Here is a 115,343-nt window from a genome sequence, read left to right on the forward strand (position 1 = left end):
GAGACGAACAGATGGTTATTTATGATTTTTTTGTTACTAGTAGCGGCCTTAGTAGGCTGTTCTTCAAGTGAAAAATCAGCCAAAGAAACAGTGCCTGTTACAAATACGGATGACGATACAGTCGAAGAGGTTTCGTTAACAATTGGTAGTTGGCGGACAGAGGATGTTGCCAAATACGAAAAAGTTATTGCCCTGTTCAATGAAAAACATCCTGAAATTAAAGTTTCTTTTAACCCAACAAAAAATACCGAATACAATACAGTGCTTAATACAGCATTACAGGCAGGGGAAGGGCCAGATATTTTCCACTTACGTCCATACGCAGCGGGTTTAAAGCTAGCTGAGGCGGGCTTCGTTGAAAAAATTAACGATTTGCAGGGTTTAAGCACTTATCCAGAAGAGGCATTAATTGCTTCAAAAGATGCGGATGGCAATCAATATGGCGTCCCGATTAATTTGAGTTCTACACAGTTCTTCTACAACAAAAAGATTTTTGCAGATAATGGGCTTGAAGTACCAAAAACTTGGGATGAATTTATTGAATTGAATGATACATTACTAGAAAAGGGCATTACACCGATTGCAATGGGAACGAAGGAAAGTTGGTTATTATCTCTTCTACACGGTATTGTAGGGCCTGCTATCTATGAAGGGAATGATTTTTACAAGGCGGTGCTTGCAGGTGAAAAGGATTTTACTGATCCAGCCTTTATAGAATCCATTCAAGTAATGAATGATTTGAAAAAATATTTTCCTGCAAATTCAGAGGGGTTAGGTATGGATGATATTCGCACCCTCTTTGCGCTGGAAGAAGCAGCAATGTTTCCTTTAGGTAGCTGGGAGATTCCTGTCGTGTTAGAAATGAATCCAGATTTAGATTTCGGTTACTTCCCGATGCCATCAAAAGCGGGTAACAAAACTGTGACTACATGGGTGGATGGTTCATTTGCAATTAATGCAAAATCTAAAAATAAAGAGGCTGCTAAAGTATTTTTAGCATTTTTAACAACAAAAGAATTTGGTGAGCTATTCGTAAAAGAATTCTCAATGATTAGTGCAATCCCTGGTATTTCATCTGACAACGCATTGTTAAATGATTTAAGTAAATCAACGGAGAGCGAAGCAACGCCATACATGTGGGTAACCAACTTCACTGGTGGAGACCCAACAACAAAGACCGTGCTTGAAACTGAATTACAAGGTATGTATTTAGGTCAAGTGAAGCAAGAAGAGGTTGCGAAAAAAGTGCAGGACAATGCAAAAACTTGGTTCACACCATTCCAAAAATAGAAAAGACTTCAACAACAACTCACCCTTTAACTGGTACTGATAAAACGACTGCCTAATGGGGGGACTCGTCATTAGTATGTCCTGAACGTAAGAGAGTACCAAGTGAAAATGACTTTCTACTAAATAACCTTGATGGCATTATGCCTAAATAAAGTAAGAAATGTATTATAATTTTTTATTTTTAAATTTGGCCCCACTAGTACTTCAGGAGAAGTTGGTGGGGTTTTACCTTCTAGGACTTGAGAGGGGGGTGTTAGATATTGAAAACAGTGACAGTTACGCCTTCAAAAAAGAAGAAAACTTGGGCAAGGTGGACGATACATTTGTTTCCGATACCAGCATTAGTGATATACGGTATGTTTGTGTTATATCCGATTTTAGCGGCTCTTTCCTATAGTTTTTTCGAGTGGAAAGGCATGTCCAGAGGGAATTTTATAGGCTTTCAAAATTTCGTGACATTATTTACGATAGAGCCTTATGGATCTATGTTTTGGAACGCTTTTAAACATAATGTGATGTATTTTGTAATACAAATGGTCGTCATGAATGGTCTCGCTCTTTTTCTTGCTTTTATTATTTATCAAAAAATAAAAGGCGCAGCGTTTTTTAAAGCAGCATTTTTTTTACCACGCTTATTATCGGTCATTGTTGTAGGATTTTTATGGAAGTTAATTTTAAATCCCAATTTTGGTACATTGAATTTTATTTTTGAGAAAATCGGTTTGGAGAGCTTACAACGAGCGTGGCTGGGAGATCCCGATACAGCCTTAATCGCCATTATTTTAGTGAACTGTTGGTTTGGTTTGGGCTTTGGGGTTCTCATTTTCTTAGCTGGGTTCCAGAGCATTCCGGGGGAGTTAATAGAGGCGGCAAGGTTAGATGGAGCAAAGGGCTTTACACTATTACGTAAGATCTATCTGCCGTTAATGGTACCTTCAATTACGATTATGGGCGTGTTAACCTTTATTCAATCATTCGAAGCTTTTGAGCTTGTCTATGCTATGCAGGGGTCAATGGGTGAACCCTATTATTCAACGGATACACTGGCTGTATTCTTTTACCGTTTAGCATTTGGCAGCTCAACGGCATCCGGTACAACAGCGATTGGTTTAGGTTCAGCACTAGCTACAGTTTTATTTTTATTCATTTTAATTTGTACTACGGTATTTTTACGTTTTGCCAATAAAAAAGACGTACAGATGTAGGGGGGAGTAGATGAAGCAGGGCACAATCTGGACGCGTCCGTTTTATTATATTGTGGTATTTGCCGTGGCGACTATTAGTTTGTATCCGATTGTATTAATGTTGTTATCATCTTTTAAGACAAGTGTTGAAATATACAAAAATCCTTTAGGGTTACCGACCAGTTTTAGCTTAGATACTTACCGTACGTTATTGTCAAAAATTCCATTTACAACGTATTTTATGAATAGCGTCTTTGTTAGCATCGTATCAGTTGTATTGATTGTCGTAATCTGTTCATTGGCATCCTTCTATATTGCACGCTTTAAATTTTCATGGAATAATGCATTATTTTTCATCTTTTTGTTAGGAATGATGATTCCCATTAAGCTTGGTATTGTTCCTTTATTTATATTAATGCGTGACTTAGGGCTTATTAATTCATTATGGTCACTTGTCTTCATGAATATCGCTACTGGCATCCCCTTAACAATGCTAATTTTAACGGGATTTTTCAGGACAATGCCGTATGAGTTAGAAGAGGCGGCGCGTATTGATGGGGCTGGTAATTTACGCATACTTTGGCATGTAGTGCTACCTTTAATGAGGCCTGCACTTGGTACAGTAGTGATTATTAATTTTATCGCTGCTTGGAATGATTTTTTCTTCCCGCTTATTTTCATTACCGATAAATCAAAACGTACGATTCCGGTTGGGATGATGTCGTTATTTGGAGAACATTCTGCGGATTGGGGTTCGCTATTTGCAGGATTAACACTTGCGTCGTTGCCTATGATACTGTTGTTTTTCATAGCATCCAAACAGTTTATGGAAGGATTGACTGCCGGAGCAGTTAAGTGAAGCACCTCCATCGTTACGTGAACTTAGAGAAAGGAACAAGGGTATGCTCAAATATGAAATCGACATCCCTTCAAAGAAATGTAGTGTAATTCAGATAATGAGAATAAGGCAGGAGGGACCTGACTTCGATGGATCGATTGACAAAGTTGACAACAGAAGGCTGTCATCCAAAAACGACAAACTTAGATTTAATGTCTATCACTGAAATCGTACAGCTTATGAACGAAGAAGATTTGAAGATTCCGCAAGCAATTGCCAAAGTGTTACCTGAAGTTGAGCGGACGATTGAAGCAGTCATCAAAGCGATAAAAAATGGGGGGCGATTATTTTACGTAGGTGCAGGGACGAGTGGTCGTATAGGTTTATTAGACGCAGTCGAGTGTCCGCCGACGTTCAGTACATCATCGGAGCTCGTACAGGCGGTGTTAGCAGGTGGCTTAGACGCAGTCGTAGTCGCTGTCGAAGGTGCAGAGGATAATGAAGCTTTAGGGCAAGAAGCTTTACAAAATCGATTCTTACAAGCGCGGGATATTGTTATTGGTATTGCCGCAAGTGGAAGAACCCCATTTGTAAAGGGTGCGCTCGTTTATGCACAACAAATGGGTGCAACAACGGTAAGCCTCACGAGTAATCCACAATCAATAATTAGTGACTATGCACATATAGCGATAGAGGTAATGACGGGACCAGAAATTTTAACGGGATCAACAAGACTGAAGGCAGCAACTGCCCATAAGCAAATTCTTAATATGATTACGACAACAACAATGATTAAACTGGGGAAAGTGTATAAGAATTTAATGGTGGATGTTCATGCAAGTAATTTTAAATTACGTGAACGGGCTAAAAAGATTGTTAGTGATGCAACGAGTGTAACCTATAAAGAGGCTGAATGCGTATTAATGCAAACTGATTATAAAGTGAAACCCGCCATTATTATGCTTTTAATGGAGACAACGTATGAACAAGCCGAGCAATTATTGGCACAATCAGAGGGACATGTACGTGCAGCAATGGGGTTAAAGAAAAAACTGTAATTATAGTAGATGGAGCTAATTCAAATTGTTTTTGAAACAGCTCCATTCCCCTTAATAGTTTAAAGTAATACCCACAAATAGAAACTGGAAACCCGCGAATAGAGAAGATAGTTAATTAGAAGTACATATTGAAAAACGGAGTTGATTGTAAATGGAGAAAATCAATGCAGGGTTAATTATGCTTGCGGAAATGGAGGAAAGGCTTCCTCCTTCAGAACGCAAGGTGGCTACCTATATTTTAGAAAATCCCACGAAGGCCATTAAAATGACTGCTGTTGAGTTAGGGGAAGCAAGTAAAACAAGCGGAGCAGCCGTGATTCGTCTCTGTAAATCGTTAAATGTTAGCGGTATACAAGAGCTGAAGTTGCGAATTGCAGGGGATTTACAGCGTGAAAAGGTAGATGATCGTGATATCGAGCCGAATGAACCCTTACAATCTATTGTAGAGAAGGTGACGACTCAAAGCAGTCAAATTTTACGGGAAACTGCAGACCTAATTGATGAGAAAGAGCTATTAAGAGCGGTAACCGCACTATCACAGGCAAAACGGATTTTCTTTTTTGGTGTTGGTGCATCAGGTATTGCGGCAATGGATGCGGGCCAGAAATTTTTGCGTATTAATAAAAATAGTATGGCGCTGATGGACCTACATTTAGGCGCTACAGCAGTTGTCAATGCTGAGGCAGGGGATGTGGTCGTGGGGATATCATTTTCAGGTGAAACGCATGAAGTGGCAAAAATTTTAGAGGTAGCAAATGAAACACCAGCGACAACCATTAGTTTGACGCGCTATGGTAACTCGCTAGTGTCTAGCCTGGCAGGTATTTGTTTATATACATCGCCAAATGTAGAAGCAACATTTAGAAGCGGTGCTACATCATCACGACTTGCACAACTACATGTTATTGATATTTTATTTATGTGCGTGGCTACTAGCTCATATGAACAAACAATCAATTATCTAGACACGACACGCTCTGTAATCGAGGATTTACATAAGAAGGTAGCAAAACGTAAAAAATGAGGCTGTCCCAAAAGTAAAAACAATATGCTTAGTGGTATCCTATTATGCTATCTTTTGATACAAATGTAAAAATCCGCGTAGACTCCTGTGGCTCAGGTCTCGCCCACGGAAAACGAAGCCGATTTTTACCATATAAGAAGATGGGCATTATTGTTTGAAGGGTTTTTAGACAGCCCCAGATGATTAATAAATTCGTTCTTCTGTTTCAGGGTCAAAGAAATGAATTTTGTTGTCTTTTATCAGCATGGTTACCCTGTCATTTGGATGACATGCTGTATCGGAATTTACACGGGCAATGACAGATTGACCTGCTAATGAAGCGTAGATGAATACCTCTGCACCTAGCAATTCTGCTACATCCACCGTTGTGTCAAAAGTATAAGAAGCTGTTGTAGATGTAAGTTGTAAATCCTCAGGACGAATACCGAGAACAATATCTTTTCCTAAATAGCCTTTTTCTTGTAAAGTTCGTAAATAACTTTCAGGAATAGGGAAGTTGAAAGCGCCTATTTTTACCTCATTATCAGTGAGCTGTCCATGAAATAGATTCATGGAGGGTGAGCCAATAAAGCCTGCTACAAACATATTATTCGGATGGTCATATACTTCTTTTGGTGCACCAATTTGCTGAATGAGCCCGTCTTTCATCACAACGAGACGTGTGGCCATCGTCATCGCTTCGGTTTGGTCATGTGTGACATAAATTGTTGTTGTTTGAATACGTTGGTGTAGTTTTTGGATTTCGGCACGCATTTGTACACGTAATTTCGCGTCTAAGTTGGAAAGAGGTTCATCCATTAAAAAGACTTTAGCATCACGGACAATGGCGCGCCCTAATGCAACACGCTGTCTTTGTCCGCCTGATAACGCCTTCGGTTTGCGTTTTAAGTAATCTTCTAAGCCTAAAATTTTCGCGGCTTCTATCACACGTCGGTCGATTTCCTTTTTTTCAACTTTTCTAAGCTTTAAGCTAAACGCCATATTATCGTAAACCGACATATGGGGATAGAGTGCGTAGCTTTGAAACACCATGGCAATACCGCGATCCTTTGACTCCACATCGTTCATGAGGACATCATCAATATACAATTCACCCTTTGAAATATCTTCTAAGCCTGCAATCATACGAAGTGTAGTCGTTTTCCCACACCCTGAGGGACCGACAAAAACAATAAATTCTTTATCGTGAATATGCAAATTGAAATCTGTTACAGCTTGCACATTTTTATCGTAAATCTTATAGATATGCTCCAAGCGTAATTCCGTCATGTGCCACATCCTTCCTTATAGTCGTGATACGTATAGTGTAAAAAAAGAATACGTAGCAGGATAGAGCAATCATGCACAGTTTTTTAACGTGAAACTGTGCAACGTGACTTACAAGGAATCATAAAGGGAAATAGCAAGAAACACCTCAAGCCTATGTTCAAATAGTCGAATATCTTTGTGCGTAAGGTGCTGAAACTTATCCATTCGGTTTTGTAAGGTATTGCGATGCATAAATAATTTTTTAGCTGCAAGGGAAATATTCCCTTCGCATGTAATGACTTGCTTGACAGTTTGTAATAATTCCTGGTGTTCAGCAGCGTCTTTTAAAATTGAAGTAATGAACATAGCTTTTTCCTGTGAGTCTAGCAAAAGTGTTAAATAAGGAATAAGTAATTCTTGTTGTGTAAGTACATGCTTTGGAGTATGATCCCAGATTGATGATTGTAATGATGAAAACCAGCTAAATCGTGTTTTGGTTATCTTAATATCCGGTAGTATATCTGATACGAAAATTTTTAAATTCGCTTCTAAATCTTCGCTTAAGAGATCAATATAGTAGGTGAAGTTTAGCAGCTCGTTATCTGTAATTTGTTCGATAACTACAAATAGATGCTCATTTAAAGACATTAGTAATATTTTTTTACCAAGCAACGCCTCAAACGTTGTACGTAGGAGATTAGCGTCAGTAAAAACCTTTTCAAAGTGTAAAAACAGTAGGCGATGGTTCTGAATAGGAGCGGGTATAGTATCAGTTTGATTGGTTAAATACTTATGCCAAGCTGTATCTTGCAAGGTAGAAATAATAAGTGGACCTGAGAAAATTCGTAAAAGCTCAAGTTCATCTTTTGTAATGGCGTGCTTTGGTATTTCAAAAAGTTGGTCATCAAAGTTAAATAAGTAACCCTCGGTATGTATACCTTTAAAAGGCTTTAATAAGGGGAATCGTTGTTGAAGCTTCGAAGGGTCCATGTAAACACATCCTTTCAATATCGATACGTTATAAGGAATCGATGAATCGCCGAAAACTATAAAATATGAAAAATAACGAGGAGTGAAATTTCACTTCTCCTTTTTTATGTAAAACATTGAATTTGTATCTAAAGAACCGTTTTCAAAATATTTTATTAGTAAATTAGATTGATTTATTCAATTAAATTAATTTGTCGATATTCAGTTAAGAAATATCGAAAGATGTCGAAATATACATGAATTCAAAAAGGAGAGTATAAACCATGCTACGCAACTTATCCATATTTAAAAAGTTAGTCCTATTAATGTGTATTTCCATTCTAACAGTTGGTATTATCCAAGTGAATGGATATATCACAATGAAATCTCTGGAGAAAAATACAGAGAATATGTATATAAACCGTCTAGAACCAAGTATTGTTTTATCTGAATATCGACTTAAAAACCGGATTATTGTTTCAGATATGTATCGTTCTTTTGTGTTTATAGATGAAGCAACCACTAAACAAATTAATGATGAAGTGATGAATGCTTTTAAAGATAATGAAAACAATCTTCAAATACTAAAGGCAGCCAATTTGAAAGCGGAAGAGGATGCATTAATAAGTGATCTGATTCAGCTATATCCCAGTTTTAAAACAAACATGGAGCAAGTTTTTCAACTAAGTCTTGTCAATAAGAATGACGAGGCAATAAACCTCTTTAATTCAAAGGCCAAGCCTGTTTTAGATCAAATTATTTCAAAAGGTAACGCGTTGACAGATTTAAATCAAGAACATGCAAGTACTTTGAATATGGAAAGTAAAGCCCGAGCAAGCAAAGGAATCACAACCTCTTTAATCATTTCAATTGTATTAGGAATTCTGTTTGTTGCCGTCGGATTTATGGGTGTACGAAAATATCTAATTTCTCCAATTGAAAAATTAAAATTTGCTGTTCAACGAGCAGAAGCTGGGGAATTGAATTTTAATGTAGACTATGATTCTAAGGATGAACTAGGAGTCTTAACGTCTTCATTTAGCCATATGATTGCTCAATTACGGGATTTAATTGGTCAGGTGAAAGAATCTTCCGATCAGATGGCGGCATTTTCGGCTGAACTTTCGGCAAGTGCAGAACAAACAAGTGAGGCAAGTGAACATATTGCATCTGTTACGTTAGAGGTGGCTAGCGGTTCGGACGATCAAATGAGAACAATTATAGAAACATCAGATGTTGTGAATCAAATGGTACAAGGTGTCCAAACAATAGCTGGAAATTCTACAATCGTTTCTGAGGCTGCTACACAAGCAGAACAACTTTCAGTGGATGGAAATGATATTATTAAAACCGCAGTTCAACAGATGAACTCTATTCAAATATCTATTGGTAGTTTAGATGATGTAATTAGTGGTTTAGGTGAGCGCTCGGCAGAGATTGGACAAATTGTTGAAGTCATTACAGGTATTGCAGCACAAACCAACCTATTGGCGTTAAATGCAGCAATTGAAGCAGCAAGAGCAGGCGAACATGGAAAAGGATTTGCGGTCGTTTCAGAAGAAGTGCGAAAATTAGCCGAAGAATCGTCTGCGTCGGCACAAAGAATCTCTGAACTAATCACAAGAATTCAAGCAGAAACGAATAAAGCGGTAGATTCCATGCAGTTCACAACGAATGAAGTGAAAACAGGTATTAACAATGTGAACGTTGCAGGTGAATCCTTTGAAAAAATTCAATATGCCATTAACGAGGTATCTGTTCAAATTCGAGAAGTGTCTACTTCCGTTCAACAGATGGTTGCAGGAGCCGATCAAATGTCCAAATCCATGGCACAAATTAATGGAATTGCCCAAAGCTCCACAGAAGGGACGCAAAATATTTCAGCGGCTACAGAAGAACAGTTAGCCTCTATGCAGGAGATTACTGCATCTACTTCGGCACTTTCTAAAATGGCTGAAGTTCTACAAGAAAAAACAAATACATTCAAAGTGTAAAAATTAAAAGATAGAATTAACAGAAACACATGTTCAGGGCTTCGAATTAGTCAATGACGTGTATTTTTGTTTGTAATTTAAAATAGCATTCTTAGATGAGTGTGTCGTCATAAATCATAAGTCTTTCAAAAAAAGATAGAAATTAGAAGATATAATAAAAGCTTCACGCTTAAAAAGGGTGTCTAATCGAAAGCTGATATGTTGATGCCCCTGTTAAAGCACAACCAATCTATACATTACGAGGATAATTTTTAAAAAAGGAGACATGATGAAGTTTCATCGTGTCTCCTTCGCATGTTAAATAATTTTCACATAAAAATCCTTGCCGTTCATAATTTCAGTAATTTCAAGGTCGTATGTTGTTTTATAGTAATCATAAATATTGCGTGCCAGACCGGAGTGTCCATTTAAATATGTCCCTTGCTTAATCTCTTTTCGAGGATTATGGAAGTCAAAATACAAGCGTGAATCGTGGCACATTGTAGCTAAAATGGCTTTGAATTCTTGCTCTTCAATATGAATCCCTCGCGTATATTGGCACTCTCGACGGTACGTATCATGTGAGACATTCACAGGTGAGATCTCAGAAATCATTTCGACTTTTCTATTCAAATGTCAACAGCTCCTTTCAAGATTCATGCCATCATACTCTATTTAGTTTAGTATATAATTGTCAGAAAATTATATCAATATTTATTTACCAATCCTGTTGTTGAATTTCTTCTGCAATTACTTGTAAGTCATACGCAGTAATCATTAAAAGGGTGTAGCCGTTCGTTTCCATATATTTTTCAGCTAGCCTCTTCATATATTTTGGCGAGCCTTCGTTTTCTTCGTCATAGACAAGTAGCAGTCCGTCTGTGTTTTGAATGATAAATTTGTCCTTTTCAATAAACTGCCATGGAGCCTCGTATGGTTTTTTAGTGACACTCGTTACAAAGTCTGCTTGACTTACTATGGACAGATATTTTTCTTTTTTTATATCCTGCCAATTTTTCTCCTGCTCTAAAAATGGTGTAATCACAGCAAGTTTTAATTCGGGAAATTCTTTCTTTAACATAAGGGCAACCTCTGCGCTCCAAGTTTCTACGCCCTGCTGGCCACTAATAATAACCCATTCTAACCCCTCATCAATTAGTAGACGAAGGCGATTTTCCAATGCTTTTTTAATGATAGGAATCCCAGGATGTTTGTCATTGAAAATACCGAGCTCGTGCGGTTTGTAGCCTGTTATTATAATTCTTTGTAGCAATGAAAAGCCCCCTAAGCTGTATATTATGTACAAATAGTATACAGTAGGGGGATGTATGAAAACGACTATGATGTATTTTAGATATTTCATTACATTTAGTAGATTTTGAGTAGGCGTGGTAGAATCTACTTATCGTCGTTTGGTAAGCAGTATTGTTGGTAGATTTATCCATTTATTTGCTGGGATTATGGAACTGAATGCTAATTTGTAGTGTTACGTATTTCCAAGAAGTTTTCTGATAGGGTAAGTTTTTAAAATGCACAAATAGTAAAAACGACGCCAACAGCTGCGCAAATTCCTAAAAACCACCATGTATCTGTGAAATCCTCTTTCGTTTCACGATTCATTTAAAGTACATCCTTTCTGTTTCGTTTGCCCACTCCATGACCAATTCGTCCATATCCTCAGTACGGTTTCGAACGGACCGCGTTTAAATTTCTTTAAATAAGTAATACTAAAAATGCATTGTAAGCTATAGAGTACAACCCCAAATACGATGCCGCCAAATACGCCTAATTTGCTATATAAACCGAGGCCATATCCGTAAAATATTGTCGTACAAATGATTGTTTGCATTAAATAATTGGTCATCGATAACTTGCCAACACTTTCAAAAGCAGGTGAAAGAAGCTGTATAGGTCGAGTATTAAAGAGTAATGCTACTAAGCATACATAGCCTACTGCTAATAGCTGTGAACCACCCATTTGTAACATGCCGGAAAAATTATTTTCTATAAAGCTAAATGCTTTACAAGCGAGTCCTAATGGAACTAAAATTGCTCCTGAAATGTACCATTTCTGTTCTTTTTGCATATTTTCAAACGCATGTATTTTAGCGAGCCCCATACCAAATAAAAACAATGGTGCATAAAATAACGGTGCAAAAATAAAGATGATGATTATAAAAAAAGGATCGTCTAATCCAGGAGGCATAACATTTGCACGGAAATCATATATGTCTAGGTAGCTCCCGTTTGCATAAGTTGCATCTGCCTTTTCAATATAGGTAGTAAGTTCGTTCTGTTCTTTTTTTGCTATCTCCGTAGGACCGAACGTTAAAGCTGTAGTAAGTAAAAATAATACACCGCACCATATAAATAATGTTTTTGGTTTACGATTAATGAACGGAATTAAAAATAATGTCATACAGCCATAAGATAATAAAATATCGCCTTCCCATAAAAACGATGAGTGGAGCCAACCGATGACAATTAGCCCAATTGAGCGACGCAGAATGGACCATCGACTTTTATTTTTCTTTTTTCGGACTGATTCAATAAATTTAATAAGAGAAAATCCAAACAAAATGGTGAAAATCGGCATAAATGAGCCCTCAATGAAGACTTTTACAAAATATAATGCACCGTTATCTAATGTTGATAAATTTTCTAACTCATCTTTGCCATACATTCCAAATTGGAAAATAAGCAGATTAGCCATCAAAATCCCAAACAAACTCAATCCACGCATACTATCAATGAAGGTAACACGATTTGTTGTCATTTGCGTTTTATCTCCTTAATTGGTTAACTTATACATAGAGTAATAGTAAAATCTTATAGGGATATAATGACTACCTTAAAGTAATCTTAAAAGTTGGTGATAATATGAAAAATGCGAAAATTTTAGTGTTAGAAGATGAACGAGCTATAGCGGAAATGATAGACATCATTTTGCGCAAAGAAGGAATCGACAACATTACACTTTGTGGCACTGTTCAAGATACTATGAGGGAAATAGCAAGCGGGAAATTTGATTTTTATCTGTTAGATATCATGTTGCCGGATGGCAGTGGCTTAGAAATGGCAAAGCATATACGCGAAAAAACGGATGCACCAATATTCTTTTTAACTGCAAAGAGTAGTGATGCTGATAAACTGCGAGGCTTTATGAATGGTGCAGATGACTATATTACGAAACCATTTAATCCGCTAGAGCTTGTGGCGAGGGTAAAAGTACATCTTACACGTTATATGAAGAAAAGTGAGGATGTGCAGGAGGGACATATATATACTTGTAATCGTTTTGTGTTTAATATGGATGCAGCGGAGCTCGCAGTTGATGGTAAAAAGGATATTATTAGTGGTAGGTTATTTCATTTGCTGAAATATCTATGTGAAAATACAGGGCAAGTATTATCAAAGGAACAAATTTATGAACGTGTGTGGGGAGATTATATATTCGATGATAATACGGTGATGGTTCATATTCGTAAACTACGTGAAAAGATAGAAGTAGATCCAGGTAAGCCAAGTTGTATTGTCACAGTTAGAGGAATTGGCTATAAGCTCAATGGAGATGTGCAGTGATGAAACCATCAAGGAGATTAACACTGCGCTTTGTATCGTATTTCACAGTATTTTATTTATTAATTATTTTGGGTTTTATTGTAAGTCTGTTATTTTTCGCATTTTTTATCAATAAACGCGTCGGTGATAATATTCATACCATGACTTCCTATGAAATTGTAGATGACGCAGTAATAAAGGATGGGAAATCAGTGCGAATTGCGGACTATTTAGTAGAACGTGCTGAGGAGAATCTAGGGCAGTTATATTTAATCAATCAATCAATGGACATAGTGGATTATACAGGCGATACATGCGAACTTTGCGGAATTGCTGATAGTGAAATTATGTCTCTTGAACGATCAGGTATGCATACATGGGAACTATCTAAATATTACTTATTATTTTTACCTACTTCACTTGTGCAGCCTCTTTTTGACGAGACATATAGTGTTTGGCAAAAAAATGAGGACATGCCTGCAGACTTGCTCCAGCGTTTAAATGATAATAAGGCTTCTATAGAGCTTTATAATGATCGATGGAAGCGCGTAAAAGTTATTGGCGAAAGCTATAAAAAACTGAATAAACCTGAATTATTAGAAGAAAATTATGACATTTTCGAACAGCAAGAACTTATTCAAAGTGCAACACTAGCGGATGGAACAACACTTGTTGTGCGCATGCCGAATCCAGCCTATAAACCTTTTGAAGAACCTTTTAATAAAGCGATGCTTCTTTTTGTAGCGATTTTTTTCGGAGGACATATTATCTTGTTAATTGGCGTCATTTTCTTATCCATAGGGATTTCACGCCAATTTGTTCGACCGCTTGTATACGTTATTTCACGGATTGAACAACTCGCGCAATTTGATTACCGGAAATTGAGTGATAAGAAAGTTCATCACCAGAAGACAGGGAAATTGAAGCGTAAATTTAAATTATTCCAACCTGTCGATGAATCGCTCAATCATTTATCGGACCGACTTGCCTCTAATGAAAGACAAATTAAGCAATCTGAACAATTACGTGAAGAATGGATTACGGGACTATCACATGATTTAAAGACACCTCTAAGCTCTATTTACGGTTATTCAACAATGTTGGCTTCAGGTGATTATGAGTGGACGAATGATGAAATGCGTACGTTTGCGCAAACCATGCAGGAAAAAGCTACATATATGGATGCACTCATTCAAGATTTAACCTATACGTATCAATTGAAAAATAAAGCGATAAAGCTTGATAAGGTATCGCTACCACTAAATACGTGGTTACTACAGTTTGCAGACAAACAGGTGTGTGTGCATGTTCATGGGGATGTCATACTGGATGCAGATGAACTTCTTTTAAAGCGTATTTTAGATAATTTAATTACAAACGCCAAGAAGTATACGCCGAATGGCACGAAGGTAAGTGTTGAGGCGCAAAATACGCAAGAAGGCGTCATGTTGACAATTGCTGACCAAGGTCCAGGAATTCCACAAACGGAACTAGATAACTTGTTTGAGCGCTACTATCGAGGAACAAATACAACGGATGATACAACGGGTACTGGTCTAGGATTAGCGATTACAAAACAATTAATTGATTTGCATAATGGGACAATTCGCGTGAATTCAGATGCAACAGGTACTATTTTTGTTGTGAAATTTTCGTGTGGACTATAACACATAAATGTTTGAAAAGAAAACATGGGGCTGTTCGAAAAGTTCTTTAAACAATAACGATTATCTTGCTTTATGGCTGAAGTTTCACTTACGCTTTCGCCACAAATACGATTCGCAGAAATCTTCGCATGTTTTTTGTATTGGAAAAAATAGTATGCCGAAGGTACTCCTAGGCATACTATTATTTTGGGACAGCCCTGACTTTTTTCTCACTAGCCGTTCAAAGCACTAGCGGTTTGTTATTTTTTGCTACAGCGCTCAGAAGGGTGTTCAATTTTTACGTAACGCCATAAATTATTGGCGATATCACGCGCCTCTGCAACGTGTTCGGTTCCAACGAATGCTTTTCTGAAAGGTGTAAGTAATGATTCAATAATAAAGAGCTTAGGCTTCTTTTGCTGTAATTCTTCCATTAAAAAAGTAGCAAACTCTAAACCTTCAATCGTTTCATCCTTCGATAATCCCTTCGTAAAACCTTGTAGTTGTTCGAGTACCATTTCTTTACTGACTGAACGATAATTCACGACATTTTGTATAGCATTAATCATCTCAACACTTATAATGATATCTTTTGACTCCAACATTGCGGGTATAATTACACTAATATTGCGTAATGCAACACGTACAATTGCTTCTCGATTAATATATTTGTAGTCAGAAATTAAAACTGCACGTAAGGAGAGGTTAATCATACCAAGTGTTTGTACCGCACACTCATAGCTCATCGGACTAATTTCTTCGCCAAAAACTTGTACAAGTCTATTAGCAAGCCACTCTAGCTCCTGTAAGTGATAGTTTATAATGATTTTCTTTAGTTCATTATCCCGCGAATGAAAAATGGATTCGAAAATTTGAATAAGATTGTGCTCGCGATTGACATACATGAGCACGGCAACTTGCTGTGTTAATACTTCCAAATCGGTCGGATCTTTGCCGTAAAGAAGCTCATGGCGACGATTGCTTGCTTCCTCACGCCCCTCATCTAGAATGGCAATTAAGCATTCGTTTTTTGAAGCGAAATGATTATAAAATGTGCCCTTAGATATTTTAGCTGCACTAATAATATCGTTAATGGAGGTATCCACGAATCCTTTTTCTATAAAAAGTTCACGAGCGGAAGTAAGTATTTGTCTTTTTCTTTTGTTCATAACCTCACCTTTTTTAATTTATTATACTATCATTCTATAATGAAAACGCTTATATATCAATGTTTTTAAATTTCTTAATCTAAATTGTTGAAAAAAGTAGACTACGAGTATAAAATAAGTTTTATCTTAAACAACAAGAAAGAATTGAGGGATATAAATGAATAATGACTTAACAATGAAAAAGCCCCCTTATGGCATGATTGCTATTTTATTTGTGGGTGCTTTTGTTGCTTTTCTTAACAACACATTGTTAAATGTTGCGTTGCCAACCATAATGAATGATTTTGGTATCACGTACGCAAAAGTACAATGGCTTGCAACAGGTTACATGCTTGTAAGTGGTATCCTAGTACCAGCTTCAGCATTTTTCGTAACACGCTTTAAAAATAGACATCTATTTATAACAGCGATGACAATATTTACAATTGGTACAATCATGGCTGGCTTTGCGCCGAACTTTGGCGTGCTATTAGCCGGTCGTATGGTGCAAGCAGCAGGGGCTTCAAGTATGTCACCCCTTTTAATGAATGTAATGCTGACGAGCTTCCCAAAAGAAAAACGTGGAGCAGCAATGGGGATTTTTGGTTTAGTTATGATTGCAGCACCTGCCATTGGCCCAACATTGTCAGGTTGGATTGTGGAACATCATGATTGGCGCATGCTATTCCAAATGATTATTCCATTTGCAATTATTAGTTTACTATTCGGTGTGTGGAAATTAGAAAACGTGATGGAGACACGTGAAGTTCATTTAGATTTCCCTTCCGTAATATTATCGACAGTTGCATTTGGTGGTATTCTTTATGGTTTTAGTACAGCAGGGGATAAAGGATGGTCTAGTCCTTGGGTGTACGGTACAATTTCGATTGGTTTTATTTCTTTAATTATTTTCATTTTTAAACAATTACGTATGGAAGAGCCTTTACTTGAATTACGTATTTACAAATATCCGATGTTTGCACTTAGCTCGGCTATTTCTGTGATTGTTTCGATGGCGATGTTCTCTGGGATGATTTTAACACCGGCTTATGTACAATCAATTCGTGGAATTGAACCATTTGAAGCGGGCTTAATGATGCTTCCGGGGGCACTTGTGATGGGTATTATGTCGCCAATTACAGGTAAGCTTTTTGATAAATTCGGACCGCGCGTTTTAGCGATCATTGGTTTAACAATTACAACTCTTGCAACATTCGGTTTAACTAAATTGACAATGGATTCTAGCTATACATTTATCGTATCGATGTACTCAATACGTATGTTAGGTATGTCAATGGTAATGATGCCAATTATGACAAATGGGTTAAATCAATTACCGCAAATCATGAATCCACATGGTACGGCTATCAATAATACCTTACAACAAGTAGCAGGAGCGATTGGTAGTGCAGTGTTGGTTACATTTATGAACAACCGTACGAAAGCAACGGCGGCAGACTTAATCGCAGAAGCACAAGCGAAAGCTGCTCAATCTGGTGTTGTACCATCAGCTGAGCAAATGCAACAAATGCAAGATCAGATTATGCAAACAGCCTTATTAGATGGTATTACACATTCATTCTTAATCGCGGCTGTAGTAACAGTATTAGCACTTGTGCTAGCGTTCTTCTTAAAACGCGTAAATGTTGAAAGTGCGGCAGCTACAATGGATTTGAAAAAACCAACAAATTAATAATTTTATTTAACTTTAAATCTATAATCAAAAATAACACGTTCTTAGGACGGGGTCAGACAGTAAACAAACTCAAAAAATGGAGTTTGTTTACTGTCTTTTTTCTTTTCAAATAGAAGTTTATATGAACCCGTTGATTTGCGCTACGGCGGACGCTTTTCGCGGGCAGGGCTTCAGGCTCCTCGTCGCCACGCTCTGTCTTGTTTTTAGCTAGTGATGAAGCAAGTTTTGTTAATGGGACAACCCTTCTTGTTGATGGGGGATATACAGCGCATTAATTTTAATGGGTAAATGAGTGAATTTGGGGGATAAATCGTTCATAGTTATCGATAACTTGAAGAAGTTGGTCGATAAATTGATAAATGTAGGTGAAAAAACGTTTTTTTTAAAATATAACCCGTTTTCTGTGTGCTAAAGAGCGTCACAAAAAACGGGTTACAATTATTAGTGAAACGACGTCCTTTGAAGTGAAGACTTAGGCATCCTTTTTAAATAACGGTCCTGGCCAAAATGCATATTTTCCAAGAACAGTTGTAATGGCTGGAACAAGCAGTGGACGTACAATAAATGTATCCAGTAGAACACCAATAGCAGTTACAACGCCAAATTGAACAAGTACCTGAATCGGTAGTGTTGCGAGTACAGCGAATGTACCTGCTAGAATAAGACCAGCGGATGTAATAACACTACCTGTATGAACTACGCCTTCTTCTACCGCCGTTAAATGATCTGCATTTTTGCGTTTTTTCCAAATCTCTGAAATCATGAAAATATTATAATCTTCACCGAGTGCCACTAAGAATACAAAGGCATACAGTGGCATAGCTCCTGAAATCGCTTCTGCTCCCATGACGTGGTGCAAAATAAGCCATCCTGCACCGAGTGCACCGAAATAAGAAATGATGACTGTAGCCAGTAAATACACTGTTGCTGTGACAGAACGTAAGTAGATAAATAATAAAAGGGCTATTAATGCAATCATTGTAGGCATTATGACTGATTCATCACGTTTAGTAATTTGCTGTGTATCATATTGACTTGCTGTTTCTCCGCCAATCCATACTTGCTTATCCGCATTTTTGATACCTTCGTTTTCAAGTATAGTTATAACTTCAGCTTTAAGCTCTGGAATATGTGCCAATGATTCTTTTGCATAAGGATTTGCATTAAATGAAAGTTCGTATAATTGAATGGAATCGTTTTTCTCTCCAATTTGGACATCTCCAACAGTATCGATATAAGGTAGCGAAGTGAGAGACTGTTGGATATTAATAGCTGTTCCTTTCGTATCAATTACAAGTTGAACTGGAGCAAGTTCACCCGGTGAAAAATTTTCTTCTATTAAAGTAAAACCTTCACGTGAGGGCATATCTTCTGGGAAAGAAGATAGTAAATCAAATGTATATTGAATACGTGGTACAAATGCTGCTAAACCGCCTAGTAAAAGAACAGTCACCGCAATAACGACCCAAGGTTTATGCGTGACGAAATGGCCGATTTTGCGGCTTACTTTATGAGATGGCTTATGCTGTTTTTTGCCCTTATTACGTGCCAACTCCTCTGTACGTGGTGTGAATGGGAAGAAGGCAACACGTCCAATAATAACAAGGATAGCAGGAAGTACAACTAGTGCAGCTATCCCCATTATTAAAACGCCAAAACTAAACGGCACAGCAAAGCGTTGGAATGCACCATAGTGGGCAAAACTAAGAGTGGCTAATCCGATGACCACTGTTAAAGCACTCATCATAATGGCACCGCCAGATTCTTTTACAGCAATCTTCATTGCAGTTGCCTTATCCTCAAAGTCAAACAGTATTTCACGGTATTTCGAAATTAAAAATAAACAATAGTCTGTTCCGGCACCAAATAGCAATACAGTCATAATGGACACAGCCTGTGAATCCTTCTCAATCCAGCCTTGCTCGGCAAAGAAACCAAGTGTCGGACTAATGACACCATAGGCAAGACCTACAACGATTAGTGGAATAATGGCAAGCAGTGGAGAACGATAAATTAAAATTAATAGCACTAGTACAAGCATGACAGTTGCGATTAGTAGCTTCACATCAGCCTGCGAGAATAAGCTAACAGCATCTGTTGCAATGCCGACAGGGCCAGAATAACGTACATGGAGCGAATCACTTGTTAGCTCTTCATCTAATTGAGCGTTATACTTCTCCATTGTTTTTGTTAAATTAGTTAGGCTTTCTTGTAATAAATCAGTAGCAACGTCTTTTTCAAAGAAAATAGGTGTAACAATTGTTGAACCATTTTCAGATGTAGATGCCAAAAAAGCCTGAGGTGGCATTTCATCATAAGGTGGAACAAGAGATTGGTACGCTAAAGGATTCGTTTTTAGATCTTTGTATACATTTTGAATGGCTGAGTAATCATCAGTAGTTAGACCATTTTCACGATGCCAGACAAGTAACAGGGGTGTACCGGCATCATTTGGAAATTCTTCGGCAATGATAGATGCCGCTCGCTCAGACATTTCTGATTCTGGCAGATTTTTACCTGATTCACTTTCGATACTATTTATTTGTGGCCAAGCAAAAGATAGGACAACAACAAGTAATACCCACAGGGTGATTGCTAACAATCGACCTTTTTTGCTTGCGACCATTGCGCCCCATTGCTCGAGGGGGTGTTTTTGCATGACATGAACCTCCATTCCTTGTATGTGGTATTAATTATATATACCAGAAGGTTAATTAATCAACTGATAATTATTGATATGTTATACTATGTCTAAAAATAATACGTTATAAGGGGGCGAACTTGTTGAAACAATCACCGCGTGTTCTAGGAAGGCCTCGCCATGATGACAATGCTAAACCAACTAAAGATCTTGTACTCGAGACTGCAACAAGACTTTTTATAAAAGATGGCTATAAGAATGTTTCAATGGACGATGTAGCGAAAGCATGTAATATTACTAAAGCAACTATTTATTACTATTACCCGACTAAAGGGGAGTTATATACCTCGGCATTAATCGAAATGATGAAAAGAATACGGCTACATATTATACAGATATTAGAGCAGCCTACATCATTTAAAGAGCGATTAGAGCAACTAGTCGAGATACATTTATCTGCAACATTGGATATTGATATGAAAAACTTTATGCGGGAAGCCACAATTAATTTAACAGAAATACAATTAAAAAAAGTTCATGCCTCGGAAAATGAAATGTATAAAACTATTGAGTACGCGATGCAAAGCGAAATGGACAAGGGGACAATTCGCAAAGGAGATGCTCAATTTTTTGCACATACCTTTATGGCGATCATATCAGTTGGCTATTTTAAAGATGGAGAAGGTAAGCGACTATTTCAAACAGAAACCGAAGCTGCAAAAGAGATTGTTGATTTTTTCTGGCTGTCTGTTCAAAAGTTGTCATAAGTTTTGCTAGTTGAATGTTTTTTTGGAAAAAGTAAAATATATTACTATTGCATGTAAAATATTTATTACCGCATCGGCTAAAAAAAGAGAATTATGGATTTGTATTTTTTAACAAAATGGACAAAAAGATATCTTTATCAACAACAAATAGTTGACAAAATCAATGAATCTCGAAAATATTGTCGAAATTGTGATTTAGCTGATTGAAATAATGTACAAACAGCTTTATAATGAAGATTATAATGTCACCAAGACAAGATAAGGATGGAATTGTGATGTGCTTTTTGCAAAATGAAGTTAACATTGTAATAACTAATGATAGTAACTGCTATCCAGCCCTTGTGACTGGTGAATGTGTAAGATATCCGCTGTAACGACTGTTAAGAGATCGCTTAATGGTCTTTTTTACATGGAAGTAATATAAAAATAGTAATAGTGATGGCAAAGGAGAGTTCAAAATGTCAGAAACGAATAACCAAGCACAATCTGAACAATTAACTGTGAGTCAAGAACAACTAGATGTACTAGACCAACTATTAAAGCCTGAGGTACAAGAATCTCTAACAACTTTAGTTGAGCAACTACCAAAGTTAACTGAAATGATGACGTTACTAACAAAATCATATGAGTTTGCACAAGCAGTTGCAACAGATGAAGTTCTAAAAAATGATACTGTTGGTGCTGTTACAGAAATGGCTGGTCCAGTTGTCGATACAGCTAAAAATCTTGCAGCTACTGCAATTGAAGCGAAAGACCGTGCTGCTGAAAGCCAAGAAGTTATCGGTTTATTTGGTCTTGTAAAAATGCTAAAAGACCCTCAAGTTCAAGGTGTTTTCCGTTTTGTAAATGCTTTTTTACAAGTAAACGCTGAACGTCAATCTAAATAAGACTAGAGATACACTTAATTCGTAAGGACGGAGGATTAATTAATAATGTCAAAAGAAATCGTCATCTTAGGTGCTGGTTACGCTGGTGTTTTAACTGCATTAACTGCACGTAAGTATTTATCAGCTGATGAAGCTAAAATTACAGTAGTTAACCAATTTCCAACACATCAAATCATCACAGAGCTTCACCGTTTAGCTGGGGGAACTATTGCAGAGGGTGCTGTAGCATTACCACTTAAAAAAATCTTCAAAGGTTTAGATATTAATCTAGAGATTGCAAAAGTAACAAAATTCAACGTAGACACTAAAAAAGTAGACTTAGACACTGGTTACACATTACCTTATGATACTTTAGTAGTATCACTAGGTAGTCAAACAGGTTTCTTCGGTATTCCAGGATTAGAAGAAAACTCGATGGTTCTTAAATCAGTAAACGATGCAAACAAAATTAACAAACATATCGAAGACCGCATTAAAGCATACGCACAGTCTAAAGATGAAGCGGATGCAACAATCGTTATCGGTGGTGGCGGTTTAACAGGTGTCGAGCTTGTTGGCGAAATCGTGGACAACTTCCCTAAAATTGCAGCAAAACACGGCGTTAACTTTGCTGACCTTAAAATCAAACTTGTTGAGGCTGGTCCGAAAATCTTACCAGTACTTCCAGATGTGCTTATTGAGCGCGCTACTGAAAGCTTAACAAAACGTGGTGTTGAATTCATTACAGGTACACCAGTTACTGGCGTTGACGGTAATGTAATCTCACTTAAAGATCGCGAGCCACTCGTTGCAAACACACTTGTATGGACTGGAGGAGTAGCTCCACTTCCACTAGTAGGTGAATCAGGTCTTGCTGCTGACCGCGGTAAAGCAACTATTAACGATTTCTTACAATCTACATCACATGCTGATGTATTCGTAATCGGTGACGCATCTGTTGCATTGCCAGCTGACGGTGGACGTCCACTTTACGCGCCAACTGCACAAGTTGCATGGCAAATGGGTGAATGCGCTGGTTACAACTTATTCGCACAATACAAAAACCAAGAGTTGAAGCCATTCTCAGCAGTTAACTCTGGTACACTTGCAAGCTTAGGTCGCAAAGATGCTGTAGCAACAGTGGGTGCTAACAATACGCAACTTAAAGGACTTCCTGCTACACTAATGAAAGAAGCGTCTAACATTCGCTATCTTACACATATCAAAGCTTTATTTGGCTTAGCATACTAAGATTGAGTCTTAAAAAACGCTCTCACCAATATGGGGGGAGCGTTTCAGACTTTAGACAAACTCAATTTTTTGAGTTTGTCTAAAGTCTTTTTTTTTTATGAACCCGTTGATTTCCGCTACGGTGGACGCTTTTCGCGGGCAAGGCGTGAGCCACATCAGGGCAACAGGTGTTTTATGTGCGAAGCGACAGCAACAGGTGTTGGTCTCGAAGGCGTTGCCACAGGACGTGACGACTTTAGTCTTCATGCCACTTAAAGAGCGAAGTTGTAGCGGAGCGTTACGGCAGTTGACCCATAAAAAAGAATCTGCCGGATTTCCGCGATAAGTAAGCAAGGCAAGAATCCTTATAGACGCTGAACGTCGAGGAGACTTGCTGCTTACGCGCAGAACACGAGCAGATTCTTATTATATTTTCACATTGTAGAAGGACTTATTAAACGGCCCCTTTATTTGTCACCTATTTCGAAGGTTCTACAATTATGCCGTCGAAAGCAGCTTTGTAAATCGTATAAATATCCTCTTTTAATAAAGGCATTGGACTTCGTGCTAAAATACGACGTTGTTCAATTCCATCATTTGTTAGACTTTGTAAAGCATCTTCTGGGATGTTAAAGCCTTTTAAGGAAGAAGGGATACCCACATCTTCAACTAAACGTTTTAATTCTGCTACACATTTATAGGATGCTTCTTCCTGAGAAATATTTACTGAACTAAAGCCCATTGCATCATAAATGTCTTTCATTCGTTTTTCACAACTTTGGCGAATATAACCCATTACATAAGGAAGTAATACTGCATTGGAATCACCGTGTGCTATGTGAAATTGACCACCAAGAGGGTAAGCAAGTGCATGGACCCCAGCTACACCGGCGTTAAAGAAGGCAATCCCTGCAAGATAACTACCGTAGCTCATATCAGTTCGTGCTTGTTTATCTTGGCCATTCGCAACAGCTGTTCGAATCGAATTACTAATTAGGCGAATAGCTTGTAATGCCAAAGCATCTGAAACAGGGCTAGCATTTTTAGAAATATAAGATTCTACTGCATGTGTTAAAGCATCAACGCCAGTTGCGGCAGTTACTTTCGGTGGTAGAGAAATAGTCAGGGCAGGATCGACAATGGCAACATCAGCTAATAAGTTGTCATGCGTCACCACATCCTTTGTTGTTTCAAGAGAAAGCACAGAGATATTCGTAATTTCTGAGCCTGTTCCTGAAGTTGTGGGAATTAATATCGTAGGAATTCCTTTTTCCGTGATTTGTTTTGTACCTGTTAAATTTAAATAATCCGCGACATCGCCTTCATGTGATGCAAGTACACCAGCTAATTTTGCTAAATCCAGTGCACTACCACCGCCCACTCCAATGACTAAATCAAAAGCATTGTCACGTGTATGAGCAACTAATTTTTCCCCAATTGCTAATGGTGGTTCAGGAACAACTTCTGTATAAATTTCGATGGGGTAACCTTCAGCCTCTAACGGCTCTGTCACCTGATTTGTCAGACCTATATCCTTAAGAAAAGGATCGGTTACTACTAATATTTTACTTGCTTTAAAACGTTTTACTTCATCTAATAGATGAGATAATGAACCCCAGCCTGTATAGCTAATAGGGGCAAATGTAATTTTTTCAGACATAATAGCCACTCCTTATTGCTGATTCCAAACGACCAATTTTGTTTCTGTCATTTCATGAATTGCGTATTTTAAACCTTCCTTACCTGTACCACTTTCCTTAACACCGCCATATGGCATTTGATCGACACGGTATGTGGGAATGTCATTAATGATAACACCGCCCACTTCAAGCTGCTTGGAAGCAGTAAAGGCTGTTTGAATATCCTTTGTGAAAATGCCCGCCTGTAAGCCATAGCTCGAATCATTAATAGCTGATATAGCCTCTTCAATAGAAGAAACACGATTGATGATGATGATAGGTGCGAAAACCTCTTGGCATGAAACTTTTAATGTAGAGGCTACATTCGTTAAAATGGTTGGTAAAAATACACCATTTTCAACAGTGCCACCAGTTAGAAGTTCTGCTCCAGCTTGGGTTGCCTCTTGCACCCAGTTCATAGCACGATCTTGCTCATCAGGATGAATCATTGCAGAAATATCTGTTGAGTCTTCAAGAGGATTACCAATCTTTAATTGTTTTGTTGCAGCTGTGAATTTTTCAGTAAACGCCTCGAATAATTCGTCTAATACATATACGCGCTGCAATGAAATACATACTTGACCTTGATTTGAAAAAGCCCCCATAACGCACTTAGGCACGATTTCATCTAAGTCTACATTGCGATCTATAATAAGACCTGCATTGGAGCCTAATTCTAGGGCAACCTTCTTTAGGCCTGCTTTTTCACGAATGCCAATACCAACTGCAGGACTACCTGTGAATGTAATCATTTTAACTTTGTCACTATCTACAAGTGCGTCTCCGACAGTTTTACCACTACCTGTTAAGACATTGAAAGCCCCTTTCGGTAGGGCAGTTTGATCAATTAGCTCTGCCAAAAATAGCGCAGAAAGTGGCGTTTGAGAAGCGGGCTTTAAGACAATCGTGTTACCCGCTGCAATAGCAGGGCCTACTTTATGTGCCACTAAATTTTGCGGGAAATTAAATGGCGTGATAGCACCAATAACACCTAAAGGCTGTTCAATCGTATAGGCAAATCGCCCAGCACCACCTTTTGCTGCATCCATTGGAATCATTTCACCAGTAAGACGTTTCGCTTCTTCAGCTGCAAATTTATAGGTTTCAATTGTGCGATCGATTTCGCCTAATGCATATTGCAAAGGCTTCGCTGCTTCAAGGGCGATTATTTCAGCAGCCTTCACACGATGTTCAATAAAGAGCTGTGTGATATGTTCAAGTATAGCTGCGCGCTCGTAAGCTGTTAATGCAGCCATTGCCGAATTTGCATGATAGGCACACTGAATTGCATCTTCAACATCTTCACGTGTAGCTTGAGAGATTTCGGCAATAACCTCTTTAGAGTAAGGGGAGTGCAGCTCTGCAAAATGATTTGCAGTTTTCCATTCACCATTCACATAATATTGCTTTTTCATCTAATCATCCTTCCATCATTAAGCTTCGTCTTGAGTCAACTGGTCTTTCGTAAATGTCTTGTCGACTTCACCTTTAAAGAAGTCTTTGCCATAAATCAATAAACATAAAATAATACCAACTGCGAATGCCCATGCTGCGCCTTTAATACAAAGTACAGCTGCAATAATACCCGCAATCCCTAAATCTGTTTGGCTTCTTGCCTCTAAAATTCCAACTTTTACACTGACATAACCTTGAATTAAGAGTGTTAGTGCTAGTGCGACACCTAAAATTGGTTCAACCAGACTGACAATCGGTAATAGTAGTAAACCTGTATTTGTCCCCCATCGGAAGGAGCCGATTCCACCGAAGAAAGAGTCCATTGCCTTACGCCCCTTTTTGTAGCGCTCAATCATAACAACTTGCATAGCTGACCAAGTAGGTCCACACATTGTTACGTCAGGACCTAAAACACTCATAAATGAATTACGTATACCAAAGATTAAATGTGCTCGACTTGGGCTATACTCAAGCTTTTCATCTGGTCGAACTGCTGACCCATCTTCTACCAATACCTTATTTTGTAAGACATCACCAAATAGTACGATATATGTTGCTAATACAGTAGGTAGGCCTGTAATAAACATCATGAATGGTGGTAAGCCTAAACCAAATACGGTGTAGTCATTCCAAAGCGTTATAAAATCTGGCGCTGAAAACCCGAATTGAATAGACGGCCAAGGTGCCTCTCTGAACAGGGGGGCAATGATAACGGCAATAAGAATAACTGGGAAAATTCCTAGCTTGGCAATAGTTGCCCATAATGCGTTTCGTTTATGGAAAATGGAGAAATGTTTTGAGAATAATAAGTAAAATCCAATGCCGATTGCAATAGAGATTGTCCATGGGAATGTCTCAAATCGTCCACCAACTTGGAAGACCGAAATAACAGCTGCAAGTCCAGCACCAAGAATAATGCCGGATTTCATTGCTGGTGGGATTAGGCGTACGACGCGTTGGGCTAAGCCAGTAGCACCTAGGAAAATGGATAACAAACCGAGTGTCATCTGAAAGGCTATGAGCGCATGAACACGTTCAGGACCTTCAGGGAATTGCTGACAATACAATGTAATAAGCGGAATTGCCGGTGTAATCCAGCCTGGTACTGCTGGATCCCCTAATAAGTGATGCGTTAAGTAAAACAAACCATTTAATACAATAATCGCTAAAGCTACTTCGAATGGCATGCCGAGTAAAGTCGTTAATAATGGAATTGCAGACAAATCAACAGCACACATTAACAACCCTTGTACATAATCTGGCCATTCAAAACGATAGTGAATAAAAGGCAAGCGGATTTTAAAAGGACCCGCTGGAATATAAGGCGATTCTTCGCCGTACTTACGATTTTTCCATTTCATAAACATTTCTCCTCCTCAATGTGAAAAATAACCCCTTTATTATAAGAAAACTATAAAACGAAACATGCCCCTTTACAATTACAATGAATACGTAACCATTTTTGAATAAAAAAAGGATGACCTACCAATTAATGTATAAATATATGTATGCGTAACCATTTAACGTAATAAAAAAATGATATGGTTACGTATTCATTTGGTAATAAAATATAAAACAAACTTTATTGAAAGTTTGTTTTATATTTTCCGAGTAGTGCTTCTATCAAACACTTTAACAGATTCCGTAATTTTTACGCAACTATTTTTTTTATTTTCAATCATTTCAATTAATTTTTCTATTGCCATAAAACCTAGATTTTGCTCTGAAATACTACCAACTGTCGTTAGTTGAATAGCTCCGTGTTGGCTTAAGTCCACGTTATCTATTCCAATAATACTCAGGTCTTTAGGAACTACAAAATTGTTCTGCATAGCATCGTCTAATAAATTTAGTGCGAGCGAATCAGCACCAGTACATATGGCAGTAGGGGGATGTTGATGCGCCATTAAAGTTTGAAAAGCACGAGAAATATCCAATTTTGAGGTGTCTGTATTAAAGATATAGGCCTCTGCAATGTCTATAGAAGCATCTCGCATTGCTTGCAAGAAGCCAAGATAACGATTATTAAAAGTACTAACCGTTAATGGTCCACCTACCCAGGCAATCCGTTTATGACCTAGATTAATGACATGTTGCGCTGCTAAATAGCCTGCTTCAAAATTGTCAATTTCAACAAAATGTTCATTGTTTTTATGCTTGCGATTATAGGTGATAAATGGAATATTCATTCGTTTCAATTGCTCAAAAAAGGGATCTTCAATTAAAATACAGGACAAAATTATACCGTCTACTTTATGTTCAATTGCTGTAGCATAAGCTTCAGAAAGTTTTTTATCGTTAACAAACTGTACATTAACACGGTAGCCCATTTCATTCGCATAATTTACGATTGCAGTAGTTGTATCGACGAAAAAAGGATTGTGCAACGGACCAGAAAGAAGGACAATGGTACCTGTTTTATTTTGAACAAGTGAACGCGCATGTGCATTTGGAATGTAATTCAATTCTTGTATGGCGTTCATTACTTTATCGAGCGTTGGTTTTTTCACCAACTCAGGGGTGTTCAACACACGCGAAACGGTTGTTTGTGACACACCTGCATATTTTGCAACATCCTTCGATGATACCAAAAAAATACCTCCTTCGTACAATGACTATGTATACATCTAATATACAGCTAATCTTGTAAGGTGACTACTTGATAGATGCATTAGTAACTAAGAAATAAACAAATCTGTGGGGAATAGCTAGTGAAATATCTTGATTAAATCACTTGATTAGATAGATGTTGATAAAGTAAAGTTCTTTAAGTAAAAATTTTCAACAGATAAGTGAGCGGCACAGATCTTTACTTTCGTACATTACTGTTGCTGAGCTGTATCATTTTTGCATAAATATTTGTAATTCTTTTAACAGCGTCTGACAAAGCGTCATGGATGTTAGTGTATTGTTTACTAATTCTAGAGAATGGTTGGCGTTTTCTACAATTGCAAGATGGTGGGAGTTGAGCTGGTCCAATTTTTCTTTTGAGAAATGTGGATCTGCTGTACCAATTGCCAAAAAGGCATGTTTATCTTGCAAATTTTGTACGATATGGTTGAGTGCAAGAAGTGGTGTAAATAGTACATATCGAGAAGACCATGATGTATCCTGTTGCATATAAAAATCTACGATTGGTAAAGTCCCGAGTGATTTCCCTATGTACACTGCTTCTTGATAAGGTTTGTTGTTTAAAACGAAAGTCACAATAGGATTTGTTGCACTATACACCATCTCTGAAATGGCTTTTGGCTCTTGTTCCAATTGTTGCTGTCCAAAAGAATAACAGATTTGCACGACATCATAGCCAAGCTCAAGCATTAATGCTGTGGAATAGTATAGAAGAGGTTTTTCATATGTGTAACCAGTGCCAGAAAACATGAAGCAGATTTTATCATTATTTAATTCAAAAAAGTTGTAAGTTAGGCCATTATATTTTTCTTTTCTAGGCTTTCTATTCATTCGAACTTCCCCCATATATTAAAATGTAAATGTATCCCTTTTTATTTTATAATTTAACTATAACAGGGAGGAGTGGGATTATGAAGGCTATGACTATTAATGAATTTGGGCCAACGTCTGTTTTAAGTATGTTGAATGTCCAAAACCTACTATTTCGGCAGGGGAAGTGTTAATTCGTACAACGTATACGAGTGTTAATTTTGCGGATATTAAAAATCGCACAGGGAATAAAGCCAAGGCAAATTTCCCAATGATTCTTGATTTAGATGTTGCTGGTGAGATAGAGTAAGTTTTTGATAATAGTAGTTTATTTAAAAATGGAGAGTGTGTGATTGCCTTTCCGAAAAACGGCGCATATGCAGAATATGTGGTAGCAAATGAGCAGGTAGTCTTTAAAATCCCACAGGATGTATGATAATTTTAGTGCCTGAGTCAATGATTATACAGAGGGTCATGGAATTAACAAAAACCTTAGCAATAGGTACTGGGAAATTTTCATCTTTTAATAATGAGAAAATATGCTGTGCAACGTGTTGTATGCAAAAAATAGTCCGTTTAATAAAAGAATGTTAATTAATCTTTAAGAGGGGATAAGATGACCACGGTTAGTGCCGGAGTCATCCTATCTGTCTGTATTACATTACTTCCCATCAGTTACTGTTGGGATACCTCGTTGTAGCATACCGGCAAATCCAGCCATAGCTCTATGTGCTGCAGCCTCTCCTACGCGAGAATAGGCAATAATGACTGATGAGCCATCAGTCGCTTCAGTTTCTAAAAACACCGTTTCCCCAGCAGTTCGAACAGCCTTGTCCAGTGCTACTAAAAAAGCGGAGTCACCGTTCCAAGAAAGTGTATAAAGATAGCCCGTCGAACTATCAATATGACCAGCAAGTAACTGATCTATCTCAGTTCTAGTATAACCTAGTTCAACAACTGCAAGAATCGTATCTTCAGTTAATTTTCCACCAGTAAAATCTGCTGGTTCACTGATTTCATAAGCTTTCATGTTAGCTTGAGAATGAAAAACATTTCTATAAAAATTGTTTATTTTTTTTGAATCACACAGTAAGCGAGAATCAGGAATAGTACCAAGGTTGCCTGTATATGCAACACCATGGGCAAGCCAAGCTAACCCCATTCCTACATACGCATTATATCCTGATGAAGGGAAGAACTTGCGACCAGAATTTATTGAAAGTAAACCACCAATAGCAAGTGAAGCTTGCGTTCCAGAAGAGTCTAAAGTTGCCCATTTATCCATGACGTAAGCGCCGTAATTATAAAGTGTTTGATATTTTGGGAATGAAGAAGCTGAACTATAATTCGCTAAAAGATCTAAGTATAAGCCTAGACCCCCTACGTGAAGAATAGGGCCATTCACAGCAAAGTTAGCAAATCTTTGATTTCTCCAACAACTAACCGTATCCTCTAAAGCGTTGTAGCTTGGGTTTGAAGAACTATCCATCCAAGAGGTAATTTGATTTGCTAAAGAATCTGTGGCTAAGGCTATTCGATTTCTATTTGCTGTATCTAAATCATGATAAACACCTGTACGAGTTATGACTAAACCTGCTAAGACAATGCCACCAGAGGGAGAACCGCCTAAGTTAGCATTGCTAAGAAGGAGTGATTGACCAGCACTGTTCTTTAAATCCTCCATCGCAGTTAATGTAGCAAGAATTGCCGTTTTAACACTTTCTTTAAGGGAGGACGAAGCTGTTAATTTATCATATAAACTTGCTAAGAACTGTAGCTGGTTACCCAATCTTTGAAAGCGTAAATTTGCATCTTGACCATTGGAACCAGAACGTATTGCAGAAACTTGAGAGTATCTTGAATTATAAGAACTGCCTTCGGGAAATTGTTCATTAAAAAATCGGGTAGCTTCAGATAAGGTAGACATTGTTGCCATAATATCACTCCTCGATAGTATTTTAATAATTGATAGATCACGCTATTACACTTATTTCTGGTTCAGCTAACTACTATTCATGTTCAGTTAACGATGCAAATTGTTCAAATTGTTTTAAAGATTTTCAAGTTCAGTTAATTTTTCACAGATTCGTCTTTTTCGATAGAGCATAGTACCTGCTTCAGCAACATCTTGAATCATTCCTTTATTAGCATATGCACCAAAGATGATGCCAGCAATTGGAATCATTTGAAATAGCTTTTTCCAACCCATTTGGTCACGATAGGTAAAAAATACTTCCTGCCAACCTTGCAGCTGCGAAATCATATTTTCAGATGCATTACTATCTTTATGCATAGAAGAAAGTTCTTCTAATATAGCTTCCTTTCCAACAATATCGGCAGAAGAAAATTGTAAACACTTTACAATGAAAATACGCTCCATTTTTTCATTCGGATCATAGCCATGAATAAGTGCGATCTCTTGCAGTGTTTTTAGTGACATGCCTAAGATCATAGGAATATCAATAGCCATCGTAAAGATGCCACCAATGCCAGTAGAGGCACCTTGTACTGTTGCAAGCTTGACCCGGTCATTTTGAAGCTTGTCACTCAGGGTAATCATGTCTTCTAAAGGCATTTTACCAACATCCGAAATGGTAAAAATATCTTTATAGGAAGAGGCATTGCGTATTTTTTGAAGCATTGAGTGCTCGTTAATTAAATACTTTCCACCAGATTGAATATAGTTTCCTAATTCATCGACCAATACAGCTATTTTATTTTGAATGAAAGCCGGTGTCATTTTATCTAATATTTTAAACGGTATACGCCCTAGTTTCTCCCAAAACCATAACCCCTTTTGATCTTTCTCCCATGCTTGAATGGTTTGTAACTGAATTTCTAATTCTTCTTTCTTCTCCAATTCGCCGATTCCCCTTATCTGTGCATTTATCCTACATTTCCCATTGTTTAAAGCTCACTTTAAATAGAATACGATAAATAATATAAAAGGTTTCGTTTTCTAGCATTTATGGCAATTTTAAAAGTCCGTGGAGTTTTTACTCGCAACAAATGCGTGTGAATTATTGCCATGCTTTAGCGAGCAAAGCAATCCCTTCTTCAATTTGCTGTATGCTTAAACCACCATAGCCAATAATAATCATGGCATTTTCAGAAGAGTGCTGAAAGGAAGTAGAACAAGGATATACGTTAATTCCAGCTGACTGAGCACGTTGAAGCCCTTCATATTCAGAGAGCCTCTTTGGTAATTCTATAATAATATGTAAACCAGATTTTTCCCCGATTACTTTAAACTCTTTGGAGAAATAGGTGCTAATGGCAGTTAATAATGCCTGTTGTTTTTTGCGATAAATGGTGCGCATTTTAGCAAGGTGCTTTTCGAATAATCCTTGTTCAATGAAATCAGCGAGTATGAGCTGATCTATTTTAGAGACAGTAGACCTTTGTTCTTGGTTGAAAATAGTGAATGCCTCGGCAAGTGACTTCGGTAAAATCATATAACTAATGCGCAGGGATGGAATGAGAATTCTTGAAAATGTGCCAAAATATATGACTCGCTGTAGTTGATCCAGTTTCGCAAGAGAGGGAATAGGAAGCCCCTTGTAGCGATATTCCGAATCATAATCATCTTCAATGATAAATGCCTCATTTGATGTCGCCCACTGTAAGAGGTCTGTCCGCCTTTCAATCGACATCACCATACCAAGTGGAAACTGGTGAGCCGGCGTTGTGTATAACATGTGGACTACTTCTTTCGGTACCGTGATACCTGAGTTATCAACAGGAATAGCATGAATCGGTAAACCACATTGATGCAAAGTGGCACGTACTCTTTTAAAACCAGGCTCCTCTAAGCCAACATGCGATTGTTGACCAAAAAAATGACAAAGGGCCTGTAGCTGTGTTTGTGTACCACTATACACAAACACTTGCGATGCTTCACAAATAACGCCCCTTGAACGTCCAACATACTGGGCAATTTTCTCTCGTAATATATCTTCGCCTTGCCAAGGACTGATTGATAAATTATTTGCATGGAAGTGTTTTTTCATTAATTTATGCCATGTCGAAAATGGAAAAGCCTGTTTGTCTACATGTCCATTGTGAAAATCAAATTTAATAGTATTTATAGTTGTTTTTAGGGGAGCGGGCTTTTCTTTTTTCGGTAGTTGTAGCCACTCAAACTCGAAGGAAGCAATAAAGTAACCTGAGCGCTCTTTACTATAAATATACCCTTCTGCAAGCAACTGCTCATATGCTTCTTTAATGGTATGGATACTGACATTGAGTGTATTGGCTAGCATACGTTTTGAAGGTAATTGTTCGTGTGGAGATAGCTTTTTCATGAGAATTGCTTGTTTAATTTGCTCATATATTTGTACATATTTTGGGGAATTTCCAAAGAATGATATAGAAAGTTCCATGCTATTAAACCTCCTGGTATGGTGTTGTTTTGTTAAATTGGTTATATTCATCATATCAAAATTGAAGTTAAATAATTGAAAAAGGAGTGAAAGAGATGCAATTTACAGCATTGGAAAATGCCATTGTATTATTAAAACCCATAACAAAAGAAGATGTTTCAGGGGTATTAGCTGCTGGGAGTTTTCCAGAGATTTGGTCGTATTTGTCCACAACGATTGAACAGGAGAGTGATGTGCATAACTTTGTGGACAAAGCTTTAACGGAGAAGATGAAGAAAAAAGAATTTCCATTTGCTATTGTGGAAAAACGCTCGGGAAAAATTGTAGGCTCAACGCGCTTTATGGATATTGACGACAAGCACAAACGTCTCGAAATAGGGAATACATGGATTACACCTACTTTTTGGCGCACAGCTGTCAATACAAACTGCAAGTACTTATTATTACAATATTGCTTCGAAGTGCTCGATTTACAACGTGTACAAATAAAGACAGACCTAGAAAATTTACGTTCTCAACGGGCGATTGAACGTATTGGAGCGACAAAAGAAGGTGTTCTGCGCAACCATATGATTCGCAAGGATGGTACAGCTCGTCATACAGTGATGTATAGCATCACTTTAGAAGAATGGCCCGAAGTGAAAAGACATTTGGGAGAATTAATTAAGTAAATACTAGTTTAAACAACTAAATATATGGATTAAAATGGATAATTTCTAATCGATTAAGCTAGGTTTCTCCCATTAAAGTGTGAGTACTGTGGTTTAGGGGTAGATTACTTGAAAACTATTTATGACTTGAAAGGGAGTAATCTATATGGAACCTAAATTAACATTACGACAAATTTATGGTGAGAACGCTGTTTATACGCCACGTACACCGTATAGTGATAATCCATGGATGATGGATGATGCACATAAACTAGATGCATTGACTTCAAGGGAAGTGGCCATTGCGGATATACCAGTGTTAGTCCATCGAGCAACACAGAGTGATAAAGCACAGAAGCTTCATGATTTGGCAGGTTTACCTTGGGTGGAGCAACCATATACTTATGAAACACAAGAAGAATACTTAGCCCATATCCAAACTTGGTGTGATGAAGGGAAGACGATTGTCTGTCAATATTTACATGAGATAGAGCACATGACTCGCGATTGTTATTGGATGGACGCTGAAAAATTTAATAAGTTAAATACAAAGGCCTACATTGATCATTTAATTGATAGTAAATTTGTGCCAAGTCGTTTAAATGTAGAACTTTACAAACTTTCAGATGCGATCAAAAATTGGCAGCCTCCTGTTGTGTTGAAGCCTGGAGATGATTCTCCAACCTCTGGTGGGTATGGGGTCATCATTTGCCAAAATAAAGATGAGCTAACAGAGGGTTTACGGCAATTTCGTATGACAGGTACTGACAGTATTATTATTGAAGAGCTATTGCAGGCAAAGGACAATTTTAGCTGTCAGTTTGCTTATTCAGGGGAGTTAGGTATTCAATATTTAGGGGCTTCTCAACAAATGACAGATGACAATGGTATTTATGAAGGAAATGTCATTGTGGATGAAGTACCAGAAAAAGTAATTGAAGTAGGCCGACATATTATGGAACAAGGTGTTGCAGAGGGCTTTGTGGGCGTAGCGGGCTTTGATTTGATAGTAACAGAGGCTGGGGATGTGCAGGCGATTGATTTGAATTTCCGCCAAAATGGCTCTACTTCCATGCTGATGTTCCATGAGGCACTTGGGAAGCCAATCAATAAATTCACCTCTTATGCAGCAAAAGACATTAAAGAAAATGGAGCATTCTTTCAAAAAATAGAGAACTTCGTAAATCAGGGCGTTCTATTTCCGTTATCCTTTTATGATGGAGATTATTTTGCCGAGCCAGTACAATCAAGATTTGTTGGTGTTTGGTACGCCGATACACTAGAAGAAATTGAGAAACTTGAACAACAGTTACTATATTAATAGAAAAAGAAGTATCTATATAAACCCGTTGATTTGCGCTACGGCGGACGCTTTTCGCTCATGCTATTCCCGCAGAAGTCGCCGCCTGCACTCCAATCAACTAGTGTACGTCTATCGGTAAATAGAATGTCGTTTTCAAGACTCAGTTATATTTGAACAGATTTTCTATCGCATTTTAAAGAAATTGCGGATCAAGGATTATGGAGCGCTGACCATGTCTTTATTGATTCGATACATGTGAAAGCGCGTGCGAAACGGCATAAATTTAAAAGAAAATCGTGTGCAAGGAAACGCGTGTATATGAGGCAAAACGTCAAGAAGAGCTGAATCAAGACCGGGTGGACTCATGGAAAATTGAACTTGTATTTGCTGCCTTGAATTTGAAGAAGCTAGCTAATTGGACATGGCAAAGTTCAAAAATGGCAGGAAATAGTTGCTCGTAGCGTACTACTGTCGTTAATAGGGGCTATTTGTAACTCCTATTTCTGTTAAAATGACAAAAGGTATTCGGCATGTATTTATTCCGAATACCTTTTGTCAATCTGAATGGTCATTAATCGACCATTCTTTTTTTATAGATAAATCCTGTGACAACCCAAGTTAATAGTGACCATATGACGATTGTAGCCAATGGAATTAGCACACCCATTGTTGTGTAGTTACTTTCCAAAGCTTCTCCTAGAATGACCAGTTGAGAACTTGGTAGCCACTCGGCAACTTTTAAGATTGGATAAGTAGTGGAAAACGCTAAAGCAATCGGTCCGAATGAGAAAATAAACATGACAGGTAGCACGATAATGGATGCTTCCATAATTGTTTTTGCAAATAATCCACATAGTGTTCCTAAAGCAATATAAAAAATTGTAGAAAGCACTAGTGCAATGGCTAAAATGACAACGCTAGCAGGATTATAGCCGATAAGAAAAATAGTCATGGTTACAACAATAAGAGAAACAATAAAGACAAATAAGCTTTTTCCTATTAAAATATCTGCAAGCGAGGCAGGAGATAGCATCAAACTTCTGAGCGTATTCTTCTCCTTTTCTTCAGCGATTAAGCAACATTGTACATAAGCCGTTACAACAGCAAATGTCAAATTTATTGGTAAAAAGTAGGAACTTATATCGTTTACTCCTATTTTCTTGTAAAGAAAGGCTAAAATAAGTGGTAGTAATACCATCGTCGATACTGCATAATTACGTGAAAACTCCTTGTAATCCTTCATAAAAATGGCTTGAATACGTGTCATTGAAATGTTCATACTAAATCACTCCCTGTTATTTGCATAAAAATATCACCTAATGTTGGCTCGTTTGTAAAAATGCGCACAACTTCTTCTGATTTCATCCAAGAATACAGTTTCTGTGCATCTTGTGCTCCTTTTTGAATCGTTGTACTCTCTCCATTTTGCAATTCTACTGTAATGGAATCATCCCCGAATTCTTTTTTTAATTGCTTTGGAGAACCGATAGCACGAATTTTTCCTTGATGTAAAAAGGCTACACGATCACAAAGTATCTCGGCTTCACTCATATCATGTGTTGTTAAAAAGATTGTAGTGCCCATTTCATTTAACTTGCGTAACCCATTATAAATATGTTGTGTATTTACAGGATCTAGTGCAGAAGTTGGTTCATCTAAAAATAATAATTCTGGTTTATGCATAATCGCACGGGCAAGTGTAACACGCTGAATCATCCCCTTAGATAGCTGACTGATTTTCTTTTTTCGCTCAGGATACAAATTGACAAAATCTAATGCTTCTTTTACGGCCGAACTAGAAAGTTGATATAAATTACTATAGAGTAATAAATTTTCTTCAATTGAAAGTCTCGTATAAAGTCCACTGTTATCTGTTAAAATACCAAACCGTTTTCTGTTATGACTTTGTTTCATTGCATTAGCAGGGCGACCAAATAAAGAAACATTTCCTGCGCTACTTTCAGTTTGTGCTGTCAAAATTTTAATGGTTGTCGTTTTACCGGAGCCGCTTGGTCCAAGGAATCCAAAAATTTCTCCTTTTTGAATAGAGAATGAAACATCCTGTAATGCTACTTCCTTATTAAATGATTTTTTCAAATGCTGAACATCAATCACTGTCTCCATGTTCAAACCTCCTGTGTGTTGTTGATGTCTTCACTTTAATGGATAATGCTGAACAAGACATTAAATCACAGGTGAAAGGCAGAAAAATGCCCATCAGTGGAGAAATAGCTATGTGACAGGAGTCGTTTATTTCCTGGGAAATCTACTATATTCCGAGGATATCCTTTAAATCTGCTAGCTTATTTTTCGACAAAGGTACAATCGTTTTTTCGTTACTGTTTAAAGCTAGGCTGTAGCTATTGCGAGTCCAAGTAATGATTTCACGTACTTTTTGTAAATTAACGATATAAGATCGATGGCTTCTAAAAAAGCCGAATGGTGTCAATTTCTGTTCTAAATCATTGAGCGATAATGTGCAAGGATAGGCTTCGCCCGCAACATAAACGTAAACAATACCTTCCACACTTTCAATGTAATCAATTTCAGGGGGATTAAACAAAATGATTTTGTCATTTTTCTTTGTTGGGATTTTATCAAGCCTTATGGGTGCATTTTCAATAGGGGTGGAAATTATTTCAATTTCATCCTCTTTCACATCAAGTGCATGTAAACCTAACGCATCCAATCTATATATTTCGTTACACGAAATAATTAAATCCTCCAAGTTGTTTGACAGTAAAACAATTGTCTTGTCTTGTTTTTGAAGGGCCATCAAAAGCTGAAGTACATTTTGCTTTGAAAATTCATCTAAGTTTTGAAAGGGCTCCTCGATAATTTGAATGGGTGCTGCACTGAGATATGTATGTAACAATTTCAAACGTTGTTTTTCCCCATTTTGAAGCTTATGAACCTTATTGTTTTTTTGGTCAGATAAAGAAAACAGCTTTAATGCCTCCTCTTTATTGTGCAGAGGCGCTGTAAAAAGCTTCATAGAAAAAAGTATATATTCGCTTACAGTAAGTCGTTCATATAATGCACTCTCACGTACATGTGTATATGTATCTCCTTGTTTTGTAAACCAGTGCATCAAAGTATTAATTTTCGTTACATCCGTATAAATACCGATAATCGCTCCTGTATGTAAAGGAAGTTGAAAGCTTGGATAGATGACATTTCCTGATTCAGTGTAAGGATCGATTTCTAAAAGTTGCTGTTGATTCAAAGTGATAGCCTCCACCAGATAATAGATTTATAAAAAATTTTTTATAGACATGTGTGCCTGAATAGCACTCTCGCGATGAAATGTTACGTTATGACAATACATAAATCCATGCTCACCAGCGAATTGAATAGTTTGTACAAAATGTATGTGGTTTAGTGCGTTTTTCATGTCTTGAACATTGAAACTTTTTTCAAGACTTGGTAAAACAATGAGTGTAGGGCAGCTTGGCTGTAGGTCAAGATATTGACGAATTCGCGAGCCATAGACACAAACAACGCGATGCAGCGGCAGTGTAGAAAGTTGCCAAGCAATAGTTGCGCCTACACTAAAGCCAATTACAATTACTTTGTCATATTGTTGGATGGCGACTCTTAGTTGTTTAACCAGCTTCTCTACTGGAGTGTCGAAGCCAATTTCATTTGTGAAATACAGGTAAGCTTCTTTTTCCTGCGCATAGGAGAAACATTTTTCATCTGAGTAAAGATGGACACATTCTACTTCAGTATGCTCATCGATAAATGCAACAGCCTGTTCTTGGATAAAGTCATTCACGCCATAAATTTCGTGTAAAATAAATATTTTTCTATTTTTTCTATTCATGGAGACTCCTTTTTTGCTTTTTCAAATAGTGTAACAAAAAGTAATAGCATCGTATATTTCATCCATTAAAAGTAAATTTATGGATTTGAATGTGTTGGTTGTTTTATATGTGGATAAATAGCTTTTAATAAAATAGAATTGGGGAAATTTAATTTATGTAATCGTTGAAGTAATACATGTGGCAATTATTTTCCGTGGATTAGTAAGATAGTTAATTGGAAACTAGTTGTAATTTTAGTTATATCGAAATAATATAATTGTGTAGGGAAATATAATAATATTTATCTGGATTTATTTAAAATAAATTACTTCGGGGAAAAATTTTTTGACTTTTTTGAAATAACAATGTAAAAATAGCTTTATATTTTACGAGGAGGATGATGGAAATGAAATACCAATCGATTAATGTGAATGGTGGCGCACTACATTTTGCAGATTATCCAGGTGAGAAAGGTACAATTATTGCTGTACATGGTTTAACTGGCAATCATATGCAAATGCATTATTATGCTGAACTGTTAAAAGGCGACTATCGTTTTATTTCGGTTGACTTAAAAGGGCGTGGTAATAGTGCACCGGCACCTGCGGATACAAGTATTGAGTTACATACACAAGATATATTAGCTTTGCTTGATGCGTTAGACATTGATAGACCGATATTAATGGGTTACTCAATGGGGGCATTTATCATGGCGAATGTTGCTAGTAAACGAAAAAATGTAAAAGGGGTCATTTTACTTGATGGAGCAGCAACTTGCACAGATCATCAACGCCAAATTGTTGAGCCCTCACTAGGTCGAATTAGCAAGCCGTATGACTCAGCAGACGCATATGTCGAGGAAATAAAAGCAATTTATGGTCGTCTAGGCGTTGAATGGACAGATCATTTAGCAAGTGTTGGGCGTTATGAGATTGCAGTACAAGATGGACATTGGGAAAATAAGTCTGATGAAGAATTAATTCGTTTAGATTTCCAAAGTTTTTATGACTACAAGCCTGTAGCAGTTTTTGAAAATGTGGAATGTCCAATACTTTTAATTCATTCGACTGGTGGTATTGGAGCAATGCCCGCATTATTTTTAGCTGAATCTTATATAGAAACGCTCAAATATGCAAAAAATATTTGGAAATTCACATCAAATAGCAATCATTACACTTTGGTTTTTGAAGAAAGAAAAGATGTTAACCCAGTAATATTGCGCTTTTTAGAGAGTATCTAAAAAAAGAGTTGCAGTTTTTTAAATTTTATGCGAATAATTAAATAACAAAACTTAAATGCCTATCGAGCAGCTTTAGAAAAAAGACCTTTTTCTACTTTCCCTGCTTGACTGTTGGCTACACTTTTCTGAACATACGGTAAATGCCGTCTTTTGGGGAAGTGTGGCCTTTTTTTATTCAAATTTTCCAAAAAGGGGAGTTATTAGATGGCAACAGGACTAGCGTATTTCAAAAAAGTTTATGATGTTGTACCTGGATGGGTGCAAAAAATGCACGACTATAATCCAGCAATGTTAGACCACTATACAGCACTGCGTGGAGCAGCGATGGCACCAGGTGTTCTATCTGTGAAGGAAAAGGACATTTTGTTAGTCGGGATGAATGCTGCAAGACATTATGCACGTAGCATGGTGTACCACACGAAAGGCGCTATTGATGGTGGTGCCACACTCGAAGAATTAATCGAGTACTTACTTGTAGCATTTAATTATGGTGGGGAAAAAGCATTACAAATCGGCTTGCAGTCATTTGACTATGCTTTAGAGCTAACGAATACGAGTGCTGACAAAATTTCACATGAAGCCTCAGCAATTGATATTGTGCGCTACTACAGTACGTTTGCTTCGAAAGATAACAGTAAGACATATTTTGAGAAATTAATGAGTTTCTTTATTGCAAAAGATGAAAACGCTTTAAAACATGTATTACTTGATAGCAATGTTGTATCAACACAAATGAAATATATTTTAATGACAGGAATTTACACAACCGTATTGAAAAATGCGGAAACAGATTATTGGGCGAAACAATCACGTGAAATAGGTGTAGAAGAAGCAGAATTGGCAGAGCTAGGCTATATTTGCCTATTAACAGCTGGCATTCCTTCTTGGTTTGAAATTAGTGATGCGCTTATCCGAAAGTAATGGAGTGAATACAATGAAAATTTATGAATCCGTAGAACAGGCTTTATCTTGTGTAGAAAGTGGCCAAACGATAATGGTTGGTGGATTTGGTTTAGTAGGTGGTCCGCTCACTTTAATCGATGCACTAGTGGAATTAGATGTGAATAATTTAACAATTATTAGCAATAATTTAGGAGAAAAAGGAAAGGGCCTTGGTAAATTGCTAGAGCAAAAGAAAGTAAAAAAAGCAATTGGCTCTTACTTTACTGGGAATCGAGATGTTGGCGAGGCATTCCAACGTGGAGAACTAGAAATTGATTTATTACCCCAAGGTACATTAGCTGAATCGATTCGAGCTGGTGGTGCAGGAATTGGTGGTTATTATACGAAAACGTCAGTTGGAACAGATTTGGCGATAGGCAAAGAAACAAAAGTAATCAATGGTGAAGAATATGTATTTGAGGAAGCGTTAAAGGCGGATGTTGCAATTATTCGTGCACATAAGGCAGACAGGCTTGGGAATTTAGTGTATTACAAAACCGCTCGGAATTTTAATCCGATTATGGCAACTGCGGCAAAGACAGTCGTTGTTGAGGTAGATGAAATTGTAGAAGCGGGCGAACTAAGCAGTGATGAAATCATTACCCCGCATTTATTCATTGATCGAATGGTTGTAGCGCAAAAGATTTTAACGAAGGAAGGTGTCGTGGAACATGGCTAATCCTATTCAGGAGCTAATAGCAAAAAGAGCTGCTAAGGAAGTTGCAGATGGACAAATTATTAATTTAGGGATTGGTATTCCTACACTTGTTGCAAAGTATGTAGAAAATGACAATGTTCACTTTCATACAGAGAATGGCATGCTCGGTGTAGTAGGTGTGGATGAGGAGGATATTGATCCGAATGTAGTGAATGCCGGAAAAATGCCAGTTGGAGAAGCGATTGGATCATCCTTTTTTAATAGTGCAGAGTCATTTGGCATGATTCGAGGGGGGCATGTGGATGTAGCCATTTTAGGCGTACTACAGGTAGATGAGCAAGCACGCATCGCCAACTGGGCAGTACCAGGGAAAAATATTATTGGTGTTGGTGGTGCGATGGATTTACTAATCGGAGCACAAAAGGTGATTGTCACGATGACACATATATCAAAAGATGGGAAAAGTAAGATTTTAAAGAATTGCACTTATCCAATTACGTCAACACGTAGCGTTAATACGATTATTACTGAAATGGCGGTTTTTAACTATGTAGATGGACAGTTACATTTGGTTGAATTAATGCCTGAAGTTACATTACAACAAGTAGAGGCAAGCACCGAAGCAAGTTTTGTCAATGCACTGAAATAGGAGGGAAGTAGCATGAAAGAAGTAGTTATTGTAGAAGGCATTCGGACAGCTATAGGTAAGTTAGGTGGTTCATTAATCAATGAGACAGCAGATATTCTAGGTTCAATAGTTATTCGTGAACTCTTAAATCGGACACAGCTAGACCCCTCTCTAATTGAGGAAGTGATTTTGGGACAAGCAAAACAAAGTGCCGATCAATCCAATGTTGCGCGGCTTGCCTCTTTACGTGCTGAATTACCAATTACCGTTCCAGGTTATACTGTACATCGCCAATGTGGTTCTGGCCTACAATCCATTAATAATGCGGCACAGCAAATTGCTCTTGGCTACAGCGATATTATTATTGCAGGGGGAACAGAATCTATGAGTACAGCACCGTATTACTTAAGAAATGCTCGTTATGGTTATGGTGTTGGTAATGCTGCTATCTTAGATCCGAATACAGAAAGTCAACCAGGCTCCCAACCGTTTGAAGTTTATGGTATTTCAACGATGGGTGAAACAGCAGAAAATTTAGCAGAAAAATATTCGATTTCTCGTGAAGAACAAGATGCATTCGCACATCGTAGTCAAGAACGTACAGCACAGGCAATACAAGAAGGCTATTTTGACAAACAAATTGTACCTTACGAAGTGAAAAAACGAAAATCAGTAGAAATTTTTGAAAAAGATGAGCACCCATTTTTAACGAGTCAAGAGAAGTTGAGTACGTTAAAGCCTGTATTTCGTAAAGGTGGATCAGTAACAGCAGGCAATAGTAGTGGGCGTAATGACGGTGCAGCTGCATTATTAATAATGTCGAAAGAAAAAGCTCTAGAACTAGGTTATAAGCCCAAGGTAAAAATACTTGCTCAAGCAGCGGCAGGTGTAGATCCATCTATTATGGGAATTGGCCCAGTTCCAGCTACATTAAAAGCATTAAAGCAGGCAAATTTATCGATTCAAGACATCGATATCATTGAGCTAAATGAAGCTTTTGCTGCACAATCAATCGCAGTAATCAATGAACTTGATTTAGATATAAATCGTGTGAATCCAAATGGTGGCGCAATTGCTATGGGGCATCCCATTGGGGCAACAGGTGCTATTTTAATGACGAAGCTTATTTACGAGCTTGAACGCACAGGTAAACGTTACGGTTTAGTTACATTATGCATTGCAGGGGGACTTGGTGTGACAACGATCGTTGAAAACTGCCAAGTATAAAATAACACCGAGTACATTTGACTCGGTGAAGAATTTAATTATCTTTTTGGATTTTTTCTAGGTATCTTTTTTGAGCAGATTTTAGAGCAACCACGACTGAACCACTTGATGGGGCATAATAGTGCTCATCTACACGAGCAATTAATTCATCAATATTGGCTGTAATATCAAAGCCAATCAACATACGTTTAAAGAAGTCTTGTGCAAGATTAGTAATGAAAGTAAATTCTGCATCAATAATTTTATGGGTTTCTTTATCAATTTCTAACACAATACCGGCATGCTTGTACATCTCGTACATGGACGTGCCCTGGGGTGCTTTTGCATAAGCGGTCACTAAAATACTAGTTAATTTTTGCAAGGAAATGACCTCCAACATGTATAGATTGTAAGTTAATTCTATCATGTTTTACGCAATAAAGAGGTACTTCCAAAAATTAATTAGTTCAACACATCAAGGGGGAATTAGTATGGAAAAGTTGACAAATTTTTTCACAGATATAATGAAGAAGTATTTACCAGATCCATTTGTATTTGCAATTGGACTTACATTACTAACGTTTGTTTTGGCATTAGTAATTGAAGATATTGGCTTTTTGGATTTAACAACTGCTTGGGGTGGGGGATTTTGGGATTTATTAGCATTTACTACGCAAATGGCTGTTATTCTTGCAATGGGATATGTACTAGCTACAGCACCCATAACAGATAAATTGCTAAACAAAATTGCAAGTATGGTGCATACACCCAAAATGGCAATTATCGTTGCAACGCTTGTTGGGGGTATTGGTAGTTACTTAAACTGGGGATTTGGTTTAGTTATTGGTGGGATTATTGCAAAAAAATTAGCTTTAAAAGTTAAAGGGGTCCATTACCCGTTGATTATTGCAGCAGCTTATTCTGGATTTACCTTCTATGGACTAGGTTTATCGGCTTCTATCCCTATTTTAATTTCAACTCCAGGTCACTTCTTGGAAGATGCAATGGGCTTAGTTACATTATCAGAAACAATTTTTAGCTTACCTATGATTATTACAACGGTCGTGCTGTTAATTACATTGCCTTTATTTAATGCGATGTTGCATCCAAAAGATCCGAAAAACGTGGTGGAGATTGATCCAGCATTGTATGCAGATCAACCAAAAGTAAAATTAAATCTATTAGTCGATAATACGATAGCAAATAAATTGAATAATAGTCGCATTTTAGCGTACACAATTGGTGCACTAGGGCTGATTTATATTGTTATATATTTCACAAACGGTAATTCATTAAACTTAAATATTTTAAACTTTATCATTTTATTCTTAGGAATTATTTTACTAGGGACGCCTGCACGTTATGCTGAGCATTTAGCAGATGGGATTAAAACAATTTCAGGGATTGTGCTGCAATTTCCATTCTACGCGGGTATTATGGCAATCATGGCTGCTTCGGGTTTAGTGGACACCATTGCGAAAGTATTCGTTGACTTATCCAACGAGCATACTTTGCCGTTTTGGGGATTAATTAGTTCATTCTTTATTAATTTCTTTGCACCTTCAGCTGGAGGACACTGGGCAGTACAAGGGCCATTCATGATTGATGCAGCAAAAGAGTTAGGCGCATCTTTATCGGAAACATCAATGTCCGTTATGTTAGGAAATGCCTGGAACGATTTAGTACAACCATTCTGGATTCTACCAGCGCTAGCACTTTCTCGCTTGAAGTTAAAAGATATCATGGGGTTCCTGGTTATGATTATGTTCTTTGTAGGTATTATTTACATTGTGGCAATGTTAGCTTGGTCATATTTACTGTAGCCGAGAGGACTGTATTAAAACGGTAGATGCTCCAAATTAAAGAGTAATAGTATTATAGGAATTCAGCAAAAAATTCGCTAAACTTTTGTGGAAAAGCGAGCCTCCGCAGATGCTAGCACCTGTAAGGCTTGCGGTTCGTCCGCAGAAAGAGAGCGGATTTTTTACATCAAAAATTTAAATGATATGCTCAGTCAGTCTTTTTTATAAAGGGGGGAATATGAATGTCAACGATGTATCAAGCACTCCTAACGGAAGGTACATTAACAAAAAGGGACAAAACACTGATACTTGTAGGTTTATTTGCAGCACGCCGTGAGGAAAGACAAATGCTGTATTTCGTAGAGCGGGCAGTTGAAACAGGTAATGGCGTCCTTGAAATTGCTGAACTGATTGCATCAGCTATTATCTCTAGAGGTATTCCCACTTGGTTATCGGGGATAGAAGCAATTACCTATGCAATCCAGCTTCAAGGAAACGTTGTGGTTGTTGAAGAGAGGAAAGAGATAGCTACATTTTCCTCACAGCAGGAATGTATTGATTACTATCAAGAAGAATTTGATGTCCTACCAAAATGGATTCAATATTTAGTAGATTACGCACCAGATACTTTATTAAAATATAGCAATCTCCGTACGACTTCTTTACGAAATGGCGCAGTGTCTAGGTTATTGAAGGAATTATTATTGTACGCCATTAATGTTTGTGAAGCCTATGAAAAAGGCATTCTGATTCATAAAGCAAATGCCGTTTCACTTGGTGCGAATGCCGCTGTTTTAGATGAAGTTAAAGCGCTATGTATTTATGCGGTAGGCATACAAGCAATTTGGAATGATGAGCAAGGTAAAACTTAAAGAAGGAGACGTAACAATGCAAAAAGTTCTAATAATAGGCGGGGGCTTTATGGGCTCGGCTATAGCAAAATATTTTATCCAATATAACGTGAATGTCTATTTATATGAGCCTAATATAGAAAGATTACAGCAATTGAAGCAGCAATCGGATTTACAACAAATCACTTTTTTACAGCAACTGGAACAAATTGACGGTTTAACATTTGTTTTTGAAGCTATTGTTGAAAATTTACAAGTAAAACAAGCTTTATTTGAACAACTGGATTCATTTTTTGGAAAAGAAGTTACGTTTTGTACCAATACTTCGAGTTATCTAATTAGCGATATTGCAGTAAAAATGATGCATAAAGAACGCTTAATCGGAACGCATTTCTTTTCGCCCGCACATATTACCCCTTTAATAGAAGTGGTTCCTAGCACTTATACATCACAGGAACGGGCAAATGCTACCATGCAATTTCTACAGAGTATTTGTAAAAAGCCTATCTTGTTGAAAAGGGAGATTGAGGGCTTTGTAGCAAACAGATTACAAAGTGCACTTGCTAGAGAAGCGATGTCTTTGGTTGAAAAAGGAATTGTAACGGCTGAAGAGTTAGACTTTATTGCTAAAATGAGCCTAGGCGTACGGTTAGCCAATACAGGACCACTTGAGCAACGGGATATAAATGGTTTAGATACGCATTATGCCATTGTCGATTATGTATACCCAACTTTAGAAAATGGCACGAAGCCACTTGCAATACATCATGCAAAAATAGATGCAAAACAATATGGGATGAAATCCGATCAAGGCTTTTACGATTGGTCATCCATCGATAAGAAACAATATTTAGCACAAAAAGAAAAGACACTAATAGATATTATTAAATTGGTTCAGTAGAGGTGATTTTTATATGATGGCGGCAATTATGAAATCAGAATAGGAGTAGATATGGTGATGGAATATCAAGCATTAGTAAAGTGTTCAACAAAGAAAAAGGATGTTCAGTTTAAAACCTATACTGTCCCGGAGTTAGATCGTAATGAATGTTTACTAAAGGTAAGTGCTGTTGGTATTTGTGGGAGCGATTTGCATATGTATGACGGGCATGGTGGCTATGACTGGGTCACTTACCCACTTGTGCTCGGCCACGAAGTAACGGGAACTGTAATAGCTATGGGAGCGGCTGACAATAAAGCACTTTTAAATAAGAGAGTGGTCATTAACCCGTATAAAAGCTGTGGTGTATGTGATTATTGTCAACGTGGCGATACGAATTGCTGTGATTTCAATGACTATAAATTGATAAAAACACCAACTGAAGCTCTTCGATATGGATTTCGTGAGGCTGGCGGAATGGCACAGTATATGGTAGCAGATGTTAATAATATTATTGTAATTGACGACGCTGTGTGTGATGAAGTGGCAGCTATTTCAGAAGCCTTAGCAGTTAGTTATACCGCAGTTTTAAAAGTAGCTGATTACAAGAAAAAGTCCATTTTAGTAATTGGACCTGGACCAATAGGGTTAGGGGTAGCAGCTATATTAGTGGGAGCGGGTAATGAACAAACACATATGCTAGGAGTGCCACAAGATCAAAGTCGTTTGCAGTTAGCAAAAGAGGTCGGTGTACAAGCAACGTTTGTTACTACGGAGGAACTAATTCACGATAAGTTTTCAGGCTATGATGCAATTATTGACTGCTCGGGTCATCCAGCTATTCCGAAAGAAGCCATTCGTTTACTTAAACGTGGTGGTCAGCTTGTATTAGTCGGCATCAATTCTGCTGAGTTTTCTGTGCCAATGGATCAAATTGTACGTGGTGAAATAATGATTAAAGGCAGTTATGGCATTACACAAGCAAATTATGAAGCGGTTTTACAAATGGCAGCGGATTCAAAATATCCATTTCATAAGTTAGTCGCCCATACGGTTCCATTTAAAGATAGTCTTCATGGTTTTGAAAGTGCGCTAAACAAATTAAATGGAAAAGTTGTGATTCATTTTAAGGAGGAAGTATAAATGAAAATTATTGATTTAACACTAGAAATTTATGATGGCTTAGTTTCCTATACATCACATCCACCGATCGCTATACAAGAAGAATCTACTTTTGACAATTCCGGTCTTCGATACGTAGCGCCATGTGAAGGATTTGAATCTCGTTTTTTACGTATGTCTGATCATAGTGGGACACATATTGATGCACCTCTTCACTTTATCAGAGGTGGGGAATCTACGGCTGAAATGGATTTAACAAAAACTTATGGGGATGCTGTCTTACTGGATGTATCCTCTTTCAAAGATCCGTTTGAACCTGTTACAGCAGAGATGCTTTCACAGGCTGAGCAAAGACAAGGGATTACTGTACAGCAAGATGATATTGTGTTAGTAAGAACACGCACTGCACAGTGGGGACAAGGGGACTTTTTTGCAGAGCATGCTTTTGCTATGTGTGCAGGTGATTGGTTATGTGAGAAGCAAGTAAAATGTATTGGTCTTGATTTAGCGAATATAGATGTTCATGACAATATGAAACGTGAAGTGCATTTAAAGCTGCTGAGTGTTCCTATCTATATAGTAGAAAACCTAGTCAATCTTGAACAGTTGCCTTTAAATGACCGTTTTACTTTTATGGCACTGCCGCTTAAATTGAAAAATTCAACGGCGTCTCCAGTAAGAGCGGTAGCCTATGTGAAATAACCTGTAAATTCAATGTGAAATATACTCTTATTCAATTCTAGATTTATAAGTTCTTTCAGTAACATTGGACAATCCTCTTTGATTCCCTATAGCGAGTGACTTTTCCGGAACCGATTATTATTACTGCTTATTGATTCAATTTTGCTAGTTTATCTACAGTCTGAAAGGGACTTTTAAAAGTCCCTTTTTAAATGATTATTATGAAGAGAAGGTCACAAAAGTTTTTATCTCAACATTTAGTGTGTTTAATTCTTTAATAACGTCGCTAAAATTTTGAACAAGTGAGCTTGTTCACGAATGCGATAAATTCGGAGCGACTTTGCATGCTCAAGGAAAAGTATATAACCTAGAGCTGTGGAGAGCTTCTAAACCATATTATGCCTCGTTATTACAACAAATCCTCATCATTTTTGAAACTAAAATTCCTCCAGATTCATTCGAAAAAACCATGGCATTAATAAAGCTCATAGAAAATATTAATCGAATAGAATAAAGAACAATACCTCAAAATTACTTCAAAAATTGAATTATTTGAACGGCAAGAAATCATCTAAATGTCACTTAAAATATGTATATTTTTACAAGAGCAAAATCGAACATAGCTTTTACTTTTTTGGACAACCTAACTTAGAAATAAATGCATGAGGTGATGATCATGATAATAGAAAGGTCGTCCGAATGGGAAGAAGGCTTTATAAATAGATTAGATAATCTTGAAAAATGGGATAGTTGGACATTGTACAAGATGAGCTATGATATTGTAAAAATGAATTTAATTCCCGAATTCACAGGTTTACAAGCGACGAAACATTTACCCAATTTAACGCCGCTCACCCATCAGCTAGAAGCGGCCGAAACTGTTATTGAACGCATGAATGGGAAAGCGATACTTGCTGATGAAGTGGGGCTTGGTAAAACAATTGAAGCGGGTTTAATCTTAAAGGAATACCTTATTCGTAGGCTTGTAAAAAGAGCGTTGATTTTAGCACCAGCTTCTCTTATTAATCAATGGATAGAAGAATTGAATCAAAAATTTCATATTCCAGCAATAGCTTATAAAAAAAATTGCCCAATTGATCGTTATGATATTGTGATAATGAGCATGGATACAGCAAAAAAAAGCCCACATAAAGAGCTAATTTATGCACAGGATTATGACATGATTATTATTGATGAGGCCCATAAACTGAAAAACCATAAAACGCTAATTTACGAATTTGTACAAGGCTTAAAGAAAAAATTTTGTTTATTATTAACCGCCACACCCATTCAAAACGATGTATTTGAATTATATTATTTAATCTCTTTACTCAAACCAGGTCATCTCGGAAATTATGAAACATTCCAATCGGCATTTTCAGCTAGCAAGCATGATTTAGAGCATGACGATTATTTGAAAGAATTAGTTAATCAGGTGATGGTTAGAAATAGAAGAGAAGACACGGGCATCGAGTGGACAAAACGTCGCGTTCAAATTATCCCCATCCAATTTACTACTGAGGAAAAGGAAATTTATGATTTACTTGGAACGCTTTCTACAGGCTCATTCTCATTAATTACCTTGCAAAAGGAAATGTGCAGTAGCAAAGAAGCAACGGCTTTAACTTTATCAAAAATGCTCGAAGATAGTAAGGAAACCAAAGAGATTGAAGGGATGCTTGCCAAATTAATGGCTTTAGAAGTGAATTCCAAAGCTGAAAAAACACTAGAAATTATTGAGCAGGCAGATGATAAAGTCATTATTTTTACGGAGTATCGAGCAACCCAAATCTACTTGCAGTGGTACTTACATTCAAAAGGCATTACGAGCGTTCTTTTTAATGGCAAGTTCAATAAAAATAAGCGAGATTATATGAAGCATCTTTTTAAGGAAAAAGCGCAGGTGCTTATTGCGACTGAAGCAGGCGGGGAGGGTATTAACCTGCAATTCTGCCACCATGTCATTAACTACGATTTGCCTTGGAATCCCATGAAGCTTGAGCAACGTATTGGGCGTGTACACCGATTAGGTCAAGAACACGATGTGCATATTTATAATTTGGCAATAGAAGACACAATTGAAAAAGATATTTTGGCATTGCTCCATACGAAAATCGATGTATTTGAGAAGGTAGTCGGAGACTTAGATGCTATCTTAACAAATTTCAAAAAATCCGTTTGACATGTGAGGGGGGAGTGCCATGTTTCCACAGCAAGTTCACAGTTATTTAAGACAATTTTTCATGGAAAATGATTGCAATATTTTAGGGGGAGACGACGATTATCTCACAGTACAATTAACCATTGATATGGATAAAAGAATTATGAATCGCCCCTTCTATTGGCAATACTTAGAAGCTACGAATGGTGAACCAAATCCTGCACAAGTAACATTTATTACAGATCATACGGCGCTAACCGGTAACGTTCGCGGAGAAATAGTGAATTTTGGTTCACCAAGACTTAATCAATTGTTTCAAGCAACGAGAGAGCTTGGCAATTTTGTTCAAATGTTTGAAAAAGTTGACGCAGCGAGTGAACAGATTATGCTTACCCCTTGGCTTGGTGTGAATTATAAAGTCTCCTATTGCTGCGATCGAACAAAAGAAATGTTATATTCATTTGGCATGAACTTAATGACAGGCATGATTTTAGAGGACTTTCATGAGGCATTGAGTAAAATGGAATTGGATGCTATTCAGTCAGAGAATGTTTTTCATGTGCAATATATTATTAAGCCCATCCGTGCGCTTCAAAGATTAGACGCGGCAATCGAAGCGATAATCCAACAAGATAACCATGATTGGGCAGTGCAAGCGAAAAAAAGGTGGCAACGTGATCAGCGCGTTTTAGATTATTTTTATGAAGATGTAGAGCAAAAGCCAGAATGCTATGAGATCGAAAAGAAGGCCTTGGAAGAACAATACGATGCAAAAATTAAAGTCGAAATTATTAATGGTGGATTATTTTATATGAGATAAATGAAGAGCTGTCCGAAAGCGCGGACAGCTCTTTTATTATCTTGTATCTCTATTCTATCTTTATTTACTCTTTTTCGATAAAGTGTTGTAACTGAGCCAGTTTATTATCCCAGAACAAATCAAAATACTGTAACCAGTCTTCAATCTCTTTTAAGCGCTCTACATGTAATGAATAAATCTTTTCTCTACCCTTCTTTTGGGCAGATACTAGTTCAGCCTGCTCTAATATTTTTAAATGCTTGACGACAGCAGTACGGCTAATGGCAAAATGCTCAGAAATGAGAGTGATTGGCTTGTCACTTGCTGCAAGAAGCTGTAGAACATGACGTCTCGTTGGATCAGCAATTGCTTGGAAAACATCATACTTTTCAGCAAGTTGTGTCATTTTGTTTCAACAACCTCTTTTAATCTTTGACCGATAATCATTGTCCAGCCACCGACCATTTTCTCTCGAACAGCTTCTGCTGACATTTGGGCTTTCGGAATAGTATGAGATGCCTCTTTCCAACCACCATGTGTTAAGGTAAATGTTGTTTGTTCTCCAATTTGTTCAAGTTCAAATGTTACAAACCATCCATCCGTATCCCAAGCGAAACGCACAAAATGTGGTGCATCCACTTGTTCAACCTTACATGGAGAAGGTCCAAAAGGGGATTGTAACGTAAATTCATGTCCTACAATAGCTTGAAAATTATTTGGCATAAACCAAGTACCAAGTTTTTCGGCAGTAGTAACCGATTCCCACACCTTATCAATAGGTGCGTTGAGTGTAATTGTTTTGACGATATTTTGTAATTGATTAGTCATGCTGAAGTCTCCTCTTCTGAAATATAACCATAAGGTGTTATGAATATATAACACCTTATGGTTATATGTCAATAATAATGAGTCGTGAGAAGTTTCTTGGAAATTGTTGCTTTCTGCATTGCTGTTCATATGGTAAAATATTTTTAAAATTTTCAGAAATTAAGGGAGGGCTAAAATGGTAAACGTTTCAGTTTTTTTATTGATGTGTGTTTTGCTGGTAATTTTACCAGGTCCAGATACAGCTATTGCGACAAAAAATACGCTTACTGTGAGTAGAAAGGGAGGTATACAAACGATACTCGGCTCATGCTGTGGCCTACTGATTCATACGTGTGCTGCGGTTATAGGCCTTTCTGCAATTATTGTAAAGTCAGCATATGTATTTGCAGTTTTAAAATACGTAGGTGCGGTATATTTATGTTATTTGGGTGTGAAAACATTATGGACATTGAAAACAATACGCTCGCAGCCTCCTGTGTTACATGATGAGAAGCAAATCGATCATAAATACGCACATCAATCTTGTTTCAAACAAGGATTTTTGACGAATATAACGAATCCTAAAGTTGCAGTATTTTTCTTAACGTTTTTACCACAATTCGTAGATGCCACAAGCGCCACGTTTCTGCCATTTCTAATCATGGGACTCATTTATACTGCTATAACAGTCCTTTGGTTTGTGTTTTATGTATACTTGTTGGATAAAATCAGTGCATTTATGAAAAAGCCGACAACGAAGACTGTTATTGAGGGACTGACAGGTACAATTTTAATTGGATTTGGCATTAAGCTTGCATTAGAAAAAGCCCATTAATCATGGGCTTTCAGACTGACGACAAATTCAAAAAAATGGAGTTTATTTACAGTGTTTGCTCTTTTAAAAATAGAAGACTCTATATGGACCCGTTGATTTCCGCTACGGCGGACGCTTTCCGCGGGAGTCGCCGCATACGCTCCAATCAACTCGTGGTCGTCTATCGATGATTGAGATGATGGGTAAGATGACGAAAAATAGAATAATGAACTTATTGTTTACAGTATTTTTTCTTTTAAAAATAGAAGCCTCTATATGAAACCGTTGATTTCCGCTATGGCGGACGCTTTTTGTGGGCATGGCTTCAGTCTCCTCGTCGCTTCTCTCCTGTAAGGCCTTCAGCTCATGCTTTTCCCGCAGAAGCCGCCACCTGCGCTCCAATCAACTAGTGAACGTCTATAAATGATTGAGGTGATGGATAGGTGACGAAAAATAGTAATAATGAATTACATCGATTAGAAATGCTGACAGTTGATCAAATGATGCCTGAAGAACATTTAGTACGCAAATTGGAAGCTGCGCTTGATTTTATTGTTATCTATCCATTATGTGAAGAAGACATTCACCCTTTAGAGTACTACTCTCGTCAATAGAGGCCATTTGTAATTAATATTTCTGAAAAATTTCAAAAGGGATTCGGAATGATTACATTCCGAATCCCTTTTATCGTCATATAGTACTTTAGAAGAAAAGGAAACCGATGCTAATGATAACGCCGGTATAGATAAGGATGAATAGACAGAATCCCATGATATCCTTTGCTTTTAAACCTGCAATGGCAAGTGCTGGCAAAGCCCAAAATGGTTGAATCATATTTGTCCAAGCATCGCCCCAAGCAATTGCCATTGCAGTTTTAGCATAATCGGCACCTAATTTAGTTGCAGCATCTAACATAATCGGAGCTTGAACAGCCCACTGACCGCCGCCCGATGGCACAAAGAAATTGACAAGTCCTGCAGAGAAAAATGTGAATAAATAGAAAGTATGCTCGTTTGAAATGTTCACAAACCATCCGGAGAATACAGCTGCTAAACCAGAAGCAGTCATCATCCCCATGATACCTGCATAAAACGGGAATTGGAAAACGATTCCGGTCGTCGTTTTGATGGCATCTTGTGCAGCGGCAAGAAAACGTTGTGGCGTACCATGAAAAATAATACCTAGCACAATGAAAATAGTATTAACGACATTTAAATCTAAGACAAAACCCTTTGTTAAAAAATGATGTGTTAAATAAATAAGACCAATAGCGCCAATTAAAATAGTTAAAATGTAACTGCGCTCAGAACGACTTGCAAAATTCTTTTCAGCTGGAGGAAGTTCAACTTTCTCTACCGTTAATAAAGAAGGGTCGACTTCTACAACATCTTCTTCCTTTGGCATCATCCAACGATTAAAGAATGGTAAAGTTAAAATAATGATAATGACAATAAATAAGTTATATGATGAAAACAATGTAACTTTTGTTGGTACAACGCCCATAATATCCGCAAAAGTGTGCCCATCTGTTGCAATGGAAAGAGGCACTGAGCCTGCTAAACCGCCATGCCATATAACAAATCCTGAATAGGCACTAGCAATGAGTAAACGGTAATCTACTTTTTTTACATGACGTGCTATTTCTTTTGCGAAGAGTGCACCGATAACTAGACCGAATCCCCAGTTAATCCAGCAAGCGATTAGAGAGACAAATGTAACAATAATAATAGCCATACTTGGCGTTTTTATTTTACTAGCAATCGATGATAAGCCTTTTTTAAATACGGGGCTATTAGCTAAAATATGTCCCGCAGCAAGTACAATCACCATTTGCATTGTAAAGGCCAACAGTCCCCAAAAACCATCTCCCCAGTATGTGACCATATCAAGTGGGGAAGAGTCTGTTAATGTAACGCCTAATAATAAAACTAGCACCGTGAGTATAGTGACAAATATGTATGGATCAGGCAAATACTTTTCCATAATAGTATTCGAAAATTTAGTTAACGTTTTCACTTAAAAAATCCCCTTTCTTTTTCTACCATCCCATATTCATAATATTACATAGGGAATTGTGTAAATAAAGAGAAAATTGGCGCAAATAACGATAAATAAAGCTTTAAATAGAATTATTATTGTGAATTGTGTTTACAGAAATACCATAGTTAAATATTGTTTTAGATATTGAAAACCTTATCGCTATTGTATTTATCGTAGTTAACTATTAGAAGAAGGTTTAAAAAAATTTGCATCGAATTTATTACTAAATGAGACTTTTTAAGAATTTTTTATAACAAAATAGAATAAATGAGGGGCTTTTATATGGAGTTAAGAGATTTAAAAGCATTTATGGCTGTTGTTGAGCATGGAAGTTTTACCAAGGCGGCAAGTGAATCTTTCGTATCACAGCCATCTTTGAGCAAGAGTATTAAAAAATTAGAAGACACACTGCATGTGGAATTATTAAACCGATCAACTCGTAATGTGGATTTAACCGATGCAGGAAACATCGCTTATAAACAAGGGCAGAAAATTATGCGATCTGTTCATGATTTACATATACTACTGGATGATTTACTGAACATTAAAACAGGTTCTATTAAATTAGGAATTCCACCTTTAATTGGCACTTTATTTTTCCCTGAGATTGCCCGGAAATTTCATAAACGGTATCCAGAAGTTCACTTAGAGCTAGTGGAACGAGGGGCCAAAATGATTGGCACTTTAGTGGAGAACGGCGAGGTTGATATGGGGATTGTCGTTCTACCAACAGATGAAAGGAAATTCACGGTGCAATCATTTGTGGAGGATCAGTTTTTTGTTTTCATTAATGAGCAACATCCATTAGCAACACAAGATCATATTTTACTGCAAGACTTAAAGAATGAATCATTCATTACTTTAACAGAAGAATTTACCTTACATGATTATGTCATTAAATCATGTAAAAGTGCTGGTTTTAATCCATTAATTGGTTACAAGAGCTCTCAATGGGATTTAATTGTGGAACTTGTATCATCAAATTTAGGCGTAACACTTTTACCTTATTCGATTGCAGCTAAGCAAACGAATCGAAATGTGAAAATTATTCCATTGCTTAATTTTGATATGCCTTGGCGTTTAGGTGTCATTACGAAGAAAAATACATATCAATCCTATGCGCTAAAGCAATTGTTAAAGACCATTAGTTCGCAAGAAGAGTAAGAAAAATAGATTTATGCCCTTTTGGAATAAATAGTATTCAAATTAATTCCTTTACTTATAAAATGATAATGATGTAGAATTTTTCTTAATAAACGAGCAATTTTAGGGGGTTTCGATATGGGGATCGGGAAAGTGTGGAATTCGTTCGAGGAAGTCATTGCTGATATTAAAGATGGAGACACAGTAGTTGTAGGGGGATTTGGCTTATGTGGCATTCCTGAAAAGGCAATTTCGGCATTAGAGCATAAGGGCACAAAGGATTTAACTGTTGTTAGTAATAACTGTGGGATAGATGATTGGGGATTAGGGTTATTATTAGCCAATAAACAAATAAAAAAAATGATTGCATCCTATGTAGGAGAAAATAAAATCTTTGAGCAGCAATTTTTAAGTGGAGAGCTTGAAGTTGAATTAACGCCGCAAGGAACATTGGCAGAGCGTATACGTGCTGGAGGAGCAGGTATTCCTGGTTTTTACACGGCTACAGGGGTTGGAACGCCAATTGCTGAAGGCAAAGAAGTAAAAGTTTTTGATGGCAAGGATTATATATTAGAAAAGGGTATTGTCGGTGACTTTGCACTTGTGAAGGCATGGAAAGCAGACAAGCTAGGCAATCTCGTTTATCGTAAAACATCACGTAATTTTAATCCATTAGCGGCAATGGCAGGGAAAATTACTATTGCGGAAGTAGAAGAGATTGTTGAAGTTGGTGAACTGGATCCGGATCATATTCATACACCAGGCGTTTTTGTACAACGTGTGTTATTAGGTGAAAATTATGAAAAACGTATTGAGCGTCTAACGGTGAAAAAGGGGGAAGCATGATGGGCGATACAAGACAAAGAATTGTAGACAGAGCTGTACAAGAAATACAAAATGGCATGAATGTCAATCTAGGTATTGGTATCCCAACGCTTGTGGCAAATGCAATCCCGGCAGATTATGACGTACTTTTACAATCCGAAAATGGTCTATTAGGCATTGGTCCCTACCCGGAAGAGGGGGCGGTAGATGCTGATTTGATCAATGCAGGGAAGGAAACGGTTACAGTTGTGCCGGGTGCATCCTTTTTTGACAGCGCTGAATCTTTTGCCATGATTCGTGGTGGTCATATAGATCTTGCTATTTTAGGTGGCATGGAAGTATCTGAAACAGGTGATCTTGCCAACTGGATGATCCCTGGGAAAATGGTGAAGGGCATGGGTGGTGCCATGGATCTTGTCGTTGGAGCAAAAAGAGTAATTGTCGTTATGGAGCATGTCAATAAAAACGGCGAGTCGAAGATCAAAAAGGAATGTGAGCTACCTTTGACAGGAAAAGGTGTTGTTCATAGATTAATAACAGACTTAGCGGTTTTTGATTTTACAGCTGAAGGCATGGAACTTATTGAACTAACGGAAGGTGTAACTCTGGAGGAAGTGAAGGAGAAGACCTCGGCGTCATTTACAGTCGCACTGATAGAGTAATTTATTAAAGCCAGTTCACTATTCAAAGTGATCTGGTTTTTTATATGCAACAGCAAAACCATAACGAAAAGGTCAGGTCATCATTCATGTGCTATGAGAGCAAATTTCCATAGTTCCAAGTATTGACAAGAGATAATGTTATCATATATATTATTTAGAATTATATTGAAATTTGTTTCACAAAAAGTTTAATAATGTTACATATGCTATGAAGAGAAGAGTAAATAAAATTAATTCTTTACAGAGAACTCCGGTAGCTGAAAGGGAGTAAGACAAATTTTATTGAACCAAGCCTCTGAGCAGCACATTGGAACCCAAATAGGGGGATAGTGTGACAGGAGCTCCTGTTATAGAGCTAGGGTATAGTTTGTTGTACCTGATAAGGTTAATATGGTGACATATTAACAAACAGGGGTGGTACCGCGATTAAAAATCTCGTCCCCAAGACGTTAACGTCTTGGGGATGAGATTTTTTTTGTTTAAATGAAATATTATTTGATGAATAGCTAGGAGGAATGGAATTGAATATCAAATTATTATTAAAAACTTGGCGGTACCCAATTATTTTACTATTTAGTATTGGTGTGTCAAGTGTGGGAAGTTGGATCTATTTTATAGCCTTAAATCTCATTGTTTTGAACATCACGGAATCAGCTCTTGCTGTTTCTGGCTTATATATTATTAGGGCTTTATCGACAGTTTGTACGAATATTTGGTCAGGTAGTGTAATTGATCGTTTAAATAAGAAATATCTCATGATAGTACTGAATATGTTGCAGGCTTTATTCATTGCAGTATTGCCTTTTGCTTCTTCTTTAGTTTTTATATATGGTATGGTTTTTTTAATCACTATTTTCAGTTCTATCTATCATCCAACATCTATGACCTATATTACGAAGTTAATACCAATCGAACAAAGAAAACAATTTAACGCTTTGCGCAGTTTATTGGATTCAGGTGCGTTTGTGACAGGACCAGCAATAGCTGGCTTGATATTTACAATAGGTACACCTAATATGGCTATTTATATGAATGCCATCGCTTTATTTCTATCGGCTTTATTCACGCTCGCAATGCCGAATGTTGAAGCGTCTAAACAACTTGTTGAGAAAGCAGAAAATAAATTATCTATTAAATTATTAAAAGAAGATTGGAAACTTGTTCTAAGATTTAGTGGGAAATATTCGTATATCATGACTATTTACTTTTTATTTAGTGCCATGATTGTCATGATGACAGCTACGGATTCTTTAGAAGCGGCATTTGCCACTCAGGTGCTTTCTTTATCTGAAGGTCAATATGGAATTTTAGTGAGCATTGCTGGTGGAGGGGTATTAATTGGTTCATTAACAAATACGATTATTGTTGAAAAAATACCTACTTCTTGGCTTATTGGAATGGGTTCGTTAATAACTGCTTGTGGTTATATAATTTTCTCATTATCATATACATTTATACTAGCATCGATGGGGTGCTTTATTTTGTCATTTGCTACGGCCTTTGCAAATACAGGTTTTTATACTTTTTATCAAAATAATATCCCTGTGAATGTTATGGGCAGAATAGGGGGTATTTATGGTCTAGTGGAAGCTGTTCTAATCATTATTGTCACTGCTATTTTTGGTGTTGCGTCCGAAGTGTTGTCTATTCGAGCTGTTGTCGTTTCAGGCTCAATGATAATGTTACTAGTAGCAACTAAATTATTTATTTGTAATATTCAACGCTCTAAAAATAAATTTTATGCTAACACTTCTGAGGTTAATGATTCATTTCAATAGTTTCACGGGTATTACAGTGTAGAACAGCGAGGTCAAAACAATACTCTATTCAGACCATTGACTGTTCTCCATTCCTGTTTTTCAATTATATAATGTTCGAAAAGGAGATAAATATGAAACAACAATGGACAAAGGAACTACAGGTAGCGCAGGTGCGTGTTGCAAGACCCACTGATAAATTAAATGAAATTGAAAAATTCTATTGCGAAGGGCTAGGATTAGAAAAGGTAGGCTCTTTCACCGGACATCGAGGTTATAATGGTTTGATGATTGGCCTTCCAAACACCAGCTATCATTTGGAGTTTACGGAGCATATTGAAGGTAGCCCATGCCCAGCACCATCAAAAGACAACCTTCTGGTACTTTATATTCCAAAGCTTGAAATTATTCAGCGTATTGCCAAGCGCTTGGCGCACATGGGGTATCCTGAAGTTGAACCAGAAAATCCCTATTGGGCAGAAAAGGGCATGACAATTGAAGACCCAGATGGTTGGCGTCTTGTGTTGATGAATACAGCAGGGATATAAAAAATCTTTATAAGCATGGGGCTCTCTCAAAAATATTATTGAGAGGTCTCGTGCTTTTTTTTAATGTTCATCTCGAATACCCTGTATAGTATACAATGGAGGTTCACATTGTGCAGCGCATTAAAACAGGCGAAGAGTGGGGAAAAATAGTAAAGCAGTCGAAAGATCAGCCTATACTTTTACTAAAATTCAGCATGACTTGTATTAGTAGCATTTCAGCATTAAATGAATTCAAAGCACTAAACACAAATTTGCTAAAATACTTAGTTATTGTCCAGATGGAAAGAGACGTATCGAACAGCATTGAAAAAGAGCTTGGCGTAAAGCATGAATCACCGCAATTTTTAATCTTGCTGAATGGGAAAGGTATTTGGCAAGCAACCCATTATAAAATAAAGCGTACGCTATTAGCTGAAGCAATACATGCATATGTAAACTAATACGTTGTTTACTTAGGACCAAAGTAAAATACCCATCTTTGTAAATTATACTAAGATGGGTATTTTACAAAGAAGAACAATTACAAGATTAAACAACGGCAGAGTGTATGGAAAAATAAATACGTATAATTAATCTTCTAGGGCATCATGTTCTTTATACTGAGTAGCAATTGATTCTATATTCAGTTGGTTATAGTTAGCCCAATTAACTTCTTTAAAATCCTCTTCATTAAAATAAATACTTAAGACCTCGGTCATTTCTTCTTTTCCATTAGGCTCTGCTAATGGGGCAGACCAGACAATGGACGGCGTTTTTACACTTTTTAGTTTCGAAATTTCTGCGAATATTTTTGTGGAATCCTTCAACATCTGACTTTTTAAACCTTCACGTACATCTGTATCTTGTATCGAAATAGTTACGATACCTTTGTCTTCTTCTTTTACATTGTATTTATTTTTTACGATAGCGCCCACAATATCATTTACGGATGTGTCTTTATCGACCGCTACTTCTTTTGGTTGGGTATCTTTTCCACAAGCTGATAATAATAGTGTGAATAACATCACGATGTAAAATAGTTTTTTCATTTTAATTACCTCCCTTGTTACTCCATATATGTTCAAAATGCGTAGGAATTATACAAGGAGAGAGCTATAATTCCTTATTACAAAACATTACATAGTATGGAAAAAATATTTTCATGATAGTCCAACATAAAGGTAAGAATCGAAATATTGTTTACCTCGCTTAAGCAAAGAATAACAATAAAAGTTTTGTTAGTTTATCATTTGGTCATCTTTCAACTGATTCTTTTTCGTTTGATTTGCATCTTCTGGGCTGTTGATTTTACGTAATTTGGCCACGACAAGTAGTAACAGCGGTAATAAAATTGCGAATATTGATATATATAATGGCCAAGTTTCTTTATTGTACTTATCTGAATGCACTATATTCGGATGGACAATTTGAGAAAGTGCAACTGTAATAAAACCAAGTGGCAGGATTAACGGCCGATGATCTTTAATATTAAGTATTTGTCCTAAACCTTGTAATGATGCGTAAAAATACATAAATGCTCTTACAAATATTGTGACCATCCACATAAAAGCCATAATAATTTCAATGCGTTGCAGGAAATTACCAATTGAAATTCTTTGAGCTAGGGTGTAGCTAGGGAATATTCTTAGTGAAGTATTTGTTACGCCCAATACAAGGATAGATAATGCTATAAAGATAGTTAAAATGAATCCTCCTATTAACGTGCCAATATATAATCCTTTTTGACCGGATTTATGCACATTGATAGCAGATGGAAAAATCATTAATAGAACTACTAATGGAAAAGAAAAGAGACCCATAAAATGTAAAACGCTATAAATAAATGGTTGTGTTGAGACTTCTAGAACTGGTTGTATATGTCTAATGTCAATTTGCGGAGAGACAAATAGCACAAAGACAACAAATATAAACAAAAAAATAGGAAATAGTATTTCTAATGTACGCGCAAAAACTTCTAAACCTAAATAGGATGCAAAAAGGATAATAAAGTTAAACAATATTGCAAATACAACTGGAGGGGTCTCTGGCATTACTTCCGTCTGTAGAAAATTACCGATAAAGTATAGTAATTCTCCTGACGATAGCAATGTTAAGATGACAAATCCAATAGATACAAATTTACCTATAAAACTCCCTAATATTTTTTCAGTAGCCTCTACAAAAGACAAGGTAGACATTTTTTTCCCTAAAGTTATAAAAAACTTTATGATGATTAGGCTTAATATTGTACTTATTATGGCAACTATCCAAGCATCTTGTTTCACTTCTAGTGCTATGCTTGCGGGAATAATTAATATGCCTGTCCCTACAGTAAAGAGAATGACAATTATCGTGAATTGGCGTGCACTTATCAATTGTTTTTCCATAATATTATCCTCTTTTTAGATATTTTTATTTCAACAATGTTGTTTTTAAAAAATCACTAATTGGTTGAAAAATATAAATAATGACATCCAGGGGGCTGATAATTGTGGCATTTAAAATAATGGCGATATTTAGAGTTAGCCCCATAATTAGCAAAATTGAAAATGCCCAAATTGTTTTAGCACCACCTTTTTTCAAACTTGGTAGTTCAACATAGATAATAAACGCTGAAATGATTAATATTCCTATAATGATAAGCATTTCATATTACTCCTTTAATTTTGCATTTTGCATAGTTCCTAAACCTTGTGTATTGACATTGACCTTAACATCTACCTCTAAGTCGGGATATATTGTCTGCCAGTCGTTTTTTATGTTGTCCCATCTTTTTGCATCAGCACGATGTATAGCTTCACCAAAGTCAAGTACGTCTGCTTGGTATTTTTTTTGAAGAGTGTTAAGAACGTGATGGAGATCGTTTTCAATTGATTCTTCAGTTTTTTTATTAATAAAGTCAATGGTATCGATTTCGGTTAAATCAATATCACATTTAACTTCTGCAACATTTTGAACAACATCGATGTGAACCTTTATTTTAGGTTTACCATCTTCTATATGTCCTTTAACTGTTGTTTTCGATTGAGTTATTTCTGTTGTTAATTGTCCGTCTGATGGACAGGAGATAATCTCAATTGTAGATTTGATCTTATCATTTAAATAATTAAAGCTTTTACTTTCATATTCAGTTAAGTAGCCTAATAGTTTGTCCTGTTTGAATATGGCAAGCCCTGTAAACTTTAATTTTACTGGTGTTTCAATTCTTTCTACATTAGTCTGGTCAATCCCTAATTTTGGATCTCCTTGAACTTCAATTGCTGATAAAACAGTATACTGGTCCTTGCCACTAAACTTTGTAAGCAAAGCCTCAATGTCAACAGCTAATGTAGATCCCCATGCATCTTGAGAAATTCGAAGGGAATTTAACATTCTACTTGCAGGAATTTTTTCGATAGGTGTTAATACATTTAACACATCTTTAGCTGTTGCTTCTTGCGTTACGATAAAAGTAAAATCATTTCTAATCTCTTGGTCTCTCGCTAGAAAATCGATGATATCACTTATGCCACTCTGTGCTAACTCTTCTCCAATGACGACCATTTGAAGGTGGGCAAAATATAACTTCCTCGGAGATAATGTTAAAATTTTTCTGATTGCTTCAAATACCGTTTTTCCTGTAGCGTGGTAGGTGACGACTGGTGCACGACCACTGGAGGGTTGTTTTGAAGAAATTTCACTAGGGTCTACTACTTGAACAGATATGGCATATTCGTCATCTATTAGATCTATACCAAGTGCAACAACAAGAGCAAGTTCGTTTAATTCACGTTTACTCCAGCAACCACTTAAAATTTGCATCAAAAAGATGAGTAAAATAATGGTTATTGCTTTTTTCATTCGGATCCCTCTTTTTAACAGTTAATGGGCATGTCTTTTTTTGTTTTTTAAATGCTTATGTCCTCTTACATTATTTATTTGACTGATTAATCGTGGACGAGTTAATAAAGATCCACGCGGAAATAAAAGGAGCGCATCTTTTTGATCCTCTGGAATTAACGGCGCGAAAGGACTCATATAAGGGACGCCAAAGGAGCGTAAACTACATAAATGTAAGATAAGAAACATCATTCCTATAAATACACCAAATAACCCAAACATAGCGGCTAAAATCATTAGTGGAAATCGCAAAATACGTATTGAATTAGATAATCCATATGCCGGAAAAAGAAAACTACAAATGGCTGTTAAGGCTACAATGATGACCATTGCTGCTGAAACAATCCCTGCTTCGACGGCTGCTTGCCCAACTATTAAGGTACCTACAATTGAGATGGCGGGGCCAATCATTCTCGGCATTCGTAGTCCTGCTTCTCTCAACACTTCAAATGCAATTTCCATAATCAGTGCCTCCACAAACGCTGGGAAGGGTACACCTTCTCGCTGTGAATAAATATTGATGAGTAAAGGTGTTGGTATCATCTCTTGATGGAAAGTAGTGAGTGAAATATAGAGAGATGGTGCAACTAAAGCAAGACTTATCCCTAAAAACCTAATGATGCGAACAAATGAACTGACAATAGCATTTTGGTAGTAATCCTCTGCAGATTGCAAAAAAGAAGTAAATAATGCAGGTACAATTAAAACGAAAGGAGTGCCATCTACTAAAATGGCGATTTTACCCTCTAATAATTCTCCCGCAATGACATCAGGACGTTCTGAATTATAAACTGTAGGAAATAAAGAAAATCCAGTGTCTTGAATCATCTGCTCGATGTAGCCACTTTCTAAGATGCCATCAATATCAATCAAATTTAATCGATCAAATACTTCCTGAACCATTTTCTCGTTTGCTATACCATTGATATACATTACTGTTACATCTGTTTGTGACACTTCGCCAATGATTATGGACTTTACCCAAAGGTTTGGGCTTTTTATCTTACGTCGGATTAAAGCCGTATTGGTACGCAAAGTCTCTGTGAATGACTCTCTTGGTCCTCTAATAACCGATTCTGTTGCAGGTTCCGTTATTGCTCTATCTTTAGAACTTTTTGTGCTGGTGGCAATGCCTTTTGCTAATCCATTCAACAATAGGATGGTATCTCCATTTAAGACAGCGCTATACAATGAGGCAAAATCTACTATATCTTTAACATGACCCACCGTTAAACAGTAATCCTTTAAATATTGATTTAACTCAATAATTGTCGTTTCAGGAGTCTCCTTTAAGTCAGATAAAAGTGGCTCTACGATAAAGTCTGAAATGACCGTACTATTCGCTAAACCATCAGTGTGAATAATTGCAATGGACCGTTTCTTTAATTTACCAATTAAAGTCTCGCGAATAATAATGTCATCACTACTGCCAAAAGCTTCTTTTAACGTAGTTATATTTTTTGACAGTGATGTGTTTAGTGGTGTCTTTTGAGCATTCTGTTGGGAGGTGCTAGTATTCTCTAAAGCATTCACTTTCATGTCCTCCTCCATAAGTTTTTTAAACTATTAAGAGGATGTACAAATTTGTAAATAAATAAACTTAGTATTTGGTAGAAAGAGAAAATCTTTTTAAGAAGATTAGGAGAAGAACGCAAAGTAGGGAAGCAAAAAAGAGTGGGGAATTAATTGATGTCACGTTACAAGCATTTATAAATTATAAAGGGACTGTCTAAATACCATTCAAACATCTGTCTTATTGTGAATGTTACCACCAATTTTGACAATAAAAACTCACCCTCCAAAAAGAAGGATGAGTCGTTAAAAGCTTTGTGACTATAAAATTAAACTTAAAAGCCGCTATGCCGAGTTATTATTGAAATTTTTAAACCACCACTCCTCAATTTTAGAGTGGTGGTTTTTTTAAGGTCATAAGCTTATTTTAGTTGTCTTAAAAATGAAAGACATAATATATCAAAAATCTCACACAATAAAGGAACTGTAGTTTACCATGTCAAATTCGATTATAATGCAATATCTATTTTTGGGGGAATAAGTCTTGATGAGTATGAAGGAAAAATATTAAAAAAGACTTCCTATTGCAGATAAAGCAAAGAAACAGGGAATATCGAGAAGTGATTTAGTTGGCTATTTTTATGATATCCACTATAAAGAAATGAAAATGTGATACTAAAGGTCCTGTAATAGCACCTTGTTTTAGGTTAGTAAATGAATCGAGGAGTTTTTGACTGTAATCCCAATCGTTAATTCAATAAAAGAAATCATCAATTAGGATATATTTTTCCACAAAGTTGTTTAGATACTGTATTTGTCGTACTCGTATGCCTTGTGGCATATTTTTTTTCGATTACTATTGAATCGCTAGTAAAAAAACTGTTATAGTAAATTGATTGTCTGACGTCTGACTGATTATTATCTAGTTAAGATCTTTGGCTGTTCTTGAAGTTTCGATATAGGAACATAATGAGCGGAAGAATGGCTTTATAGTCTTGGGTTCGAACGTCCAAAAATTATTTATGGAGGAACTTATGAGATACTTAATATCCTTTTGTGGATTGCTACTTGTTTTTGGTTTAGCGCTGTTAATGAGTAAAAACAAAAAAGAAATAAAATATAAAAACATAATTATTATGTTAATCATCCAATTCCTATTTGCAGCATTACTGCTAAATACAAAGTTTGGTTATGTTCTAATCAAAGGATTTACAAAAGTATTTGATCATTTATTATCTTACGCAAGTACGGGCATATCCTTTGTTTTTGGTGGTTTAGCGAATGAAGGAGAGTATTCCTTCTTCCTAAATGTATTATTACCAATTGTTTTTATATCTGTATTGATAGGGATCTTGCAGCATTTTAAAATTCTTCCTTTCATCATGAAATGGATAGGTTTACTTTTAAGTAAAGTAAACGGTATGGGGAAATTGGAATCCTATAATGCTGTTGCTTCTGCAATGGTAGGTCAATCTGAAGTATTCATTACTGTAAAAAAACAATTAGATAAGATTAGTCCACAGCGAATGTATACATTATGCGCATCAGCAATGTCGACCGTTTCGATGTCAGTTGTTGGAGCATATATGACTATGATTGAACCAAAATATGTTGTAACAGCGATTGTGTTAAACTTGTTTGGCGGATTTATTATTGTTTCGATCATTAATCCTTATAAAGTAGAAGAAAGCGAAGATATTTTAAAGATTGAAGACGAGCATAAGCAATCTTTCTTTCAAATGCTTGGAGAATATATCATGGATGGATTTAAAGTAGCCATCATTGTTGGCGCTATGCTTATCGGTTTCGTAGCATTAATGGATTTAATCAATTCACTATTTGATATGATCTTCGGTATATCTTTCCAAGACATTTTAGGTTATATCTTTGCACCAATTGCTTTCTTGATGGGTGTACCCTGGGCAGATGCTATTACTGCTGGAGGAATTATGGCAACAAAATTAGTAACGAATGAATTTGTTGCAATGATAAGCCTTGGAGAAGCAGCTAAGTCTATGAGTGCACATACACTGGGTATTATTTCAGTCTTTCTTGTATCCTTTGCAAACTTTTCATCTATCGGTATTATTGCCGGAGCAGTAAAAGGTTTGAATGAAAAGCAAGGGAATGTAGTTGCTCGTTTCGGCTTAAAGTTGTTGTATGGAGCCACACTTGTTAGTATCTTAACAGCTACAATTGTTGGTATGGTTATTTAATTTAAAAAAGAAGCAGTTGTTGTTGCTATATCGTTTGAACTGCCCCCCTAATTGTTAGACACATTTATTGGGGGGCAGTTTTTTATGACTTAAATGCGTTATGCGCTTCATGGATGGTTAACGGTGCCGTTTAGTTGAAGAATAGAAAGGGCGTTTTTATGTGTGTTACATTGGTGAAGTTACCTACAAAGTTAATGGATAAATGTGTATCCTTCAAATACTTTTAGCCCTTCGACATTTAATACTTGTTCAACTAAGATCGGCTTATGTGACTTTTTCAAAATTGCAAAGAAAATTAACCCGATCGACTATTTAGGATGAAAAAAGCATCTTAACCAATTTGGCTAAGATGCTGATATAACATATTTAGAGTAAAAGCCGCGTATGCCGTAGTTATTATAGAAAGTTTTAAACCACCACTCCTCAAAGTGGGTGTTCGCAGAAGTTTTCCTGCTTATCCTCATTCACCGTGGTGTGAGGCCCGTCATTTCAACTTCAATAATAAAACTCCCTTTTACAGCTTAAAGGTTAAAACTTAATATTGTACGAACAATGCAGCCTTTAAGGATATAATACGGCATGATAAACGAACTTGCAAGTAAGATGGTTTTTGAAAAAAAGTCAATGGGCGAGCATTAGAAATCATGGAAATTTTTAATATATAATGTAGTGATTACTTGACTTGCTTCATATATTTTTCACAAATACGAACAGAAAATACGAACAACCTTTGCGTAATAGCACTAAGTATGTAAAGATAGGAGCATATATAGGATTTACCTAGCAAAAAGTAAAGGGAGGAAGCGGAAATGGCAGCTTATCCAAATTGTCCGAAATGTAAGTCACAATATACGTATGAGGATGGATCAAACTTTGTGTGCCCGGAATGCGCGCATGAGTGGAGTACTACTTTAACAGAGCAGGAGTCAGAGACAGATACATTGATTGTGAAGGATGCAAATGGCAATCTGTTAGCAGATGGCGATTCAGTAACAGTCATAAAGGACTTAAAGGTAAAAGGTAGTTCTTCGACATTAAAAATTGGTACAAAGGTAAAGAGCATTCGTCTTGTTGAAGGAGATCACAATATCGATTGCAAAATTGATGGCTTCGGTGCCATGAAATTAAAATCAGAATTCGTGAAAAAATTATAACAACAGCTAGCAAAGAGTCGAGAAAGTGACTCTTTCAGATGGATGACAAGAGGTTTCAGGAAAAGTATTCCCGAAGCCTTTTGATTTTTTCTGTGGTTTTTCATGTCAAAAAGCGAGTACGCTGATAAAATCAGTGTACTCGCTTTTTATGCTGTTTCTGTATGTCGCATGTCCAAGGAGCGAGCTTATTTGCACATTATGTTCCAGAAGCGCTCTCATAATCATTTCAAGTAAAATGTGTTCGTTCTGTAAGTTTTTAACTTAAATGCAAAAGACTTCTAGGGGTATATATAGACACCTGCGGCAAAACGAGCTGGGCTAGCCCCCCACACGAAGCATAGTGAAGGAGGAGGCTAGTGGTTCGTCCACGTGTAGCGAATGGCTTTATCCGGACCTGATTAGTATAAATAAATCTGAAATAGCCGTTTTACCGTTCGCTTGCGGATCAGAGGAGAACTATTTTCATGACTAGTAGCTTTTTAGTTAAGTTGCTTTTTATCTAAAAAATTTGCGCAAAATGATCGCAATCGCAGAACCGAGTAGGGCAAAAATCGTATGTAAAATAGCAATAAAGGTTGCGCCCAGTAACAATGTACCAATATCGGATAATGAAGTTTTACCAATATAGAGCGGATTCATTACATTATCAATGATGGCCCATACAAAGACAGGGATAAAGCTAATGGCAAAAACGATCCAACTATTTTTATAAAACAGATAAGTAAGACAACCAAACAGCGCATAGGACACAACAAAGCCCAGTTGATTTCCAAGAAGGGATGAATTCAAAGCGAACATAAAGGAAAGTACAATGAATACCACATGGAAAAAGGATAATGTCTGTTTAAAAGGGATGGTGGGTTTAGGTAATGGCTGTGAATAGGTATACAGCTGACAATGTGCGCACGAAGCTATATGTTGCTCAATGAATTTTACAGTATCTGCTTGTAGTGCTTGTTTTATATATAAAGGCAATAAATCTTCTACAATTGAACATTCCTGTGACAAACGCTTCCCTCCAATCGATCACTTCTATTATACGACTTTTTTTAGGAAATAAAAAAAGCCTTCCGTCGGTCACTTCATTCGGAAAACTCGTACATGCACATTATTTGATTGTGTCGTCTAAAACTTCATTTGTTAATGCTTGAATATCAATATGTGTTTTCTCTTTCACCGCATCCTTTAATATCTCAGTTCGAAAATATTGAACTGTTGCTTTCAGAGGAATAGCTAAAAGTTTTGAGAGAGCCATTTGATACATATGAACAAACTCTAAATCCGTGTTACCGCGTTTTAATTCAGCAAAGGCTTCGTAAAATTGATCTAATTTGTCGGCAAATTCGAGCAAACGTCCTTCTAGTGTTTCATCCTTACCTTCCTTCATGCGCTCAAAAAAGATAGCCTGAAACTCTTTGGGAATCTCATTGATAATAAACTTTTCCATCATCTTATCTTCAACATGAGCGAGCATTTGCTTAAGCTCGGGGCTTGCATGTTTTACGGGTGTCTTAATATCACCGATAAATACTTCAGCAAAATCATGATTGATGGTTTTTTCATATAATGATTTCCAATTTACAGTCGCACCATTCATCTCCTCTAGTGTAGCAAAAAACATGGCATATTGAGAAACCTTCCACGAATGAGCTGCCACATTATGTTCCTCAAATTTGAAGCGACCAGGGCAACGGATAATGCGCTCTAGATCATTCAGACTTGTAAAAAATTGATGAATTCCTATAATAATCACTCCTTATTGTTTTATAAGTGCATGTTACTATAATATGTTTCATTATGTCTAGGGTTAAACATTTACAAAGGGATTGAGGGCAATTTTTAGAATTGGTTCCCGAAAAAGTGCCCCAAACCCTGAATATTTTAAACGATTATTTTAGTAATAAGTCTTGCTACCTCTTTTTCCTTATCTTTCAATGGGTGGGCGTAGTAATCTAATACAGTATTATGTTTATCACTAAGATTTTTACACTACTGTCCCTGGTACACCTTTGCACATAAGATCGTCGCGTATGAGTGCCTTAATCCATGAGGAGTTATTCTTTTAGATATTGCCTTATTATTGTATGCAGTGTATAAAATGTGGTTTACAAGATTCCTACCTATACATTCAAGTGTTCTTATATTGATAAAGACATGGTCGTGTTTTTTATATTTTATGGCATTTTGAAGTTTTTGTTCAATGGAGGTAATCTAACAAAACGGTGGAGAAGATGCTTCTTGTTGAAAATAATGTAGCTAATCACGAAAAATTAAATGCTGTAGGTGTACCAAATGAAGCAATTAAAATATGGTGATGAAAAACATTCTGTATTTTAGCTTTAGCATTCAGCGACTTACGGAAAAACGCGGGCACTAACAGACAGGTAAGTCACCTGTTTTGTTGGTGCCCCTTTTAATATTTAAAGAGGTGGTGACCTAAGGAATGATTCGATCTAGTGCCAGCATGGCAAAGTGTTTGAGGTAAGCGAGAGCAAGTGAATACGTGTAGGCGTAGGAAAAAAATAAAAGAACAGTAAGAGACATAATTAAAAAGCTAGATTTCATACATTTAAGAAGTAGTTTCAAAGATAAGACCAACTATGGAATAAATAGTAAAAAGTTATTGAAAATATTTACATGGTTTTGTTAAACTTAATTAGATAATAAAAGAAATAAAAGAAAAAATATGTTGCAATATTATGTAATATTATGTAATATATGGTTATAATATGAAAAAAGCGTTACGCAAATATGTGTTTAAACGTAAAAATAATGTTGAAATATACTTTTTCAAAAAAATGTAATTTATTGGTTTTTATTGTTATAATTGGTAACAACAAGTCGGATTCAGAGGTGAATTATGATTGATAATAATTTACGTTTTCTAAAACGTTTAGAGCCGTTGCAAATAGGTGATTTTCTAAATAATGGTACTGTTGATTCTATTAGTGATGTGAAACTATATGAATACATAGATGATTATTTACTAGTTTTCTTTTTTAGTACGGCATGTAGTGGATGTTTACCAGTTATTGAAGCACTTAAAGATTTTATTGATAAACGTCCTAATGCAAACACCATCGTTTTATTTGATAGCCCTACAGAAAATGTAGAGTTTTTGAAGGAGTATTATAGTAATAAAACTACTGTTTATCAAATGAAGCATAGAGACATGGAAAAAGTTTTTAATGTTTCTGCTACACCTAGTATTTTTTTATTAAACAGTGTAGGGCAAATATTGTTTACTCAAATAGGTCATCATGGGAAGACCTTTGACCAGATAGAAAAATTATTATTGAGCATAGTATCTGAAAAAGAGGTGTAATTATGAGTATTAAGAGTTTAAAACAAATGTTCATGAATCATAGAGATATACGCGAAGAAATGGACATATTAAAGATAGGTTATGTTTTTCCGCTATCTCTGAAGAACTATGAACTATCTAGAAAGACTGTTGTTTGCTTTGCATCTCTATATTGTAAAATTTGTATTGATCTATTACCTGGCTTAAGTGGATTTAATCAGGATTTTGTGTTAATAACAGACGGTTCAGAATTAGATAATGAAGAAATAATTAAAGAATTTGAATTTTCATTCCCGGTGATGTCACTTAATTATGATTCATTTCATGATTTAGTAGCTACGACACCAAGTCTGATACTCATTGATGCTAATGGAATCATCCAAAAAATCAAAGAGATTGATGAAATCGGAGAGGTTATTAGTTTTGTAGAAGAAAGTAGGTAATTGATATTGAATTACTTCTCTATAATTATAAGTTTGCTGATTTCTAGTACATTCATTGCGTCATTTTATATGAAGGCAAAGTCATTTCCTAATACAAAATGCGAAATTTATTCTTACAAAATTATAAAAAATCGCCAGCTTATTAATATCTCTAGTTTTTTTCTTCTAATCACAGAATTATTGATAGCTATATGTTTTGCTTTTAATTTATTTGGTTCCATAAAGATTGTTTTCTGTGGGCTCTTATTAATATTCTTTTGTTTAATTCTATTAAATAAGAGAAAAAAAGAGAAAGATATAAAAGGTAGTAGTTGCAGTTGTTTTGGAGACATGGAGTTTATGAATAAATATCCCTTATTTAGAAATTGCATTTTATTGGGGCTCTTATTAATTCAGTTTCTCTTACCAAATTATCAGTTGGACTTTAAATTGGAAGTCACTTTATTTTTACTTATCGTTATAGTAATTATTTTTTATGATTTAGTTTTACAAATTAAAAAGTTGAAGGCAAACTACATATGATAGATAATTTCATAATTTTCTTAATATTATCACTAATATTATTTCTATTGTCGAGTTTAATAGGTGTTTATTATATCAATAAAAAAATCTACTCAAATGATATAAAAATACTTAAAAACTTCCTATTGAAAAATAATTTGAAAATAGATGACTCAAATGAGTTTAAACTTGTATTTATTAATTATGAGTCTCCAGATTTCAAGAGAATGGATGATTTTCTGAGTTCTACTGAAGTGAAGTTGCATGTGTTTTTAAATGCTCCTACTTGGTTATATAAAACAAAAATAGAGAAATGGAAAAATCATAATTTAAATCAAACAAAAGAATTTTTGTTCGAACATAAGTATGAGTTAGTAATTTTTGATCCTATAAATAATAGCCTATCAAAACATTCAAATTTATTAAACACGTTCGAGTGTATGGAGGCTCTAGACGTGAATAATAAAAACTGGAAGGGAAAGAAAGCATGGGTATAAACTGTCAGATATTAGTGGCCGAAAATATTGAATTTGATCCAATAGGTAAACAACATACGATTTTTAATGTATTAAATAGAATGTCAGTTCCTATATTTCCAACAGCAGCTATAACAAATGTTTACTTTAAATACCTTTTTAATGAAGAGCTTGAATTAAATTCATATGTCTGTAGTGTAAAGGTTCTAGACCCTTTGGATGAAATAGTATATGAAGCTATGTTACCTGAGTTAAAAAATTTTAGAATTAAAGAAATGGTTCCAGGAATTGACGGGATGGTACAAATACGATTTACTGCTCTTATTAGTGGAAATTATAAATATATCATTTATGCAAATAATGAAGAAATTTGCAGATATCCGCTATATATAGACAAACAATAAACTATTTATACATCAAAATCTTTAAAGGAGGTGGAAATTATGGCTTGTGATAAAAGTTTAATATCTTGGACAGAATCAGTTGGTTACGCATTCTGTTCAGGTTCATGTGGTGGATCTAAGCAACTTAGATGGCAAGGTGTTATTTACCATTATACAAATGGTACAACTTGTCCTGCTGATGAGTACAAGGGTTGTTGCTAGTTTTTTAAAAATCTTCTCTAAATTATTTGGAGAAGATTTTTTTGTTTAGAAATTTCTAATGAGGAGGGAAGGTATGTTAAAGAAGATAAAATACAATTGTAAGTTAATAACTTTTATAACAATGAAGACAATTTCAACTATTTATAAGGTTTCTCCAATATACCTTTTAAGTACCTTATTTATAGTTGTATTAAAAGGGGTCTCACCTTTAATATATATATTTTTGACTGAAAGAACAGTTAGTTCTTTGATTAATGATCTAGAGAATTCATCTATTACTAGTACACCATTTCTGTTCATTTTAATACAGTTTGGATATTTTGTTTTAATGGAATACATGATTTATTTAAGTAAAATTATAGAATTCAGATTAAAACAAAAAATGGAGTATTTTTTTAATAACGAAATTTTCACGATGTGTGCAAGTATCCCGTTAATTTACTATGATGATTTAAATTACTATAATTCATTGCAAAGAGCTACATTAGATGTTGGAGGGACATCATGTACATATTTACAGCAGGTACTTGGCTGTATCCAATCATGTATAACTTTCACAGGATTTGTTGTTAGCCTTTATTTTATTCACTGGTCTATTGCACTTTTACTATTTTTTATAATCATACTTTTAATGGGTATCAATTTCTATACATCAAAATCAGATTATGAACAATTTTTAAGTCAAATATTAAAAAATAGAAAAATTGAATATTTAGAGGAATTATTCAAATCTAAAGAGGTAGCTAAGGAATTCCGTATATTTAAACATGAATCATACTTCATAAGAAAGTGGAAGGAACTATATTGGATAGTTGGCAACGAAAAATATAGTTTAGAGAAAAAAAATAATAGGAAACTGTTATATGTAAGCTATTTACAATTTTCTTTAAATCTTCTCTTTTTAAGTTTACTAGCGTTCTATGTTTTAACAAAGAAAATTACAATCGCTAAATTTGTGGCGTTATCTCAAATGCTTTCCAGCTCATTAGGTATTAGCGCTCAACTTGCATCATCAATGGGAAGAATTTATAGGGAATCTCTTACTCTTAATGATTATTATGAGTTCATAAAAGATGTCCCTATTGAGAAATCAAATATAGAAAATGAAAACTTTAATATTGAGTTTAAAAGTCTTAGCGTAAATAATATATCTTTCTCTTATCCTAATCATGAACATCTTATTTTAAAAAATATCTCATTTGAAATAACTCCTGGGAAGAAAGTGGCCATCGTCGGTAGAAATGGTTCCGGTAAAAGTACATTGGTAAAATGTTTAACAGGCTTATATACTACTAAAAATGGTAAAGTTCTTTTAAATGGAGAAACTATTTGTAATGAAGATAGAGAGAGGTATTTCAGTACTGTTTTTCAAGATTTTTTAAAGTATGAGATGTCATTATTGGAGAATATTACGTTAAATAATGAACTAAACGAAGATATTAAGGATAAATTTTACCAAGTTACTCAAAGAACTGGCACATCCGATTTATTAAGAAAATATGATTTAGGAATAACAGATAATGTCGGTGCCACTTTACATGGAAGAGAACTCTCTGGAGGAGAATGGCAAAAAATCGCACTAGGTAGGGCGTTGTTTAAAGATAGTCCGATTATTATACTGGATGAACCAACTGCAGCTTTAGATCCCGTTAGTGAAGCAAAGGTTATTGAAGAATTTTTAGATATCTCAATAGGGAAAACTTCAATTTTCGTTACACATCGTTTGGGAAGTTGTATAAACGCGGACGTAATTCTAGTAATGAAAGACGGCGAACTTGTTGAACAAGGAACTCATGATGAATTGATACTCTTAAATGGCGAATACACAGAACTATTTAATATTCAGGCTAAATGGTACAAACAAAAAGAATATGAATTTAACTAATCAATTATGATTATCGATTTTAATACGAAAAATTGTTATTGATTTTGATAAAATAATCAATTATACGGGAGGCACTAACAGACAGGTAAACTACCTTTTTGTTGGTGCTTCTTTTTTGCGCTCATTTCAAACAATTTAACAAAGATTCACTACAAAGGATTCACAAATATTTTTAGAACGTGTAATATCGGATGCTATAATTAAGATGAGTCATAAAAGGGGGAGTATGCACCATGGTATCGATATATTCACTTCTTCTCTATATACATATTTTAAGTGCCATACTTTCGATTGGGCCATTGTTTGTTGTTTTAGCAATTGTTAAAAGAATGCGTAAAGCACAGCATGCCGAAATGCCACCGTATATTGAGACGTTTCAAGCTGCTGTTACTATTGTCAAACACGCTGGACATGTGCTAGTCGCATCTGGCATTTTATTAATGTGGCGTGGCGGTTATCCGTGGACAACTTCATGGGTAGTCCTTACATTTCTTGTGATGCTTGGCTCAATTGTCTTTTTGGCACGAGCATTCAAACCTACTATTAGAACATTCAATACCCCAGCCTACAATCAGCAACAGTTTGCATCAAAGTTACATCGCAAAGCATGGATGTATATTGCCTTATTGCTTATTATGCTGTGGCTAATGGTTGCAAAGCCAATACTTTGGTAAAGGTAATAACAGTATTTCTTACATAAAAAAAAATTCCGACACACGCCTGGGGACGACGAACCAAGTAAGACTTCGAGGTTGCTTTAGCATCTGTCAGAGCAATGCACATCGTCTGCGCGAGTGTGCGGAATTTTTTTTTACAGTTTTCCATGTTAAGCAAGTAAACGTTTGATATAACTTTTGCGAATAAAGAAGTAGCTAGCTAAGAAAAGAGCAAAGAAGCATAGAGAACTAACCATTGAAACTTGTAAAAATGCCGTTGAAACCACTGTTCGCATTGTAAATAGAGTCGTTAACAATATGACAATTGCTATTGAAAATGGCACAAATATGAGAATTGCTAGCTCTTTTGAGACAACAGTCGATAATTCTTTTTTCGATAAACCGAGCTTACGTATCCCTGTATATTTATCTTTTTCTTGAATGAGTGTCGTTTGTAGATAGAAGTAAAGTATACTCATGGCGGCACTTAAGAATATTAAACTTAACATAAAGCCGATGAAGAACATCACACTTTTAACAAACATTTCCGAATCATACAAGGTGATTTTTGATGCTACATACCGTTTGTCTATGATTGTTGGAAGACTTTTAGTAATTTTATGGGCTAGGTCTATATGGTGTGTCCAATGTTCTAGCTCAAACAAATAGGTTTTGTAGACAGGATAGTCCACACTACTATAAATAGTGTCAGATACAATCAAATACGTATATTGGAATCCTGTTGTTAATAAGTTTTGTTCATTAGTATATGCCAGGTTTAAATGATTTAGATTTTCATCTGCTATATTCGTTATTGGCGCTATACCTCGATTTCCTGCAACAGCAATAAATTCATTTTTGTCTAGATCAATCTCTAGTTTTTGTAACAAATTATAATCAGATGCTGACATGTAGCCAATACGAGATGCTTCATCTGATTTAAATTCTATAGCATATTTTTTTGAATCAACTGCGCCCAATTGTTTTTCTAAATAGGCAATATCAGCTTGTACCATGCTGTCATCAGCTTTAGGGTCAGCGATGTATTGAAAACTGTATGGATAATTCGCTTCACTGTCCTTTGCAACATTGTAGTATGAGCTAAATAAAATGCTTGTACTTAAAAATACGCCACTCAATAAAATCGTGATTAAAAAAAGCATATTCGCATGTGATGTCATTTTTGCATTCAAATTAGATGCCAGTAACATATTTGTTTTGCGAATATAGGCGGGGGATTTCTCAAAAACTTTTAACAGAAAACGCATACCCTGTGAGATAAGCAGGTACATCGATAATAAAATACTTATAAAAAATAGTGTGTAATATAATAATCCAAGGCTTCTTATGATTCCATGATCTATCTTTAATAAAAAGATCAGTGTAGTAGAAATAATGACACTGATGATGAGTAATAGTAAATGGGATTTGATTGGATTTTCAATCACCGAATCACTTTTTAATAACTGAATGGAAGCTTCTTTATTAATAAATCTTGTTACTATTTTTGAAATAACTATAAATAATATTAGAAATAAACAAACTGTCAATGCTGTTGCTTTAAAAGGTACGTACATACCGAAAGTCTCAGCTTTTAACACCACCTTCGTACCCATTAAGAAAAGTGGCGTGATAACAAGACCGAAAATAATTGCTGCAATAATCGCAACGACACCAATTAGAATATTCTCGCGAAATATTAAAGTACGGATTTGCTTCATGGAAGCACCCGTAATCATAAAAATTCCTAAAGTCTTTGTTTTCTTCTTTAAAAAAGCCATTATAGAATAGGCAATATAGATAAACGAGAATAAGTATACTAGCATGCTTGCTAATAATAATGAAATACCAAGTGTTGAGTCAGGGTCTAGGCTTTTTAGGCTTGGATGAAACACAATCACTGTGAATAAGAAAAAAATGAGTATTGAGAACATACTGCTGAGGAAATAAGATACATAGGTCCATTTGTCACGTAAGATATTTTGTAACACGATATGATTAAAGCTCATGATGGCCACCACCTAAGAACGCCAATGTATCCATAATCTCTTGATAAAATTGTTTGCGATTATTCCCTCGATGAATTTCGTTATATAATTTACCATCTTTCATAAAAATAATTCGGTTAGCGAAACTTGCGACATAAGGATCATGCGTCACCATTAAAATTGCCGTTTTTAAGTTGGTATTGATCGAACTAAATAAACTCATTACATCGTTAACCGCCTTCGAATCGAGGTTGCCGGTTGGTTCATCTGCTAATAATAAACTAGGCTCGTGAATGACAGCACGTGCAATTGCAACACGCTGCTTTTGTCCACCTGAAATCTCATAGATACGTTTTGTTAGAAGATCCTCAATACCTAAAAATTGTGTTACCTGTGTTAATCGTTGCTGCATTTTGGGTGCGGGAAGGCTATCTAATGTTAGTGGCAGTAAAATATTTTCTTTTACAGTTAAAGTGTGGACTAGATTAAAATCCTGAAATACAAAACCTAATTCTGAGCGACGAAATTTTGCGAGTTCATCGTCATCTAATGCAAAGGGGTTTCTGTTATTAATAAAAATTTCTCCTGCCGTTGGTCGATCAATTGTTGATACACTATTTAAAAATGTTGTTTTGCCACTACCTGATGGGCCCATCACTGCTACAAATTCATGATCACTAAGATTAAAATTTATCCCATTTAACGCCTTGTACGTAATTTCTCCGATATATTCTTTGTGTAGATTAGTCACTTGCAATATTGGTTTTCTCATGTCCGAACAACTCCCTTACATCTATTGAATAATTTAAGTATAAAGAAGGAGCGGATTTTTACCTATTTCGCTCTATGACGTGAACATGACAAAGTTGTCATTTTAAAGGGTTATTTCTGCGTGCTATTTGAAAAATCAATAGAAAACGTGGTTACTTGGTTGTGTGATTGTAGCGTAAAGGGATGCTCTAATGTGGCCAAAATCTTTTTAACTAGATACAAGCCAATGCCTGACGCTTCACCACTTGTTCTTCCTTTTATCCCAGTATAGAAAAGGTCAAAGACACGTGTAATTTCACTATCTAAAATGGTATTTCCACTGTTTATAATTTGTAAGGTAGCATTACCGTAAATTATTTGTATTGAGGTCTCGGATTCACTATATTTAATCGAGTTATTGACGATCTGATACAGAACTATCTTTAACCATTTCCGATCCGAATAAATGACCTCACTGTCAGCAATAGATAATTTCGGAAATACTTCTTTAGCGATAAAATAATCTTTTAAATCATTGACGACCTCTTGAACAAGTCCTTTTATTACAATAGGCTCTATTTTTAAATCAGCTACTAGGTTGGATGTACGCTCATAAGTTAGTAGCTGGTTCAGCGTAAAAGTTAGTTTATCGCATTCATTATGAATTGTTTGCCAGTAATCGGACTGCTCAGTTGCTTCATATGTTCTGGATTGAATCGTTAGTTGAATGACAGATAATGGCGTTTTCATTTGATGGGCGAAGTGTGATAATACCAGTTGCTTTTCTCGCGCTTGTTCCTCTAATAGTTGCTGCTGTGACAAATAAAGGTACTGCATTTGTCTTAGTTTTTGGCTATAGGCTTTTTCTATCAATGCTTGTGGTTCATACAGATGTAGCTCATTTTTAGTGAACGTGGCATTTTGTAAATGTGCATAAAATTTTCTTCGTCGATAATAACGCCCTATAAGCCAAAGGATAAAAAAGAAACAAACGAGAAATATAAAATAATAGTAATGCGTCGATAAATCATCCAGTGATTGAAATAACCAAGGTAACAATATAAAGCTTATGCCATATAGAAAGATGACACTGGCGTGGTCTTGAAAGAAGAGTCTCATTCATGTGCCTCCACCAGTTGGTAGCCAAGGCCACGTATCGTTTTTATTTCTAAATGAGATTGTATAGATTCAAATTTTTTACGAAGTCGACCAATATTAACGGATAAAGTATTTTCTTCAACAAAGGCTACGTCATCCCAAATGGCACTTAATAGTTTTTGACGGGGAACAACATTGGGATAAGCTTCAAAAAGTAATTTGCTAAGCTGCATCTCTTTTAACGTTAATAAGCTTTCATGTTCCGCTGTTTGCAGTCGAACTGTATCAGGGTTTAATGTAGTATTCGTAATCTTTAGCGTATTTGTATCTGAGGTAGCATACTCACCATATGTACGGCGAATGAGGCCATTCACTTTGGCCATCAATACATCTAGAGAAAATGGCTTTGTAATAAAATCATCAGCACCATTTTCAATACCATACACTTGATCAATATCATTTACGCGCGCAGATACAATAATAATGGGACATTTTGATAGTTGTCGGATTTTTCGCGACCAAAAGTAACCGTCATAGGTTGGTAGGTTGATATCCATGACAACAAGGTGAGGTTGAATTTCTTGGAATTCTTCAACTATGTGGTTAAATTGTTGGACAGTATAGCATTCAAATTGATATTTTGATAAATGTCCTACAATCAGCTTTGAAATATTTGCATCGTCTTCTATTATGTATATTTTGTACACATCCATCGACCTTTCTTTATTTACGTACTTTTATAAATAATGTACCCTAATTTTTTGTAATCCATTAAAGATTTATTTTCGTTTTATATTAAGTATTTTAACTTGGAATGATTATAAAGAGCCATTATCAACCCATTTGAGAAGATAACAGCTCATTAAGTTGCAGTAAGAAGTTAAAAAGCGCTGAAAAATTAATAAGCTTTCGACTTTAATTTATTTTTAGGAATATGGAAAGTTATATCTGTTCCTTCATTTGGGCTACTATTAATAATCAATCTTTGCCCATAGATCCTTTTGAGACGTAGGTCAGTATTACTAAGTCCTACACCGGTACTTGTTAGATTGCTACCAGATTGCAATTGGGCTAATGTACTAGGATCAATACCAACGCCATTATCTATCACACTAATGGCTACATAATCCGGAAAGTCTTTAATACAAATACAAACAGTTCCTCCTCCTTCTTGTTTTAATACACCGTGGCGGATAGCGTTTTCTACTAATGTTTGCAAGGAGATAGGGGGAATCTCGATGTTAATATGTTCGTCAATGTCCCATTCAATTTTTAAAAGGCCTTCAAAGCGCTGCTGATTAATATAAAGATAAGAGCGGACAAGCTCTAGTTCATACTGAAGTGGAACAACCCGCTGAAGGTTCCTGACATCGAAACTTGCACGCAAATATTCACCGAAGTGGTGCATTAAGTCAATCATGCGGTCTGTGTCAATGGTACTAAGTGATGCAATCGTATTCAGTGTATTAAACAAAAAGTGGGGCTGTATTTGGGCTTGAAGCCACGCTGTTTCTAAATGCAGATGTTGACTAATGCTATATTTTAAATCAATTAAAGCTCTTGCACGTACTTTTAATTCCAATGAATTGATGGGTTTAGTAACATAATCATTGGCCCCGTGAGCAAAGCCTGTATAAACATCTTCAGGATAATGACGTGCTGTTAATAATAATATCGGTAATTCCAGTACCGTATAATGCTCGCGGATCATTTCAATCAAGGCATAGCCTGATATATAAGGTAGCATTGCATCGATAATAATCAAATCCCAATTATGTTGCTGTAGAGCTTCCAATGCTTTTTTACTGCTAGTGACAGTAGTGATATCGTATTCTGAAGATACAAATAGACTTCGCATTATCCTCAAATTTACGGGATCATCATCGACCATTAAAATTTTAAAATGAGGTAATGCACATGATTTTTCTAGTTGTTTCGCATGTCCAGATGACATTGAATCCTCTTCTTCTTTAATAAACAAAGCCTCGTCCACAACCGTACTTTCATCAGCAAGAGGTAAGGTGAAAATAACATCTGAACCAGTATTCGGGATCGATTGAATTTGCAATGTACCACCATGCATATCGATTAGTTGCTTACAAACGAATAAGCCGATACCGATACCCTCATCAGCTACATTTCCTTGTTCATAAGGAGAGAATAGACGATTTTGAATATCATCATCCATCCCTAAACCAGAATCACTAATATGAATTACAGCCATATCTTTCTCTATGCAAGCGCTAATTTCTATAAATCCAGCGCCAGTATATTTAATAGCATTATGTAAAAGATTAAAAAGAATTTGAATCAGACGTTTTTCATCAGCTATTACATGAGGGAACGATCTAGAAATAGTCGAAGTCATCTGTATTTGTTTTCCTTCGGCAATAAACCGAAGCATATCAAAAACCCCGGAAACAGCCCCTTGGATACTGACACTTTTTTTATGGAGATATAAATTACCTTCGTTTAACCGAGTAAAATCAAGGATATCATTTAGGGTAAAGGACATGCTCCTGCCAATATCAATTACATATTTCAAATTTTGTTTATCTTCACTAATAAGGTTGTTGTGTGGATTATCATAAATTGATTGTCCGAGAGTAATCATTTTATTCATCGGATTCCACAGTTTTTGTGCGTTACTAGTTAAAAATTCATCCTTTAATTCATTATTATTTTGTAAATCAACTATCAGCTTATTAATTTGCTGCGTATTCTCATAAAAACGTTTAAACCAATACCCCGTAAACCCAAGAACTATAAATAAATAATCGAACGGATAAAAGGGAATATCTAAAACGTAGGTTGATTTTATGAGTCCCCATATAATTCCGTTGGTTGTACCAAGAGCTGTAAACGCAATAAAGGCGGAAGTTTTTTGGTCTTCAACGTACTCCCTTAAAGCAAGCACTACAACATATAAAAAGGAAACAATATAAAGAATAAAGAATAGAAGATTGGCAGCGTGCAACCAATGAATAGGTAACAAAATGATTAACAGTGTTCCTAGAGCATATAAAATAGAGAACCATCGGAAGCGCATAGCTTGATGATATTTAACAAGTAGCATACGCATAAATTGTACAAAGAAAAAGGAAGCCCCTAGGTAAACGATATTAGACAATTTTAAAGACCATACATAATCGAGATGTAACCAATCAAGAATGGAACGATCATAAGTTATTAACTCATCGGCTAATGGCAAAAGGAAGCCGATTGTGAACAGTAATACTTTCTTTTTACGGTAAATAAATAGAAAAACAAGAATGCTAAAGAGGGCATACATAATGATTATCACCGAGATGGTAGTAAGAGATAGCTCTGTGATGGTTTGGTAATGTGTCATGGCAGATGCAGAAGTGAAGGAAATTCTTTTGTTAATAACAGCATCTGCTGGTGTATCGAAATTGGACACCTGTAAGAGTAGTTCAATTTCAGATTCCTTTTCCGTAAAGTAGACAGTATAAGGTGCAGCTTGTCCTTTATGACTGTTAAGGTTTGTGGCGACTTCACCAGATTTTCCTAGTAGTCTGCCGTTGACATATAGTGCCGAGGCTGTTGAAATTGCGGGCACACGGATTGCAAATCGATTATCTGAAGAATCATTCTTGTCTAGTAAGATTTTTAAACGGTATGTACCAAATTTCTGTGTCACTGCTTCACTATCTCGCGGTGGAATAGTTAAAGTGGCTTGATCTAACGGGATAGTAGTTTTGCTATGGCTGTCATTGGTTGTGTCTACTAATAATCCAGGATAATAAAGCCACTCGCCATTTAAATAGAAAACTTTGTTGTCCGATAAAAATTGATCTCGCATATCGAAAATGCCCTCTTGAGCAGAAGGTTGATCATTAGAAGGAAAAAAATATGCTAGCCAAAGTATACGGAGGGAAGAAAGGGCAATAAATATCAAAACAATAATGAGTAGGTGTCGTTTTGTTGTTTCTTTAATCGCTAACATATATGCCTCCTAGATAAGAAAATAAACATCAATTTAGTAGTGTTACTTTTACCATGCCATGAATGATAAGAAAAGAAAATAAGAATTTTCTTAAAAAATACTTTACTAATACTATTTGCTGATTTAATGGGAGGCTGTAGTTCTTTTTGATTTATTAATATTTTATAGAAAGAGGCTAATCTATCACTTGTTAAGTTTTTTTTAAGAAGTTTGCCGTATGATGTTGTATTAAATATATAAATAAAATTTAAGTTGAAACAAGTAAATAGGGTTTCACAAAAAAATCATCTCATGGGAGAATTGATCTATTGTGTCAAAATTCAAAGTATCGTTTTTAATCGTTAGTATTATGATGTTTAGCGTACTCGCTACAACTAGTATAAGTATTTGGAGCAGCTATCGAAGTTTTAACGAAATTCTTATAGAAAATAATCGTGATATGCAAGAGGGGTATAGAAAGGAAATTTCTAAAATCACAAAAGATTATGGACAAGAGGCAATGCAAGACTCTCTTAAAAGTATCGAATCGGAGGCACTGTTTGAACAAGCGGCTAATCGTTTACTCGAAGATAAAGTCGTTTCATTTAATGTCTTTTTTAAAAAGATAATATTCACTGTGTTCCTATCTTTATTAATCGTATTTGCATTCATACTATGGTTTGCCATAAAGATTGTCCGTCCTCTAAAAGGTCTTGTAACTGGTATAGAGGGGGGAGGGGACATGCAACGTTTAGAGGAAATCGATGACTGGTATTTGGAAGCGCATCACTTAAAAAATGCTGTGCTAAATACGTTATCAGATTCTAGAAATCATATAGCGGAGTTAAGTAATCAATTAAAGCTGGATTCATTAACAGGAATTCCAAATCGCAGGAGTATGGATCAAGTATTAAGTGAACTATTTACAAATAAAGTACCGCATACAATTGTTTTAATAGATTTAGATGACTTTAAAAGTGTAAACGATACATATGGCCATACGGTTGGTGATGAAGTATTAAAAGCTTTTGCAAACAATATGCAGGAAAGTGTAAATAAACATGGAATTTGTTTTCGCTACGGTGGAGAAGAGTTTATGATTATTTTACCATCCACTTCAATAGAAGAAGCTGTAGAGATAGCTGAGAATTTACGTGTTAAACAAGCTTTGGCAGAGAATTCTTTGGGGCATCCGGTTACTCTGTCAGCGGGAATTACTGCATTTACACCAACAGTAAAAACGCCTAAACAAATGATTGCCATTGCGGATCAAGCTTTATATGAGGCGAAGCAGTCAGGAAGGAATTGTATTTGTGCAGTTAAGGAATTTTCTGATACAACGATTTAATTGCAAAGCGACAAACATTAGCAGTAGCTGTCTTTGAATCACAACTATTTAAACGACAGCTACTTCATGTTATTTATTCTTCGGAAATATTATTGAATAATTCGACAGTATCTTGGTTTGGTAGAATGCCTAGGTCTGTCTTCAAGTTACTTCTAAATGTATTGTATATTCGTATAGCATTTGCGCGATTATCTACTTCTATATAATGCTGAAGAAGCTGTTGTATGATTTTATCTGAATAAGGACTAAAATCTAAAGATAGTAGTAAGGTTAGTTCTCGTTTTTTTACGGCATATGTAGCTGTATAATGTTCGACTAAAAAACTCAGTAAGATTGTAAATAGGTTGTTAAAGAAATTCGTTTTATTGTTAATCCAAGGATAATCTAATGTCGCCATATAATCACCATGATGATGATTTTGAATAAACTTCTCCGCTAATTCTATATCAAGCGCCCCTGTCACTTCCTTTTGTTTCAATAATTGCTCTAAGTCAAGCGCATCGCATTGAAAATTTTCTAACTGCAAAGTGTAACACCCATTTGTATAATGGAGCACATTTACATAACCTAAAGCGGAAAGAGTGGTACGTAAATAGGAAATGGTTGTATGCAATTGTACTCTAGCCTTTTTATATTCTGTCTCCGCCCATAGCGCATCGATAATGGTATCTCGAGGTATATGACTATAAAGATTTGAAAAAAGAAAGGCAAACAATTCCTTTGTCTTCGCAGTGCGCCAGTGAACAATTTTATTATTAAAGGAGACATTAAACCCTCCAAAGCATTGTATTTGAAGAGATGGCTCAGTATTTTTTTGTGCGGGAAGCAATGTTTTTTCGTGCTGGAAGAGTTCTTGTATTCTGTTTATTGTTGTCTCTAATCTAGATTTGGAAATGGGTTTTAATAAATAGTCGAGGGATTGAATCTCAAATGCTTGAACAGCATAATCACGATACGCTGTAACAAAAATGATATAGATATTCTTATGCCACTGTTTTAATAATTGAGCAATTTCTAAGCCGTTCATACCAGGCATTTCAACATCTAAAAATGCTACTTGAATATCCAATGTTGGTCCCTCGTTAAGCAAATCGTTTAAGGTTGTAAAGGATTTAACGATTTCAATTGAATCAAATTCTTTTAACCTTTTTTCCATGTTAATAAGAGCTAATGGTTCATCGTCCATTATTATTACTCTAATCACAGACGGACACCAACTTTCAAATAATATGCATGTTACCTCATTAATTTTTAATCAATAGTGCTTAAAATTCAAATTTTTAACTTGAAACTTTACTAATTACTGCTTAGTAAGGATGTGCAGCAGCTTGTGGTTGAGTCATCGCTATTAATAAATCGACAGTAACTGATGTAGTTAATTTAAGTGCATTATGCCGTCCACTTTTTTGTGAAATTTGTTATAGCTCTTCATAACCTGTTACCTCACATTACGTTAATCTATTCACATTCCTCCTTTTTCCTATTATCGGTTAAAAACACCGAATTTCCAACTTTATCATGATGGTATTAGGGGATGTTTTTTGAAGAATTTTTTCCATAAAATTGCTTGAATTGCTAAAAATATGATTGATATTGTATATTTTTCCGTTTTTATAGTAATAACTTGTAATATCAGGTCCATTGTCCTGTATTGTTTAGTTGCAATTTAAATAGCTGCTTGCATATATGAGCCTAACGCTAATGTGCTAGTAGGAGATTGCAGGAAATATAAAAAATGGAGGTATTACTTAATATGAAGAAACAAGCAATAGCTTTAGCTGTAGCCTTGACACTTGGCGTAAGTATGTTTGCAAGTCCCTCGTCTGCAGAGGGAGTAAATAGTGTGAAAACGGGCGACGCATTGTGGGGAATCTCACGGGAGTACAATTTGAGTATAGCTGAGTTGCAACAGCTAAACGAAATTGATTCGATTTGGATCTATCCGGATCAGGATTATTTGAATGAAGAGAAGGTCGAGAAAGAAGAAGAATCTACAAAAGATAACCATCTTATTGAATATGGCGACACATTATTTACCCTTGCACTTGTCTACGATGTAACAGTGGAAGAATTAAAAGAGTGGAATAATCTTTCATCAGATGGGATTTACGCAGGCGAATTATTAGCCATCAAAGCCTCAGCGGCAAAGCCCAAAACTGCCGTGAGCACATATAAGAAACCTGCTGCGACTTCTGCTGCAACCTCAACCACTACAGCAAAGAGCGCACCAGCAAATGCGTCAGGGCAAACTTATACAATGCGCGCGACTGCTTATACAGCTTATTGTGAAGGATGCTCAGGCATTACAGCAAATGGCACCGACATACGATCTAACCCTGGATTAAAAGTAATCGCTGTCGACCCACGTGTTATTCCTCTTGGAACTAAGGTCTGGGTAGAAGGGTATGGAGAAGCAATCGCAGCTGATACTGGTGGAGCAATCAAAGGCAATAAAATTGATGTCTTCATTCCTTCAGATGGACAAGCTCGAAATTGGGGTGTCCGAACAGTTACTGTAAAAATTTTAGATTAAAGATTGTAAAGCGAGGTATCTCCTAATCGATATGAGATACCTCAGACTGTAGACAAACTCGAATATGTTCGAGAGTTTGTCTACAGTCTTTTTACTTTTACAAGAAATATGGATGAATACGACTTATTGATTTCCACTAGGTAGTGAAGCGGACTGCTCGGATAGTGAAGGGAATTGCTCGGGTAACGGAAAGAAGCGCTCAGGTAACAGAAAGAACCTCCCTCTGGACAGAAAAAATCAAAAGGTTCCAGAATCCTTAGCATTCTGAGACCTTTCTGGCAAGAAAAAATGAGGCTTTTGCTTCGTATGCGCGAGAAAATCACGCATTTAAATTGCATAACTATGTGTTGAGATGGGTACCATCAGAAATAGAGGAGGTATTTATATGAAAAAAATAACTATATTAATCATGTCGTTAACAGTATTTGTAGGTGGCTGTAATTTTTTTGATAAGAGTGAGAAAGAAGTAGCGGTAAATGCCAATTCACAATCCAATCCCAACTCTAATTCTAACTCCCCATTAACGGCAACCGCAAAAGTCATCGGTTCAAATAATGAAAGCTATGGGAATGCATATTTTCAAGAAGAGGACAATGGTGTCATGATGACGTTAGCATTAACGGGGTTACCGTCAGGAACGCACGGTATTCATATTCATACAGTAGGGAAATGTGAACCACCGACGTTTGAATCAGCTGGTGGGCATTTTAATCCAACGAAAAAAGAGCATGGAAAACTGAATCCGAAAGGCTATCATTTAGGTGACTTACCAAATCTTGAAATAGGGGAAGACGGTACTGTGGATTTAACATTTATAGCTGAAGGCATAACTTTACAAAAGAATATGGAAAATTCATTGTTTGATGAAGACGGCAGTGCGCTTGTTATTCATGAAGCGGCGGACGACTATAAGACAGATCCTGCTGGCAATTCAGGGGCAAGAATTGCTTGTGGTGTAATCCAATAATAATTAAGTAAAGAAGCTGTATCAAAAGGGGCCACTCCTTTTTGGTACAGCTATTTTTAATGACAGAAAAATTGACTAAAAAACTAATAATCGGACTTATTTTATACCATAAAAATAATAAAAAGGGAAAATTTAGTTTTTCGATATACATTTTTAATACACTTATGAAACTTTATTTTATTTCATTGTGAAGAGATTAGTGTATTATCTCAGGTAAATATTGAATTTTGTAGAATTTGATAAAAGGCGTTATAAAGTTTTTTTGGTGGTATAGTATAATTATAAAAGTCAGAATTTACTATAAATAGATTGACAATATTATACTAAATTTGGTAATTTTAAATAGATTCTTAATTATAACCATAAGGGGGAAGGTTAATATGAAGAAAAAGCAATTCAGATTATTGATGCTATTGAGTGCATTTGCGCTTTTGATTTTAGCTGCATGTGGATCTGATGGTGGGTCAAAATCAAACGATACAGGGAAAGAAAATACAAATGGTGATACGGCCACAACTGATAAACCAAAATCCGACATTAAGTTTTTGAGTTTATTAACAGGTGGTACACAAGGAACTTATTATGCACTTGGTGGTACATTTGCTGATCTGATAACAACTGACACTGGCATTAAAACAACAGCTGAGGTTTCTCAAGCATCTGCTGCTAATATGACTGCTTTACAAGATGGGAAAGGTGAAATCGCGTTTGTCCAAACAGATATCGCTTATTACGCAACAGAAGGTAAGTTAATGTTTGATGGCAAAAAAATCGATACTATCTCAGCCTTAGGTGCACTTTATCCAGAAACGGTTCAGTTAGTAACGACGGAAGCTTCTGGTATCAAAACGTACGCAGATTTAAAAGGTAAAAAAGTTTCTGTAGGTGCTCCGGGTTCTGGTACTTACGCAAATGCTGAGCAATTACTTGAAATCCATGGTTTAACAATGGATGACATTAAAGCACAAAACTTAGATTTTGGTGAGTCAACTGATGGTCTCCAATCAGGTCAAATTGATGCAGCCTTCATTACAGCGGGCACGCCAACAGGTGCTGTTGAGGCGTTAAATGCAACAACGAAGGTGAATATTATTGGTGTAGATGCTGGTAAAGCAGATGAGTTAATTGCGAAATATCCATACTATGCTAAAGATACAGTAGCATCTGGTACTTATGGCATCGGAAGCGATGTTGAAACGGTTTCTGTTCTTGCGATGCTAGCTGTGAACAAAGATTTGCCAGAAGATGTCGTTTACTCGATGACAAAAGCAATCTACGACAATACCGATAAAATTTCTCATGACAAAGGCCGTCTTATCAAAGCTGAAACTGGGTTAGATGGTATCAGTATTGATGTTCACCCTGGTGCTCAAAAATACTTTGATGAGAAAAAATAATTAATTGAACATAGTAAGTGTATTTGCAATGGCCCTACGCAACACCACATTTTGGTCAAGTAGATGAATGTAAATACCTAACCATGGATAAGAAAACTATACTTTCTTTAAACATACAAAGGGGCTCGGATCGCGTAAAGCTTCGAGCCTCTTTTTCTTATGTTGAGAGGCAATGATTAAAAAGCGAATGGCTTTTAAAGTGGGGGAACGGATGTAATGCGAAAGAGGAAACTGTTTATAGTAATAACACTATTATGTATAGGCGTTATCACAATGATTTTTCTTCCTCTTCAAAAGGTATTCGCATTCACTGAAACACGCACAGACCATCCAATGATGTTCTACATACCAATTGTTAAGGATGATACATTTCGTATTAGATATACACATTCAATTCATAAATCAGATGTGCTTGAACATTACAAATGCGTCGAAAAAAATCGTATACAGATGCTTGGAATGGAATATGAGGATTTAGCGATTGGTATGCCAGGCTACGCAGAGAAAAATCAAACATTAACACAACGCGATGGCAAATATTATTTGCAATTTGACAATGAAATAATAGAAAATTTCACGATTTACATCGGGGATTTAGATTTAGATTTAGTATTGGATTACGAAGATTATGAATATGATTTAAAAAAAGATTTACAAAGGGGAAAATCCTATTTATTTGAAGTGAAACAACTATCACTTTATGACCAATGGAAAGGAGTTAGGATGAAATGACGAAACAACATGAACCGAACAAAGAAGTAAAAGTAGAAGAATTTGAACAAATTTCTGCTGAAGAGCAACAAGCCATACTTGAAAAATATGATATCGAATCGAATGTACGTACAATAACTGGGATCATGAAGCATGTAATTTTCTTTGGATTGTTAGCATTTTCATTGTTTCAATTGTACACTGCGATCTTCGGACAATTTACAGCACCAATTCAACGTACTGTGCACTTAGGTTTTGGTTTAGCACTGATTTTCTTGTTATTCCCAGCTCGAAGAAAGGCACCGAAGCATAATATTGCGTGGTTTGATTATATTTTAGCATTATTATCCGTAGTAGTAGGCTCTTATTGGACATTGAATTATGCAGAGCTTGTAAATCGTAATGGTACTATTACACAGTTAGATTTTTTCGTCGGCTTAATAGCTGTGGTACTGGTTCTTGAGGCGGCTCGACGGGCAGTGGGTTTACCAATCACGATAATTGCAATAGGTTTCCTGATTTATGCTTATTTTGGACCATACTTCCCAGCGTTTATGGCGCATCGAGGACAGGATATAGAAAGTATTGTCAACCTTATGTACTTTACGACAGACGGTATTTTAGGTACACCAATTAGTGTATCCGCGACATTCATTTTTGTGTTCTTATTATTTGGGGCCTTTCTTGTGAAAACTGGTGTTGGGCAATACTTCAACGATTTAGCAGTAGCATTTGCAGGCAAATTAATTGGTGGTCCAGCCAAAGTTGCTGTATTCTCAAGTGCCCTACAGGGAATGATTTCTGGAAGCTCTGTCGCGAACGTAGTAACTTCGGGTTCGTACACAATACCGATGATGAAAAAACTAGGCTATCGAAAAGAGTTTGCTGGTGCTGTTGAGGCAGCAGCGTCCACAGGTGGACAGCTTATGCCGCCTATTATGGGTGCTGCAGCGTTCTTAATGGTAGAATTCATTGGTCGTGGAATTACTTACTGGGATATTGCAAAAGCAGCAGCAATCCCTGCGTTGTTATACTTTACGGGAATTTGGATTATGACACACTTTGAGGCAAAACGTGTTGGCTTACTTGGTTTACGTGATGACCAAATGCCAGACCGTAAAGAAGTGTTTAAGAAAATTTACCTATTATTACCGATAGTTGCAATTATCATTTTAATGTTAACGGGTACGCCTGTAATGCACGCTGCGCTATACGGAATTATTATTTCGATTGGGGTGGCGATGTTCAACAAGGATACACGTTTAAAACCTAAAGATATTATTGATGCATTAGTTGAAGGAGCGCGTACAGCACTTGGTGTAGTAGCTGCTACAGCCTGTGCGGGTATTATCGTAGGTGTAGTTGTAAAAACGGGCTTAGGATTAAGTTTAGCCAATAGCTTAGTAGCTTTAGCTGGTGGTAGTATTATTTTAACACTTGTATTCGTTATGATTGCTTCACTTATCCTTGGAATGGGTGCACCGACAACGGCAAACTATGTTATTACATCAACAATAGCAGCACCAGCCATTGTGGCGTTGTTATCACCGAACACACCACAGGAATTGGTGCCAGTTGTTGTCCTATTGTCAGCGCACTTCTTTGTATTTTATTTTGGTATTATCGCAGATATAACGCCTCCTGTAGCACTTGCGGCCTTTGCTGCATCTGGTATTTCGGGAGGAGACCCTATTAAAACGGGTGTCAATTCTGCAAAGCTTGCGATTGCAGCTTTTATCATACCTTATATGATCGTGTTTTCACCTGCGTTACTGATGATCGATACAACAATTCCGCAAATTTTATGGGTAGTCTTTACAGCTGTTACGGGTATGGTGGCTATCGGTGCAGGGGTAATAGGTTTCTGGTATCGGAAAATGCTATGGATTGAACGTATTATTGCCATTGCAGCTGGTTTATTACTCATTTATCCAGAGAAATTCTCTGATTGGACTGGCTTAGCTATCTTTATTGTTCTGGTAGTTATTCAATATCTTACACAGCATAAATTTGGTGGAAATGGTGATGAGGTATCAAAGAGCGTAACGGCATAATAAGCACAAATAGGGCGTCTCAGAGGCATATCTGAGACGTCTTTGTTATATGATCTAAAAAAGAGATTGAATTTATATTTATTATGCATATAATGCATTAATTGTTGATTTTTTATAAAAAACTATTGTATAATTCTTTTATCAGAAAATTCAATTAATAATGGAGGTGAAAACATGACAAAGGTATTAAACTCAAAATTTGAAACTTACTTAATGGATCAAGAGCCTGTATTTCAAACAAACGATGAAAAAAATGAGGAGCATATAACACTCGTACATCATGAAGAATATCCAGAGGGGTTTTTTACAAGTTTATAAAAGACATTTTGGGCTGTGATAAAAGTGAAAAACCTTTTAACACAGCCTTTAATGTTATGGTAAGGTCACATTTTTCTAATTTAACTACATAAAATATTTTATAGCATAAAATGAGTGGGTTTTTAGGTAATTGATCACTTTTCTTATCGAGCTATGCAGCATGAAATGGTGATTTATTGAATGGATAAGGTACTTATATCATATTTACTTTTATGAAAAGCTATCATGTATAATGTGAAGAAAAAAGTTATATAGAGGTGTAGTTATGATAAGTGCGGCAACGCTAGCAGATACAATGTATCAATGGTTTGAACATTTTCATAGTAATCCGGAGGTAAGCTGGAAGGAGTTTGAAACAACCAAAAAAATTGCGTCTATTCTGGATGAATTAAAGGTAACGTATCGTTTATTAGGTGATGTGCCAGGGCTACTTGCTGAAATCGGTACAGGTGATGAAATTGTTGCGGTACGGGCAGATATTGATGCGTTATGGCAAGAAGTTGATGGTAAATGGCAGGCTAATCATTCATGTGGTCATGATGCGAATATTACGATGGTACTAGGAGCTTTACTACTACTTAAAGATCTTCCATTACAGCATCGTATTCGCTTTATTTTCCAACCAGCAGAAGAGGTCGGGAATGGTGCATGTGCAGCCTTTGACCGCGGAGCAGTTGATGGTGTGTCGCATTTGTATGGTGTTCATTTAAGACCCGTAGAAGAGCTTCCGCTAGGAAAAGTGTCACCTGCCATCCATCATGGAGCAGCGTATTTCTTGGATGGAACGATTCGTGGTACTGATGCACATGGGGCAAGACCTCATCAAGGAAAAAATGCCATTGATGTCATTATGGCTATCCAACAAATGTTAAATAGTATTCATTTATCACCATTTGAGCCGCACTCTGCAAAATTAACGAAGATTGTTGCGGATGGGGGGAGTACAAATATCATTCCTGGGTCTGCTAGTTTTGCCATGGATATTCGTGCTCAACGAAATAATCAACTTGAGTTACTTCGTAGCCGTATTGAATTTGGTCTGAAATCAATACAGCAACAGTATGAAATTGAGATGAATTGGAAATGGATTGACTTTACACCAGGGGCAGAAGTTTCACCAGTTGCTGCCCGTTTGGCGAAAAATGCTATTATTGAAACACTGGGTGCTCAACATCTAGCTGAAGAAATTACAACACCGGGTAGTGATGATTTTCACTTTTATACAGTGAAAAAGCCAGAGTTAAAAGCGGCAATGATTGGTATAGGTGCCAATTTAGTTCCGGGATTACATCACCCTAAAATGACTTTTGAACGCAGTGCATTAATCGATGCGTCGAAAGTGCTAGCTTGTGTGTTAGAGAAAAAGCCAGATTGAAAAATATTTGTTAGAAAGAGGCTGTATTAAAAGTATATTATTACTTTTGATACAGCTATTTTTATACGAAATGCATAAATATACGACGTTTTGAATTGCTTGTAAAAGCTATTTGGAAACGTTTTTTTTCGCTTTAACAGTCATAATTGCTAGAGAAGCATAAATTTTTTGCGTTGACTTTATATTTTTTGAATATTAAGCTAAAAATCGTAAAAAAATATTTGCGTCTTTAAATTTTTAAGTGGGTTATTGGTGCAAAAAAAGGGGATGGGATGATGATGAAAAAGGATATTAGTGCAGGATGGGCACTTTTGACTTTTGCTATAATGATTTTTACAATGCTTCTAACAGTAGTTGTATTAGAGCAAAGTCCACATGTACCACTGATTGTGGGAACAACTGTAGCAGCAATTGTTGCCAAAAAACATGGTTTCAAATGGATAGAAATCGAAGAAATGATGTATAAAGGGATTCGCTTAGCATTGCCTGCCATTGTCATCATCATATTAGTAGGTTTGACAATCGGAGCATGGATCGGTGGCGGAGTTGTTGCCACAATGATCTTTTATGGCTTAAAATTAATTTCACCAGCATGGTTTTTAGTAACGATAATGCTGTTATGTGCAATTGTCTCACTAGCAATTGGTAGCTCTTGGTCAACGATGGCCACTATCGGTGTTGCCGGTATGGGTATTGGTTTAAGTATGGGAATCCCTGCAGCTATGATTGCAGGAGCAGTTATTTCTGGCTCATATTTTGGTGATAAGATGTCCCCATTATCTGACACAACAAATTTAGCGGCAGGTCTAACGAATACAGACTTGTTTGATCATATAAAACATATGCTTTATACAACGATACCAGCATTAATCATTGCGCTTCTTGCTTTCGGGTTTATGGGCAGAAGCTTCGCAGATGTGTCGATGAACTCTGAAAAAATTATGACAACACTTGACGTGATGGAAAAAAGTTTTGTTATTTCACCATGGTTATTGCTAGTTCCTATTGGTGTTATTGTAATGGTTGCGAAAAAGGTGCCAGCAATTCCAGCATTAGTTATTGGGATAGTATCAGGCTTCTTGCTACAAATCTTTGTACAGGGCGGAACACCTACAATGGCCGTTCATGCATTGCAAGAAGGATTTGTAATATCCACAGGTAATGATATGGTGGACGAACTATTTAATCGTGGTGGCTTAGATTCTATGATGTATACGGTTTCAATGACAATTGTTGCCATGACATTTGGTGGGGTGTTGGAATATTCAGGCATGTTGAAGGCGCTTATGGATGTTGTTATAAAATTTGCGAAATCTACAGGTAGCCTTATTGCTTCAACGATTGCTGCATGTATCACGACGAACGCTACTTGTTCTGAGCAATATATTTCGATTGTTGTTCCTTCGCGAATGTTTAGTGATGTTTATCAAAAACGTGGCTTGCATTCCAAAAATTTATCTCGTGCATTAGAAGATGGTGGGACGCTAACATCGGTATTCTTCCCGTGGAATACATGTGGAGTATTTATACTTGCAACATTAGGAGTAGGGGCAATGGAATATGCACCATATGCTATTATTAATTTTGTAGTTCCGATTATTTCCATTATTTATGGGTATGTAGGATTTGCGATTGTTAAGATGACCCCTGAAGAAATTGAAGCAGCTGAGCAACACAAGAAAGACACACAAGAAAATGATGTGAATAATATGGTGGCAGCAGAAAATTAACTAATTATTCCTATCACATAGGTATATTCGCTACAGGCGGACGCTTTCCGTGGGCAAGCACCAAGCCGCTTCCTTCGTTACACTCAGTCCAGGGTCTCGGTTCGCTTGCTTTCCCGTAGGAGTCGCCGCCTTACGCTCCTACTAAAAATGTTCGTGTTTCTTTATAGAAAAATGATTTATCTATTTCTAGGTTTGCAAAAGATGGTTGTAATAGACAAAGGGGCTTGCTAAAGAGCCCCTTGTCTTAATATTTAAAGTTTTTAATAAGTTCCGAAATTCAACTCATAGATTGTGCGAGGACGACCTTGTTGGTGGGGCATCTCTTCTCCAACTACTTTCGCGTAGCCTTGGTCAACTAATTTTTTTATAATGCGTTCAGTTGTTCGGCGAGAGACTTGTAGATATTCAGATAGATTAGAAGATGTAAATTGAGCAGACTGTCTTTCTCGGCTGAAATTTATGATTTTAGAAAGATTGACTGGACTTAAATTTGTTTGCTTTGCCATTTGCAAAATGTAAGGATCATTTGTTTTTAAGGAAATTTTGGCTTCACCATTTGGAAGAGGACCTACTAGATTTTTATGTTCATCTAGTATATAAATTTCAAAGGGCTTGGTGAATTTTAGAGCGTATTTTGCATTTTGAGCTGCTTCAAAAATCGAATGACCGTAGCCAAATGCAAGCTTAAATGGTTTTTCTATTTGCTGTAGCAGCTTTTGTAAATTTTCCTTTTCGAACGCATTTTGTAAATGTCCAGCAGTTGTATAAAGTTCAAAATAATTAGGCGAAATTTGCTTATAGGTTGAATGTGTAGCAGCCGTTATATGATTTAAAATAGATGCGTGGAAATCGTTATCTTCCTGCATGTCTAATAGTCCGACAGCAGCTTTGACTGATTCGGATTTTGTAAGTAAAGATTGTGATTTTGTTTCTTCTATGCATTGAATAATGGAGCTTGATGCATCCAACATACGCATTGCTGGGATATTCAAAGCCTGTAATTCATCGAACACACTATGAATACTTGTTATAACGAAATCAATGCTCTTTGCTTGCCAAAGTGTTAGATGTTTCTGCAAAATATCATGCGGTGCTTCTGCAAGTGAAATAGGGTAGACGTAAGGATTTTTCCCGCTATATTCTATATCAGAGAGAACGTTATCTACAAATTTTGGATTCATAACATCAATGGCTACTCTTTCAAGAGAGATTGCGTGATTGGCTATAAGTGATAATAATGTTGTAGAAATAGCAGTTTCATCTTGTTTTATATAATTCCAAGGGATTGGCAATGTTTCAAGTAATGATTGAGCATGTAGATATGGTAGCGTTCCTCCCAACAAAAGTGCATCGCAAGGTTTAATTTGCTTCAATAGCGTTGGCGCATCAGAAGGCTGATCGTAAAGATAAAATTCTAATTGAACATCCTCTATGTTTTGTGCGATACTAAGTATACGCTTTTTAAACGCTTTAGAGCATAGTACTGCAATTTTTGTAGACATAAACATCATTCCTTTTTTATATTTTTAAGCAATTAACGACGTATTAACGACAACTATAAATTATACAGGAGTTTGATATGAAATGAAAATTCAACAAGTAGAAATTTTTGCAATTCATTTACCACTAATTGATCCATTCATCATTAGTTATGCTACATATGATACAATGCCCTCCATCATTTTAAAAATGACGACTGATACTGGCATTGTAGGGTATGGTGAAGCGGTACCGGATGAACATGTTACGGGGGAATCATGGGAAAGCACTTATGCTGTACTCAAGCACCAACTAGTACCTGCTATTATTGGTGAAAACCCAATGGCATTCGAAAAAATTCATGATAAGATGGACCAAATGATTAAAGGTGTACCAGCAGCAAAAGCGGCTATTGACATTGCTTGCTTTGATATTGCTGGTAAAGCATTACAAGTGCCAGTCTATCAACTTTTAGGTGGTCGCTATCATGAGAAATTCCCTATTACGCATGTACTAAGTATTGGTACACCTGAGGATATGGCTGATGAGGCAGCTAAGCGTGTTGAAATGGGCTATGAATCTTTTAAAATGAAAGTGGGTACTGAAGTAACACGTGATGTTGCCCGCATAAAAGCTGTACGTGAACGTGTGGGAGAAAACATTGCTATCCGTGTAGATGTAAATCAAGGGTGGGGGAATGCCTCTACAACGCTACAAGGCTTACATGCATTAAAGGATTTAAACCTAGATTGGTTAGAACAACCTGTAGACAGTGAAGATATTGACGGAATGGTAGAAATCAAGGCAAAATCGACTACTACTTTAATGATTGATGAAGGACTTCGAGGCGTACGCGAAATGCGTGAAATTATTGCTAAGCGTGCAGCAGATAAAGTAAATATCAAGTTAATGAAATGTGGAGGCATTTATCCAGCTATGAAACTAGCAGTAATGGCCGAAATGGCAGGTATGGAATGTCAAATAGGATCAATGGTTGAGTCGTCTGTTGGCTCGGCAGCAGGTTTCCATGTAGCTTTTTCAAAAAAAATAATGACAAGTGTTGAATTAACAGGTCCTCTTAAATTCTCTAAGGACGTTGGTAATTTACACTATGATGTACCATTCATCTGTTTAACAGAAAAACCTGGTTTAGGTGTAGATGTAGACGATGAGGTAATTAAAGAATTAAGTGAATTCTCAACAATTGTAACAGCCTAAGGAGGCGGCGAGATGGACAAGATGTATGAAGGACTGCTCGGTGAAACGCCGTTTTTCGTTACACAATTACGAATAGAGAATTTACAAGTGATTGAGAGATTACAACAAGAGGTCTATGAATCATTACATGATCGAAGTATATTACAGCCTCTTAGTACTGAGGAATTTGAGTATATTTTAAACGGGAACGGTTTGATGATAGGAGCATACGTGGCAGACGAATTGATTGCCTTTAGAGCGCTATTAAATCCCCCTATTGATGACGAACATCTAGGCTATGATTGCGAAATTGCTGAGGCACAATTTCATCGAGTATTGTATCAGGAAATATCGAATGTTTCCCCAAAATATCAAGGTTTTGGTTTACAAAAAACGTTAGCAAAAGTTGTGATGAATCATATCGATTTAACAAGTTATAACTATGTTTGTTCGACAGTGAAGCCTTATAATATAGCGAGTTTAAAAGATAAATTTTCGCAAGGACTAGTTATAAAGGGATTAAAGATTAAGTATGTTGATAAATTACGATATATCTTTTATAAAGATTTACAACATGAACAGCCCGCTTTCACAGAAAAAAAGACTGTATCGATGGGTGATACAGAGGGACAGCAAATGCTATTGAAGCAGGGCTATTTAGGAACATCCATTTATGAAGAACAACATGATTGGTTTGTTGTATATGAAAAATAGCGATGAGCTATTGATTCTTAAATCGAAAAGTGCCACATTCATATGTGGGTGCTAAGACTAACTAAAAAAGCCTTATCTTTTACGAAAGTGAGAGGTAAGGTTTTTTGTTATTTCTTTAATGGGCAAAAACCACAAGCCATTAAGCCAGGAACGTCCTTTGAAAAGCAACAAGATTTACGTACAGGTACATTTACCAAATTAGTCGGGCTTTGGCCACCGGTATATTCAACCCACCATGATTTTTGTGAGAAGCGAGCCCATGTTTTGGGATTCTCCAATATTTCAATATCCTCCATTGCCTGATCGGCGAGGCCAGGATTAGATAATAATATATGATAATGCCACAGTAGATACCCGAAGAAATTCTCCCAAATTGTAAGCGGAGAAATGGAAGTTACTTTACGTAGCTGTTGAACAATAATATGCCCATCGTACAAAATTTTCTCAATGACCATCTGACGTTCATCCTCGTCCACATAACGCCAATCAGTTGGATTGACGAACATTGCGACGGTAAAACTATTGAATTCTTTTGTTGCATCAAAACGGATTTCAATCGGTTTACCATCCCAAACCTCATCATAGGCTGCAAGCATGTAAAGCTGCATGGCGAAAAACATACCATAACGGCGAGAGAAGTGGGAAATGGCAGCAGTTTCAGTCGCGGCATCTGTAATACCCATCATTAAATTTAAAAAATCAGGATGGTAAAAGTCTTTATGTATATCAGCCAATGTAAATAATGCTCGTTTTGGTTCTGTTGTATAAATGCTATAGGAATTGAGTTGTCTTACTTGATCCATTGTTAAAGCTGGCATTGTCATCACCTTTTCTTTTCACTTTATGCTATAAAAGCCATCTTCTATATGAGGTTTATTTATATTGGCAATCGGAAGCTTGCTGAACAAAATTATAACCTCCGAATGCAATCATGCTGATACGTAATTGTTAGTCATTTATTCTTATTATAAGTTATTCATTATTGCTTCACAAATAGTATGGAGTGTAGTAAAGTGTATTAAACATATATGAAAGGTAGGTTTTCGGATGATTCAGTCGCATGTGATTCCAAGGCCGCTTGTCCGACTTAATCAGTGGATAATTATTTTGAGTATCATACTGACTTGGACAACAGGGGTTGTTTGGCTATTAGCAATTCCTTTAGTAGCAAATTTCCTTGGTGTTTTATGCAATTTCAATCCAATTATCAGACTTGGAAAGCAATTTTTGAAAAAGGCTCCATCCGCTTATATACCAGAGGATGCACAGCAACAAAAATTCAATTCTAGTATTGCAAGCTTCTGTTTAGCAGGTGGGTTTCTAGGTTTCTTTTTTCATTGGCAAATAGTAGGATATACATTTACAGCAGTGGTAGCTATTGCCTCATCAGTTGCAATTGCAGGTTTTTGTTTCGGTTTTTTTTACATTTTCAACTGAAGCAATGGAAGTATCGACGCTCACTTAAAAAGGCATTGTAGTCATTTGAAAAAAATTCTAAAAAAAATATTAGATAGTTGTTGACTTTTTAATTGATAATGATTATCATTATCGTATAAAGATTATTCCTCTTCTACAAAACGAGTGTAGAGAGGATGGACTTTAGCTACTTTTCTCCAGAAGTTTGCTAGTTCATGATAACGCTCCTAAAACCCCCCTCATTTTTTGGGAACGTGAAAATCTCAGAGCGACTTATGCCTATATGGATAAGTCGCTCTTTTTTTGATTGTCTATAGATAGGGGAATTAGTTAATCAGTAACAGGCTTGGTATAGTATAATAAATGAAATTTAATTAGAAATAAGTGGAGGGATAAATGAAGAAATATTTTATCATATTCCTCGTTGTTGTCGCCTTTTTAGCAAACCCATCTTCATCTAAAGCGGAGGTACAGTGGGACGGGGCACAAATTGTCAAGGGGCAAACGGGAAAAATGACCTTTACAAAAGATGTAAAAGTGTATAAGAAGAATGCAAACGGTACGTATAGCTCGATGACAGTCAAGCACAACAACTATTTCCGAGTTTATAATATAGAAAAGTATGATAATAAAACATTTTATTGGATGAGCTCGGGTTATCGTGTACAAGCAACGGATTTAGTTGTTTTTAAGAAAGTACCTCTGAATATCCGTGCTTCCTTTTATGATAATCCCGGCTATATCAACAGCAGTCGTCAGGGCCATAGCTATGGAGCACATTACCCAACTGAATATGTAGATGGAGCCTTTTATAATAAGATTTCTATTGGTGAAAACCTATATTACTCTTATTATGATTGGGACGGTAGTTCTATTGAGGACTATATTGATGGCGCGAATATTCGCATTGTCGAAACAACGAAAAGAGATAAGGGACTCTATATGTTAACAACTGATGCACAGGTGTTAGGCGCTCCAATGAATGGAGCAAGTGGGGTGGAGCGTTCAAAAGGAACTGCTCTCCAATCATTAGGACTTGAAATAAATGGATACCTTTGGGTGAAAGAGGGCTATATCCCTGTAACATTAATCGAGCCTGTGAAAAACTTAGGGAAACGTTATATTCGATATGGTGTGAATGTTGAAGGGAAAGGAAATCAAAAAGAGCTAAAACGTTTTGATGAAGGAATATTATTGACAGAAAATGATAAGACAGCTTGGATTGAGATAGATGGGGAAGTATATAGTGTACCGAAAAAAGTTCTAGCTACTATAAGACCGAACGAATCACCGATTATAACAACGTCTTTCTTGCCAAATGATACGCTTCAGCAGCTAGTATATCAGAATTATGCTACTCCAAACATTGTTTATAAGAAAACGACTAATAATCGCTTTGAAGCGCCAGCCTTAAAGTTCATTGACTACTATGAAACAGAAATAAACTTTAATTACGAAATGGATGGGAACAAATATGCATTTGAAAAGCCAGTTACAGAGGGCTCAAAAGTGACTAGAACGGGACATGGACGGAAACAAGAAGGGTTTGTTCGTGCCATTCATTACACGATTACAACACCAGCAGGGACGTTTAACAATGTTGTGGAAACGTCCCTTAATGAACTTTTTGCACCGGGCTATGGTTTCATCAGTGATGATTATGGCAACAAATTAACGTCTTATGAATAATAAATCCTTCATTTTTTGATGGAAGAGTGAAAATCTTAATAACAGAAAAACAGGTGTGGAAAAACGAAATGTTTTTCCACACCTGTTTGATTTTAGGGACTTATTAGACAGACCTTAATCTATGAAGATAACGATTGCTCGGTAGCATTCTTTTTACCGAGAAGCATCGTATAATAACTATGCAATAGCATGCCGATAATGATGACGCCAAGTCCGGCAATTGCAATTGGGTCTGGGAAGGCAATACCCAATAGTAGAACTTCTCCAATAATAACGAAAATAATTTCTGTTGATTGTGTAGCTTCAACAGCGGCTAGTTTGCCTTGATGATCTCGTACACGGTCGGTTGCAATGAAAAATAGAATGGTTGCGATGACACCTGAACTAATACCGACAAATAAGCATTGTAGAACTTGGGCTTTTGATGGGAGTCCAACAGTTACTATTGCATAAATCGCCATTACAATCCATGCAGGCATCGATGCAATCGTCATGCCAAGTACGCGTTGAAACGTATCGATGCGACCACCACAAACGTCCATCATTTTACGATTGCCTAGTGGATAAGCGAATGCTGCTACAACGACTGGCAAAATGCCGAGCAGCAAACTTTTTAGAGGAACCGACTGCGCTTGTGGCACTTGAATCAATAAAATACCGACTAGAATAACACATGAAATAAGTAATGATACGAGCGGTATTTTTTGGCGTACAGTTTTGTCTGCGATTACAGAAACGAAAAGGGGAGCGAGCAATACGCCTGCAACAATCGTAAACTGCCATGTACCAGAAACGAGCCAGCCTGGTCCGAATGCGGCTGCAAATGTGAGTGGTGCATAGAATAACACAAAGCCAATAAAGCTCCAAAGAAGCCATGCTATAGGCTGTGATTTCATTTCACCTGAAAGCTGTGAAAAGCCCTTTCGATAGAAGACGATAGCAAGTAAAAATGGCAACATGAAGAAGTACCGTAAAGATGCGCTCCATAGCCAACTACCTCCCTGCATTTCCATTGCGTGATTCAAAATAAACGTTACGGCAAAAAAAAGTGAAGCTAAAATGCCTAATGCAATTTCTTTCATAACAATATCACCTCGATTTGAGTTAAACACTCTAACTCTTTATGTAATTTGAAAATTCAGTTATTAAAGTAAAAAAAATTACGAAGAAAGGGGAAACCTTCCTCCGTAGTGGACAAATATTTTGGTCATATTGTTTCAACCAATAGAAAAGGATAGTTTTTTATTTACCTTGCTGTTCAAAGAGCTGTACAATTTCAAGAATGACTTGTGAAGCTTTTTCCATCGTCTCTCCGGATACATATTCGAACTTACCGTGCATATTTTCGCCACCTGCAAAAATATTCGGCGTAGGTAAGCCCATATAAGAAAGTTGTGAACCATCAGTACCCCCACGAATCGGAAGTGTATTTGGTTCAATATCTAATTTTTCCATTGCAGTACGTGCGATGTCAACTATTTCTTTTACAGGCTCAATTTTTTCACCCATGTTATAGTATTGATCTTCAATAGAAATGCTTAACGCATCTTCACCATACTGCGCTTGAATTTTGCTAGCCACATCCAGCATTAATTGTTTTTTCGTTTCAAATTTTTGGCGGTCATGATCACGTACGATGTATGAAAGCTCCGTATGTTCAATAGATCCTTTGAAGTTCATTAAGTGAATGAATCCTTCGTAACCTTCTGTTTTCTCAGGTACTGCATCAAGAGGCATTTCGTTTTGGAAGGCGATTGCCATTGTGATGGAATTAACCATTTTATTTTTTGCTGAACCTGGATGTACACTCGTTCCTTTTGTTATAACCTTTACACCTGCTGCATTAAAGCTTTCATATTGAAGCTCGCCAAGTGGTCCACCATCCATCGTATAAGCATAGTCAGCACCAAAAGCGGCCACATCAAATTTGTGTGGTCCGCGGCCAATTTCCTCATCAGGAGTGAAGGCCACACGTAATTTCCCGTGTTTAATCGTTGGATTATTCACTAAGTATTCCATTGCCGTCATAATCTCAGCAATACCCGCTTTATCATCAGCGCCCAACAGAGTTGTGCCATCTGTTGTGATTAGTGTTTGCCCAACGTAATTTTTTAGTTCAGGGAAATCAACTGGAGACATGACTAGATTTTCATTTAAACGAATGTCACCACCATCATAATTGTCGATACGCTGAGGGTTAACATTTGTGCCCGTAAAATCAGTTGCGGTATCCACATGGGCTAAGAAGCCGATTGTTGGAACATCTTTATCCGTATTAGCTTCCAACGTTGCAAATAAATAACCATTATCGTCTAATGTAATGTCTGTTAAACCGATTGTAGCAAGCTCATCTTTAAGCACATGTAATAAGTCAAACTGCTTTTGTGTGGAAGGCGTAGTTTCACTTGTAAAGTCTGATTGTGTATCAATTTTTGTATAGCGAATTAAACGTTCAATTACTTGTTCTTTCATTGCTATGGCCTCCTAAAGGTATATGTTGAGTAGGTGCCTGGCACTCAAACAATTCAGAATTGTTTGAGTGCCAGGCACCTTATTGTATCACTTTACTTCGGATTTCGGAATATTGAAGAATACTCAGTGCAATTAGTAGTTGCGCACTATAATATGTAAGCATAATAACTTCGTGTGAAAATGGTAAAGGTATTACAAATTTATTAATAGCTAAATAGGAATCTGATGCAATAAAAAGCAAGGCACCAATCGTTGCAAAAGTTGAGCCAGTGCGAATGGATGTCCAACCCATCATTAAAATAACAGAAATATAGGCAAGAACAGCAATGCTAAGCACTACTTCGCCTGATTTAAAGACTGTACCAGCAATCCACACCGCCATACTCCCACCGTATACAAGGAGGAAAATTCTAGCCCAAATTGGTACTTTTCGTTCGTTTGTTCCTGCAAACGCAAAAATATAAAAAATATGACCAATTAAAAAACTAGTTAATCCAAATAAAAACCAACGTAATGTATAGTCACCAATCATACAAAAAATAAGCCCAGTAATGATGAGGATCTGATATTTTTTTATGTGCGGTACTTTTTGTGTAGCAGCCAAAATAATAATTAAAATTATAGGTATGACCTTAAATATGAGTTTCAAACTCTCCGCAATGTGGGAAAAGAAAAAAATATAATAAAGACCGAGCACTGAAATACAAGTAATTAATATCTTTTTAGCCATTTTTTCACCTCCTATCACTAGAAATTCTCTTTTTGTGTTAGAATTCCTTTGTTTCTATAATATTTTTATGATTGAAACTTTTGCGTTATGTAATCGTAAATAAGTAAGACAGTAAGTGAAGAGAGGGTGAATAGAATGACCAAGCTATTGTTAGCTTCTGCAGTCATTGCACTAATTGCGAGTGTTTTATTAACACCGCTTATAACAAAAAAGCGAGAAGAAGGGCAGTCGAAAAAGGTTATAGGATACTTTTTCATCGGAGCCTTCATTCTAGGATTTATAGCAACTGGTATTACGCTATATGTTACGAAAATTGATGTGAACTGGCTTGTCTTTTGGCCAGCAATTACTTTACTTACATTAGGTGGTGCGCTGTTAGCGAGTGGCATCGAAAGGAAAGTTAAGGGCTTTTTATTTTTAGCAAGTCTAGTTGTAGCAGCCTATGTGCTATCAGCGCCTTTATGGAATGCAAATGATAAATTTAAATCAGCAGAAATGAAGGAAGAAGTTGAAATTAAACCTTTCGATGAGACGCAAACACCAGCAAGTGTACCGCCAAAGTTTGTCCGTAATAAAATGAAAAAGGCGTTTGGGCAAGTACCAAATACAAGTTATTATGAATTGGGACGTTTACAAATTCAAAAGGTAAACGGTGAGTATGTTTATATTGCGCCAGTTGAATTTTCAGGTTTCTTTAAATGGATGAATGGCGATACGACACCAGGTTACTTTACAATGAGTGCTACTGATTCAACAGATAATCCAAAATTTGTTGCACAGGAAATGAAATATATTCCTTCGGCTTATCTAAATAGTAATTTAGAACGTCATATGCGTTTGCAACATCCGTTCTTAATTTTTTATGGGGATGTACAGCTTGAGGTTGATGATGATGGTAAGCCATACTATATTCGCTCTTATGGAGAATTCATTTCAGCGCGTAATGGTTTTGATGTGCAAGGAATTGTGTTGGTCGATGCATTATCAGGGAAATCTGAGATTGTGAAGCTAGCAGACATCCCAGAATTTATAGATGGGGCGGTGTCACCTGAAACAGTAAGTCTACAAAATAGTTATTTCGGGAAATATGTACACGGTTATTGGAATAGTATGTTCGGGAAAAAAGATGTGAAGTTACCTTCAGATGAAGGGACTGAGTCGAATGTCAGCCCAATTTTCGATGAAGCAGGCGACATGTATTACTTTACTGATTTTACAAGTCCAAAAGAGGGCGTGGATTCGATGCTAGGTTACTCTTTAACGAACGCAAGAACGGGTGAGGCAACTTATTACACAGGTAACCAAGATGCGTCATATATGGATTCTCAAGGGGCACTACAAATTATTGAAAAGAAATTTATTGAGAAAAAATGGACAGGTGAAATGCCAGTATTGTATAACTTCTACGGTGAAGCAAGCTGGCTAACTGCAGTACTTGATGCAAATGGATTCCTACAAAACTATTTCATCGTATCGGCAGCCAACCCTGAAGTTTCAGCCTTTGCAACGACGCCAAAAGAAGCGTTAAAATTATATAAAACAGCACTTAGCCGTGGAGGAAGCACGGTCGAAGGCAGTTCAAAAGCCGAGGAGAAAGATGCAAGCGGAAAAGTGCTGCGTGTTTACAAAGAACGTCTAGGTGACTTTACTATAGTATCGTTTTTATTGGATAACGGTGAAAACTATTTAGTGAGTGCAGAAACTGAACCACTTGCGATTTATTTACAAGTAGGTGATGAAGTAATCCTGACCTATGGGGATACAGGCGAGCAATTTTTACCTGTTCGCACACTCATCATTAAAGGGCTACAATAATTAAAAAGACGATCAGCGCAATGAAGTTAGTTGCAATGATCGTCTTTTTTATACAGTTTGAGCATCAATGTAATGAAGCATTTTTTCTTTATGGTTCGTAAAAAGTGTTGAGGCATGATCATTTAGTGCTAAAGTTTGTTGAATACAGTCTTGTAGCAATTGATTTTCGTATTCAAAAGAAGGAGCTGCTTCTTTTTGTAAAATATACTCTAATAACAGGGCATGTAATACAACGACTTCAAGATTTTGAGTATTCGTAATGAATTTTAAATTTAGAATAGACGTATGTGAAACGAATTGATTGACGTAATCAACGGCATCTTTATAAATAGACACGTCAATATGATGTTCAAGTCGTTTTCTTAATAGCGTATACTCATTATTTAAGTCTTGAATTTTTAAAAATAAACCTTTTACACTTCTCTTATGCTGTTGTTCTAAGGTACGAGCAAGATCTTTATTGACATAGGACATTTGAACAAAACTCCTTTCGATATAGAGCTCCTCTACTTATATTAATGGAATTGTTGGAAAAGGAAAGAGTCTTTTCGTTTAATCTGTACCATAATTAAACATATCTATCAAGACCAATGTACTACTGATGACAGTGCTTTTTTTATAATAGAAAAAAGGTAAGGCTAGTATCATACAATAGTAACCTTACCTACATGAAGTTATTTCCAATTAAAACCTTTCTTTGCAAGGAAATCATTAATGAAAGGACGACGCTGTTCAATTAAAAAATCAGCCATCTGTTTTGTCCAATTGTCGATTTTTCTATTTGAAGATCGACTAGTATAGTACGCTGCCAGTGACTCGTTATAAGCTGGTAAGAGTTCTTCATATTTCTGTGAATTATATTCATTTTCATGCAGTACTGCTGCTACTGGTAAACGAGGTTTTACTTCATTGCGGCGAACAGGAACACCAATCGTTAAGCCAAACAGTGGGAATACGAAATCTGGTAGATTAAATAGATCGCTAATTTCCTCCGGCTTATTACGCACACCACCAATATAACAAATACCATATCCCATCGATTCAGCTGCAATTACGAAATTTTGCGCAAATAATGATACATCCGCTACTCCAACCAGTACGTTCTCTGCTGTATCGGCCACAATATCAACACCTTCTAATTTACCAGCCATTTGTAGTCGTTTAAAATCTACGCAAAAGACAAAGGCACCGCCGGATGTTTCGTATTGGCGTGGATTCCCAGATAGTAAACCTAATTTTTCCCTTTTCTCCTCATCTGTTACCCAAACAACACTATATGCTTGTACAAAATGAGATGTTGCAGCCATTTGAGCTGTGGCAATTAAATCTTCAACAATTTCTTTTGATATAGGATTCCCGTCGTAAATGCGAACGGAAGAATGATTACGTAATAATTGTTTAACCATCATAATTTCTCCTTTTTCCCTTGTATATATATCAAAAGCATATCACGCTTTTCTGGTAAAATCGAATAATTTCCATATAAACAATTGGTTAATATCTAGTTGAAAATATTTTTAAATAATTTGTATTTTGACTAAAGTATCTCGCAAAGTAAAATAATTTGTTAGATATAGCTTAAAAATTCTGAATAGTGTAAAATTATGTATGCGACTGATTATTTTGTTTATTCCTTGTTAAATTGGTGGGGTAATCCAAAAAAATGGGGTAAATAATCTAGTTGGAGTAAATACGAATGGGAGGAATAAAGAATGGAAGAAAAGTTAGCGAAAAAACTTCGTAATGAACAGCTACGAAGTAAAGTTGTAACAGCACAACAAGCAGCCTCTTGGATTAAGGATGGCATGGTACTTGGTATGAGTGGATTTACACGTGCTGGTGACGTAAAAGTGGTACCGCTTGCACTTGTAGAGAAAGCTAAAACAGAGAGCTTCAAGGTAGATGTATACACAGGTGCATCACTTGGACCAGAAGTTGACCAATACCTAGCAGAAGCCGGCGCTATTCGCAAACGAGGACCTTACCAAGCAGATTCTGGTATTCGTAACAAAATTAACAGTGGTGACATCGCGTATGTTGACGCACATTTGTCACACAATGCTGAACTCGTACGCCAAGGCATCATTGGACCAATCGATTTTGCCATTATCGAAGCGGCTGCTATTACAGAAGATGGCTTACTCATTCCGACAACTTCAGTTGGTAACTCTCCAATTTTTGTACAAGAGGCTGACCAAGTAATCATTGAGTTAAACGTAGCGCAACTTGATGCATTAGAAGGTATCCACGATATTTACGTGCCAGGTCCTCAAGGTAAGCGTGCACCAATTCCTCTGCAAAATGCATCGGATCGCCTTGGTACTATTGGTATTCCACTAGATTTAGATAAAGTAAAAGGTATTGTGATTTCAGACATCCTAGATGCACCATCAACAATTGTCCCGGCCGATGAAGAAACAGATATTATGGCTAACCATCTACTGAATTTCCTCCGCGAGGAAATTAAAGCAGGTCGTTTAACGACGAGCTTACGTCCATTACAATCAGGAGTCGGTTCAATAGCAAATGCTGTATTATTAGGATTCAAAGATTCAGAATTTGAAAACTTAGAAGTATATTCGGAAGTACTACAGGATGCAGTATTTAATTTAATTGATGCAGGTAAAGTAAGTTTTGCATCTGCTACTTCTATTACCCTGTCTGAAGAAGTAGGAAACCGTGTATATGGTAATTTTGAAAAATATGCTGACAAATTAGTATTACGGCCGCAGGAAATTTCAAATCAACCTGAAATTATTCGTCGACTCGGCTTAATATCTGTTAACACGGCACTAGAATTGGATATTTACGGTAATGTAAATTCTACACATGTATCTGGTACAAAAATGATGAATGGTATTGGCGGTTCAGGTGATTTTGCACGGAATGCACGTCTAGGTATTTTTGTAACGAAGTCGTACGCTAAGGGCGGTAAAATTTCAAGTATCGTGCCAATGGTGTCGCATGTGGATCATACGGAGCACGATGTAGATGTTATCGTCACAGAACAAGGTGTAGCAGATTTACGTGGTCTAGCACCAAAAGAGCGCGTTGGTCGCATTATTGATCATTGTGCACACCCTGAATATCGTGAACAATTATGGGCGTACTTTAATGCAGCAAATGAAGCAACAGGTGGTCACCAAACACCACATGATTTAGAAAAAGCATTATCTTGGCACGTGAATTTGGCGAAGAACGGCACAATGAAAGATCCATCCTTTGCAAAATAAAAAAGAAATGAAATAAGCCTTGAGGAAGACAAAATTGTCTCTCAAGGCTTTTCTTTTGATTATAATAAGCCAATCCATTTCCAGTAGGTCGCTGTGAATAAAAGTACCAAGAGGTACCCAATAATTGTTAATGGAATGCCTGATTTTAAGAAATCTTTCGTTGTAAAGGCACCTGTACCGTAGGCAAGCATGTTTTGGGGTGCGCTAATCGGTAATAAGAAACCAAAGCTAATCACAAATTGTTGGACTAACACGAAACCGACTTGATCGACATTTGCAGTTAACGTTGAAGCTAACACAATAAATACAGGAATCAATGCGGAAGCTAGACTTGTAGCACTTGCAAAGCCGAGATGAATAAGGATATTGAAAAGCGTAACAATCGCGATTGTTGCTAAAATTGGCATAGAATCAAGACCTAGTGAACCGAATACAGTATCTGATAACCATGTTGCACCTTTTGTATTCAGCAGCACTGTCCCCAACATAATTCCTACTGCGAAGACGATTATTGTCCCCCAAGGAATATGCGGCTCAACTTCTTTCCATGTATAAACGCCGATTTTTGGCATTAACAGGATCGCAATTGCAATAATTGTGACCGTTGTAGTATCGAATGGGTGAAGTTTGTCTTCTGTTGCCCAGAAAAATAAAAGTACTATCGATGTTATGATTAACCGAATCTCAGGTGCCTTTAATGGACCCAAATCTGCAAGTTGTTTTTTAATTACATCTTTACCGCCTGCAATATTGCTTGTCTCAGGTTTAATTAAAGTAATCATAATGAAGAATAGAGCCACCGACATAATGATGGAGAATGGTGCTGCGTAAAGTAACCAAGCACCCCAAGAAATATCTACACCGAACTGTTCTTTGATAAAGTTCAAGGCAACCATATTTTGGGCTGCGGCTGTTTTAATGCCGATATTCCAAATGGAAACTGCTTGGACAGATGTAATAACGAGTAAAGCGGCCAGGCGACTATCTCGTGGTAAGCCAAATGCTGCTACCATGCCAAGCAGTATTGGTACGACTGCACCAGCACGTGCTGTAGCAGAGGGTACGAAGAATGCAAGTACGATCGATACTAAAATAGCACCGAATACAATTGCCTTCGTTTTTGTTCCAACTAGCGATAAAATCCATAAAGCAAGCCGTTTGTGTAAATTAGTGATTTGCATGGCTGCGGCTAAGAACAGAGCGGCGGCTACTAGTGCAACCGCAGAGTTACTAAATCCGCTTAATGCCATTTTTAATGCATTGGAAGTACCTAAATCTATTGTGGGATCTTCCATTGAAGGGGCCAGTCCCAGCATCACTGTCACAAGCGCAATTATCATGGCGGAACTGACAGGATACGATACGGCTTCAGTTACCCAAAGGATGACTGCGAAAGCTAAAATCGCTAAAGCACGTTGACCTGCCACGGGTAAGTCGCCACTATTTGGTAAAAAGGTAATAATAATTAGTGCGGCAAATGCTAGGCCTATCCAAAATGGCTTTAAATTGCGTTTAGGTGCTGCTTTTTCGAGAGTAGACATACTAATACATCCTTTCTAAAGATAAATATGACCTTAGTTTCTCATAACATCGGTTAGTTAAATGTATTTTTTAAGAAAGTAATTTTGTCTATTTATTGTAAAAAGTAAATGAATGTAAAAAACGCTCTGTTTGTAGCGGTAATACGTGATAACGAGAAAATAGACGGTCACAAAAAATACAATAATACCCAATGTGATAGGGTTATTTTTTATTAAAGGCAGCGGTTACTTTAGGTTCGGTACCTTGTATCAGTCGTTTAATATTTTCAATATGTAAGACAAGTGCTATGCCAAAGAGTACAAGTGCAATTATTGTTGGCCCTATTCCTGGAATCCATAAATAAGTCGCTGTACAAAATACAATATAAAATTCTAGTACTCCAACGATTAAATAGTTAGTAGCAAATGATAAAATGACAAATAGTATGAGTGCAAATAGCCCAATTTTCCAGTCGACGGCAAGTAAAATCCCTATAATCGAAGCAGTCCCTTTTCCCCCGTTGAAGCCCATATGGAATGGGAAATTATGACCTAATATAACACCCGCTGCAATTGTATAGGTTAAGAGCCAAATTTGTACGTCAGTTAAATGCGAAGCGTCAGCTAAATATAGATGCACCCCAATAATGGCGGCAACGCCTTTACCAATATCGATAAGCGCTACTAATAAACCGTATTTCCAACCGAGCGAAAGTGTTGCGTTGGAGGCACCTGCATTGCCATGCCCAGCTTTTTTTAAATCTACCCCCGATAAAAATTGCGCTACTTTTGAGCCGTGAAGACAGCCAATGAGATAGCCAACAATAAGAAA

The 115,343-nt window shown here is 36.5% G+C and carries 106 protein-coding genes, 1 other RNA gene, 1 pseudogene and 1 other annotated feature (2 of these 109 cut by a window edge); of the genes and pseudogenes, 61 read left to right on the forward strand and 47 right to left on the reverse strand.

What is annotated here, in order from left to right; genetic code table 11:
• The 5 genes from H131_RS03455 to H131_RS03475 all read left to right on the forward strand — a co-directional run.
• Positions 1–1,290, forward strand: partial view of an ABC transporter substrate-binding protein gene (locus tag H131_RS03455; RefSeq protein WP_010857661.1) — the 3' portion only. The gene continues 6 nt to the left of window position 1, outside the view; the window shows 1,290 of its 1,296 coding nt (coding positions 7–1,296); its start codon lies beyond the left edge, outside the window; its stop codon occupies positions 1,288–1,290.
• A 356-nt stretch (positions 1,291–1,646) separates the two neighbouring features.
• Positions 1,647–2,495: a carbohydrate ABC transporter permease gene (locus tag H131_RS03460; RefSeq protein WP_419185158.1), complete on the forward strand. Its 849-nt coding sequence runs from the start codon at positions 1,647–1,649 to the stop codon at positions 2,493–2,495.
• Between the two features lie 10 nt (positions 2,496–2,505).
• Complete coding sequence (locus H131_RS03465) at positions 2,506–3,333, forward strand: carbohydrate ABC transporter permease (protein ID WP_010857663.1); 828 nt, start codon at positions 2,506–2,508, stop codon at positions 3,331–3,333.
• Positions 3,334–3,461: 128 nt separating this feature from the next.
• Positions 3,462–4,370 (forward strand): N-acetylmuramic acid 6-phosphate etherase, encoded by a 909-nt coding sequence (gene murQ, locus H131_RS03470; protein ID WP_010857664.1) that lies wholly within the window; start codon positions 3,462–3,464, stop codon positions 4,368–4,370.
• A gap of 151 nt (positions 4,371–4,521) precedes the next feature.
• Entirely contained in the window at positions 4,522–5,394 is an 873-nt protein-coding gene (locus H131_RS03475; protein WP_010857665.1) for a MurR/RpiR family transcriptional regulator, read from the forward strand.
• Positions 5,395–5,577: 183 nt separating this feature from the next.
• On the opposite strand, the gene H131_RS03480 is transcribed toward H131_RS03475, so the two are convergent.
• Entirely contained in the window at positions 5,578–6,663 is a 1,086-nt protein-coding gene (locus tag H131_RS03480) for an ABC transporter ATP-binding protein (protein ID WP_010857666.1), read from the reverse strand.
• A gap of 108 nt (positions 6,664–6,771) precedes the next feature.
• Positions 6,772–7,632, reverse strand: coding sequence for a PucR family transcriptional regulator (locus H131_RS03485; protein WP_010857667.1), 861 nt, complete (start codon positions 7,630–7,632; stop codon positions 6,772–6,774).
• 263 nt (positions 7,633–7,895) lie between these two features.
• Between H131_RS03485 and H131_RS03490 the strand changes: the two genes are divergently transcribed.
• Complete coding sequence (locus H131_RS03490) at positions 7,896–9,605, forward strand: methyl-accepting chemotaxis protein (RefSeq protein ID WP_010857668.1); 1,710 nt, start codon at positions 7,896–7,898, stop codon at positions 9,603–9,605.
• A gap of 297 nt (positions 9,606–9,902) precedes the next feature.
• Here H131_RS03490 and H131_RS03495 read toward each other — a convergent pair whose 3' ends face one another.
• The 3 genes from H131_RS03495 to H131_RS03505 all read right to left on the reverse strand — a co-directional run bounded on the left by H131_RS03495 (position 9,903) and on the right by H131_RS03505 (position 12,360).
• Entirely contained in the window at positions 9,903–10,217 is a 315-nt protein-coding gene (locus H131_RS03495; protein WP_010857669.1) for a hypothetical protein, read from the reverse strand.
• 85 nt (positions 10,218–10,302) lie between these two features.
• Complete coding sequence (locus H131_RS03500) at positions 10,303–10,857, reverse strand: SLOG family protein (RefSeq protein ID WP_010857670.1); 555 nt, start codon at positions 10,855–10,857, stop codon at positions 10,303–10,305.
• Positions 10,858–11,193: 336 nt separating this feature from the next.
• A complete protein-coding gene (locus H131_RS03505) occupies positions 11,194–12,360 on the reverse strand; it encodes a DUF418 domain-containing protein (RefSeq protein ID WP_010857671.1) in 1,167 nt (388 codons plus the stop codon).
• Between the two features lie 104 nt (positions 12,361–12,464).
• On the opposite strand from H131_RS03505, the gene H131_RS03510 reads away from it, so the two are divergent.
• A complete protein-coding gene (locus H131_RS03510) occupies positions 12,465–13,166 on the forward strand; it encodes a response regulator transcription factor (protein ID WP_010857672.1) in 702 nt (233 codons plus the stop codon).
• A complete protein-coding gene (locus H131_RS03515) occupies positions 13,166–14,812 on the forward strand; it encodes a sensor histidine kinase (RefSeq protein WP_010857673.1) in 1,647 nt (548 codons plus the stop codon). The genes H131_RS03510 and H131_RS03515 overlap by 1 nt, the downstream gene beginning before the upstream one ends.
• A gap of 239 nt (positions 14,813–15,051) precedes the next feature.
• On the opposite strand, the gene H131_RS03520 is transcribed toward H131_RS03515, so the two are convergent.
• Complete coding sequence (locus H131_RS03520) at positions 15,052–15,960, reverse strand: TetR/AcrR family transcriptional regulator (protein WP_010857674.1); 909 nt, start codon at positions 15,958–15,960, stop codon at positions 15,052–15,054.
• A 157-nt stretch (positions 15,961–16,117) separates the two neighbouring features.
• On the opposite strand from H131_RS03520, the gene H131_RS03525 reads away from it, so the two are divergent.
• Both H131_RS03525 and H131_RS23415 read left to right on the forward strand, forming a co-directional pair.
• Complete coding sequence (locus H131_RS03525; RefSeq protein WP_010857675.1) at positions 16,118–17,632, forward strand: MDR family MFS transporter; 1,515 nt, start codon at positions 16,118–16,120, stop codon at positions 17,630–17,632.
• Positions 17,633–17,823: 191 nt separating this feature from the next.
• Positions 17,824–17,910 (forward strand): annotated as a pseudogene (locus tag H131_RS23415) (SDR family oxidoreductase); the annotation flags it as partial.
• Between the two features lie 197 nt (positions 17,911–18,107).
• Here H131_RS23415 and H131_RS03530 read toward each other — a convergent pair.
• Entirely contained in the window at positions 18,108–20,294 is a 2,187-nt protein-coding gene (locus tag H131_RS03530) for an MMPL family transporter (RefSeq protein ID WP_010857676.1), read from the reverse strand.
• A gap of 125 nt (positions 20,295–20,419) precedes the next feature.
• Here H131_RS03530 and H131_RS03535 point away from each other — a divergent pair, with 125 nt between their 5' ends.
• The 3 genes from H131_RS03535 (at position 20,420) to H131_RS03545 (ending at position 23,160) form a co-directional block, all read left to right on the forward strand.
• Positions 20,420–21,043, forward strand: a complete 624-nt coding sequence (locus H131_RS03535) for a TetR/AcrR family transcriptional regulator (protein WP_010857677.1) — start codon at positions 20,420–20,422, stop codon at positions 21,041–21,043.
• 458 nt (positions 21,044–21,501) lie between these two features.
• Positions 21,502–21,930: a helical membrane plugin domain-containing protein gene (locus tag H131_RS03540; RefSeq protein ID WP_010857678.1), complete on the forward strand. Its 429-nt coding sequence runs from the start codon at positions 21,502–21,504 to the stop codon at positions 21,928–21,930.
• A 45-nt stretch (positions 21,931–21,975) separates the two neighbouring features.
• Entirely contained in the window at positions 21,976–23,160 is a 1,185-nt protein-coding gene (locus H131_RS03545; protein WP_010857679.1) for an NAD(P)/FAD-dependent oxidoreductase, read from the forward strand.
• A 457-nt stretch (positions 23,161–23,617) separates the two neighbouring features.
• Here H131_RS03545 and H131_RS03550 read toward each other — a convergent pair whose 3' ends face one another.
• From H131_RS03550 to H131_RS03570, 5 genes are all read right to left on the reverse strand, one after another.
• Positions 23,618–24,799, reverse strand: a complete 1,182-nt coding sequence (locus H131_RS03550) for an iron-containing alcohol dehydrogenase (RefSeq protein WP_010857680.1) — start codon at positions 24,797–24,799, stop codon at positions 23,618–23,620.
• A gap of 12 nt (positions 24,800–24,811) precedes the next feature.
• A complete protein-coding gene (locus tag H131_RS03555; protein WP_010857681.1) occupies positions 24,812–26,233 on the reverse strand; it encodes an aldehyde dehydrogenase family protein in 1,422 nt (473 codons plus the stop codon).
• An 18-nt stretch (positions 26,234–26,251) separates the two neighbouring features.
• Positions 26,252–27,634, reverse strand: coding sequence for a hypothetical protein (locus H131_RS03560; protein WP_010857682.1), 1,383 nt, complete (start codon positions 27,632–27,634; stop codon positions 26,252–26,254).
• A gap of 237 nt (positions 27,635–27,871) precedes the next feature.
• Entirely contained in the window at positions 27,872–28,864 is a 993-nt protein-coding gene (locus H131_RS03565) for a LacI family DNA-binding transcriptional regulator (RefSeq protein WP_010857683.1), read from the reverse strand.
• A gap of 250 nt (positions 28,865–29,114) precedes the next feature.
• Positions 29,115–29,735 (reverse strand): hypothetical protein, encoded by a 621-nt coding sequence (locus H131_RS03570; RefSeq protein WP_010857684.1) that lies wholly within the window; start codon positions 29,733–29,735, stop codon positions 29,115–29,117.
• 166 nt (positions 29,736–29,901) lie between these two features.
• Between H131_RS03570 and H131_RS25190 the strand changes: the two genes are divergently transcribed.
• The gene (locus H131_RS25190) at positions 29,902–30,024 is read left to right on the forward strand and encodes an alcohol dehydrogenase catalytic domain-containing protein (protein WP_010857685.1); all 123 of its coding nucleotides are present in this window, start codon (positions 29,902–29,904) and stop codon (positions 30,022–30,024) included.
• Positions 30,025–30,375: 351 nt separating this feature from the next.
• Here H131_RS25190 and H131_RS03575 read toward each other — a convergent pair whose 3' ends face one another.
• The 3 genes from H131_RS03575 to pdxR all read right to left on the reverse strand — a co-directional run bounded on the left by H131_RS03575 (position 30,376) and on the right by pdxR (position 34,096).
• Positions 30,376–31,650: a hypothetical protein gene (locus H131_RS03575; RefSeq protein WP_010857687.1), complete on the reverse strand. Its 1,275-nt coding sequence runs from the start codon at positions 31,648–31,650 to the stop codon at positions 30,376–30,378.
• 114 nt (positions 31,651–31,764) lie between these two features.
• Positions 31,765–32,574, reverse strand: a complete 810-nt coding sequence (locus H131_RS03580) for an EcsC family protein (protein ID WP_010857688.1) — start codon at positions 32,572–32,574, stop codon at positions 31,765–31,767.
• 160 nt (positions 32,575–32,734) lie between these two features.
• Entirely contained in the window at positions 32,735–34,096 is a 1,362-nt protein-coding gene (gene pdxR / locus H131_RS03585) for a MocR-like pyridoxine biosynthesis transcription factor PdxR (protein WP_010857689.1), read from the reverse strand.
• A 95-nt stretch (positions 34,097–34,191) separates the two neighbouring features.
• Here pdxR and H131_RS03590 point away from each other — a divergent pair, with 95 nt between their 5' ends.
• Positions 34,192–34,767 (forward strand): GNAT family N-acetyltransferase, encoded by a 576-nt coding sequence (locus tag H131_RS03590; protein WP_010857690.1) that lies wholly within the window; start codon positions 34,192–34,194, stop codon positions 34,765–34,767.
• A gap of 145 nt (positions 34,768–34,912) precedes the next feature.
• Positions 34,913–36,067, forward strand: a complete 1,155-nt coding sequence (gene ldmS / locus H131_RS03595) for an L-aspartate--L-methionine ligase LdmS (RefSeq protein ID WP_010857691.1) — start codon at positions 34,913–34,915, stop codon at positions 36,065–36,067.
• Positions 36,068–36,620: 553 nt separating this feature from the next.
• Here the strand turns inward: ldmS and H131_RS03600 are convergent.
• The 4 genes from H131_RS03600 to H131_RS03615 form a co-directional block, all read right to left on the reverse strand.
• Positions 36,621–37,328: an ABC transporter permease gene (locus tag H131_RS03600; protein ID WP_010857692.1), complete on the reverse strand. Its 708-nt coding sequence runs from the start codon at positions 37,326–37,328 to the stop codon at positions 36,621–36,623.
• Positions 37,325–38,173, reverse strand: a complete 849-nt coding sequence (locus H131_RS03605) for an ABC transporter ATP-binding protein (RefSeq protein WP_010857693.1) — start codon at positions 38,171–38,173, stop codon at positions 37,325–37,327. The genes H131_RS03600 and H131_RS03605 overlap by 4 nt, the downstream gene beginning before the upstream one ends.
• Before the next feature lie 145 nt (positions 38,174–38,318).
• Positions 38,319–39,275, reverse strand: coding sequence for a LytTR family transcriptional regulator DNA-binding domain-containing protein (locus tag H131_RS03610; protein WP_010857694.1), 957 nt, complete (start codon positions 39,273–39,275; stop codon positions 38,319–38,321).
• A 27-nt stretch (positions 39,276–39,302) separates the two neighbouring features.
• Positions 39,303–39,875 carry a dienelactone hydrolase family protein gene (locus tag H131_RS03615; protein ID WP_010857695.1) on the reverse strand — a complete coding sequence of 191 codons (573 nt, stop codon included), beginning with the start codon at positions 39,873–39,875 and terminating at the stop codon, positions 39,303–39,305.
• Positions 39,876–40,261: 386 nt separating this feature from the next.
• Here H131_RS03615 and H131_RS03620 point away from each other — a divergent pair, with 386 nt between their 5' ends.
• The 5 genes from H131_RS03620 to H131_RS03640 all read left to right on the forward strand — a co-directional run bounded on the left by H131_RS03620 (position 40,262) and on the right by H131_RS03640 (position 44,550).
• The gene (locus H131_RS03620) at positions 40,262–41,095 is read left to right on the forward strand and encodes an alpha/beta hydrolase (protein WP_010857696.1); all 834 of its coding nucleotides are present in this window, start codon (positions 40,262–40,264) and stop codon (positions 41,093–41,095) included.
• A gap of 204 nt (positions 41,096–41,299) precedes the next feature.
• On the forward strand, positions 41,300–42,016 hold the full coding sequence (locus tag H131_RS03625; protein ID WP_010857697.1) for a carboxymuconolactone decarboxylase family protein: 717 nt from the start codon (positions 41,300–41,302) through the stop codon (positions 42,014–42,016).
• A 13-nt stretch (positions 42,017–42,029) separates the two neighbouring features.
• Positions 42,030–42,716 (forward strand): CoA transferase subunit A, encoded by a 687-nt coding sequence (locus H131_RS03630; RefSeq protein ID WP_010857698.1) that lies wholly within the window; start codon positions 42,030–42,032, stop codon positions 42,714–42,716.
• Positions 42,709–43,344 (forward strand): 3-oxoacid CoA-transferase subunit B, encoded by a 636-nt coding sequence (locus tag H131_RS03635; RefSeq protein WP_010857699.1) that lies wholly within the window; start codon positions 42,709–42,711, stop codon positions 43,342–43,344. Before H131_RS03630 ends, H131_RS03635 begins: the two co-directional genes overlap by 8 nt.
• A gap of 12 nt (positions 43,345–43,356) precedes the next feature.
• Positions 43,357–44,550 carry a thiolase family protein gene (locus tag H131_RS03640; protein WP_010857700.1) on the forward strand — a complete coding sequence of 398 codons (1,194 nt, stop codon included), beginning with the start codon at positions 43,357–43,359 and terminating at the stop codon, positions 44,548–44,550.
• 34 nt (positions 44,551–44,584) lie between these two features.
• Here H131_RS03640 and H131_RS03645 read toward each other — a convergent pair whose 3' ends face one another.
• Positions 44,585–44,911, reverse strand: a complete 327-nt coding sequence (locus H131_RS03645) for a DUF3870 domain-containing protein (RefSeq protein ID WP_010857701.1) — start codon at positions 44,909–44,911, stop codon at positions 44,585–44,587.
• A gap of 109 nt (positions 44,912–45,020) precedes the next feature.
• Here H131_RS03645 and H131_RS03650 point away from each other — a divergent pair, with 109 nt between their 5' ends.
• The 7 genes from H131_RS03650 to H131_RS03680 all read left to right on the forward strand — a co-directional run bounded on the left by H131_RS03650 (position 45,021) and on the right by H131_RS03680 (position 52,846).
• Positions 45,021–46,352: a short-chain fatty acid transporter gene (locus H131_RS03650; protein ID WP_010857702.1), complete on the forward strand. Its 1,332-nt coding sequence runs from the start codon at positions 45,021–45,023 to the stop codon at positions 46,350–46,352.
• Positions 46,353–46,573: 221 nt separating this feature from the next.
• Complete coding sequence (locus tag H131_RS03655) at positions 46,574–47,203, forward strand: carboxymuconolactone decarboxylase family protein (RefSeq protein WP_010857703.1); 630 nt, start codon at positions 46,574–46,576, stop codon at positions 47,201–47,203.
• Complete coding sequence (locus tag H131_RS03660) at positions 47,184–48,083, forward strand: 3-hydroxyacyl-CoA dehydrogenase NAD-binding domain-containing protein (RefSeq protein WP_268890959.1); 900 nt, start codon at positions 47,184–47,186, stop codon at positions 48,081–48,083. The genes H131_RS03655 and H131_RS03660 overlap by 20 nt, the downstream gene beginning before the upstream one ends.
• Before the next feature lie 57 nt (positions 48,084–48,140).
• Positions 48,141–49,205, forward strand: a complete 1,065-nt coding sequence (locus H131_RS03665; RefSeq protein ID WP_010857705.1) for a zinc-dependent alcohol dehydrogenase — start codon at positions 48,141–48,143, stop codon at positions 49,203–49,205.
• Positions 49,206–49,886, forward strand: coding sequence for a cyclase family protein (locus tag H131_RS03670; RefSeq protein WP_010857706.1), 681 nt, complete (start codon positions 49,206–49,208; stop codon positions 49,884–49,886).
• 649 nt (positions 49,887–50,535) lie between these two features.
• A complete protein-coding gene (locus H131_RS03675; protein ID WP_036129787.1) occupies positions 50,536–52,047 on the forward strand; it encodes a DEAD/DEAH box helicase in 1,512 nt (503 codons plus the stop codon).
• A 19-nt stretch (positions 52,048–52,066) separates the two neighbouring features.
• The gene (locus H131_RS03680; RefSeq protein ID WP_010857708.1) at positions 52,067–52,846 is read left to right on the forward strand and encodes a YqhG family protein; all 780 of its coding nucleotides are present in this window, start codon (positions 52,067–52,069) and stop codon (positions 52,844–52,846) included.
• A 64-nt stretch (positions 52,847–52,910) separates the two neighbouring features.
• Here H131_RS03680 and H131_RS03685 read toward each other — a convergent pair whose 3' ends face one another.
• Both H131_RS03685 and H131_RS03690 read right to left on the reverse strand, forming a co-directional pair.
• A complete protein-coding gene (locus tag H131_RS03685) occupies positions 52,911–53,231 on the reverse strand; it encodes an ArsR/SmtB family transcription factor (RefSeq protein ID WP_010857709.1) in 321 nt (106 codons plus the stop codon).
• Entirely contained in the window at positions 53,228–53,653 is a 426-nt protein-coding gene (locus H131_RS03690) for an SRPBCC family protein (protein ID WP_010857710.1), read from the reverse strand. Before H131_RS03690 ends, H131_RS03685 begins: the two co-directional genes overlap by 4 nt.
• 175 nt (positions 53,654–53,828) lie before the next feature.
• On the opposite strand from H131_RS03690, the gene H131_RS03695 reads away from it, so the two are divergent.
• Together H131_RS03695 and H131_RS24200 are read left to right on the forward strand one after the other, a co-directional pair.
• Positions 53,829–54,467: a LysE family translocator gene (locus H131_RS03695; protein ID WP_010857711.1), complete on the forward strand. Its 639-nt coding sequence runs from the start codon at positions 53,829–53,831 to the stop codon at positions 54,465–54,467.
• Positions 54,468–54,889: 422 nt separating this feature from the next.
• The gene (locus tag H131_RS24200; protein WP_010857712.1) at positions 54,890–55,060 is read left to right on the forward strand and encodes a hypothetical protein; all 171 of its coding nucleotides are present in this window, start codon (positions 54,890–54,892) and stop codon (positions 55,058–55,060) included.
• A gap of 88 nt (positions 55,061–55,148) precedes the next feature.
• Here H131_RS24200 and H131_RS03700 read toward each other — a convergent pair whose 3' ends face one another.
• Positions 55,149–56,462 (reverse strand): short-chain fatty acid transporter, encoded by a 1,314-nt coding sequence (locus H131_RS03700; RefSeq protein WP_010857713.1) that lies wholly within the window; start codon positions 56,460–56,462, stop codon positions 55,149–55,151.
• A 306-nt stretch (positions 56,463–56,768) separates the two neighbouring features.
• Here H131_RS03700 and H131_RS03705 point away from each other — a divergent pair, with 306 nt between their 5' ends.
• From H131_RS03705 to ytxJ, 6 genes are all read left to right on the forward strand, one after another.
• The gene (locus tag H131_RS03705; RefSeq protein ID WP_010857714.1) at positions 56,769–57,650 is read left to right on the forward strand and encodes a LysR family transcriptional regulator; all 882 of its coding nucleotides are present in this window, start codon (positions 56,769–56,771) and stop codon (positions 57,648–57,650) included.
• A 117-nt stretch (positions 57,651–57,767) separates the two neighbouring features.
• Positions 57,768–58,475: a CoA transferase subunit A gene (locus H131_RS03710; RefSeq protein WP_010857715.1), complete on the forward strand. Its 708-nt coding sequence runs from the start codon at positions 57,768–57,770 to the stop codon at positions 58,473–58,475.
• Positions 58,475–59,116: a 3-oxoacid CoA-transferase subunit B gene (locus tag H131_RS03715; protein ID WP_010857716.1), complete on the forward strand. Its 642-nt coding sequence runs from the start codon at positions 58,475–58,477 to the stop codon at positions 59,114–59,116. The genes H131_RS03710 and H131_RS03715 overlap by 1 nt, the downstream gene beginning before the upstream one ends.
• Before the next feature lie 199 nt (positions 59,117–59,315).
• Positions 59,316–59,562 (forward strand) — a binding site (T-box leader).
• A gap of 69 nt (positions 59,563–59,631) precedes the next feature.
• Positions 59,632–60,894 (forward strand): MFS transporter, encoded by a 1,263-nt coding sequence (locus H131_RS03720; RefSeq protein ID WP_419185147.1) that lies wholly within the window; start codon positions 59,632–59,634, stop codon positions 60,892–60,894.
• A 113-nt stretch (positions 60,895–61,007) separates the two neighbouring features.
• Positions 61,008–61,421 carry a VOC family protein gene (locus H131_RS03725; protein WP_010857718.1) on the forward strand — a complete coding sequence of 138 codons (414 nt, stop codon included), beginning with the start codon at positions 61,008–61,010 and terminating at the stop codon, positions 61,419–61,421.
• Positions 61,422–61,531: 110 nt separating this feature from the next.
• Entirely contained in the window at positions 61,532–61,861 is a 330-nt protein-coding gene (gene ytxJ, locus H131_RS03730) for a bacillithiol system redox-active protein YtxJ (RefSeq protein ID WP_010857719.1), read from the forward strand.
• Positions 61,862–61,990: 129 nt separating this feature from the next.
• Here ytxJ and H131_RS03735 read toward each other — a convergent pair whose 3' ends face one another.
• From H131_RS03735 to H131_RS03755, 5 genes are all read right to left on the reverse strand, one after another.
• Positions 61,991–62,449: a hypothetical protein gene (locus H131_RS03735; RefSeq protein ID WP_010857720.1), complete on the reverse strand. Its 459-nt coding sequence runs from the start codon at positions 62,447–62,449 to the stop codon at positions 61,991–61,993.
• A 189-nt stretch (positions 62,450–62,638) separates the two neighbouring features.
• A complete protein-coding gene (locus H131_RS03740) occupies positions 62,639–63,787 on the reverse strand; it encodes a GerAB/ArcD/ProY family transporter (protein ID WP_010857721.1) in 1,149 nt (382 codons plus the stop codon).
• 25 nt (positions 63,788–63,812) lie between these two features.
• The gene (locus H131_RS03745; RefSeq protein ID WP_010857722.1) at positions 63,813–64,046 is read right to left on the reverse strand and encodes a hypothetical protein; all 234 of its coding nucleotides are present in this window, start codon (positions 64,044–64,046) and stop codon (positions 63,813–63,815) included.
• 6 nt (positions 64,047–64,052) lie between these two features.
• Positions 64,053–65,240, reverse strand: a complete 1,188-nt coding sequence (locus tag H131_RS03750) for a Ger(x)C family spore germination protein (protein WP_010857723.1) — start codon at positions 65,238–65,240, stop codon at positions 64,053–64,055.
• Between the two features lie 21 nt (positions 65,241–65,261).
• A complete protein-coding gene (locus H131_RS03755) occupies positions 65,262–66,818 on the reverse strand; it encodes a spore germination protein (protein WP_010857724.1) in 1,557 nt (518 codons plus the stop codon).
• A gap of 1,007 nt (positions 66,819–67,825) precedes the next feature.
• Between H131_RS03755 and H131_RS03760 the strand changes: the two genes are divergently transcribed.
• Positions 67,826–69,007 carry a NupC/NupG family nucleoside CNT transporter gene (locus H131_RS03760; RefSeq protein ID WP_010857725.1) on the forward strand — a complete coding sequence of 394 codons (1,182 nt, stop codon included), beginning with the start codon at positions 67,826–67,828 and terminating at the stop codon, positions 69,005–69,007.
• A 371-nt stretch (positions 69,008–69,378) separates the two neighbouring features.
• On the opposite strand, the gene ssrS is transcribed toward H131_RS03760, so the two are convergent.
• A non-coding RNA gene (gene ssrS / locus H131_RS23425) (6S RNA) lies at positions 69,379–69,571 on the reverse strand.
• 245 nt (positions 69,572–69,816) lie between these two features.
• Between ssrS and H131_RS03765 the strand changes: the two genes are divergently transcribed.
• On the forward strand, positions 69,817–70,161 hold the full coding sequence (locus H131_RS03765) for a zinc ribbon domain-containing protein YjdM (RefSeq protein WP_010857726.1): 345 nt from the start codon (positions 69,817–69,819) through the stop codon (positions 70,159–70,161).
• 495 nt (positions 70,162–70,656) lie between these two features.
• Here H131_RS03765 and H131_RS03770 read toward each other — a convergent pair whose 3' ends face one another.
• From H131_RS03770 to H131_RS26035, 3 genes are all read right to left on the reverse strand, one after another.
• Positions 70,657–71,169, reverse strand: a complete 513-nt coding sequence (locus H131_RS03770) for a zf-HC2 domain-containing protein (protein ID WP_010857727.1) — start codon at positions 71,167–71,169, stop codon at positions 70,657–70,659.
• Positions 71,170–71,269: 100 nt separating this feature from the next.
• Entirely contained in the window at positions 71,270–71,914 is a 645-nt protein-coding gene (locus H131_RS03775; protein ID WP_080647619.1) for a YfbR-like 5'-deoxynucleotidase, read from the reverse strand.
• Between the two features lie 236 nt (positions 71,915–72,150).
• Positions 72,151–72,372: a tyrosine-type recombinase/integrase gene (locus H131_RS26035; RefSeq protein WP_080647706.1), complete on the reverse strand. Its 222-nt coding sequence runs from the start codon at positions 72,370–72,372 to the stop codon at positions 72,151–72,153.
• 649 nt (positions 72,373–73,021) lie between these two features.
• On the opposite strand from H131_RS26035, the gene H131_RS22980 reads away from it, so the two are divergent.
• The 8 genes from H131_RS22980 (at position 73,022) to H131_RS03810 (ending at position 78,049) form a co-directional block, all read left to right on the forward strand.
• Complete coding sequence (locus tag H131_RS22980; RefSeq protein WP_010857729.1) at positions 73,022–73,486, forward strand: peroxiredoxin family protein; 465 nt, start codon at positions 73,022–73,024, stop codon at positions 73,484–73,486.
• Between the two features lie 2 nt (positions 73,487–73,488).
• Positions 73,489–73,908 (forward strand): peroxiredoxin family protein, encoded by a 420-nt coding sequence (locus H131_RS03785; protein WP_010857730.1) that lies wholly within the window; start codon positions 73,489–73,491, stop codon positions 73,906–73,908.
• Between the two features lie 6 nt (positions 73,909–73,914).
• A complete protein-coding gene (locus H131_RS26040; RefSeq protein WP_419185148.1) occupies positions 73,915–74,430 on the forward strand; it encodes a MauE/DoxX family redox-associated membrane protein in 516 nt (171 codons plus the stop codon).
• Positions 74,427–74,906 (forward strand): hypothetical protein, encoded by a 480-nt coding sequence (locus H131_RS03795; protein WP_010857732.1) that lies wholly within the window; start codon positions 74,427–74,429, stop codon positions 74,904–74,906. The genes H131_RS26040 and H131_RS03795 overlap by 4 nt, the downstream gene beginning before the upstream one ends.
• Entirely contained in the window at positions 74,897–75,289 is a 393-nt protein-coding gene (locus tag H131_RS03800) for a hypothetical protein (RefSeq protein WP_010857733.1), read from the forward strand. Before H131_RS03795 ends, H131_RS03800 begins: the two co-directional genes overlap by 10 nt.
• Before the next feature lie 39 nt (positions 75,290–75,328).
• Positions 75,329–75,490 carry a hypothetical protein gene (locus H131_RS24205; protein WP_155242365.1) on the forward strand — a complete coding sequence of 54 codons (162 nt, stop codon included), beginning with the start codon at positions 75,329–75,331 and terminating at the stop codon, positions 75,488–75,490.
• Positions 75,491–75,563: 73 nt separating this feature from the next.
• Positions 75,564–77,375, forward strand: a complete 1,812-nt coding sequence (locus H131_RS03805) for an ABC transporter ATP-binding protein (protein WP_010857734.1) — start codon at positions 75,564–75,566, stop codon at positions 77,373–77,375.
• Between the two features lie 233 nt (positions 77,376–77,608).
• Positions 77,609–78,049, forward strand: coding sequence for a DUF2269 family protein (locus H131_RS03810; RefSeq protein ID WP_010857735.1), 441 nt, complete (start codon positions 77,609–77,611; stop codon positions 78,047–78,049).
• Between the two features lie 152 nt (positions 78,050–78,201).
• Here the strand turns inward: H131_RS03810 and H131_RS03815 are convergent, their stop codons facing one another.
• From H131_RS03815 to H131_RS03835, 5 genes are all read right to left on the reverse strand, one after another.
• The gene (locus H131_RS03815) at positions 78,202–80,040 is read right to left on the reverse strand and encodes an FtsX-like permease family protein (RefSeq protein WP_010857736.1); all 1,839 of its coding nucleotides are present in this window, start codon (positions 80,038–80,040) and stop codon (positions 78,202–78,204) included.
• The gene (locus H131_RS03820) at positions 80,030–80,791 is read right to left on the reverse strand and encodes an ABC transporter ATP-binding protein (RefSeq protein ID WP_010857737.1); all 762 of its coding nucleotides are present in this window, start codon (positions 80,789–80,791) and stop codon (positions 80,030–80,032) included. The genes H131_RS03815 and H131_RS03820 overlap by 11 nt, the downstream gene beginning before the upstream one ends.
• A gap of 110 nt (positions 80,792–80,901) precedes the next feature.
• On the reverse strand, positions 80,902–81,888 hold the full coding sequence (locus tag H131_RS03825; RefSeq protein ID WP_010857738.1) for a sensor histidine kinase: 987 nt from the start codon (positions 81,886–81,888) through the stop codon (positions 80,902–80,904).
• Positions 81,885–82,574: a response regulator transcription factor gene (locus tag H131_RS03830; protein ID WP_036131015.1), complete on the reverse strand. Its 690-nt coding sequence runs from the start codon at positions 82,572–82,574 to the stop codon at positions 81,885–81,887. Before H131_RS03830 ends, H131_RS03825 begins: the two co-directional genes overlap by 4 nt.
• Before the next feature lie 191 nt (positions 82,575–82,765).
• The gene (locus H131_RS03835; RefSeq protein ID WP_010857740.1) at positions 82,766–85,834 is read right to left on the reverse strand and encodes a hybrid sensor histidine kinase/response regulator; all 3,069 of its coding nucleotides are present in this window, start codon (positions 85,832–85,834) and stop codon (positions 82,766–82,768) included.
• A gap of 310 nt (positions 85,835–86,144) precedes the next feature.
• On the opposite strand from H131_RS03835, the gene H131_RS03840 reads away from it, so the two are divergent.
• Positions 86,145–87,161, forward strand: coding sequence for a GGDEF domain-containing protein (locus H131_RS03840; RefSeq protein WP_010857741.1), 1,017 nt, complete (start codon positions 86,145–86,147; stop codon positions 87,159–87,161).
• A 73-nt stretch (positions 87,162–87,234) separates the two neighbouring features.
• Here H131_RS03840 and H131_RS03845 read toward each other — a convergent pair whose 3' ends face one another.
• On the reverse strand, positions 87,235–88,347 hold the full coding sequence (locus H131_RS03845) for a response regulator (RefSeq protein WP_010857742.1): 1,113 nt from the start codon (positions 88,345–88,347) through the stop codon (positions 87,235–87,237).
• Between the two features lie 567 nt (positions 88,348–88,914).
• Between H131_RS03845 and H131_RS03850 the strand changes: the two genes are divergently transcribed.
• The 8 genes from H131_RS03850 to nhaC all read left to right on the forward strand — a co-directional run bounded on the left by H131_RS03850 (position 88,915) and on the right by nhaC (position 98,246).
• On the forward strand, positions 88,915–89,694 hold the full coding sequence (locus tag H131_RS03850) for a LysM peptidoglycan-binding and 3D domain-containing protein (protein ID WP_010857743.1): 780 nt from the start codon (positions 88,915–88,917) through the stop codon (positions 89,692–89,694).
• A gap of 385 nt (positions 89,695–90,079) precedes the next feature.
• Positions 90,080–90,661, forward strand: coding sequence for a superoxide dismutase family protein (locus H131_RS03855; RefSeq protein ID WP_010857744.1), 582 nt, complete (start codon positions 90,080–90,082; stop codon positions 90,659–90,661).
• 380 nt (positions 90,662–91,041) lie between these two features.
• Positions 91,042–92,058 carry a TAXI family TRAP transporter solute-binding subunit gene (locus tag H131_RS03860; RefSeq protein WP_010857745.1) on the forward strand — a complete coding sequence of 339 codons (1,017 nt, stop codon included), beginning with the start codon at positions 91,042–91,044 and terminating at the stop codon, positions 92,056–92,058.
• Between the two features lie 216 nt (positions 92,059–92,274).
• A complete protein-coding gene (locus tag H131_RS03865; protein WP_036129797.1) occupies positions 92,275–92,790 on the forward strand; it encodes a DUF1850 domain-containing protein in 516 nt (171 codons plus the stop codon).
• A complete protein-coding gene (locus H131_RS03870) occupies positions 92,787–94,823 on the forward strand; it encodes a TRAP transporter permease (RefSeq protein WP_010857747.1) in 2,037 nt (678 codons plus the stop codon). Before H131_RS03865 ends, H131_RS03870 begins: the two co-directional genes overlap by 4 nt.
• 174 nt (positions 94,824–94,997) lie before the next feature.
• Positions 94,998–95,141: a hypothetical protein gene (locus H131_RS24905; protein WP_010857748.1), complete on the forward strand. Its 144-nt coding sequence runs from the start codon at positions 94,998–95,000 to the stop codon at positions 95,139–95,141.
• Positions 95,142–95,406: 265 nt separating this feature from the next.
• Positions 95,407–96,516, forward strand: a complete 1,110-nt coding sequence (locus H131_RS03875) for an amidohydrolase (RefSeq protein WP_010857749.1) — start codon at positions 95,407–95,409, stop codon at positions 96,514–96,516.
• A 278-nt stretch (positions 96,517–96,794) separates the two neighbouring features.
• Positions 96,795–98,246 carry a Na+/H+ antiporter NhaC gene (nhaC, locus tag H131_RS03880; protein ID WP_036131018.1) on the forward strand — a complete coding sequence of 484 codons (1,452 nt, stop codon included), beginning with the start codon at positions 96,795–96,797 and terminating at the stop codon, positions 98,244–98,246.
• Between the two features lie 260 nt (positions 98,247–98,506).
• On the opposite strand, the gene H131_RS03885 is transcribed toward nhaC, so the two are convergent.
• Entirely contained in the window at positions 98,507–99,748 is a 1,242-nt protein-coding gene (locus H131_RS03885) for a hypothetical protein (RefSeq protein ID WP_010857751.1), read from the reverse strand.
• A gap of 82 nt (positions 99,749–99,830) precedes the next feature.
• Here H131_RS03885 and H131_RS03890 point away from each other — a divergent pair, with 82 nt between their 5' ends.
• Positions 99,831–100,943, forward strand: coding sequence for a mandelate racemase/muconate lactonizing enzyme family protein (locus H131_RS03890; protein WP_010857752.1), 1,113 nt, complete (start codon positions 99,831–99,833; stop codon positions 100,941–100,943).
• Positions 100,944–100,955: 12 nt separating this feature from the next.
• Positions 100,956–101,636: a hypothetical protein gene (locus H131_RS03895; protein WP_010857753.1), complete on the forward strand. Its 681-nt coding sequence runs from the start codon at positions 100,956–100,958 to the stop codon at positions 101,634–101,636.
• Positions 101,637–101,743: 107 nt separating this feature from the next.
• Here the strand turns inward: H131_RS03895 and H131_RS03900 are convergent, their stop codons facing one another.
• Positions 101,744–102,454 (reverse strand): hypothetical protein, encoded by a 711-nt coding sequence (locus H131_RS03900; protein ID WP_010857754.1) that lies wholly within the window; start codon positions 102,452–102,454, stop codon positions 101,744–101,746.
• A 289-nt stretch (positions 102,455–102,743) separates the two neighbouring features.
• Here H131_RS03900 and H131_RS03905 point away from each other — a divergent pair, with 289 nt between their 5' ends.
• Positions 102,744–103,073, forward strand: a complete 330-nt coding sequence (locus tag H131_RS03905; RefSeq protein ID WP_230491818.1) for a DUF4395 family protein — start codon at positions 102,744–102,746, stop codon at positions 103,071–103,073.
• 375 nt (positions 103,074–103,448) lie between these two features.
• On the forward strand, positions 103,449–104,741 hold the full coding sequence (locus H131_RS03910; protein WP_010857756.1) for a hypothetical protein: 1,293 nt from the start codon (positions 103,449–103,451) through the stop codon (positions 104,739–104,741).
• Positions 104,742–104,860: 119 nt separating this feature from the next.
• On the opposite strand, the gene H131_RS03915 is transcribed toward H131_RS03910, so the two are convergent.
• From H131_RS03915 to H131_RS03925, 3 genes are all read right to left on the reverse strand, one after another.
• The gene (locus H131_RS03915) at positions 104,861–105,823 is read right to left on the reverse strand and encodes a DMT family transporter (RefSeq protein WP_010857757.1); all 963 of its coding nucleotides are present in this window, start codon (positions 105,821–105,823) and stop codon (positions 104,861–104,863) included.
• A gap of 160 nt (positions 105,824–105,983) precedes the next feature.
• A complete protein-coding gene (gene pepT / locus H131_RS03920) occupies positions 105,984–107,213 on the reverse strand; it encodes a peptidase T (RefSeq protein WP_010857758.1) in 1,230 nt (409 codons plus the stop codon).
• 79 nt (positions 107,214–107,292) lie between these two features.
• Positions 107,293–107,943, reverse strand: a complete 651-nt coding sequence (locus H131_RS03925; RefSeq protein ID WP_010857759.1) for a lysoplasmalogenase — start codon at positions 107,941–107,943, stop codon at positions 107,293–107,295.
• Positions 107,944–108,078: 135 nt separating this feature from the next.
• Here H131_RS03925 and H131_RS03930 point away from each other — a divergent pair, with 135 nt between their 5' ends.
• A complete protein-coding gene (locus H131_RS03930; protein ID WP_010857760.1) occupies positions 108,079–109,758 on the forward strand; it encodes a hypothetical protein in 1,680 nt (559 codons plus the stop codon).
• A 48-nt stretch (positions 109,759–109,806) separates the two neighbouring features.
• Here H131_RS03930 and H131_RS03935 read toward each other — a convergent pair whose 3' ends face one another.
• Positions 109,807–110,232: a hypothetical protein gene (locus tag H131_RS03935; protein WP_010857761.1), complete on the reverse strand. Its 426-nt coding sequence runs from the start codon at positions 110,230–110,232 to the stop codon at positions 109,807–109,809.
• A gap of 200 nt (positions 110,233–110,432) precedes the next feature.
• Complete coding sequence (chrR, locus tag H131_RS03940) at positions 110,433–111,164, reverse strand: class II chromate reductase ChrR (protein WP_010857762.1); 732 nt, start codon at positions 111,162–111,164, stop codon at positions 110,433–110,435.
• 306 nt (positions 111,165–111,470) lie between these two features.
• Between chrR and H131_RS03945 the strand changes: the two genes are divergently transcribed.
• Positions 111,471–112,991: a succinate CoA transferase gene (locus tag H131_RS03945; protein ID WP_010857763.1), complete on the forward strand. Its 1,521-nt coding sequence runs from the start codon at positions 111,471–111,473 to the stop codon at positions 112,989–112,991.
• Positions 112,992–113,050: 59 nt separating this feature from the next.
• Here the strand turns inward: H131_RS03945 and H131_RS03950 are convergent, their stop codons facing one another.
• On the reverse strand, positions 113,051–114,532 hold the full coding sequence (locus H131_RS03950) for a DASS family sodium-coupled anion symporter (RefSeq protein ID WP_010857764.1): 1,482 nt from the start codon (positions 114,530–114,532) through the stop codon (positions 113,051–113,053).
• A 202-nt stretch (positions 114,533–114,734) separates the two neighbouring features.
• A protein-coding gene (locus H131_RS03955; protein WP_010857765.1) for a glycerol-3-phosphate acyltransferase crosses the window boundary here: on the reverse strand, positions 114,735–115,343 show its 3' portion. Its footprint extends 21 nt past the window's final position; the window shows 609 of its 630 coding nt (coding positions 22–630); its start codon lies beyond the right edge, outside the window; the stop codon is at positions 114,735–114,737.

This window comes from Lysinibacillus sphaericus OT4b.31 (genome assembly GCF_000392615.1).
Lineage (GTDB): Bacteria > Bacillota > Bacilli > Bacillales_A > Planococcaceae > Lysinibacillus > Lysinibacillus sphaericus_B.

Excerpts from the sequence above, each read along its gene's own strand:
- H131_RS03460 (WP_419185158.1), top strand. The coding sequence starts at position 1,647 with ATGTTTGTGTTATATCCGATTTTAGCGGCTCTTTCCTATAGTTTTTTC.
- H131_RS03465 (WP_010857663.1), top strand. The coding sequence starts at position 2,506 with ATGAAGCAGGGCACAATCTGGACGCGTCCGTTTTATTATATTGTGGTA.
- murQ (WP_010857664.1), top strand. The coding sequence starts at position 3,462 with ATGGATCGATTGACAAAGTTGACAACAGAAGGCTGTCATCCAAAAACG.
- H131_RS03475 (WP_010857665.1), top strand. The coding sequence starts at position 4,522 with ATGGAGAAAATCAATGCAGGGTTAATTATGCTTGCGGAAATGGAGGAA.
- H131_RS03480 (WP_010857666.1), bottom strand. The coding sequence starts at position 6,663 with ATGACGGAATTACGCTTGGAGCATATCTATAAGATTTACGATAAAAAT.
- H131_RS03485 (WP_010857667.1), bottom strand. The coding sequence starts at position 7,632 with ATGGACCCTTCGAAGCTTCAACAACGATTCCCCTTATTAAAGCCTTTT.
- H131_RS03490 (WP_010857668.1), top strand. The coding sequence starts at position 7,896 with ATGCTACGCAACTTATCCATATTTAAAAAGTTAGTCCTATTAATGTGT.
- H131_RS03505 (WP_010857671.1), bottom strand. The coding sequence starts at position 12,360 with ATGACAACAAATCGTGTTACCTTCATTGATAGTATGCGTGGATTGAGT.
- H131_RS03510 (WP_010857672.1), top strand. The coding sequence starts at position 12,465 with ATGAAAAATGCGAAAATTTTAGTGTTAGAAGATGAACGAGCTATAGCG.
- H131_RS03515 (WP_010857673.1), top strand. The coding sequence starts at position 13,166 with ATGAAACCATCAAGGAGATTAACACTGCGCTTTGTATCGTATTTCACA.
- H131_RS03520 (WP_010857674.1), bottom strand. The coding sequence starts at position 15,960 with ATGAACAAAAGAAAAAGACAAATACTTACTTCCGCTCGTGAACTTTTT.
- H131_RS03525 (WP_010857675.1), top strand. The coding sequence starts at position 16,118 with ATGAATAATGACTTAACAATGAAAAAGCCCCCTTATGGCATGATTGCT.
- H131_RS03530 (WP_010857676.1), bottom strand. The coding sequence starts at position 20,294 with ATGCAAAAACACCCCCTCGAGCAATGGGGCGCAATGGTCGCAAGCAAA.
- H131_RS03540 (WP_010857678.1), top strand. The coding sequence starts at position 21,502 with ATGTCAGAAACGAATAACCAAGCACAATCTGAACAATTAACTGTGAGT.
- H131_RS03545 (WP_010857679.1), top strand. The coding sequence starts at position 21,976 with ATGTCAAAAGAAATCGTCATCTTAGGTGCTGGTTACGCTGGTGTTTTA.
- H131_RS03550 (WP_010857680.1), bottom strand. The coding sequence starts at position 24,799 with ATGTCTGAAAAAATTACATTTGCCCCTATTAGCTATACAGGCTGGGGT.
- H131_RS03555 (WP_010857681.1), bottom strand. The coding sequence starts at position 26,233 with ATGAAAAAGCAATATTATGTGAATGGTGAATGGAAAACTGCAAATCAT.
- H131_RS03560 (WP_010857682.1), bottom strand. The coding sequence starts at position 27,634 with ATGAAATGGAAAAATCGTAAGTACGGCGAAGAATCGCCTTATATTCCA.
- H131_RS03570 (WP_010857684.1), bottom strand. The coding sequence starts at position 29,735 with ATGAATAGAAAGCCTAGAAAAGAAAAATATAATGGCCTAACTTACAAC.
- H131_RS03575 (WP_010857687.1), bottom strand. The coding sequence starts at position 31,650 with ATGGCAACAATGTCTACCTTATCTGAAGCTACCCGATTTTTTAATGAA.
- pdxR (WP_010857689.1), bottom strand. The coding sequence starts at position 34,096 with ATGGAACTTTCTATATCATTCTTTGGAAATTCCCCAAAATATGTACAA.
- H131_RS03590 (WP_010857690.1), top strand. The coding sequence starts at position 34,192 with ATGCAATTTACAGCATTGGAAAATGCCATTGTATTATTAAAACCCATA.
- ldmS (WP_010857691.1), top strand. The coding sequence starts at position 34,913 with ATGGAACCTAAATTAACATTACGACAAATTTATGGTGAGAACGCTGTT.
- H131_RS03600 (WP_010857692.1), bottom strand. The coding sequence starts at position 37,328 with ATGAACATTTCAATGACACGTATTCAAGCCATTTTTATGAAGGATTAC.
- H131_RS03605 (WP_010857693.1), bottom strand. The coding sequence starts at position 38,173 with ATGGAGACAGTGATTGATGTTCAGCATTTGAAAAAATCATTTAATAAG.
- H131_RS03615 (WP_010857695.1), bottom strand. The coding sequence starts at position 39,875 with ATGAATAGAAAAAATAGAAAAATATTTATTTTACACGAAATTTATGGC.
- H131_RS03620 (WP_010857696.1), top strand. The coding sequence starts at position 40,262 with ATGAAATACCAATCGATTAATGTGAATGGTGGCGCACTACATTTTGCA.
- H131_RS03625 (WP_010857697.1), top strand. The coding sequence starts at position 41,300 with ATGGCAACAGGACTAGCGTATTTCAAAAAAGTTTATGATGTTGTACCT.
- H131_RS03630 (WP_010857698.1), top strand. The coding sequence starts at position 42,030 with ATGAAAATTTATGAATCCGTAGAACAGGCTTTATCTTGTGTAGAAAGT.
- H131_RS03635 (WP_010857699.1), top strand. The coding sequence starts at position 42,709 with ATGGCTAATCCTATTCAGGAGCTAATAGCAAAAAGAGCTGCTAAGGAA.
- H131_RS03640 (WP_010857700.1), top strand. The coding sequence starts at position 43,357 with ATGAAAGAAGTAGTTATTGTAGAAGGCATTCGGACAGCTATAGGTAAG.
- H131_RS03650 (WP_010857702.1), top strand. The coding sequence starts at position 45,021 with ATGGAAAAGTTGACAAATTTTTTCACAGATATAATGAAGAAGTATTTA.
- H131_RS03655 (WP_010857703.1), top strand. The coding sequence starts at position 46,574 with ATGTCAACGATGTATCAAGCACTCCTAACGGAAGGTACATTAACAAAA.
- H131_RS03660 (WP_268890959.1), top strand. The coding sequence starts at position 47,184 with ATGAGCAAGGTAAAACTTAAAGAAGGAGACGTAACAATGCAAAAAGTT.
- H131_RS03665 (WP_010857705.1), top strand. The coding sequence starts at position 48,141 with ATGGAATATCAAGCATTAGTAAAGTGTTCAACAAAGAAAAAGGATGTT.
- H131_RS03670 (WP_010857706.1), top strand. The coding sequence starts at position 49,206 with ATGAAAATTATTGATTTAACACTAGAAATTTATGATGGCTTAGTTTCC.
- H131_RS03675 (WP_036129787.1), top strand. The coding sequence starts at position 50,536 with ATGATCATGATAATAGAAAGGTCGTCCGAATGGGAAGAAGGCTTTATA.
- H131_RS03680 (WP_010857708.1), top strand. The coding sequence starts at position 52,067 with ATGTTTCCACAGCAAGTTCACAGTTATTTAAGACAATTTTTCATGGAA.
- H131_RS03685 (WP_010857709.1), bottom strand. The coding sequence starts at position 53,231 with ATGACACAACTTGCTGAAAAGTATGATGTTTTCCAAGCAATTGCTGAT.
- H131_RS03690 (WP_010857710.1), bottom strand. The coding sequence starts at position 53,653 with ATGACTAATCAATTACAAAATATCGTCAAAACAATTACACTCAACGCA.
- H131_RS03695 (WP_010857711.1), top strand. The coding sequence starts at position 53,829 with ATGGTAAACGTTTCAGTTTTTTTATTGATGTGTGTTTTGCTGGTAATT.
- H131_RS03705 (WP_010857714.1), top strand. The coding sequence starts at position 56,769 with ATGGAGTTAAGAGATTTAAAAGCATTTATGGCTGTTGTTGAGCATGGA.
- H131_RS03710 (WP_010857715.1), top strand. The coding sequence starts at position 57,768 with ATGGGGATCGGGAAAGTGTGGAATTCGTTCGAGGAAGTCATTGCTGAT.
- H131_RS03715 (WP_010857716.1), top strand. The coding sequence starts at position 58,475 with ATGGGCGATACAAGACAAAGAATTGTAGACAGAGCTGTACAAGAAATA.
- H131_RS03720 (WP_419185147.1), top strand. The coding sequence starts at position 59,632 with ATGGAATTGAATATCAAATTATTATTAAAAACTTGGCGGTACCCAATT.
- H131_RS03725 (WP_010857718.1), top strand. The coding sequence starts at position 61,008 with ATGAAACAACAATGGACAAAGGAACTACAGGTAGCGCAGGTGCGTGTT.
- H131_RS03735 (WP_010857720.1), bottom strand. The coding sequence starts at position 62,449 with ATGAAAAAACTATTTTACATCGTGATGTTATTCACACTATTATTATCA.
- H131_RS03740 (WP_010857721.1), bottom strand. The coding sequence starts at position 63,787 with ATGGAAAAACAATTGATAAGTGCACGCCAATTCACGATAATTGTCATT.
- H131_RS03745 (WP_010857722.1), bottom strand. The coding sequence starts at position 64,046 with ATGCTTATCATTATAGGAATATTAATCATTTCAGCGTTTATTATCTAT.
- H131_RS03750 (WP_010857723.1), bottom strand. The coding sequence starts at position 65,240 with ATGAAAAAAGCAATAACCATTATTTTACTCATCTTTTTGATGCAAATT.
- H131_RS03755 (WP_010857724.1), bottom strand. The coding sequence starts at position 66,818 with ATGAAAGTGAATGCTTTAGAGAATACTAGCACCTCCCAACAGAATGCT.
- H131_RS03760 (WP_010857725.1), top strand. The coding sequence starts at position 67,826 with ATGAGATACTTAATATCCTTTTGTGGATTGCTACTTGTTTTTGGTTTA.
- H131_RS03765 (WP_010857726.1), top strand. The coding sequence starts at position 69,817 with ATGGCAGCTTATCCAAATTGTCCGAAATGTAAGTCACAATATACGTAT.
- H131_RS22980 (WP_010857729.1), top strand. The coding sequence starts at position 73,022 with ATGATTGATAATAATTTACGTTTTCTAAAACGTTTAGAGCCGTTGCAA.
- H131_RS03785 (WP_010857730.1), top strand. The coding sequence starts at position 73,489 with ATGAGTATTAAGAGTTTAAAACAAATGTTCATGAATCATAGAGATATA.
- H131_RS03795 (WP_010857732.1), top strand. The coding sequence starts at position 74,427 with ATGATAGATAATTTCATAATTTTCTTAATATTATCACTAATATTATTT.
- H131_RS03800 (WP_010857733.1), top strand. The coding sequence starts at position 74,897 with ATGGGTATAAACTGTCAGATATTAGTGGCCGAAAATATTGAATTTGAT.
- H131_RS24205 (WP_155242365.1), top strand. The coding sequence starts at position 75,329 with ATGGCTTGTGATAAAAGTTTAATATCTTGGACAGAATCAGTTGGTTAC.
- H131_RS03805 (WP_010857734.1), top strand. The coding sequence starts at position 75,564 with ATGTTAAAGAAGATAAAATACAATTGTAAGTTAATAACTTTTATAACA.
- H131_RS03810 (WP_010857735.1), top strand. The coding sequence starts at position 77,609 with ATGGTATCGATATATTCACTTCTTCTCTATATACATATTTTAAGTGCC.
- H131_RS03815 (WP_010857736.1), bottom strand. The coding sequence starts at position 80,040 with ATGAGCTTTAATCATATCGTGTTACAAAATATCTTACGTGACAAATGG.
- H131_RS03820 (WP_010857737.1), bottom strand. The coding sequence starts at position 80,791 with ATGAGAAAACCAATATTGCAAGTGACTAATCTACACAAAGAATATATC.
- H131_RS03825 (WP_010857738.1), bottom strand. The coding sequence starts at position 81,888 with ATGAGACTCTTCTTTCAAGACCACGCCAGTGTCATCTTTCTATATGGC.
- H131_RS03835 (WP_010857740.1), bottom strand. The coding sequence starts at position 85,834 with ATGTTAGCGATTAAAGAAACAACAAAACGACACCTACTCATTATTGTT.
- H131_RS03845 (WP_010857742.1), bottom strand. The coding sequence starts at position 88,347 with ATGGACGATGAACCATTAGCTCTTATTAACATGGAAAAAAGGTTAAAA.
- H131_RS03850 (WP_010857743.1), top strand. The coding sequence starts at position 88,915 with ATGAAGAAACAAGCAATAGCTTTAGCTGTAGCCTTGACACTTGGCGTA.
- H131_RS03855 (WP_010857744.1), top strand. The coding sequence starts at position 90,080 with ATGAAAAAAATAACTATATTAATCATGTCGTTAACAGTATTTGTAGGT.
- H131_RS03860 (WP_010857745.1), top strand. The coding sequence starts at position 91,042 with ATGAAGAAAAAGCAATTCAGATTATTGATGCTATTGAGTGCATTTGCG.
- H131_RS03865 (WP_036129797.1), top strand. The coding sequence starts at position 92,275 with ATGCGAAAGAGGAAACTGTTTATAGTAATAACACTATTATGTATAGGC.
- H131_RS03870 (WP_010857747.1), top strand. The coding sequence starts at position 92,787 with ATGACGAAACAACATGAACCGAACAAAGAAGTAAAAGTAGAAGAATTT.
- H131_RS24905 (WP_010857748.1), top strand. The coding sequence starts at position 94,998 with ATGACAAAGGTATTAAACTCAAAATTTGAAACTTACTTAATGGATCAA.
- H131_RS03875 (WP_010857749.1), top strand. The coding sequence starts at position 95,407 with ATGATAAGTGCGGCAACGCTAGCAGATACAATGTATCAATGGTTTGAA.
- nhaC (WP_036131018.1), top strand. The coding sequence starts at position 96,795 with ATGAAAAAGGATATTAGTGCAGGATGGGCACTTTTGACTTTTGCTATA.
- H131_RS03885 (WP_010857751.1), bottom strand. The coding sequence starts at position 99,748 with ATGTCTACAAAAATTGCAGTACTATGCTCTAAAGCGTTTAAAAAGCGT.
- H131_RS03890 (WP_010857752.1), top strand. The coding sequence starts at position 99,831 with ATGAAAATTCAACAAGTAGAAATTTTTGCAATTCATTTACCACTAATT.
- H131_RS03895 (WP_010857753.1), top strand. The coding sequence starts at position 100,956 with ATGGACAAGATGTATGAAGGACTGCTCGGTGAAACGCCGTTTTTCGTT.
- H131_RS03900 (WP_010857754.1), bottom strand. The coding sequence starts at position 102,454 with ATGCCAGCTTTAACAATGGATCAAGTAAGACAACTCAATTCCTATAGC.
- H131_RS03910 (WP_010857756.1), top strand. The coding sequence starts at position 103,449 with ATGAAGAAATATTTTATCATATTCCTCGTTGTTGTCGCCTTTTTAGCA.
- H131_RS03915 (WP_010857757.1), bottom strand. The coding sequence starts at position 105,823 with ATGAAAGAAATTGCATTAGGCATTTTAGCTTCACTTTTTTTTGCCGTA.
- pepT (WP_010857758.1), bottom strand. The coding sequence starts at position 107,213 with ATGAAAGAACAAGTAATTGAACGTTTAATTCGCTATACAAAAATTGAT.
- H131_RS03925 (WP_010857759.1), bottom strand. The coding sequence starts at position 107,943 with ATGGCTAAAAAGATATTAATTACTTGTATTTCAGTGCTCGGTCTTTAT.
- H131_RS03930 (WP_010857760.1), top strand. The coding sequence starts at position 108,079 with ATGACCAAGCTATTGTTAGCTTCTGCAGTCATTGCACTAATTGCGAGT.
- H131_RS03935 (WP_010857761.1), bottom strand. The coding sequence starts at position 110,232 with ATGTCCTATGTCAATAAAGATCTTGCTCGTACCTTAGAACAACAGCAT.
- chrR (WP_010857762.1), bottom strand. The coding sequence starts at position 111,164 with ATGGTTAAACAATTATTACGTAATCATTCTTCCGTTCGCATTTACGAC.
- H131_RS03945 (WP_010857763.1), top strand. The coding sequence starts at position 111,471 with ATGGAAGAAAAGTTAGCGAAAAAACTTCGTAATGAACAGCTACGAAGT.
- H131_RS03950 (WP_010857764.1), bottom strand. The coding sequence starts at position 114,532 with ATGTCTACTCTCGAAAAAGCAGCACCTAAACGCAATTTAAAGCCATTT.